The organism is Exiguobacterium sp. s130, assembly GCF_018619055.1.
GTDB lineage: Bacteria > Bacillota > Bacilli > Exiguobacteriales > Exiguobacteriaceae > Exiguobacterium_A.
This window is the reverse complement of record NZ_JACSNI010000003.1, coordinates 395,832-511,174: the sequence shown is the minus strand read 5'-3', so window position 1 is coordinate 511,174 and position 115,343 is coordinate 395,832. Positions and strand designations below refer to the sequence as shown.

The following is a 115,343-nucleotide window of genomic DNA, read 5'->3' as shown; positions in this document are numbered from 1 at the left end:
TCGGTAAATTGACGTGAATCATCCCTACACCCCTCGGACTGAATTCGTGCGGCTTCTAGGTGTCATTTTTTCTTCGATAATTTATAATGTCCATTTTCGATCAAATGTTAATTCAATCGGCTCGTTATCTTTCGACTTTAACATAACGACCCGCGTCGTTTCAATTTGATCGACGAGATCCGCTTGACGAAGAGACTGAATTTCCTTTGAAGAACCGGCTTCAATCCGGTCTCTGTAAGGGGCAAGCAAGTCTTGTTGATTGCTTGCGAGTGCGTACCAGGCAAGACGGGCAAACGGTTCGTCCTTCGCCGTTTCAAGCGCATAACTCTCGAAGATATCTGGAAGATAACTGCTAAATTGATCAAGCGCGTCGATTCGTTCAGCGACATCTAAAATCGTCAACCAGCTCGGGAGTGAAAGCAACGATTCGCTCGACCACCAGTCGAGTAAATCGACATGCTCTTTAAGTAATTGATGAGCTTCCGGTCGATCGATCATATGTTGTAGCGTCTGGATGAGTTCGTTCCAGGCAAGTGACCAGTACTCCTCTGATGGATTAGCTGAAAGGAAAAATTGACGATAGACCGTCAACAATTCCGAAACGTCCGTTAATGGTTCGACTTCTAGCCGTTGATTGAATCGGCTAACTGCTTTTGTAAAATAATTTGGTTCAAGCGTCAGTGCCATATAAAGTAATTTTGGTGCATTTTTAATTTCGCCTTGATCGACCGTCTCAAATAATTCTTGAATCCATTCTGGTTGTGGTTGTGTCATAATCTTTTTCCTCCGTCTAGTAAATTTATTTACTATACCCGAAAAAAGATTGGTTAAATCCTTTCTTCTCTAAATCGCTCCGATTCGTTGGGCGGTTTCCTCCGAACACAAGACGATCAACGTCCCGTTTTTCGGAATCGCTTCATCGAGTCGACGGTTCAAATCGAGTCGTTTTCCATCAGATAAGATCGTCACGCCTTCTTCAAGCAAAGCATGATAAGCGTCACGGTACGTCCCCCACTCCGGTCTACTCGGAATCGAGAACATGCCTTCACCGTCCTTCGTCAACAAATCCGTCACGACCTTCGTCACACCAGGATGATGGGATGCGAGGATCGCCATCCGGGCAATCGTCTCATCACCAAGTAACACCTCATCAACCATAACCTGTTCGAAGCTGTCGAGGTGTTCTTCAAGCATCATTTCGACGATCGTATAAATGTTCGGATTCGCCCGTTCGATGCTTGAAGCAATCAACAATGTCCGTCCGTCAGCATGGACCGGTGGAATCGAATGATCAGCGAGGACGATCGCGCGAACTGCCTTTTCGATGTGTGCCCGTTCGAGCGTCGATGTCAGTGCCGGATCACCACAGACGTAATGAAATCGTGGGTGACTGAATGGCTCGCGCTCTAAATCATCGACGAGGACGACATCCGTATGTTCGAGTAATGAATCGATGACGTGCTTCGAACGCCGACTGTATCCGAAGACGACGGTATGCCCTGTTTCTTTCACTTGTAATAACCCTCTTTCCTTTTGATTACGAATCAACTGGACACCGTCGACCAGTTTTGAGATTAGTCCACCGACGATTCCGATTCCAAAGATGAAGACGAAAATCGTTAGAATCCGACCGGTATCAGAATTCGGGAAGAAGTCGCCGTACCCGACCGTGACGACGGTCGTCATCGTCCAGTAGACAGCCCGGAAGTAGGATCCGAACGTTTCTGGCTCAAGCGCATACATGATGCCCGCGACACCAAAGACGAAGATCAAGGACGCATATCCGAGCGTCCGCATGCGTAAAAACGATACTTTTCGTAAAAAACGTAACCAGACCATCTTTTTTTCATTCCTTTCGAACAATCCGGTCTCTTTCCCTGTCAATAAGGGCGAAGGAGGTGATACACATGACACAAGCAGAAGAAATCAAGACGAGTCTCGTCATCGTCTTCGAGCGGAAGGACAAAGTGACAGCAAACGGTGATGCCGTCGTTGCTCGCCGCCGCTATAACGGCTTACGTTCGAATCTTCCAGCAGACGTCGTCGCTTCGATCGGTCAAGCGGTCGGCAGCTTACTCGACGGACGCTACGCGCTGACGGAAATCAGCCGTGACTACGCTCTACTCAAGGCATAACTCGTCCCTACATTTCATGAAAGGAGTGACCATTGATGGAACATACGATCGTCCTGACATTTGATACGGTGACAAAAAAACCGTATCGCTTGCGGATCGCTGGTGCGAAGGAAAATGCGACCGTGGCTGAGATCAAAGCAATCGGTGACTTGTTCGTCGCCCATGACCCGTTCATGAACGGTGTCACACGACTCGCGTCCGCTGAATTGCAAAATAGTTCGGAATCGCCATTCGTCTTGTAAGCTTTTTCAGTCCATCGTCACGGGATTACGTGACGATGGCTTTTTTTTGGTATACTAGAAACATCAACCAGCTGAAAGGAAGTCAATTTATGGCCAAACGCCCACTCACTCCTCGCGAATGCGAACTCGTCGTCTGTAGTCTCTACGTAATGGAACTCATCCCGTTCGAAGGCATCATGGAACGTCTCGAATCCATTACGCTCCGAGACATCATCGGCCCCGTCGCACGTGGTGAATCGACGCGGGAGCAAGCTGCTGACGCGCTTGACCAGTACATCAAGGTCCGACGTCGCCGGTTCCGCAACGTCCCACCGGAACATCTGTGGTCGCTTGACGACCGGATTGAACAAGAAGCTTTGCGGATGATCCGCAAGCGTTCGCCGCTCTCGGCAGGAGAAAAGCTCCAGCCGAAAGCCATTCCTCATGAAATGGGTGATACGGTCGAGTTGAAAGTGACCGAAATTCAGGATCGCAACAACAAAGTGACCTTGATCGGGAAAGTCGGAAACGTCACGGCGAAGCTCCCGGTCGCGAACCGTCAAGCCTATAAAGGCAATAAGACGATCTCTGCCTGGATCACGGGTGTCGAGAAAAAACCTGCCTTACTTCATCTGTCGACATCCGACTACGGTAAGCATCAGCCGTCAGACGACGTCAAAGCAGCGTACGCAACTGCCGTTGCCGCGTTACGTCGTTATTTCGAGACGAACGAACTCCCGACGACCGAAGAAGTCGATCTCGCGAAATCACTGTTCCAACGGATGATCCGTCGCGATCAGAATGATTGGTTCACAGTGTACGTCGCGATGGGTCGTCCGCAACTTGATCACGTCCGGCGCTGGGTCAAGGTCATTCAGATGCTCGCCCGCTCACTGCGCGGAGACGAGGAAGCGACACAACAACTCGCTTCGCAGGAAGATCGTTTCTTCAAGGACGCCTTATTGCGTGCCTGTAAAGCAGCAGAGAAAAACTTCACGTCTTGATGCTTTCGCCCTAGAACGTATCGATTCCTAGTCAAAACGAAAAAAACGCTTCGTCCCGGATAAGTTTTTCTGGGACGAAGCGTTTTTTCGTGGATCATTGAACCGCAAAATCATAGATACGCGTTCCTTTTTTACGATTCGCATCTTTGATTTCTCCTTGATACATCAGTTGCTCATTCTTCAGATCGATCACGGACACTTGGAATCCATCGTTTGTCTCGGAAGAGAGATAAAGCTGCATCTCGTCCTTCGAATCCAACCAATCAATCTTTTTCAAAACGAGCGGACTGCTTACGCTATGCTCGGATAATCGTTTCGTTTCCAAGTCGAACATCGACCATTCGATTCGTTTCGTCTCCCCTTCCGGCAGGCGGAAGCCGATGAGATAACGACCGTTCGCATAGGGCGTATAACCGATTTGCTGCTGATTCAACTCCTTGATGGAACGAACGCTCTTCCCGTCATCGAGGAAATAAGATAGTTTAGTGTTCTCCTCATCGCTGTCAGACGGTTGTTCCGTGTAGACGACCTCATTTTGATGAATCGCTAAAAATTGACGAGCGTGTTTAGGCGCTACTGGCTTTTGAAGAACGATCTCTTCAACCCGGTCGCTTGTTAAATCGAGCACAAGCAGTTTCGTTTCCCTTGGCTGATCGACTCGATCGAGTTGAATGTAGACCTTCATCGCCTGTTTATCGACGACACTGGCTTGTATGTCCATCCCCGTCTCAAGTTTTGTATCATACTGAAATGTTTTCTCGAACATCTCCTCCGTCTTAAACGTAAACATCTTAAATTGCAGTTTATTGTGTTTGATCTGAATCGCATACTCTGATTGTCCATCTCCACTTACATTCGTTTCCATATGCGTCGTGAATTCGTAATATTTATCTGGCAAATCCGTCATGCTATCTTCACGGAATAGTTGTCCGACGTAAGAATTTGACTGTTTTTCGATGTCTCCCTTAGCGTTGACATCATAAATCGTCGAACGCATGCCTTTCGTCTGAAGACGTAAATTAAAATTTTCGATTTGCGAAGGTTTTCCACTGACGGTCTCGAGCGAAAAGTCTGCTCCTTTGATCGACAGCGTGTAGCCGATGTAGCTTCCGATTGTTATGAGAATGATCACTCCATAGATCAGAAGTTGACGATATCGTTTCATGAGATTTCTCCTTTAGACGGATAGACGCGTCTGGACTAACCGCAGATTTTTGTACGACACATATAACGTTAAGAACACGATGTACCCGAGATAAAATTGCATGTGCAGTTGACTCAAATCGTTCGAAATAGCTGACAATGCTAAGCCCAAGATGATATAACCGCCAATCAACGCAATCCCATGTAATCCGACGAGCAAGAACGCTTTTCCCTTTCGGAACGATCGTTCAAGTAATACTGTCATGAAGACGAACGAGATGACGATGAATGTCATCAGTAAGATGAATAAAATATCACTCGGATACATCGTATAGAACAACTTCATATAGATGGAGTATTCATTGATGCTGGCTGTGACCTGTTGAGCATCTGGTAACAACCATAAGTAGAGATTACGACTAAGCAACAACAGCCCCCACTGAATTCCGATCAAACTAGTCACGACAAGTAAGAGTGCCGTCATTTTCGACCCAAAAATCGCCCGGCGTGATCCCGGTAACAATAGCAATCTGTAGATGTACTTCGTCTCACCTATCCAGTCGCGGTACCAAATCCAAAACGCAAACAGGATGATCATCCCCATTGCTAATACAATGATGGAATCGTAAAAATCCGTTGCCTGTGCGAATGTCAACGCACCACCTGCTCGCGCAATTGCGTCCATTTCTGATATCTGTTCAATCCGCATCGTTTTCTCGATCGTGCTTTGATAATCGTAAATTTGATAGAGCAGAGACGCGATTTCCACGACGATCAAGCCTGAAATCAACAACACCAGTAATTTCGTACTTCGTTTCAGTTCTTCATTCGTTAATAACAACCAACGTTTCATCCTTGATATACCTCCCGCATCCGGTCCTGGACCGATTGATGATGACTGCCGCGCAGCTCATCCGTCTCTTTGACTTCAACGATCTTTCCGTCCCGTAAGAACAACACTCGGTCGATCACCTGCTCGACTTCAGCGATTTCGTGAGTCGTCATCAGGATGCTCCGACCTTCCATGAACTCACTTGAGAAAATCCAGGCAATCTGTTCCTTCATGAACAAATCGATTCCCGCGAGCGGTTCGTCGAGTAATATGTACGGTCGATCGAGGGCAAATCCTAAGACGAGATTGAACTTCGCTTTGTTCCCTTTTGATAAGTTCGCCATTTTATCCGTCGTAAACAGCTGGAACGTCTGCAGTAACCGTTCCGCTGTCTCTTGATTCCAGTCCGGATAATGATCTGCCATATATGCGAGCGCTTGTCCGATCGTCATGTAGCTCGGCATCGTCTGGAGATCAGGCACGAACGCAATTTTGTCGCACGATGTTTTACCGTCGACTGTCACTGTCCCGGCATCCACCGGAATCAGACCGAGAATTGCTTTTAGGATCGTCGACTTCCCTTCCCCGTTCAAGCCGATCAGACATGTCACTTCGTTTAGACCGACGGAGAACGTCACGTCACGTAAGACCTGTTTTTTTCGTCCGTATCGCTTCTGTAACCCTTTTACCTCAAGCATCGGATTCACCCTCCTTGATTATCACCATTGTATTAAGACAATAGTACATCTGTTAACTGTATGGTACATGCCATACAGTCTAGCGTCAACCTGTTTTTTCCTGCCATCATCCAGAAAATGAAAAAGAGCCGGACAATCCTGTCCGACTCCGCGAGTATTCGACTTCGTTTTTGCTTTTTAATTTATGAAAGAAGAGAGACGTTTTGTTCACTCGAAATCGCTTCCTAAGGAAAAACAAGCAGGAGCGACCCTGCAACGAAGTGAAGCGGCGCGATGCTTGTCCCAGGAAAACGATTCGAGATGAACAAAAAAGTGCACGCTGTTTTCACGACGTCGAATTCTCTCGATTCGTTGATTAAAAAAAGAGAGGACATCCTAACGGACGCCCCCTCTGAAAACGTGACTGGTGCTTCAATAAATATCAATCGTTGACTCCAGTGCCCGGCATGTCCGACGCACGGTCGGTAAGAAGTCGGTCCGTTTTGCGACACCGCCTTCAATCTGGACATGCTGAATGCCTTTCGTCCGCTGCATCGCTGTTAAGACGGTGACCAGCTCGATGAACCAATTCGAGATCAGTTCGACGACCTGTTCGTCAAAAGCGGCAGCGCCATACACATCATACCCGTTCTCGCAGAGATGGTTCGGGAAGCGGGCTTTGAACCGATGAATCAAAGTGTCCGTCGTCGGAATTAAAAATTCGTTATAGACGACACGTTGTTCGGCATCAAGCGTTTGTTCTGTCACACCATCCATCATCAAATGTGGCTGATTGCCGATATTCAATGTCCAACTCGTCTTCTTTCGCTCGCCAGTGGAAGTGATCGTTCGCATGGTTTCATCCATCTCCTTTTGATGTGTAAGCGTTTACCTTCTCATTTTACCTGTCATTTGACCTGTTCTGCAACCGTCAACTTGACCATTTTAAACGATGACTTCGCTTGACATTCAGTCTACCAAATTCAACGCTTTTTGACGATGTCAGGAATTAACATCGTCCTTGTAAATGTAGACAGCAACGAGATCGATCAAGACATGGATGATGATCAGCGGCCAGAGTGTCTCAAGTGCTAGGTACAAGTAACCGAATCCCGCCCCGATCAGTCCTGTCACGAGGATTGCGAACCACCCTTGATAACGATGCGCAATCCCGAACAAGATTGCCCCGATCCAGACGAAACTGACGTCAGAAAACGGTAAAAATAATCCGAGAGCATGAAAGAGAAATCCGCGATAAATCAACTCTTCCGTCACTCCTGCCATCAGCGCGACCATCTGAAACCCGGTCCGTTCCTCTTTCGTTCGCGGCAGAATCAGTCGCTCCGCCTCACTTTGATAAAGCGGCAACAAACGTTTGCGAAACGCCGGAACAGTCGCCGTCAAAAGTAAGACGAAGCAGAGAAGGACGATTAGTCCGATCGTCGCGTACCAGACCGGACCACTTGGGACAAAAAACGTCAAGCCGATTTCCGGCAACTGTGTGCCGCTGATCAGTGTTCCACCGACGAGCAACAAACATAAGATCCCGCTTGACTGGACCATCGAGGGGTAGAATTCCTTGCGAGGAACGATCGTCAAATCGACCGGACGGACCGCTGCGATGATCGAAAGGACGACGAGCAAACCGAGTAAAAACCCATTTACGAAGAGATACATGACTTCGACTCCTTTTTTGATTCCACACTCCCGTCACAGAAAGTGCTATTAGACCCTACTAAAATATGATACCATTCAGTGGAATCCTAAACAGAGGAGAGAACAATATGCGAAAAGTTTTTCGAATCAGCATCTTGTTCGTACTGTTCGCCCTCATCGTCAGTGGCTTCATCTACTGGCAAAATCGGGAACGTGTTCAAAATGAAATGTATCGTACGTATTATGGACAGCATGGCGTACCTGCCGAGAACATCGACATCTACGAACAAGCCGCGGCACGTTACGGCATCGACTGGAAGCTACTCGCCTCCATTCATCGCGTCGAGACGATCTTCTCGAACTCGTCAGCGATGCAATCGTCCGTTGGCGCCATCGGCCCGTTCCAATTCATGCCGAAAACATGGGTCGGTTGGGGATACAAAGGTGGCACGTCGCTCGGTGACATCGAGCATGACGGCATCGACGTGACGGATCCGGAAGCCATCGAGAAATATGGTGGTCTCGGAGTGGACGCGGACGGCGACGGGAAAGCTGACCCGACGAGTCTCGTCGACAGCGCCCACACGGCAGCGAAATACCTGAAACAACACGATGTCACGAAGACATCCGACCGAGACACGCTCGCGACAGCACTGTTTGAATACAATCGCAGTGAACAATATGTTTCTGACGTGCTCGCCCAATACGATCGTTACCAGCAACACGTCGAGGCGATCGATGCGAACGACCTCGACCTCAAGAAGAAGACACTCGCATTCTTCCTTCGCATCAGCTCACGTTTGACCAATTAAAAGGAGGCACCACCCATGACACCAGCCGATTCTTCCGAACTCTTGATTGAGGAATCGTCGATCCGCGTCCAGACGACGTTTGATCGAGACAAGACGAAACGCTACTTACGCAGCTATATCTTTGACGACATCGCAGAAGGAACGCACGTCGCCGCTTTAATCTACACACCACGGACGACGGACGCCTTTCTCTCCGGAACGACCACACAACGTGCGTACAATTTGATGAAGAAGTATGTCAGTGATCCCGTTAAACAATATGACATCATCAGTTTGATGCCGGACCTGCTCGTCAGCGAGGATCTGCCATTCGCTCAAGCGAGTTTCGATGAGACGAACTATGCGTTCGTCGCGAAGACACTTGCCGATGTCAAAGCGAAAAATGGCGTCGTCCTCTGTGGCTGGGGATCGCCTGGTCGACTGATGCACCATTTACCGGCTTACGAGGATCTATTCAATGAATATGCCGACATCTTGTACTGCTCTGGCATCACGAACAAAGGTGAACCGAACCATCTGCGCTTGACGATGGACGATAGCCCGATGATCACGTATAACGACATGAAACAAAAAGCGAAAAAGTTGCGTCGTAAATGACACAATGGACCCTTCCATAACGGATAGGGTCTTTTTTTGAAACATTTTCCATCAGCTTCGCGTATAATCTAGGTCTACATACTACATAGCAAGGAAGGTCATACGATGCCATTTTGGGATAAAGAGTTACAAGAAGAAACGATGATTTCAGTCAAAGAAACAGACATTCAACGAATCGAGCAAGCCGTCAACGGTTCACTCCCCGTCCGTTACCTCGAACAAATCCGGGAACAAAACGGTGGTGCCCCAGAAGCTATGGCCGTGATGGTCGAGTTCAAGAATACATGGTCGGACGAAGAAAGCGGATTGCACCTCCCACTCCGCTCCATGACGTCATTGACATTCGAACGGTATCTGGACGAATTGTCGGTCCTCAGGGAATGGGATGTCGAAGGAAACGTCATGATGTTCGCGGAAGGAGAAGGGAGCTATTTTTGGTACTTCCACTTCATGGAGGCTGCTGAGCCGACTGTCTGGTGCCTCGATATTTCGGATGAAACGACCTATTTTGTCGCGGCGACCTATGACGAGTGGTTAACGAAGCTGAGTACCGATGTTCCGGAAGTCGTCATGCCGGATGTCGTATTTCTGACGTTACCTGAAATCAAGGACATTCTCCGTGGAGATGACGAAAACGAAAAACTTCTCGCATACTCCCACTGGATGATTCTCGATGAAGAACAGGAAGAACTCATCGAAGCGTTCATGACACTGATCGAACGAAACGACCAGCCTGATTTCCTCGACTCTTATGCGTATTACCTCATGGAAGTCTTGACGAACAACCCGGAGTTGTTAGAACAGAAACGAGATGACGTCACGACCTTGATCCTCAGCAAAGGTGACGATCTCGATGCAGAAGACTTGCTATCTTGGATGGATGGAGAGATAGACGAAGAGTTCTGACCTCAACCAGAAAGCCAGTATTCCTCGTCCATATGGATGACGAATACTGGCTTTTTGCATGCATGTAAAATCTTTTAAGACAACATCAACTCAAGCAGGCAGTCGACAAGATCCTTCTCCAGTTCAAGTGCTTGCAACTGGTGCATCATGTTGACCGGATCGAGCTTTTGTGACAATAGACGATACAAACGATCCTTCAGGTCATAGCTGATTTCCGCTTGGTCGAGGAATGCATACAACCGATCCATCTTGTTCTCGTTCGTCGAGATCTCGACTTGAAGCGACAATGTGATCGTATCGGTCACTTCACCCAGTTCGACACGAAGGGACTGTGTCGCATGATCATAGACACCGGTGACACTCTCTCCGTCGCGCTGGACGTATCCTTCACGGACTCCACGTAAAATCAATGTGATCGACCGATTTTCCGGTAGCAAGTCACGATGTCCAGTCGGTGCAGCGATCGTCAGTTCACGCGCTTCCCAGTCGAGCGCGAATGTCGTCTCAACATTGACGCCGTCGCGGTGTGCGACCCCTGTGCTGTCGTCTTCAAACAACGTAAACCGGTTCGATGCTCCCGGGAAGACGACGACTTCGAGATCGTCCGGATTATGCAATGCATTCGAATGTTCGAGATGACGACCGAGTGGGACGATCGCACCGGCTTTCGCGAGTACGCCTTGGTCTTCGAGATAGCGGAACAGACGGATCTGTTTGCCGCCACGGTACCGGTGCCCATTGAAGAAATCGAACCATTCCCCTTCTGGCAACCATGCAATCGCAGCTGTCATGTGCAGTTTCCGATGCATCGGCGTGACCATCGGCGCAACGATCAATTCCGTTCCGAAGTAGAACTGATTCGGGACGTTGTAGGCTTGATCGTCTTCTGGATGCTCATAATACATCGGTGAGACGAGGGGCAAGCCGTCAAAGTGATTGCGGGCATTCATCGTGTAGATGTACGGCACGAGCTGATGCCGGAGTCGTAAATATTTCTTCATGACGTTCGCCGCATCGGTCGAATAGCGCCATGGTTCCTTCCCATTGAAGATGCTCATCGTACTATGCAGACGCATGATCGGACTGAAGACACCGTACTGGAGCCAACGTGTCGATAACTCGTCATCTTTTTCCCCGCGCTGGTGCCCCCCGATATCATGACTCCACCAGCCGTAACCGATGTTCGACGCTGTCGCCGTGAAATACGGCTGGAATTGGAGCGATGCCCACGAGATGATCGTATCGCCCGAGAAACCGACCGGATAACGATGACTTCCGGGTCCCGCGTAACGTGAGAAGATCAACGGTCGATTACCATCGCGGGCGATATCAAGCGCATGATAATGGTTGAGCATCCAGAGCGGATCGAGCCCCTTCATCTTCGAGTTCGCGCCCTGTTGCCAGTCGATCCACCAAAAGTCGACCCCATCTGCCTCATGCGGATGATGCAACTTCGTGAAGTAGTTCTCAATGAACGTCCGGTCCGAAAAATCAAACGGAATCCGAACATCCGATTCGGGATCAACACCCATTGCGACCGCCATCGCCTCGTATGCTTCCTCAAACCCACGCACCCCGTCCGCCGGGTGCAAGTTAAGCGTGACCATCCGGTCGTCGTCCTTCAACCATTGCAAGAAGCCGCGTGGATCCGGGAAGAGATCAAGGTTCCACGTATAACCCGTCCAACCGCTCCCGTATCGTTCCGGAATATCGGTGACGTGCCAGTCCATGTCGATGACACTGACCGAGAACGGAATATCTTCCGTCTTGAAGCGTGTCATCAAATCCTTGTATTCCTTCTCACTATAACGCCAGTAGCGACTCCACCAGTTACCGAGTACCTGACGCGGTAACATCGGTGTCGGTCCTGTCAGGTGGTAGAAGTCACGCAGTGCCTGTTTGTAGTCGTGACCGTATCCGAAATAATAGATGTCATGCGTACCGGAGCGTCGCGGTTCGACGAAGTGGTCTTCCGTCAGCACGAAGGCGTTCGAATCGTCGATCGCCGCGTATCCTTGCCGTGAGACAATTCCTTCTTCGAGAGGAATGACACCGTCCGCGTGGTCAAGCGTCCGTGCCGTTCCTTTTAATGTCCGGAGCGGTCCGCCGAACGTATAACGGCTGTAATAGGTACTGAAGTTCCCTAAGACATCGATATAAAGTGTGTTCGCAGCGAACGGTCCCTTCGTATAATGCAGATGGACGTGCTCGGTGATGATTTGCAATTCTTCCTCGTTTTCGACGATGCGATAAGCAGGTACCGGGAAATCACGATTGAAGACCGTTTGGGTCGGTCGATCCTCGAATTGTCCATCCGCCGCGTATTCGAGTCGGATCATCCGACTCGTCAAGACCGTGAAACGGTAGACATCTCCTTGGATGATAGCGTCTGGTCGTGCTTGTGGTTTCATGTCGCGCGTGTAGAAATGGGATTCATCAATTGTTCGCATACGAATTCGGGACTTCCGCCCCTTTCACTTCCTTCCAGGCTAAGTAGTGTGCAACCGATTACACATCTAGTGTATAAGAGTTCATGTTCCCACTTCAAGGAAGAATGAATCAAAAAAACGTCCCGCACCTGAAAATCGATGCGGGACGTTGCGTCATAATAAGGGTGAAATCAAGCGCGAAAGTGACTCGAAAATCCGGAAGCGGAGCGGACGTTTGACGTAATCATTCGATGATAACTGAATCGAGACGTCGAAATCAGCAATGAAGTCACGCTCGAGCTGTTCGGCACTTTCCGTATCGTACAGGAACGCCATTAGCTCATAGTTGAGGACAAAACTGCGAATGTCCATGTTTGCCGTTCCGACAGCCCCAATCTTGCCGTCGACGAGAAATAGTTTGGCATGGATGAAGTGACGGTTGTACGTGTAAATCTTGACCCCATCTTTCAGGAGTGGTCCAAAGTAGGAACGGGTGCCGTAGTAAGACGTAAAGCTATCGCCTTTCCCCGGTGTCAGGATGCGGACGTCAAGCCCGGCACGTGCAGCAAGTCGAAGTAACGTCATCGTCTCATTGTCCGGAATCAAATACGGTGTCGCGATCCAGATCGAGCGTTGCGCCGAGATGATGGCCGCAATCAAGGCATTGCGAATCGCGGGATCCTTTGAGGTCGGTCCGCTCGTGACGATTTGAATCGCTCCGTCGGACGCAACATCATGTTTCGGGAAGTACTGGTGGATTGTCTCTTCCCCCGCAAACGTCTCCCATGTGTCGTCCGATTCGATTTGGGCATAAATCCAGTCGTCGAGGAACGTCGCTTGTAATTCCTTAACGGCACGTCCTTCGAGCCGTAAGTGCGTATCGCGCCAAAACCCGAACTTCTTACTCTTGCTATCGTACTCATCACCGACGTTCAGTCCACCGGTGAAGCCAACCTTCCCATCAACGACGACGATTTTCCGGTGATTGCGGAAGTTCGCCGTGAAGATGAATAAGGGACTCGAGATTGGATCATAGGCTGCGATATGTGCCCCAGCGTCGCGTAACGGACGTAGGAAATTCTCACCAAGCATATAGCTTCCAAGTCCGTCATACATGAACCGCACTTCGACTCCCGCTTCGAGTCGCTCGACCAATGCTTCCCGGATTGCCTTGCCTGTCTCATCGTTTCGATAGATGTAGTACTGGATGTGGACGTGATGTTTCGCTTGACGAATTGCGTCAAGAATCGCCGGGAACGTCGCTTCCCCGTTCGTCAAAATCTCACTTGCTGTATGAACGTCCACCCCGCCCCCACCGAAGTTACGAATCGTGTTCGCAAGCTTCAAGTGATTCGTTGGCAATTCACTGACGGCAAGCGACCGGACTGGACGAATCGCTTGTTTCAGCAATTTCCGTTCGTCATGCGAACGACGATTCCGGCGGCGACGCCGTGGATTCCGACCGAACATCAACCAGATGATGACTCCGAGAATCGGTAAGAAAATTAGAACGAGGAACCAAGCGATCGTTGATTCCGCTGTCCGGTTCTCGATGAAGATGATCATGATGACGGCGAGCGGCACGACCGTCGCTGAAATCGTTAAGACATAAAATAAATAGCCGAGTTGATATAGTCCCCAAATGATGCCACCGGCGACTAAAAATACGAGTGCGAATTGTAAAATCCGGTTACGCACAGACCTTCCTCCTTCAATTAACATACCTTCACTAGTATTCTTTCCCCATTCACTATGAAAATATAACAAAAAAGAGAAACCGCAGGTACGGTTTCCCAAAAGATTGACCTCTTATAGAAAGTTTTCTTCGTACATCTCGCGACCAGGGATTGGATCATTCAGTGACGCCCAGTCCGTTTCGTGTTCCTGGACGAGACACGCATCGAATAGCGCTTCGAGCTTCTCTTGCTCCAGTTCGATGCCGATCAAGACGAGTTCGGTCCGTCGGTCCTCATCTGATGCAAAACGACCAGCATATTCCATGTTCGACGCATATGCTGCCTGATGGAACAATAGTGCCATCTCAGGACGTGTCGCGAGGAACAAGAATCCTTTCGCCCGGACGACTTCTTGCGGCCAATCTTCGATCAAGGCAAGCAAACGCTCAGGATGGAATGGCATGTCGCGTTTGTAGACGAATGAACTGATCCCGTATTCTTCCGTTTCCGGAAGATGTTCTTCGGCATTCAACTCGCGGATCCAACCGGCACTTGCTGCTGCTTGTTCGAAGTCAAATAGATCAACGTCTAATATCTCTGTCGGATCGACTTGACCATACGTCGTCTCAATCAGACGAGCCACTGGATTCAATGCCTTTAGATAGCCGATGACGGTATGGCGTTCTTCCGGTGTCAGGCGATCGACTTTATTTAAGACAATGATGTCCGCAAACTCGACTTGGTCGACGAGTAGATCGACGACTTCGCGCACGTCTGTCTCATCGACTGCCTGTCTGCGCTCGATCAACGACTCACCGGATTCGAAGTCCTTCAGGAAACGGTACCCATCGATGACCGTGACCATCGCATTGATTTTCGTGACTTGTGATAAGTCGATGGCACTGTCCAAATCTTCATACGTGAAGGTCTGGGCGACCGGAATCGGTTCCGAGATACCACTCGATTCGATGACGATCCCGTCAATATCGCCTTGATCGACGAGGCGTTTGACTTCAAGCAACAGATCATCCCGCAATGTGCAGCAAATGCAGCCGTTCGAAAGCGTGACGAACGACTCTTCAGTCCGCGAGAATCCGCCTTGCTCAATCAATGCCGCGTCAATGTTGACCTCACTCATGTCGTTGACGATGATCGCAAGACGGCGCCCTTCGCGATTATGTAGCAAATGGTTCAATAGTGTCGTTTTACCGGATCCTAAGTAACCGGATAAAACGGTGATCGATATCGGTTGCATCATCATTCACCCTCCAAAACGTAATCGTTACGTTTTATAGAGTAACCGACTTTTTATCTGACGTCAATCGTAATGATTTCGATTTATTTTGTTCCCTAAAAAAAAAGCCGATAAGCATCGACTCAAGGAGTAGACCGGGCTGACTCCAAAAAAATGACGCATCTTCTCACGCCCTTTCCTCAGGCGAGACACAAGCCAGTTTTCCTGCTTCCTTCAAGCAGGAAAACGGGTCTTGTTTGTCTCTGACAGCGCATAATGCGCTTTTTCCTGTAGGAGTGGTGTGTGACGCGTCATTCGTCATTCTTTGTAGATACTGGCTTTAGAGTCAGCTCCGTCAGATATTCCGAAGCACAAGAAAAGAAACTTTTTTCCGCTCGGAATTTCTTTTTAGGGAAATACAAGCAGGAGCGACCTTGCAACGAAATGTACCGGCGCGATGCTTGTCCCAGGAAAACGATTCGAGCGAAACGAAAAAGCGTAACCTTACTACTGACTTTGAATCGGTAAATCCCATGTCGAGCCAATCAAATCCGTGATCCGCTCCGCTGCCTCGTGTGAAAATCCGGCGATCGTGTAATGATTCGTATCTGCAATCACATGATACATTCCGTTCGGTAAACTGTCAGCGAACGCAGCGTGAGCCGCATTGATTTGTTCGGTCAATGCCGGGTTCAACCAACTTTCTGGCATACCACCCGCCCAGTTCGAAGCGGACAGGACGAGGACCGGCTGCGTCACGTCTTCGATCAACGAAAGAATCATCTGATTGTTCTCCTCGACCGTTCGCCATTCATCGAGCGTTCCCTGCCAATGCCCAGGTGCCGCAAAATGCTGCCACATCGGTAATTGATCGGCTTCCGGTAAGACACTGAACATCTTTTTGCCGAGACGATCAGGAATCATCCAGGCGATTGGTCGGACGTGACTAAGGAAATAGAGGAATCGATTCCACTCCTCTTGTGTTCGTTCGTACCAGTTCGGCAATGCCGCATCGACATCCGGGTGCGACGGATCAAGCAATACGATGCCGCGTGTCTCGTCTGCAAACAGGCGTCCACTTGCAAGCGAGATATAAGCTCCGAGCGAGTGACCGATGAAGACATAGGGTCCTTCGACTTGAAGTATCCGTAAAACATCTGCCAACTCATCCGCTTGATGTGTAAAGAGTCGTTTGTTTTTGCCACGACTCGACCGCCCATAACCGAGACGCGAATATTCAAAGACCTGCCCCCGTTTCAATAATTCAGTTCGGAGCCAACCCCACTGATGCCGATTCGACATCATCCCGTGATCGAGGACGAATGTGACGTCCCCACTTCCCGTCAACCGGGTATCAAATCGACCGGCTGATGTTTCGACGATATATTCCATACACTATCCCTACTTCCATTCATTCAAATAACGAAATCTCTAGTTCGTACCCAAGGATGTTCAAGTAATCAAATAACTGGGATCGATGATGATAGAGATGCACGGCTGCTTCGATCGCCCAGCCGTTCATCGAGTCGGTAACCCCCCAGTACGTCGGACGCGTCAAAAATCCGATTGTGACTTTTTCTTGATAGACCCGAAAGGCTTGATTGATTCGCTTTGATAACTGATTGCACATGACCGGTTCCGCATAAAATGCCTGCATCGCTTCTGCCGTTGCTCCTTCTGCGAGCATTAAATCGGCTTCAAGCAATACAGCAAGATGGACGGCGACTTCACCGACGGTCCGCTTCCCGGGGATCGGTTGCGCGTTCCAGTCCTTTGCTTCGATCTTCTCAAACAAGACTTTCGACGTCTTTACACCAACACTGACATGGCGAATGAGAGCACGTTCCCAGTCAGTCATGCGCGTTCCCCCAAGCAATTGCGCGGAGTTCGAGTTCCTTGACGAACGCATCCTTGCCGGCGATATAGGCTTCGATATCGAGCGGATATGTTGTCGCTAATTGTTCCTTTAATGCTCCGTAAGCAGCGGCTTCTTCTGGATGGGTACGTAAGTAATCCCGGAAGACGAGATGACGCATGATTTCTGGATTTCCCGCCGCATAGAGATGGATGTGATGCGTCCGTTCGTCGCCGCCTTTTCGGTAATAGCGGCGTCCCGGCATGCCGAATTCACCCTTCGCTTCGTAACCGAGTGCTTCCATCGGTTCATCAAACTGCTCGATTCCCTCGAGCGCATCGACAACAGGCAGGATATCGATGATCGGTTTTGCCGCGAGTCCTGGAACTGATGTACTTCCCATATGATGGATTTGCTTAAGACGTACTCCGAACACCTCCCGTAATCGGTCCGCTTCTCGCTCGTATTCACTCGCCCACTCTGATTGATACGGTAACACAATGACTTGTCGCATGATCGTCTCCCCCTCTCATCTCAGTATGCCAGTTTTTAGGGTAAAACAAAACGACCATCCGTTTTGGAGGTCGTTTTGCTACATATGATGTTAGAGAAGTGTTAGTCCTTTAGATAATCAAACAGTTTCGCAGGTCCACCGAGTCGGAGATCAGCGATGATATGCTGAGCATCGACGACCTTTCGAACAGGGAAGTCAGCGAGTGGTGCCATGACATGTTCAAACAATTGAAGCCGAGCCGGTCCACGATATGCTTCTTTAATCTCAAGATCCGTGATTTGACTGCGTGTCAGTTCAGAGATGATCAACTCGCCTTGATAACCGCGATGTTGTTTGAGCATGAACTGCGGCGCACCGACAATTGACTGTGCCTCTTCGACTGCCATCGGAACGTATTTGTATCCCATCGTCGCTTGTGCAACGCGGAGCGAATGATAGTCAAGCGTTCCAACGAGTACATCATTGTCGAGATACAATCGGGGTGAACCATACTTCTTCGGAAAAGCAGCTACTTCTCGACCAGATGCGATCGCCGGCTGATTGTTGACATACATCGATAGGTAGAACTCACCGATTTCCCCTTGATACCGAACCGGAATGACTTGCCCGCACTCAAGATAACTCCCAAGACCTGTGCTATCTGGCATATTGATGATCTCGAACTTGATCTGATTGCTCAGCACCTCAAGCGGTTCCGGAACGACTGCTTGTAACGCTTCGATGTCCGTCTCATAGATGATGTTCAAGTATTCCCGATTCCGAAAGAAGATATCGACTGCCGGAAAGACCGGCGCATTGATCGGCGTCGCGACGACATTTTTTACATCTTCTTGTCTCATCTGAATTCCTCCTTTACGCATTCAATAATGTTTCAAAGCGTGCGACACTTGTTTCAAAATCAGGAACTGTCTTCGCTGCTTGCGCTTCTTCTACGATTTCTTGAATGAGTGAGTTGAACGGTGTTGCGATATCGTACGTCTTGCCGTACATCGTGACGATCCCATTGATGAAACGAATTTCAGTCGGTTGTCCTTTTTGTAAATCCTGCAACATACTCGCTTCTAAGTCGCGTGATCCGTGCATCAATCGTGGTACAGTGATCAATTTTTCATCGATATCGTCTAATGTCGCATAGGCTGCCGGCTCAAACGTACTCATCATTGCGAATGTGATGCCGTGGGCGTGACCGACCTCAACAACTTCCTGCATTGTATGGATTGCTGCCCGTAACAAGACAGGATGATCGAGAACGTCGCCGTACGTACCGTTACACGCAGCGGATAAACCACTGAACGTACTATTGATGACGAGTTTTGACCATTTCGTTCCTGGTAGATTATCAGAGATTTCTGTCCCACCGATGTGATCAAGGATTTCCTTCAGTTGGACGATCCGATCCGTCTTCTTCCCGTCCAGTTCACCGATTTGCATCGCATACGTCTTGAAATGTTCGTAATCTGATGTCAAGCGTGACTCACCTGGTCCGACGTATGTCGCTCCGAACTCGACGGATCCCGCAATGATACGTTCGCTTGGAATCTGTTGTTGAATGAACTCTTCCGGTACACCGTTTTGCAAGGAGACGAGAATGCCGTCTTCCTTCAAGATCGTCCGCACTTTCGCGAGGACCGGTTCATTGTAGACCTGCTTCGTCAGCAATAATATGATATCGTACGTCTCTGTGATGTCATCCGGATGAATGGCATGAACAGCTTGCGTTAAATCCGGACCAATGACGTGTGCCCCTGTTGTGTTCAGCGCCTCGATATGTGCGCGGTTCGTATCAATCAAATCGACATCCGCATACTGTTGACTTAGATAAGCTCCCATGATGGTTCCAAGGGATCCTGCTCCGTAAATTCCGATTTTCATTTCTATCACCTCTGGAATATACGGTATACTAGTTTCATCATAAACGGAAATATATATAATTATATGTTTTGATAACCTATAGGTTATGTCAGGAGGATATCATGGAACTCTTACATTTAAATTATTTTCGTCACGTCGCTGAGGAATTGAACGTAACGCGTGCTGCCGAACGATTATTCATCAGCCAACCTGCCCTTAGTGCGACGATCAAGAAACTCGAGCGTGAATTGAACACGATATTATTTCATCGAAAAGGCAGAACGATCAGTTTGACTGAAAATGGTCGACTGTTACTTCAGTCTGTCGAAAAAATCGAACACGAGTTGACACGTGTTCAGGAACGAATGGTACGAAACGATGCATCAACGGAAACACCACTCAGTCTTGCCAGTTCACATGGTCGCTTCATCCAATTGATTCTACGGGAGTTTCTTCTTCCACAAACTGCTCCCTTGTTCAACTCGGACATCCTCTCGAACCGTGAAATCCTGAGCGGTCTCCTTCATCAAGAATTCCATTTCTCGATCAGCTTCATGGAACTCAAACATCCGCTCATTACGAGTGAACCGATCGTGGAAGAAGATATTGTCATCACGTATCCAGCTTCTTATTCAGAGAAAGAAGCAATTAAGATGCTCTATGCGGATGAAACCGAAACTGCCTTTTTGTTCCCGTCCCACAATAAGGACTACAACCGTTTCATCCAATTGAAGATGGCGGAACTGAATATCTATGCCGATACCACGCACTACATCGATGACGTCTCACTTCAGCTCGCCTTACGCCAGCAACGATATTACAGCTTTGTTCCTGTTTCCGTCTGTCGCGAGATGGGGCTTCCCTTCATTACGGACGATGTATTTACAGTAAAGTCACGACTCTACATGTCGCATGCGACGAATCAATTGACGGTCGAACAAGCAATCATGTACGAACGCATTAAACTGTTTCTACTTTCGCAACGCGCATATCTAATCAAATAAAAACGGATGCCTGCATATGCAGACATCCGTTTTTCATATTACTTCGTGATGAAGTAGCGTGATTGATCAAGATGATCATTCGCTGTATAGATGTTGAGTTTATATGAGCCGTTCGTCAATGCCTGACGCATCTTCAGAACGTAGTTCCCGTGCTGGTCCGCCACGTCTTGGGCGATCAATTGGTAACCAGACGCTGTTTTTTGGTAGAGGCGGACGATTTGTCGTTTTTCGACTTTACCTGTCAACGTCTTTTTGCCTGACCATTTTTTGACCGGATACGTGTTCTTAATCGTGAACGACGCCTTTTTCGTGATCTTGTTCGAGATGTCTGTCGACTTGACCGTGTACGTACCTGTCGTTAGACCATTTTTGACCGCGATTTTGAAGCCGCTTGCCGTCGTTTTCGCTTTCGCAATCTTCGTTGATCCTTTGTAGAGGGTGACGTCAAGACCTTCCGTTGCTTTACCGCGGAGGATAGTTGATCCGTAAACTGCTGATTTTTTATCGATTGCCGGTGTCGCAACGACACCTGTTCCGACCGTCACGTTCGTTTCTGTTTTCATGAAGCTGAGTTCTGAGACGATTGTCAACTTGTCACGCAATTTGAGCGGACGTGTCACGACTTCATATTGACCCGCTTCGTTTGCAGTTGCTGTTCCAAGGACTTTATTGCCGAGTTTGACCGTGACTTTTGCGCCCGGAACGGCTTGACCTGTGACGACTTTTGCACCTGGTTTAACTGCTTTTGCCGAGACCGTGAAGTCTTTCATCGGCACGTTCATGTTGAATTTGAGGAATGTACCTGTCTCACCTGGACGTGTTTCACCTGTGTTCGTGATTCCTTCATACCGCTTAACGTACGGTGCAGCTGCAGCCGCTGAATCAAAGCTGACCGTCATCGGTTTGCTTGCGACGAGTGACCAGTTGTCGTCCGCTTTATAGTCGACTGGTTGTTTTGCTTTGATGAAGTCTGAGATAACGTTACGTGTTTCATATGCTGATTTGTAGACGATATTTTGACCTTTCCCAAGACCTGGGAATGTCGCACTGCCTGCACGATAGTTGTTCGTCGCGACGAGGAATTCTTGGTCGTCTGTGATCGCTTTGCCTTGATACTTGATGTTTTGAACACGACTTGCATCTTTATTGGCGACACCACCGTTATAATCGAATTTCGCCGGTTTCGTGATATCGATTTCATATGTCAAGCCATCGAGAATATCGAAGTTGTAGCTCCGGAATTCTTTGTTCAACAACTCTGTCTGCTCACCACCAACTTGGTTGAATTGACCGGCAGACATCTCGAGCCAATCTTTGACGTCAGCACCTGTTACTTTGACGACTTCGAGTGTATTCGGATAAACATAGAGATCGGCAACGTTCTTCAGTGCGATCGGTCCCTTTTTGATCAATGTGTAATCGGATGCGTTGACTTGGTTACGACCACCTGTTTTGAATGGTGCACCTGCTGATAACAACGGGAGATCTTTATATTTCGCAAGATCCGCATTTTCTTTGAGTTGTTTCTCGACATACCATTTTTGAGCATTCGTCACGAACTGAACTGAATCATCATCTTGTGCAAGAGCGAAGTAGCTCTGGATATCATCATTGATCGTCCCGACTTCTTGACGAATATAAGCGAGTGTTCCTTCATGCGCTTTTTCGATCAACTTGACGGCGCCTGCATCTGCTGTCGTGTCTTTCGTCACGTCCGCTAGTTTCGCACCTGATGTATCAACGACCCATTTCCCGTCGACTTGCTTCAACTGAAGATCGATGACTCCTACGTTTTTCCCTTGTGTGTTTGCCATGACGACCGGCTTGCCATTGATCAAGCCGTTCGTTGCATCAACGTTTGGTAGTTTATTAAACGCCGAATCGGCTGCCGGGAATTTGCCGTGCTGGTGACCGGTCATCAAGACATCGATGTCTGCGACTTTCGTCAACGCGTAGCCAACGTTCTCATCACCATCTTTTTGATCCGTCGTATCCCCGATACCTGTATGTGCGAGTGCCACGACGACATCTGCGCCAGCATCTTTTAATTTCTTCGCTGTTGCTTTAGCAGTCGGGATGATATCTTCAGCCGTGACTTTCCCCGTCAGGTTCCCCGCATCCCATGCCATGATTTGTGGCGTGACGACTCCGAACACACCCACTTTGACTGTTTTCATGTCACCGTTCTGGTCCTTGACTTGACGTTCGATGATTTGATAGTCTTTTCCATCTTTGTTGTAGTCCGCGACGATTGGCTTTTTCGTGACTGCATCCAATACGTTCGAGTTGACGAACTTGATTGAACCGCTCGAAGCACTCATCGCTGACTTGAGGAAATCAAGACCGAAGTTGAATTCATGGTTTCCGAGTGTGACTGCATCATAACCGAGGTATTCCATCAATTCGTACATCGGATGTTTGCCTTTGTTTCCTTTGTCATACTGATTCTTGACGTAATCACCAAACGGCGTTCCTTGAAGAGTATCTCCGTTATCAAACAAGAAGCTGTTCGTCGCGCCCACTTCCGTTTGTTGCTGTTTGATGACTGTAGCCGCTTTGACGAGACCGATCGTCTCGTCCTGCGCATCCTTGAAATAATCGTAGTTCATTGAGTTCGTATGTAAATCCGTTGTTTCTAAGAAGCGTAACTTGACGACACTGTTGTCGGCAGCAAGTGTCTTGACTTGAACGACTGGTACGAGCATCGGTGCGATCAATGTCGATGCGATGACAAGTTTTGTAGCTTTTTTCATATGTATTTCCCCCCAGGAAGTTTTAACTGCTTCATTAATTTAGCATGGTTCGATTATAGCTAATAGTCCTTTCAAATAGGTCGGACATCCGTCTTATTTAACCTACTTAACCAATTCCAAATACTGGCTTTACATTGTTGATTTTACCTTTACAAATCAGGTTCAATAAAAAAAAACGATACATTTCAGGACATGAACCTGAAAACGTATCGTTTATAATTGATGTAGAACGTAATTGTTCATTCTCAACTCCTACCGGAAAAAAAAGCACGTTTTTCGCTTTCGTCAGGGTCAGGTGAGACCCGGTAGACGAAACGTAGTTTAGGATACCGCGGCTTACCTCCCGCTTGTGGAAAGCGAGAATGACAATAACGTTCGTCGTCTCCATTCATGGCACATCTCCTAGTGGAAGAGCTTCATCACTCCACGTCTCTTAAACCGTTTTGTCGGGCTTCCGCCGGACGACATAACCAAGAATTCCACCAAGTAACGCAAGTCCTGTTGCGAAAAGCACCGTCCATCCTGCCGTCTGTTGAGCGAACTCGAATAAGACGTCACTCCGCCACTTCATCGCGAACTGAACATATGAAGCTTGACTGACGATGAAGCTGATGACACCGATCGCGATCGCAAAAATGAATGGGTCGATGATCGACTTGAAACTCCGGATACTACAGACGAAGTAAATCACAAATGTCACGAGTAACAACACCCAATACGCACTCTCACTTGAGATGTTTGGTGCCGTCGTTCCGGCCGATTCAGCATCAATTGCTTGGATCGTCTGTCGTGCGACACCGTAATCAACAGGATCAAGCTTCAATTGTGTTGCTGATAAATCAGGACGTTCTCCACCGACTAACGTCAGCAATTGTTCCGTCACCCGATTCGTATCAATCCCATCGACAACTTTCTGAATCGAGTCATTGAGCTGTTCCGTTGAAGTCTCCCCGTTTAGCATCGAAACCGGGATTTCCGCATTCGCTCCAAGGACGTCTGCTTGATACACGACTTGTCCACCATGAATCCAGTCATACATCCCTCCACTTCCGGCGTTCAGACTCGCAACGGTCAATGCCGTTCGTAGTGAGGAATCACCGTCATACTCCGCTTCGTCCTGCACCGTAAAGACAAGTTGGAGCGTACTCGCGAACATCAAAATCAGCAAGCTGGCACGTCCGGCAGCTGTCAGACCGGATAACTTTTGCGGGAAAAACGCCATCCAACCAATCAGACTGACGACGAGAAGCGGTAAGATCCCGCTCATCGCATAGCCGTCTTGTAACGCAAGGAATGGGACACTGTTTCCGCGTCCGGCAAGAACAAACCAGATGATGCCGACCGTTAAAAAGAAACTGACCGATCGAATCGTCCACCCAAGCCGACTTGCCTTAATCCGTAACACTAAAAATAACAGGACGATCAATCCGATACCAAAAACAGAATAAAGCAACGTGCCGTAAGAGACATCGAACGTCAATGGCGCGAGGACTTGTTTTAAGTCAATCCCAAACAACGATAAGACGTCGCCGGCAGAACTTGCATCCAGCACCTGATTGATGATCCCTTCTCGGACTGCGCTCGGCATCGTGATCGACAGCCCACCGACGAACAAAAGCATCAACGAAACAGTGATGTCTGTCTCTTCCCATGTGATATCCGCCTGTTGCATCTGCTTCACGAGATCCTGATAGTCTGAGGATGAGGTGATTTGTGAAGTCAAAAATGCCATCACACCGTAGATGACACCGAAAAAGATGAGACCGATGAGGACGCCATACAGAACGTCCCAGACGGAAAACCGTCGTTGTTTCCTTTCTTGCCTTGACTCCATCCCATTTCCTCCTTTTATGTCTGATGTTTGAATATTCCTGCTACAACGAAACCAAAAACATCAAATTCATTCAACAGCCATTATATCCCACTTTTTCTCTGACTGTCTCCATCGATTTCCAAAACAAAAACCGACTTCTCAGAGTGAGAAGCCGGTTGAACGATCTTTTGCCATAGTATTTTTTTCTCTATTAGATGCCTTCGTATGCTTGTTCCATGATCGTCCGTAATTCAGCGACAAGCGGCATCTTTGGATTCGCTGTCGTACATTGATCTTCGAAAGCATCGACTGCCATCTTATCGAGTTTTGCCTCAAAGTCTGCTTTTTGAATACCTTGCGCCTTGAATGACATCTTGATGTTGAGACGTTGTCCAAGATCGGCAACTGCTTGAATAAGTGATTCGACCCCTTGTTCTGTCGTTGCTGCCGGAAGACCGAGGTAACGTGCGATGTCGGCATACCGTTCATCGGCGACGAATGATTCGTATTTTGGGAATGCTGCCAGTTTCGTTGGGCGTGACGCATTATAACGAATGACGTGTGGCATCAGGATCGCGTTCGTCCGTCCGTGTGGTGTGTGGAATTCCCCACCGATTTTGTGCGCGATCGAGTGGTTGATTCCGAGGAAGGCGTTCGCGAAAGCCATCCCTGCCATCGTTGACGCATTGTGCACTTTTTCCCGAGCTTCTGCGTCAGATCCGTTCTCGTACGCTCGTGGCAAGTAGTCAAAGATCATCTTGATTGCTTTGAGTGCCAGTCCATCCGTGTAGTCGTTCGCAAGAACCGATACGTATGCTTCTGTTGCATGAGTCAAGACGTCCATTCCGGTATCAGCAGTAATCGAAGCCGGGACGGTCATGACAAATTCCGGATCAACGATCGCGACGTCGGGTGTCAAGGCATAGTCAGCAATCGGGTATTTGACGTTTTTCTCTTTATCCGTGATGACGGTGAACGGTGTCACTTCTGAACCCGTACCCGATGTCGTCGGAATCGCGACGAACTTCGCTTGACGACCGAGTGTCGGGAATTTGTAGGCACGCTTACGGATATCCAGGAATTTTTGACGCAAGTTTGAGAACGTTTCGTTCGGCTGTTCATAGAAGAGCCACATTCCTTTTGCAGCATCCATCGCTGACCCACCACCAAGAGCGATGATCAAGTCGGGTTTGAAGTCACGCATGGCTTGGGCACCTGTCTGAACAGTCGTCACCGATGGATCTGGTTCGACTTGGTCGAAGATTCGGTAACTGACGGACTGTGGCAAGTTTTGAATCACTTTATCGGCATAACCGAACTGTACCATCGTTGGATCGGTGACAATCATGACGCGTGAGACGTCAGTCATTGACCGGAGGTACTGAACGGAGTTCTTTTCGAAGTAGATTTTTTCTGGTACCTTGAACCATTGCATGTTCACGCGTCGTCTCGCCACCTTTTTGACGTTGAGTAAATGTTTCGCAGTCACGTTTTCAGAAACAGAGTTTTTCCCATATGAGCCGCAACCGAGTGTCAGTGATGGTGTCAACTCGTTATAAAGATCACCGATTCCGCCATGAGCAGATGGACTGTTGACGAGGATCCGGCAGGCTTTCATGCGGAGTCCGAATGCTGTCATCAAATCATCGTTCGTCGTATGAATGACGGCGGTATGACCGAGACCCCCGATTTCAAGCATCTGTTCAGCAATCGTAAACGCTTCTTCGGTGGATGCGACACGGTAAGCACCGAGGACGGGACTGAGTTTTTCATGAGACAGTGGTTCTGCTGCTCCAACGTGCTCGAGTTCCGCGACGAGCATGACCGTCGTTTCCGGAACATCGATCCCAGCTTGTTCTGCTATCCATGTCGCAGGTTTCCCGACGATGTCCGCGTTGACGGCACATGTATCAGTTTTAATGACGAGTGATTCGAGGCGTTGTTTTTCTTCCGGTGTACAGAAGTAACAACCGAGTGCTTCCATTTCTGCACGGACCGTTGCATATATTTCTTGGTCAACGATGACGGCTTGCTCAGACGCACAAATCATCCCGTTATCAAACGTTTTTGAGAGAACGAGATCGCTGACTGCCCGTTTGACTTTTGCAGATTGTTCAATGTAGCAAGGAACGTTCCCTGGTCCAACACCGAGTGCCGGCTTACCTGTTGAATATGCTGATTTGACCATTCCTGCTCCACCTGTCGCAAGGACCATGGCGATGTTTTCGTGGTTCATCAAGACTTTCGTTGCTTCAAGTGATGGTTCTTCGACCCATTGAATGCAGTCTTTCGGTGCCCCTGCTTTGATGGCTGCGTCGCGGAGTGTTTTCGCCGCTTCGACGGAACACCGTTGTGCCGACGGGTGGAACGCGAAGACGATCGGGTTGCGGGTCTTGATCGCAATCAATGCTTTGAACATCGTCGTCGATGTCGGGTTCGTGACTGGTGTGACACCACAGACGACACCGACCGGTTCAGCGATATACGTGATGCCGTTTTGTACATCTTCTTCCAGAATCCCGACCGTTTTTTCATGACGTAGACTGTTGTAGATGTATTCTGTCGCAAATATATTTTTAATCATCTTATCTTCAAAGACACCCCGACCTGTCTCTTCTGTTGCGAGACGAGCGAGTTCGACGTGCCGTTCAAGTCCGGCAAGTGCCATATCACGGACGATCGTATCGATTTTTTCTTGATCGAATGTCAATAACTCCTGTAATGCACGTTGTCCTTTTTCAACGATTTGTCCAATTGCTTGTTCGACCGGCGTTGCCGTCGATTTTGTTTTTTCTTTCACAGCCATGAGTGGTTTCCTCCCTGTCGTGGAACGAATCTGAGTTTGATTTGCCAACCATTATGTCAGGAATGCCAAGCTGTTTTTCAATAGTTTGTGCTTTCCTTCACAAATCAATCATAACTCCTTTTTCCTGTTTTGTGCATGACCATCCTGTGAATTCCCTCACATCCTTGGTAACGTTTACATCTATTGCGGATTCTCCTTTTTCATCGTTTTGCTTCATGTACATGGATGTGTGCGATTTGTCACACCTTGCGTTTTCCTGACTTGATAGCCGTTTCATCATCTTGTATTCTGATATGGGGTACATATTAAGAGCTACCACTAAAGGAGGACACTTCAATGTCAGTTGTACAGGAAATGCTAGCCTTCAACGAGCGATTCGTCGCCGAAAAACAGTATGAGCAGTTCGTCTCGGATAAGTTCCCGGATAAAAAGGTCGTCATCCTGACATGTATGGATGCCCGCCTAACAGAACTTCTTCCACACGCACTCGGCCTAAAAAACGGGGATGCGAAGATCATCAAAAATGCCGGTGCTATCCTATCGCACCCATTCGGTTCCGTCATGCGCTCGATTCTCGTCGCGTTGTATGCCCTTGGCGCTGAAGAAGTCGTTGTCATCGGTCACCACGATTGCGGCATGAGCACGATTGATCCTAAACACATGATCAGCGAAATGAAGGATCGAGGTATCGACCAACAGATTCTTCACACGCTTGAAGTATCAGGTGTTGATTTGAACCAATGGTTACGTGGCTTTACGTCAGTTCAGGAGAGTGTCGCCCACTCCGTCAGCCTCGTGAAGAACCACCCATTACTGCCACCTGGTACGAATGTCCATGGACTCGTCATCGACCCAGGGACCGGTAAACTCGACGTCGTCGATTGCTGATTGCTCTCTTATAGAAGAAACTCAAATAGATTCGGGATATTCTACTCCGTCTTAAATTAAAGATGATGTGCCATTTTCTCGTAATGGAGAAGGATGGCACATTTTTTTGTGTAAGCCATTTTCAGTGATCTATATGCTTTTCCCTTCATGCTTCCAGGTATTAAAAAATAAGACTTTTATACAAAGCTAGAAAGCCTATCGTGAAGTCATTTAATACGAGGTCAGACTTTTATCCTTGACAGTGTTTCAACATGGCTGTAAGATACTTTAGTATAGTGCAGTGATAACAAAAGAAAGTGTGGTTTTACCGAATGATTAACGCCGTATTGTTTGCCGTCTTTTTACTATTCATCTTAGCGATCTTCCGCGTCCACATCGTGCTCGCGATGGTCATCAGTGCGTTCGCCGGCGGTCTCGTCGGCGGTCTTGATTTAACGAAAACAACCGAAGCGTTCGCGGGTGGTCTTGGTGACGGAGCCGAAATCGCTCTTAGCTACGCAATGCTTGGTGCGTTTGCCGTCGCCCTCTCGAAAACGGGCTTACCGGATGCTCTCGCTCACGCATTGATCGCACGTTCACGAGGTAACGCAAGTGCCGCATCAGTCAAGAAGTTAAAAGGATTCATCTTGTTCGCGATTCTGTTACTCGCGATCAGTTCACAAAATGCTCTACCGATTCACATCGCCTTCATTCCGATCATCATTCCGCCGCTTCTTGGTCTTTTTTCTCAGTTGAAGATGGACCGACGTCGAATTGCGATCATCATGACATTCGGTCTCGTCACACCGTACATGTTCTTACCGATTGGATTCGGAGACATCTATCTGAATCAGATTTTACTGAAAAACCTGAAAGCTAATGGTCTTGATACGACGGGAGTTTCTGTCATCGAAGCAATGGCGATTCCAGCACTCGGAATGGTCGTCGGTCTCTTGATCGGTCTGTATACGTACCGGAAAGAGCGGACGTATGAAATTCGTGATATCGCCCCGGACGACTATGAAATCCCGGTCATTACGAAATCGAAACTTGTTCTAAGTGGTATCGTCGTCATCGCGACACTGATCGTTCAACTGCAGACGGAATCAATGATTCTTGCTGCATCGACGGGACTTATCCTCTTCTTGTTGCTTCGTCTCGTTCGATTCAGTGAAGCAGATGACGTCATCACGCGTGGTATGCGGATGATGTCATTCATCGGTTTTGTCATGATCTCAGCGAACGGATTCTCGAATGTCTTGCGTAAGACGGGTGATATCGAACCGCTCGTTGAGAACTCAAAAGCATTGATGGGCGACTCCCAACTTGTTGCCGCGTTCGTCATGCTCTTGATCGGTCTTATCGTCACGATGGGCATTGGATCAAGTTTCTCAACTGTTCCAATCATCGCTGCGATCTTCGTTCCACTTTGCATCCAGTATGGCTTCAGCTTAGAAGCGACGGTTGCGATCATCGGGACAGCAGGTGCTCTTGGTGACGCTGGTAGCCCCGCGTCAGACTCGACGCTTGGACCTACGAGTGGTTTGAATGCCGATGGTCAGCACGATCACATGCGAGAAACCGTCATTCCGACGTTCTTGCACTACAATATTCCGTTGCTCATCTTCGGTACGATTGCTGCGGTCGTGTTATAAAAACAAGACGGATTCGCTATCATGGTGGATCCGTCTTTTTAATTGTCTCCGTTTTTTTCCTTTTCATTTGATCTTCGGTTCTCTAAAATAAAGGAATGTACTGATTACAAAGGAGTTGTCTTACGTGTTATCTCAAATCGTCAACCAGATTTTACTTTCACTTGCCGATCTCGGATATTTCGGTATCGCCCTCGGGTTGATGATTGAAATCATACCGAGCGAAATCGTTCTCTCATACGGCGGATTCATGATTTCTCAAGGAACGATTAGCTGGCCACTCGCTGTCGTCGCCGCCGTCATTGGCGGATTGTTGTCGCAATTGTTCTTATATTGGTTTGCTCGCTATGGCGGTCGTCCATTGATCTTGAAGTACGGAAAGTATGTCCTGATCTCTGAACATCATCTGGATTTAGCTGAACGCTGGTTCTTGAAATACGGTCAAGGTGTCATCTTCGGAGCTCGCTTCATTCCTGTCGTCCGCCATGCCATCTCGATTCCAGCTGGTCTTGCGAAAATGGATCAAACGAAGTTTTCGCTCTACACGATTCTTGCCATCATTCCATGGTCAATCTTGTTCCTCTATCTTGGAGAAACACTCGGAACGAACTGGCGCTCGATCAAGGAAGTCGCTGCACCATATACGAATGGTGTTTTGATTGCTGCCGTCGCCTTAATTATCGTCTATTTCTTCTATAAACGCCGTCAACGGTCGGTTTAACTCATTAAGCAGTCTGTCTGTCGACGGACTGCTTTTTACAACAGACAGGAGGTCGTGCCATGCTCACATACCCGCTCGCCCATTTCCCGCTACGTCGTTTGATCGCATCCTATCGTTCTGGAAGCCCGGTCGCAACTGGCATCACTGTCGACGGACATATTTTAATCGTTGAAGAATCGATTGATGAATTTCGTGAAACACAGATCCTCTCCATTCATCAACTGAAGGATGACTGGCGAAAGACGACGATCGTCGAAAGAAACGACATCGACTTTTCCCTCGTTGATCGTTTTCCAGACGGACGGCTGTTACTCGTCGCTTCTCGTTGTGATGATGATATCGACGGCACATGGTTGCCAAACGCCTTTATCTACGATCCTCAAGGTCAGTTACTGAATAGCTTTTGTTTAGACGACGGGATTCAAAATATGCAAATCGACGAACAAGGTTGGATTTGGGTCAGTTATTTTGATGAAGGTGTCTATGCCGATGCCGTCACGAGTTCAAATGGTGCTTTCGGTCTGGTCGCTTTTGACGATACAGGTGAAGTGCAGTATAAGAATCGGCAATATCCGATTGATGATTGTTATGCTCTGAATGTCTGTTCATCAACAGAAGTCTGGTTCTTCTACTACTCCGATTATCGTTTCGTCCGTATTAATCAAGAGGACGATCTCGTTTGTGAGGCTCCTACGATCGCCTTTTCTCAGTTCGCTCGGTACAATGACCATCTACTTGCCGCATACTCTGATGACATACAATTACTTGAACGAAATGGAACACGTTTTAAGGGCATTCGTTCGATTCGTTTCATGACCGAACAAGGAAATTCCCTGTCAGGCGATCTTACAATGCGTGATGATTTGATCGTCTTAGCAACTGCTGAGCATCTGTATGTCGGGAGATTAGGTCAACAACTTGACACTCTATTAATGGGCGAATGAAAGCTGTTACATATTTGTTTCATGAATATCTGATTATTGAAAACTCTATTTCAAATTTTCAAAAAGACTAGCCGTGCCCTATCTGAGGATAGTATACTCAGCCTTATAGTTCTTACGACAAGTTGTCTGAACATTATGACGTCACAGATTTTTTTGGGGGAAACGATGAGTTCGAATTTGAAACGAGATTTAACAGCACGACAGGTACAAATGATTGCGCTCGGAGGAACGATTGGTGTTGGTCTCTTCCTCGGGGCGTCAAGTACGATCGCTTGGACAGGACCATCAGTCTTACTTGCGTACATGCTAGCCGGAGTTTTTATCTTTTTCATCATGCGGGCACTCGGCGAGATGGTCTACACCCATCCGCACAGTGGATCGTACGCAAAGTTCGCAAACGATTATATCCATCCAGCTGCTGGTTTTTTAACAGCAAGCAGCAACATCTTCAACTGGGTCGTCGTCGGGATGAGTGAAGTCATCGCCGTTGGAACGTACTTACGCTTCTGGTGGCCTGAACTACCAACATGGATTCCAGGGGTCGTCGTCATCATTCTCTTGACGCTCGCAAACCTTGCTTCCGTCAAAATGTTCGGTGAACTCGAGTTTTGGTTCGCTTCGATCAAGATACTGACGATTCTTCTGATGATCGTCGCTGGATTCGGCATTATTTTCTTTGGACTAGGGAATGGCGGAAATCCAGTCGGTCTTTCGAATCTTTGGGCAAACGGCGGCTTTTTCACAAACGGTTTCACCGGCTTCTTCTTTGCCCTCTCGATCGTCTTCGCCTCTTACATCGGTGTCGAGTTGATTGGAGTCACGGCTGGGGAAACAAAAGATCCAGAGAAAAACATCACGAAGGCGATCAATGGTGTCGTCTGGCGGATTTTGATTTTCTACGTTGGAGCGATTTTCATCATCGTCACGGTGTATCCATGGAACGAATTATCCGATCTTGGAAGTCCATTCGTTGCGACATTCGCCAAGGTCGGTGTGACGATTGCTGCTGGCATCATTAACTTCGTCGTCATCACGGCCGCTTTATCCGGTTGTAACTCAGGAATCTTCAGCGCCAGTCGGATGATCTATGCATTAGCGGAAAAAGGGCAGATGCCGTCTTTCTTCTTAAAGATCAATAAACGTGGGATTCCACTCTATACAGTTCTAGCCATTTCAATCGGGATTTTCTTTGGTGTCATCCTCGATATCATTCTCCCGCACGTTCTCGGAAAGGATACGAACATCTTCGTTTATGTCTACAGCGCTTCGGTACTACCAGGGATGGTGCCATGGTTCGCGATATTAATCAGTCATATCCGTTACCGAAAAATCGAAAGTGAACGGACAGCCTCGCATCCGTTCAAAATGCCAGGTGCGCCGGTGACGAACTATCTATCGATCTTCGCGCTGATCACAGTACTCGTCGGCATGCTGTTTAATGACGAGACACGCGTCTCAATCTTAATCGGAATCGCCTTTTTGATTTTAAGTACGATCTACTACATCGTAAAAGTACCGAAAATCGAAAAATAAAACTGTTGTACTCCTCTCATGACACAATGAGAGGAGTTTTTTTCATACACTGTATTTTTATTTTGACCTCACATATTATTCATGGTATTCGTGATTTCCCGAACGTCTAAAAACAAACAATTTAACGACAGAAAGGAGAGATGAAATATGAACGGATTCAATCGTTTCCTGCTCGTCCTAATCGGTATTCTCAGTTTAATCAGCGTCGTCAGCATCTGAACAGTCGTCGATTTCCCGGCACCGTTCGGTCCAAGAAAGGCGAAGATTTCCCCTGCTTGCACGTCAAAGGAAATCCCTTTGACGACATCCTTTCCAACGTACGTCTTCGTCAAGTTCTCGACATGAATCATCTTCATTCCTTCTTTCCATGAATTCAAAGTCATGCCCAAGATTTCCCTATTTTTTCTGTTCGAAAAATCAAAAAAGACACCTGAATCGATGCCTCGATTCAATCTCTAACGATTACGCTACAATCTGGTATACACCATATACGGCACCTGCAGACAAGGCGAGCGTTACGACTACCGACACCAGCATCATCTTAAACTCAATTCCTTTTAAGCGAACGGCTCGCGCTAACGCGAGACTAAACGATAGTACCGCGCCACTCGTAAATACAAGCGCTCCTGCGAACAATAACGTAGGATTATTAATCCAAACATCTCCGATGACGAACCATGTGTAAGTGACACAGGCAAAAAGAGCGGTCATGATGAGCCATTGTTTCGATGTTCTCTTTTTCAACATATCGGTTTCCTCCTGGTTTGCTTCTACATACTTGTTCGACTTTTCCCATCAGATTCCTGTCATTAAAAAATCGTGCCTCCTGCTATCAGGAGGCACGATCCACTTATGACGCCACTTGCCATTTCTCTTTTAATTGCTCCATCTCTTCCTGTCCTTCGTACGACTGCATCCAGAGGTTAAAGACATCGACGACGTCCGCTTCTGACTCCCGGACGAGGTAGCTTTTCTCCGCCGGAATCCACTTTTCTTGAATTCTTGGTGCCGCGAGTCGTTGATCGAGTGCTTCATAATGAATCGCCTCGACCGTATCAGTGATCATGACATCAACTTCACCTGAGGCAACCGCATGCGGGATGTCGAGGTTTTGCTCATACATGACGATGTTCGCCTTCGTAAACGTCTTGCGGACGAATTGTTCATTCGTTCCGCCTGGATTTAGACCAATCGTCACGTCCGGTCGATTGATCTGTTCAATCGAAACGAGGCGTCCGGCATCTTCTTTACGGACGAGCGGTGTCTTTTGGAATGACAGGTAACTTGACGTGAAGTCGCCAATGATCTCGCGCTCGATGTTTTTCGTCACTCCCCCGACGACCATATCGAATTTCCCGCTAGCGAGATCAGCAGACAGCGTCGGCCATGTCGTCGGGACGAACTCCACATCGATGCCGGTCGTCTTCGCGAAAGAACGGATCACTTCGATATCGAATCCTTCGTACTCGTTCGTCTTCCGGTTCAAGTAGGTGAATGGTTTATAATCGCCGGTCGTTCCGACGACGATTTTTTTCGTCGCAAAGACGTTCTTTGCTTGTACACGTCGTGGTTGCTCCGTTTGCCAAAGTGTTAGTAAGCTGGCAAACAAGACGCCACCTCCGACGACGATCCATCCCCATTTACTCATGTGCTCCCGCTCCTTTCGCTCCGACCGTCTCCCGCGTCGAGACGATGTTCCATTTTTCCTTCAATTGTTGCACCTGCTCTTGTCCTTCCGCACTTTCAATCCAGACCCGGAAGACGTCTCCGAGCTGCTTTTGGTCCGGTTTCATCAAATACGCCATCTCGGCTGCTTCCCATGCTTCAGTGAGTTTGGGAACCGCAAGATTCAGTTCTGTTGCGTAATGCAACGCTTCGATGTCGTCTGTTACCATGACGTCGACTTGACCGCTTTGGACGGCTTTTGGAATGTCCAAGTTGTTCTCAAAGACGGTCACATTCGCCTTCGGGAAATGCTTCTTCACGAACGCCTCGTTCGTCCCACCCGGATTGACACCGATTTTGACGGATGAATCATTGATTGCATCAAGCGAATTCAAGCGTTTGACATCTTCCTTCTTTACGAGCGGTGCTTTTTGAAAGGAGAAATACGACGACGTAAAGTCTCCGACGACCTCGCGCTCGACTTTCTTCGTGATCCCACCGACTGCGATATCGAACTTGCCTGACTTCGTATCCTCCGATAACGTCGGCCATGACGTCTTGACGAATGTCACATCAAGATTTGCTGCTTTGGCGAACGCTTGGATGACATCAATATCAAAGCCTTGATAACGATTCCGTTCCTCGTTCCGGTATGTAAAGGGCTTATAATCCCCCGTCGTCCCGACGACCAGTTTGTGGTCTTCGAAGATGTCATGTGCTTCAGCATCCGTCTGTTGATTCCAGATCATCCAAGCGGCAACGCCTGTCAGGACAAGTCCAGCTAATAGCCATGGTTTCTTTCTCATCGTATCTCTCCTTTCTGTTTCGTCGTTGCCCATTCTCCGAATATTGCTACAATTTAACCTAAACGATTTTCGGTGTGGGTAATAGTCATTATCCTACCACACATACACGTGATTTCAAGATAATTTGACGATTTTATGCGTAAAAGTGTTAAAAAGATGTTTTGATGACGGTTACAGTTCCATAAGTCGTCTCTCTTTACAGAATCCCCTCGTCTTTTCCATACTGAAACAGAATCATCAAATCGTGGAATGGAGGAATGGAACATGAGTCAGATTTTCATCATTGGTGCAAATGGTAAAGTAGGTCGTCACGCTGCTCGCTTACTGCAGGATTCGGAGCACGATGTCAAAGTAGGATTACGTTCCAAGGACCAATTCAGTGATTTTGAGAAACTCGGTCATACCCCGGTCCACCTTGATCTTGAAGACGATGTCGCGACAATCACGGAAGCATTACAAGGATCAGATGTCGTTATCTTTACGGCAGGGTCCGGAGGTCATACAGGAGCGGACAAAACGATGCTGATTGATTTTGACGGTGCCGTCAAATCGATTGAAGCAGCGGAAGCAATCCATGCGAAACAGTTCATCATGGTCAGTGCCTTGAACGCCGATTCGCCGGAAACATGGTCTGACAGCATGAGGCCGTATTACATCGCAAAACGCTACGCGGATCGTGTCCTGAAGGAATCATCACTCAACTATACGATTCTTCGTCCGGGCGGACTGTCGGATGAAGCCGGAACAGGAAACGTCACGACGGATCCGTCCGAGCAAGCGACTAAAAAAATTCCACGCGAGGATGTCGCCCGTGTTATTTTAGCTGCGATCGGTCATGATAAAGCCTCGAAGCAAGTCGTCACACTACTCGAAGGTGACACACCAATCAACGAGTTGTTCTAATACAAAAGCTCACGTCTCGGAAATTGAGACGTGAGCTTTTTTTGAAACTATACTTTTTCTCAAGCCATGGCTTGCTGCCTAACGCCCTCTCTTTTCCAGACTGTAATGAGACACGTCACCAAGAAACTACCAACAAAAAGTAAGGATAGATGAAGGACTTGCGTCCCGACTGATCCATCCATGAATAATAATCGACCGAAACCAGAGACGGCATTTGGAACAGGCAGGAACGTTCCGAGCGATTGATAAAATGGTGCCAGCATCTTCGCTGGAACAATGTTCCCTGCGGTCATTAACTGGAACGGGATCAATGCGACATTAATGAGTGGCGCCACCGGTCCGAATATCGCAAAGTTCATCTGCGTGACGGCGATACAGGTCGCAACAACGAGGAGCTCGAACGCCCATAGTTTGATGAATGGTGTATCGATGTCTGTCAGTAGATGCGCCATCGAGACGAGGAGCAATGGTACGACAAGTAAGACGATGCCGTGCAATAGTTGTCGACTCCAGAAAAGATCCCATTTTGTGTGACGACTCTTTAAAATCGTACTGACGAGATTGAATTGTATCCCCATCGTCATCATCGCGATGTAAATGACAAAACCGAGAACGAGCGGAAGCATTGATAAAGCAAAATCCGAGACGGCATGTTCCGTAACGATTGACGTCGTGAACGTCGGCTCACCATTCAACTGTTTGCTGATCGTTTCCGTTGCTCTCTCGAGGATTGCATTTGCGAATTCCGCATTCGTCTGACTGACGTGTGCCGTTAGTTGATGCGTTGCATCATCTTTTTGTAAGACGAGATCGACTTCATTCGCATCAAGTGCTTGCAACCCTTTTGTTTCTGTTGCAACCGTCTGAACCGTGAACGGTGCTTGTTGCAACGACTGGATGAACGGATCATTCGCTTCTGCGACGACCCCAACATTTAATTGATCAAGACGTTCTGTCGGTCCTTGGTAACCCGTCATCCAGACAACGAGGAACAAGAGCGGTACGACGATCGCGAAGACGAGTCCGACTTTCGTTTGTGTCATTGACCAGACATCTTTCCATGCTTTCATGTTTCTATCTCCTTTTTATATGCATTACTTATAATATCACGTGCAACTATATGTCCGAAGGAAAACCATTCACGTCACATTCCGGTGAATGGTCTCAAGTGTTTCTTTTAATTGCTCGATTTGCTCTCGCGATAGTCCACGGAACGCTTCGAGTTGTAGCTGATCGAGCTCTGGCCCGAGGCGATCGACGATGTCGCGTCCTTCTCGTGTCATCAAGAGCAGAACCGCTCGTCGGTCCCGAGGATCCGGCGTCCGAACGATTAGTTCTTTTTTACCGAGCTTATCGAGAATCTTACCGATCGTCGTTTGATCACGTTCTGTCACGAGTGCCAGCTGCTTTTGCGAAACACCATCTTGTTTAGCGAGTTCGCTCAGGACAGAAAACTGCTCTGGTGTCAGACCGAACGCTTCCATCCGTTTAGCAGCAGCACGTTTGAACGCATAATAACTACGGGATAATTGCATTCCAAGCGACCATTCCGATTCTTTCATCCCATCATCTCCATATAGTTGCACTACTTATTATTTATTCACTATACCTGAAGGAGAATGAGCTCGTCAACGGTCTCATTTTGCCTGTCGTTGACGAATCCTATCGATATGCGCTTGTTGGGTGGCACGATCGACTTGTGAATGAACACCGAGTTTTCCTGCAATCGTATCGACTTGACTCGGTGTCAACGGCTTTTCTGTCGCGAGTTGCTCGATCGTCTTACGTAAGACGTTTCGTTTCAAGACACGGACATGCGCTGAATCGACCGTGATTTTTTTGAGTTCGCAGCGTTCGCTGAAAACGATCAAGGAGTGAAAGAGTGCAGGATCCGTTCCTTCCAAGAAGCGTTGCATGCTTTTGAGATGCCCTTCATTTTGTTTGATTGGATTATAAAACCGTTGTTTGAAGCGATTCTGGAACTGCTGCGTCCACTGACGGTCCTGCTCGCGTCCAAAAATCCAGCCGCTGTAGTTTTTCGATTCGAGTACATAGATGCCACTTTCATGAATGAACGTCACATCGATTTCTGTCGTACCTTCACCGCGTGCACGTGGTAAGTATGTATTAAAGACATACGTGCCGTATCCGGACACTTGATCGAGTTGACGTGTCGTCAAGTACTCGCCCCATTTTCCTTTATCACGAACAATCCGTAAAAACGGCTCGCATGTCAGTCGGTAATACCGGCTATTGTGATATGAACTTCGTTTGACGAAGAAGAACAAACAGAACGTTCCGAAGAAGAACAGCACCATGAGCAGTCCAACTTGAATCAAGAATGGCAAAAATGTCACTAACACATTGTCCACTAAATTAATCCCCCTTCCATATTAACCTTTATTTTCCACTATATCAGCATAATCAATTTCCACCTCATTTTCCACTATTTGTTATGATTCATCTCCTATGGTACGGTGGAACAAAGGAAGGTGTTCCCTATGGATTCTGTCATCATGTTCGCATCATTAATTGCTTTATTCTTTATCTGGATGTCCTTATCACAAAAAGCGGACGAAGCGAAACGCCGTCAACAAACGATTCTAAAGAAATTACAACGCATCGAGGAACACCTCGGTTTAAATGAGGTGTCTTTAGAAGAGGCAGCCTTACAAGTCGAACTGGTTCAGTTGCTTCATGAAGGAAAGACGGTTGAAGCTGTCAAACGCGTTCGAGAGACGCTCGGATTGTCTTTGCTCGAAGCAAAACAATACGTCGATCAACTAAAAAGCGAGCACGGAATATGATCAAAAAGACCATCTGACAGCGAAGTTCAGATGGTCTTTTCCAACTATGTATTCATTTATGTGCATCAAGTATCAACGAAGGAAATTTCATCTGTTCTGCATTTCGGGGATCGTATCGTTTCGAGCGGAAAATGATGCCGTCATCTCCGTTCCAATCTGCTTGATGAAACGATCCGTTCTGATCGAAATATTCTAGAAGGCACACTTGAAATCCAGCTTCTTTAAATACTTGCTGTAACGTTTCATATGTATAGACGATTTTATGACTCGCCGCCGGATGGTCAGCAGGACCGGGGCCACCGACTTGAACGATTGCTTGGTATGCCTCATCTCGAAAATTACCGTCCGGCACTGCACAACGGACGTATCCCCCTGGCGCAAGATATGTATAACAATGACGTGCCGCGTCAATCCCTTCTTCAAACGTTAAATGCTCCCAGACGTGTTCGGCAAGAATTGCTTGCAACGTGTCGTTCGAACACAACCGTTCCCAATCGGACCGATTGAGCAGATTCAACTCATCTTCCTGTGTATGATACCAGCCGGGATTGTTGTGGTACGGTCCGGCTCCAATAACGATACGTTCTTTCATACGAGATCCTCCTTCTTATTTCACCATTCTATTAATTCTCATTTCACACATTTATCCCTGCTTGCGACAAAAAACAGACGACGGAGAATCCGTCGTCTGTTGCTGTTAATCTCGTGCTGCAAGGCGATACAAGAGATCAAGTAATTCAATATAGAGCCAGATGATCGTCACGATCAATCCGAATGCCGCGACCCATTCCATCGATTTCGGCGCACCGGCACGGACTTGTTGTGAGATGAAATCGAAGTCCATCACAAGTGACAAGGACGCAACGATGACGATGACGAACTGTACACCGATCGCAAGCGGCGAGCTACCTGTCATGAATGGCAGATCGATACTAAACAAGGACAGAATCAAGTTGACCGCGTACAAGACGAAGATCGAGAGAATCGCTGCTGTTACCGCAGAACGGAAACGTTGCGTCACTTTAATCATGCCAGTCGAGTAGACGAACCACATCGCAAATGCAACGACGAATGTCGCAACGACTGCCTTCCCGACGATTCCTGGATACATGCTTTCGAACATGAGCGATAACGCTCCGACTGCCACCCCTTCAACGATCGCATAGACCGGTGAAAGAACCGGTGCCGTCGCCGGTTTGAATGTGATGACCAAGGCAAGAATTAGACCGATGACTAGTCCACCAATCAAGGCTGGGAACAACAACCCTTGGTTTTCTGCGAGGAAGAACCAACTTCCTCCAGCTGCTGCCGTGACGAGAGCGAGCAGTAAGAAAATCTTACTCATCGTCCCACTTTTCGTCATCGGTCGTTCTCCGACACGTGCTGTATCGAACCCTCGACGCAATGCCGGGTTAACTTTAAAACGTGAAGCCATTGCATTCACTCCTTTTTATGATTCTGCTTTGTATTACGAAAGCTTCCCGAAAAAGTTTCAAAATAACCATTGATCGAGTGCTTTTAATTGCAACATGACGACCGGGATCGAGGCTTTGGCATCGATGCGGTGTGATTTCGCTTGCCCAATCAAACCGGACGTCACGAAGTCCGACCCTTCGAGAGCTTCCCCGATCGGACCAAATGCATCACTATCGACTTGACGGTGTCGGTAATGGATGAACCGATCCGTCGTTCCTTCTCTGACTTTACAACCGTCCTCGACGTCCGGGCGATTCAGTCCGTATTCGGCATAATGCCAGACGGTCGTCGTATCCCACGGCGAACCGATATGGAGAATTTGACCGTCCGCTTCAATAAAGCGTTCAATCGGTGAGCCAGGACCGAAACCGTTTTCCAGTGTATGATTGGCAACGAATGTCGCCGCATCCTTCCCCCATGCGGTCACCGACCACATCGGATGCTCGCTTCGGACTACACCTGGATACGTTCGAAAGACTTCCGGTACACGACCGATACCACGTGTGACCGTTTTTGCCGGGTCATATGCCGGCATCTCCCGACGGATCGTTTCCCACCATTCTTCAGGTACAGCCGGTTGGCTCCAGTTCTTCGGATCTGAATTATCCGTACTTTGCGCCGGCATCATGATCAATCCTTCCGTCGTGACGACCTCCTGCAAGGCTTCGATCAATGCTTGTACCCCACCAGGAATCCAGCCAATTTGTTTGAGTGACGTATGGACGAACAGTTTCATACCGGACGTCACACCTAATTCGCGTAACGCTTCTTTGATTTGTGATTTCGTGACCATGTTTCGTGTTTCCATCGTTCTGATCTCCTTACTCGACGACTAATGCTATCGTCGACCCCGTTTTTCCTTGCTTGACCTCGATTTTCGCATCAACACGTGACTTCAGCTCCTGCACATGACTGATGATTCCGACCATACGGCCGCTCGCTTGAATTGAAAGCAACGTCTCGATCGCTTGTTCAAGCGATTCCGGATCAAGTGTTCCAAATCCTTCATCGATAAACATCGTTTCAAGCGACACTCCTCCACTTGCTTCTTGCACGACTTCCGATAGTCCAAGCGCAAGTGCAAGGGACGCCTTGAAGCTTTCACCACCGGACAACGTCTTGACGTGACGTGTTTGCGACGTGTAAGCGTCAAAGACATTTAAATCAAGTCCGTATTTTTTGAGTCCTTTTCCTGCCTCCGTTTTTCGCTCGAGCTGAAAACGACCCGATGTCATCTCATGCAGATGTCGGTTTGCGGCGAACAATATTTCATCGAAGTAAGCCGTCTGAACGTACGTTTCGAACGTCATTCGTTGTGCGTTCTCGCCGACACCAACGCGAGCGAGTTCGCCGATGACTCCGTATCTCGCATCCTCGTCCTCAATCTGGCGTTGCAAGCTTTCCCACGCCGTTATCAACTGATCGATATGTACCCTTTCCTTCTCGAGCCCGACACGTCGATCGGTCCGTTCCGTCAGTTCGAGCGACGCCGTCTTCAAGTCCATCCGCAACAGTTCAAGATCCGGGCGCACTTGACCTTCCGTCTTCAAGCGAGCTTGTTCCTGTTTCAGCTTCAATTCCTGCCGCTCTAGGCGGTCTTGTTCCAGCCGTTCATGGAGGAGACGAATGTCTTCTCGTGACCGTCTCGCATCGCGGAAGGCTTCAATCGTCGGAAACGCTTCTTCTGCCAAGACTGCGTGTAATTCGTTTTCGCGTTTCGTTAATCGGTCGCTTTGTTCAGCAGATGCCTCAGTCAATTGACGGAATCGACCTTGGTGTTCCGCCAAGTCACGATCGAGCTGTTCCTTTTCACGTAACTGGCGCTGTTTATCTTGCTCGAACTGCTCGATGCGTGTTTCTGCCTGTTGTTGTTCTTCACGAAGTGCTGATAACGATTTTACGAATTTTCCAGATTGACTCAGGCGACCAGTCAAGTGTGCCAATTCCGATTCGATGACAGTTTGGTCTTTTACCACCCTATCAATCTTCAACTGTAGTTGCTCTAGCGATTGTTCGAGTTGTTGAAGACATGTTTCAAGACGTTCTTTTTCCGTCTGTGCTGACGCTAATCGGACTTCCGTCTGTTCGACTTCCCGAAGCTGTGCTAAAACTTCCGCATGAGTTGACTCGTTTTCACTCGTTTTTTGAATCTCGATCGTCAGTTGTTGCAGACGCTCTGCAACCGTCCGGTACGAGGCTTGTAACTCTTGATGCGCTTGTTGTGCTTCTAAGAACCGTTGTTGTGCTACATCGACCGATAGTTCCTGTGCGACGGCGACAGCATGTTGCGGATGCGACGTACTGCCACAGACAGGACAAGCCAGCCCGTCCGTCAATCCCTTGGCAAGTTCAGCAGCCAGTTGTTCCCGTTCACTTTTACGAGCTACTTCATACGCACGCGCTGCCGCCTCTTTTTGATCCCGGACGCTTGTACCGCGGACGATCAACTGTTGTCGCTCTGCTTCCAACCTGTCATACTCTGCGAACTTCGTCGCCAACTGTTGCAGGGTGAAGCGTCGTTCTTGCGCCTGTAAGCGTTCTGCTCCGACGTTCTGCAATGGTCGTAGCTGTTCCTGAACGGTCTTTCGCTCCGTCCGCGTTTGTTCAAGTTGTTTCCTGAACGGTTCCGGATCAAGTTGCTTTAAGCGTTCTGTCAGTTGTTGCTGTTGTTGCCGTAAGAGGGTCTCCGCTTCCAACCGTTCGCATTCTTCTTGAATTTTCTCAAGACGACGACTCAGTTGTTCAATCTGCGGTTCTTCCGCCAGTATTCGATTTACTTTGTCTTGAACGGTGCCTTGCCGCTCTGTCAAGCGCGTGACGTGCTGTTCGGTTTCTTGCTGTTGCCGTTTAAGTCGTGTTAGCTGTTCTTGATCTTGTTGCCATTGATCAAAAAATGGTGCGACGATTTGAGCACGTTCGGCAGCCGTTGCTTCTTCTTGCATCCGCTTCATGTCTGATGATCGTTCAAGCAACAACTGCTCCGTCCGTTGAAGTTGCTCTTGCTCTTGGAAAGCTGCTTCGAGTTGTTCGCCCTGTTGCAACCGTGTCGTTTTGCTCTCGACGATCGTACGTGTTTGTTGCTCCGCTTCATGAGCCGCTGTCAACCACTCATCCCGTTCCGTCGTCAACGCTTCCATTCGTAACCGGATGTCCGCTTCCGTTAATTCACTCCAGTTTGCTTGCAGGGGTAACTCCTCAAGCTTGGCCCATTGTTTCGTCTTCGTTTCCTTGATGCGTGCCGCAAGATCGAGCGCTTGTCGGTGCAAGCGTTGTTGGAACTCACCATAATGTTCCGTCTTGAACAGTTGTTTGAGAATCTGCAATTTATCTTTTGACTCTGCCATCAACAGTTCCCGGAACTTATTTTGCGGCAACAGGAGAATTTGTGAAAACTGTTTATGGTCGAGCTGGATCAATTCTTGAACGCGCTGCTTGATTTCCGGAATCTTGATGGCAAGTGGTTTCCACGCCACGCCGTCGAACCGAGCGAACTCTGCTTCATGCGAATAGCCGGTTTTATTGACCGGATGCGGTTGACTCGGTTGCCGGATGATGCGATACCGTTCCCCTTTGAGCGTAAACTCCAGTTCGACTTCCGTCTTTTGTTCAGGTACGGCAAAATGACTTCGCAACTCACTCATTTCCCGCTCACCACCGGACGTCTCACCATACAGGGCGAACGTCAATGCATCAAAAATCGTCGTTTTCCCAGCCCCTGTATTCCCGGAAATGACGAACATCGTCCGTCCAGCAAGTGCCGTGAAATCAATCGTCTCTTCACCAGCAAACGGACCAAAGGCGCGTAATGTCAGTCGTTCTGGGCGCATGTCGCTTCCTCCTTCAAGACGGCTCGCATCGCTTCCGTCGGCTTCTTCTCACGAACTGCTTCATAAAATTCACTGAACAGATCCGCAACAGAAGCATCCTTGACCTGCTCACGCGATGCTTTGACCGCCCGCGTACTCTCGCGGACGAATCCGATTCGCTCGAGGTGCAGGATGTTCGGATAGATTTTTTTCAGCTTGCCCATCGGATCCATCAAGGCTTCGCCGTCCGTCAGGTTGATTTTTAAATAATCATCCGTGACTTGCGTCGCAACGAACGCAGGATCCGTCAATTCATCGAGACTACCAGTCAGTTCTCGCAAATCACGTTTTGGTGCAAGCGGTTCGAATCGACGATCGAACGTACCAGTATCGTTCAACGTCAACACATCGACGCCTTTGACGTGATGTGCTTCTGAAAACGAATATTTCAAGAGCGATCCGCTGTATCGGACCGTCTCGGATTGAATTGCAAGCGGGTTGTGCAAATGACCGAGTGCTGTATAGGTAAACGGTGCAAACTGGCTCGCACTAACTTGCCCTGCCGTTCCGACGGATAATTGCCGCTCCGAATCTGTCTCGAGTCCACCGATGACAAAGGCATGACCGACGAGAACACTCGGTCCGTCTGGGACACATCCGGCAAGGATCGTCCGCATTGCGTCATCATGCGTCTTAATCGTTTCATCATTGTGCACATACCGGACGGTCGCAGGATCGGCAAATGGCACCGGGTAAAATGATACTCCCTTGATCGCGACCGGCTTGATGACCGGCGTCAATTTTCCAACAAGGTGTAGACCCGCCCGTTGGAGTAACGTCGTTCCGAAACTTAACCGTTCGGCTGAATCATGATTTCCGCTGATCGCAATGACCGGTATGTCCCGGTCAAGAATCAGAGCAGCGAGCGTCTCATCGAGTAGTTCAACGGCTTCTGTCGGCGGGACGGCACGGTCGTATAAGTCACCCGCAATGACGATTGCATCCGGTTGTTCGCGATCGACGAGTGTCAAAAACTCGCTCAGGACCGCCCGTTGGTTCCCGAGCATCGACTCGCCATGAACGATTTTACCGAGATGCCAATCGGCAGTATGTATCCATTTCATCTTCATCACACTCACTTTTTAAATATAGTAGCTTAAGTGTAGCATGCGAGCGTTCGTTCTGCGACGAACATCCGTTTGGAACACAAAAAGCAGGAGGCGAATGCCTCCTGCTTTTTGCGCTTTCACAACGAGCGTATTACTTCGTCCGTTGCTTTCTAAAACGTTGGACGGAACGAATCACAGAAACTGATCCGCCGATGATCGCACCGACACCGACGACGATGCCTGTCTTAAATTTTTTGCCCGTTGGTCCGGATGTATGCGTTGCTTGATTGTGTTCAAAAAGTTGTTGGAGGGGCGACGACGTCTCGACTTCGAGAATCTTCGATGCATCCTGATGCAAATCTTCTCTACGTTCGACACTACAAGGTGACAGATAGAATGGGTTCAAGTTCGTCCGGTACCGGTCCGGATTCCAGTTGGCTTGCTGGACAACCGCCTGTGTTTCTTCCGTCTGTGCTTGATCCTTCATCGGATCGAATTCTTGTTTCATCTGAATCACTCCTCTTCACGTTCAAAACCTGTAGACCGATTTATGTCTGAAGTCTTATTTACCTGTTTTTTAAACATTTAAAACATATATTTTTAAAATTAGTTTTACTGTTTTATGAACGTTTATCCGAAATAGGCGTGATACAGTCGTTTTGCTTTAACGAGATCCGCCTCGCCATGAATCAAGACACGACCATCTCGAAAGGCGACCATTCGATGCTCATCCGTCGTAAACGCCAGCAAGTATGGATTATGGGCGGAAATCGACGCAACCGGCTGGAGGCGTTGTTTTAATTGTTCGAGATCCCGCTGCCCGTCTCCCCGGATTTGAACGGCATCGCGACCGCACAGTGCCGTGAAACGCACCGTTTGATTCGATAAATAAGGATAAGACGGCTCGATGCCGCACGAGGGGCACTCTGTTTGCTTCAGTGACTGGACGTTGATTTGTTGGAATGTATTCGACCACACGTCAAAGGCAAGCAGACGTGTCCGCAACGCGTCCGTCTTCCCGCTCAACCACTTCAACGCTTCCGTCACTTGTAGAGAGGCGACCATCTGAACAGCTGGACCGATGATTCCCGCCGTATCACACGTCTCCTGATCACGTGGTAATTGATCGAGCAGACAATGCAGACATGGCGTCTCTCCCGGGCGAACAGTGAAAGTAATCCCGTAACTGCCGATGCAGCCACCGTAAATCCACGGAATCGAGCGCAACAATGCCATATCGTTCATCAGTAAACGAATATCGAAATGATCCGTCGCATCGATGATGAGATCAATATCATCGAGAAGCCACGTCAGCGCTGCCCGGTCGACATCTAATACATGTGCTTCGATCATCACCTTCGAATTAATCGCTTCAAGTCGCGCTTTTGCAGCAATCGCCTTCGGTATGCTGTGCCGTGCATCATCCTCCGTATAGAGTTGTTGCCGTTGTAGATTACTCCACTCGACATAATCACGGTCGACGATTCGGACGACGCCGACACCAGCGCGAACGAGTTGTTCTGCCGATGCTGTTCCGAGTGCCCCCATCCCGATGATCAGTACCTTTGCTGTTGCGAAGCGTGCTTGTCCTGCTTCTCCAATCGGTCGAAATCGAGTTTGACGTGAATAACGTGTCATCGAATCAATCCACTCGTTGGACTACTCGCGACTGCATACTGTTTCTTCTCGATTCTTCCCGCTTCGTAGCCGAAGCGCCCTGCTTCGACAGCTAGTCGCATCGCGTGCGCCATCTTGACCGGATCTTGGGCATGGGCGACAGCGGAGTTCAATAAGACACCATCCGCTCCCAGTTCCATTGCATAGGCGACGTCAGTTGGAGAACCGATGCCAGCGTCGACGATGACAGGCACCGACGTCTGCTCGATGATGAACTTTAGGTGGAGCGGATTGAGGATGCCTTGCCCGGAACCGATCGGTGACGCAGCCGGCATGATGGCATGACAGCCGAGTTCCTCGAGTCGTCGTGCAAGGACGACGTCGTCCGATGTATACGGTAAGACGATGAACCCATCTTTGAGTAACTCTTCAGAAGCCCGTAACGTCTCGATTGGGTCAGGTAGTAATGTCTTATCGCACCCAATCACTTCAACCTTGACCATGTCACACATACCGGATGCCCGCGCAAGCTTTGCTAGCCGGACCGCTTCTTCCGCTGTCTTCGCACCAGCCGTGTTCGGTAGTAAATCGTACTTCGTTAAATCAAGCGACTCCAAGAAATTCGATTGTTGTTTGTCGAAGAGATCGAGCCGCCGGACAGCGAACGTCAAGATTTGTGAAGCGGACGCATCGATGGCCTCCTGCTGTACCGTAGCATCCGTATATTTCCCCGTTCCAAGTAATAACCGTGATTCGAATGTCTTTTCTCCAATTTTCAACATCTTTATCCTCCTCCTACGAAATGAACGATTTCGAATGTGTCATTGTTCCGAACGACCGTTTGATCGTAAGCTCCGCGGTCGATGATCTGTCGGTTCTGTTCGACGATGACGAGTTTTTCCCCTAAGCCAAGTTGCGTGAGCATATCCTCAATCGTTTCAATCTGTTCAATGGTGTGGTCGTTGCCGTTAATCGTAATGTTCATCGGACTTCCTCCTTTAGAGTCAACTGTAATGTGTTTGCCAAGACTTCCGTTGTCGCCGGTGCGAGTAATATGCCATGCCGATGATGCCCCGTCGCTATAAAGATCCGCCGGGATGAATCAGCGACTCCGATATATGGCAAGCCGGACTCTGTTTGTGGTCGTACGCCTGACCAGACTTCTTCGATGACAGCATCACGGATCGATGGATAGAGACGCTCTGCTGCTTGAAGCAGTGACGTGACTCCTGCGACACTAACACCGATCGTCTCGTCGTGCGGTAGTTCGGTCGCACCGATCAATATCCGTCCGTCCGCTTTCGGTACGAGGTAGACGGCGTCATCAAACAGGATCGAGCGTAATGGCTGACCTGCGAGACGGACCGCCAGACACTCCCCTTTGACCCCATATGTCGCAATCGAAATGCCAGCTGTATCGAGCAAGGCTTGGGACCCGCGTCCGGCAGCAACCGTCACCGTTCGTCCCGTCCACGTTCCCATGTTCGACTCAACCCTAATGAAATCATTACTCTCCTCGATTCGCGTGACGTCCACCTGTTCTTCGATTGGTACCCCACGATTTCGTAAGGCATGCATCAATGCAGTCGTCAGTCGTCGCGGATCGATTTGACCGACCGATGGAAATAAGTATTCTTGTCCATTTCGTTTCAATAAAAATGGTTGTTTCCGGTAGCCACAATCGATCCCGGTCTCGTTCTCAAGGCGACGTGCGAGCAACGGATACAGACGGCGACTTCGAGCGGCAAGCGTATGCAATTCTTCTCTCAGCTCGATGTCCGTCGCAAGCATCCCGGCAGCCGCCCGACTCGTCCCTTGTCCGCATGTTCCGCGATCAAGGACAAGAACGGATTCGTTCTGACAAGCGAGACTGTAAGCAAGCGTCAAACCGATGACTCCACCGCCGATGATGATGTGATCTGTCATACCCGTACCCCCTGATAACGCTGAATGGCAGCATGCGGGTCCGCTTGACCGAGAATACCGGATAAGACGGCGATTCCGCTTGCACCGGTCGCTGCGATTTCAGGAATGCGATCAGGAGTGATCCCGCCGATTGCGATGACTGGTTTCGTCGTGAAGGTGACAACTTGCTTCAAGGCGTCGATCCCTCGCGGTGGCACGTTTGGTTTCGACGCTGTCGGATAAATATGACCGTACAGCAGTCGGTCGGCTCCTTCCGCTTCTGCTGCAAGTGCTTCTGCCAGAGAGTGGACGGATTTCCCGATGATGAGATCCGGAAAGTGTCGCCGAACATCGCGGACACATAAGGATCGTCGCGTCAACTGCACACCGATACCAGCGACATGGGCGACGTCGACCCGGTCATGAACGGTTAATTGATTAGGCGAATACCCTTTCGCAAGGAGCGCGTCAATCAGTTCTAGCAATTCTGCTGCCGACAAATTCGGTTCTCGAAGATGAAGCTGATCCGTATATGGTTGAAGCGATTGAAAGGTTTCCACTCCATCGCGTGGATTGATGGATCCCGTCGAAATCAGATGTAAACGCATCATGTTCTTCCTTTCCATACGAAAAAGGACCACTCCCGACGTTGAAGGGAGTGGTCCGAAAATGCGCTAAAGCGCTAAGGATATCTAAGGTTTCGAGCCACTTCCCTCCGCTAGTACGAACTAGATCAGGTTCAAAGGGTCCGGATACTTCCGTCTCAGTCTGCTGGGAGACTCCCCTAGTGTCTTTTCGTGTTTAATTGGCTTGCCCCATTAGTCTAGCATGAGTTGCTTTACTTCGCTAGTCCTAGTTGAGCGCTTCCACTTGCTGAATAAGCTCCGATTTCGTCGGTCGCTGTTGCTTCTGGCTGTCGGCATAGGTCTGCTTCAGCTTTAAGATCCGCATCACTTTAGCATCGAGCATCGCAGGCGTCAGCGTTTTGTCTTTAACGGCTTGCATCACTTCGGTGTGGACCTTCGGATAGGCACCTGCTTCCGAAAACATCGCCATATCAGCTCCATTGACAAGTGCCTGGCGTGCCGCTTCCGCGAGACCATATCGTTTCGTGATCGCCCCCATGACAAGGTCATCCGTGATGATGACACCCTTGAATCCGAGTTGTTGACGCAAGAGGTCAGTCAAGATCGGCTTCGAGAGCGAAGATGGATTTTGGTCGTCATACGCGGGATAGAGAATATGGGCGACCATCACCATCTCGGCGCCCTCTTGAATCGCTTCTTGGAACGGTAACAGTTCCGTTCGCTTCAGTTCTTCCTTTGATGCTGTCACTTTCGGCAAACCGACATGGGAATCGACACTCGTATTGCCGTGACCGGGAAAATGTTTGACGACCGGAATCGTTCCCGTCTCTTGCATCCCGTGCATCAGGGCCGTACCGAGAGTCGCAACGGTCTTCGGATCAGCACTTAACGCACGGTCGCCGATGATTGGATTGTTCGGATTGCTATTGACGTCAAGGACCGGTGCGAAGTCCATGTTGAACCCATAAAATCGTGACAGGTGACCGAGCGTACGTCCGACATCTTCCATTTTTGCAGCATCTGCACCTTGCGCCATCCGTTGACTCGTCGGGAGACGTAATCGTTGATCCGGTACCCGGCTGACCCGTCCGCCCTCTTCATCAACCCCGACGAAAACATACGGTTTTTGGTTCGTTTCTTGAATGGCACGCGTGAACGTCAAGAGTTGATCTTCTGACGTAATATTCCCACCAAGCAGTAAGACCCCACCGATCGCATGCGTCTGCAACAATTTCCGGTCAGCTGCTGAAAGTTCCGTTCCGGCAACTCCGATATAGAGCAATTGATCGATCTTTTCTGACGTCGACATCGCTTCAAGTTGCTGCTTTAATCGTGCTTGTTGTTGTTCTTCCTTTGTCGGCTCAGGCTTTGATTTCTTCGCCTCCGTCGGTTGCTTCGTTGCTGGTTGTGATGGTTTCGTTGGTTCCGTCGTCTCCTGCGCACACCCTGCAAGCAACAGGCAACCGATCAGTGCTACTTTCTTCACAAAGGATCCTCGCTCCGGACACCATTGATGGAATAATAGACGGAAATCTCAGCGTTCAAGGATTGCGAAACCGAACAATATTTATCTTTTGATAACGAGATGGCGCGACGGACCTTATCTTCCGGGAGATCACCTTCAAGCCGGTAATGAATCGAGATCGACGTAAAACGCCGCGGATGATCCTCTGCCCGTTCCCCTTCGATATCCATTTCGAAATGAGTGATCGTCAAGCGCATCTTCTCTAAAATCGAGACGATGTCGATTCCAGTACAGCCGGCAACGGCATGTAGCAGCAGTTCAGTCGGTCGTGGTGCTTGATTTTCGCCACCGTTCTCCGGTGCTGCATCCATCGCAAGATGATGCCCTGATTCCGTCTGTCCACTAAACCCCATCTGTTTGTTCCATGTCACTGTCGCTTGCATCGTTTCCACTCCTTTGTCAGTAGTCTTCTTCTGTAGTATACGCAAAAAACAGCAAGCCTGGAAATTCACACGCTATTTCGAATAATGGTTCTTTTCCCGAATTCTCGCTTTGCGATACCCGACGAAATCGTTTCATGCTATCCTGTTACTCATAGTTTCGCGCGCAAGCGCCAGAATTGAGGAATCATCCATGTCACCTACTACTCGTTTAAGTCGACGCGATTGGCTGTTGATCGCCACGTTGTCGCTCCTGACGTTCGTTCTCGGAACAAGCGAATTCGTCATCGTCGGGATCCTCGCTGAAATCTCCTCAGCTCTTAATATCACGATCGCAACAGCCGGTACGCTCGTCTCGGCCTTTGCCATCTCCTTTGCGATTGGTACACCGATTGTCATGTCGCTGATCGGTCACTTGGAACGGCGTCGCCTGATTCTACGTCTGTTACTCGTTTGGGTCTTACTGAACCTTGCCAGTAGTTTTGCTCCAAGTTACGAAGTATTGCTCGCCACCCGCATCCTGACAGCCATCCTGACCGGTGTCTTGATCTCGCTCGCAATGGTCGTCGCAAGCGATGGCGTACCTGTCGCGAAGCGCGGTGTCGCCGTTTCGTTCATTTTCGGTGGTTTTACACTCGCGAACGTCCTTGGTGTTCCGATCGGTACGTTCATCGGTCAACACGCTGGCTTCGCAGCCACGTTTTGGCTGACGACAGTCATGGGAATGATTGCGTTCCTCGCTGTGTGGAAGATCGTTCCCGTCCAGCAATCGACGGGCTCCGGTTCAATCAAGGAGCAGCTTGGATTGCTCGCTAATCCACGGATCCTGATCGCCTTCTTCATTCCGTCGTTCGGCTTCGGAGCAACTTACGTCGTCTACACGTACCTCGTGCCGATCCTGCAAACGGAACTCGGCATCGCGAAGACATGGATTAGTCCGATCCTGCTCGCTTACGGTGTCGTCTCGATCTTCAGTAACATCCTTGCCGGCAAGATTGCAAGTAAAAATCCGATGGGTCGCTTACGGTTCGTCTTCGTCGTACAAGCAATCGTCCTTGCTGCATTATACTTCACGACAGTATCCCTTCCGCTTGGTCTGTTCAACATCGCCTTGATGTCGTTGATGTCGATTCTACTAACGACTTCGACACAGATCTACTTGATCGACCTTGCTGAAAAGTTCAATCCGGAAGCAAAAGGACTCGCCGCTTCCTTGATGCCGGTTGCGAGTAACGTCGGGATTGCTTTTGGTTCGGCACTCGGTGGCATCGTCTATGCGAACGGTCCGATGATGAACACGGCACTCGTCGGTGGACTGGTTGCGCTCGTTGCTGCTTTATTAACTGCAATCAGTCATCGCCTCGATCAACGGTCATGAAACCGTTACCTTATCCTTTTTTGTAACAGGTCGATGACGGTTCGATGACGTTATGATGATAGTCCCTATCTTACTGATGATTTTTCAGTATGATGGGGACTATGTTGTAGTAGAGGAGTGTCTGAAAGTGAAAGCATTACACATCATCGGTCTTGGTCTATTGACGATCATCCGACTTTGGCTCGGAATTCAGTGGTTCATCGCCGGGATCGGTAAGTACATTAATGGCTTTGATGCACGGTCGTTTCTTGAAGGAGCACTCGCGAAGTCAACTGGCGAAGACGCACTCGTCAGTTCGTGGTACGCGACGTGGATCGAGCAACTTGCCTTACCAAACGTCGGGCTGATCAACGTCTTGATTCCGTTCGCGGAACTCATTGTCGGGATCTTGTTGATTCTCAGTCTGTTGACGGTTCCTGCACTGGTCGTCGGAAGCATCATGAATCTCAATTACTTACTTGCTGGAACGATTGCGTTAAACCCGTTGTTCTTAGCAACCTCAATCGTCTTACTTGCTGCAGGACGCTACGCGTATCAAATCGGTATTGATCACTGGATCATGCGCTGGTATCGTTCGTCGCAACAACCACATCCCCTCGACCGGATTCCGGTCTAACGAAAAAACTCTCCCAAACGCGGGAGAGTTATTTTTTTTGTTGCTCGAGAATCGTCTGCTGTGTCGGAATCCCGCCGACTGGGACTGTCCGCTCGAGGAACAGATAAGGTTTGCCATCGACTTCAAAGCGACGGTCACCGAGATAACGCGCTGAACGTCCATCCGTTGCAAGCTTTTGTTCGATGGCTGCGACATGTTCGTCGAGTGAATAAAACCGATCGTCAAACGTCAGCGTGATGTTTTTCTTACGGTACCCCAGTAAGAAGCTGTAGTAGAACCAATACAGAGCACCTGCGAAGATGACAAAAATCAAGAATTGCATGTGAGTTCCCCCCTTGTATAGTCTTTATACGTTGGAAGAAAACGGGAGGTTTCAAGTGATTGAATGAAATTTCTATAACTTACTTCAATCGCATATCACTTAGTGATAACTTAATCTTTGGATTTTTATTCGTAATGTTTCCTTCATATTCAATATTTGCTGATGTCGGATTGAAAACCAATACTCTGTAATCATCATTTTTTAGCTGATAAGAAAAATAAATGCGTCCATTTTCCAAAATAGAGACCGGGAATCCACCTCCATCCGGGAATTTTTTACGATCAGGAAGTGGAACTTGATGTACTGTATATTTTTCCGACTCCATATCGAACGTATTCCAGCTTAACTGTGTCTCATCATTTTCATTTATCGTCACGATTAATTTGCCTTCATTTAAAATTCGAGTGTTAAAATCTTCTCCTTCCAGTTGTTTTAATCGTTTCGTCTTTTTTCCGTCTGTCATAAGCAGACGCTGCTGTTCAGTATCGGGGTTATTCTTAGGAAAATATGTTTGAGAAAAAAATAGTTGTCCTTTATAGAACGACTCAATGTATTCATTCTTCTTTAATTTGATTGGTAGTTGTTGTTTGCGTACGCGATTATTTTTTAAGTCAATGACATAAATAAAGCTTCTTATGGTCTGCTCATCCATCGAATAGCGCTCCACATAAAGTAGATCTTCTGTTCGTTGAAAGGGTGAGTAGGCGTACTTTTTATTATTAACTTCTGAGGGAGTGCTCAATTGTTTTGTAGTCAATTTTTTAGTTTTAAGATCCCAGTATTGCAACTCCCAACTACCGTCTTCTCGACCTTTTAATCCGTAAGTTACGGAATCTTGCATGAGAGTATACGTTTCCTCTTGCATGAACTGTTTAAATGACCGTGGTGCTTCATCATTTATATAAACACGGTCGAGATACATATTATTTAGATAAGATGATTTTGATTCAGAGACTTGTCCATCTTTAATCGAGACTGAGAAGTCTGTTGGTTGACGCACTACATCGATTAAGTTGATTTGTAGATTTTGAAGAGTGCTTTGCTTCGGGCTACCGCTCTTTGTTTCAACTACTAATTCAGGTTTTTCTAAATTTAAGACGTATCCTACATAAAAAGCTAGTGATACGACACTGATTAGTATAAAACCAATGAAATATTTATATGACCGCATATTATCCCCCTTAGACCGAGATTTTCCATTTCAGAAGTCGCAAACTTCTCCAACAAGCATAAATCATGTAGACAAAGACAAATCCGATGAATAAAGCGTCTTTTTCTGAACTTAGTAATAAATGTGTTTGATCCAAAAAATAAATACAGACGAACGCATACGATACAAAAATTGTCGTTTCAATCGCGACTCGAATCAATCCTTTTACTTTTCGATGTGACCGCTCCAACAAAACGAGCAAAAAGATTAAGCAGACAATCATTGTAGAAATAAGGATGATAAAAATCATATTAGTTAAATTCGTCGTATAAAATTCTTCCAATGAACTACTGAATATATTCGTATTAGAACTTTTTTGATACTCCGCTTGGATTGACCAATCAAATAAATAAGATCCAGCCTTAAGAAAACACCATTGCAAACCAATAAAGCTAATCATGACCAGAAATACAGCAGTTAATTTTGAAAAGAAAATGCTATATCTTCGCCCTGGAAGCATTAATAGTCGATAGATGTATTTTGTTTCCCCAAGCCAATCACGATACCAAATTTGAAATGCGTAAATCACAACGAATACAATTCCTATCAAAGTCATAAATACGAAAAAAGATGTCGTATCTGCATAATCTAGCTTTCCGATTTGTTGAAGTGCCTCTGATAATGTTGCACGATTATTTTCCATGAAATTCTTGATATTTTGCTCATGAAGCATCACTTGCGCCACGACCGACACCAGCTCAATTGCTACCATTGCAAGCACGACGATCACATAAAGCTTAAAACTCCGCTTAATCTCTTCATTCGTCAATTGTATGTATTGTTTCATCGCTGATAGACCTCCCGCATCCGGTCCTGAACCGACTTCCCGTACAGTTCTCGCATCTCTTCTGTCTCATGTTCATCGATGATTCGACCATCCTGTAAGAAGACGACCCGGTCGATCAAATGCTCGATTTCCTGAATTTCGTGTGTCGTCATCAGGATACCGCGCCCTTCCATGAAGTGGCTCGAGAATAATCCTGCAATCTGTTCTTTCGTAAACAAATCAATTCCTGCGAACGGTTCGTCGAGTAATAAGTACGGACGATCGAGAGCAAATCCAAGAATTAAGCTGACCTTCGCCTGGTTTCCTTTTGATAAATCGGTAATCTTATCTGTTGAAAGTAGCTGGAAAATTCGCATCAATTCATTCGCAGTCTCCTGGTTCCAATCGGAATAATAATCCGCCATATATGTCAGCGCATCACCGACCGTCATGTAGCCGGGCATCGTCTGAATATCTGGAACGAAGGCGATCTTATTTCGGTTGATCTCGCCATCGACGAGAACCGTTCCTGCGTTGACTGGAACAAGACCTGCGATTGCCTTCAGGATCGTCGATTTCCCCTCACCGTTCAAACCGATCAGACATGTCAATTGATCCATCGGAACCGAGAACGAAACGCCTTGAAGGACTGGTTTTTTTCCGTACTTCTTTTGTAAGCCATGAACTTCAAGCATCGATCTTCCTCCGTTCCGTTTCCTGATAGACGGTCTCAACTTTCGAGACGACCTCATCAAGTGGAATTTGAATCGCCTTGACGGCATCGATGAATTCAGAGACTGCTTCTTCAAGCATCTCAGCACGTACTTTTTGGACGACTTGTGGATCGCGTGTAATCTTACTCGGGACATTCCGTTCTGTCGTAATCAATTGCTGCTCCTCCATCTCTTTATATGCTTTTTGTGCGGTATTCGGATTGATTCCGAGCTGTGCGGCGATTTCGCGGCGGGACGGGATCTCTTGCCCGCTTTGCAATTCCTCGGTCGCGATTCGTTGTTTGAACCAACGGACGACCTGCAGGTACACCGGGCTTCTTTGGTCGAACTTCATCGGTAGACCTCCCTTTCCTGTGTAATGTATTAAAACATTAATACACTTCTCTTCTGTATCATACTCACCATACAGTTTGTCTGTCAAGCTGGTTTGTCTTCTTCATCATGAAAAAGTCACCATCCGATTCTTGGACGGTGACTACGGTCAACTCATTAATAGGGATTTGGATCTTCCTGAGGTGTATCGGGAATCTCGGTTGGTTCTGGGAACGTATCCGGTTCCGGTTGACGGACAGGATCTTCCTGTGGTGTGTCTGGCACCTCGCTCGGTGGTGCTTGCGGAACTTCGTCCGGTTGATGATCCGGTTCACGTTCAGGCACTTCATTCGGATTTTTCTTCATCATGTTTTCCCCCTTAAGACGTGATGTAATCGCCGCCGTTGATATGAATCGTCTGACCCGTGATGTAACTCGAATCACGAGAAGCCAAATAGACATAAGCCGGTGCATTTTCTGACGGTTGTCCCCGACGCTTCATTAATGTGTCTTCCCCATGCGACTCGACTTTCTCCTTCGAGAACGTCGCTGGAATGAGAGGCGTCCAAATCGGTCCCGGTGCGACAGCATTAACGCGGATTCCTTTCTCGATCAAGCTTGAAGCAAGCGAGCGTGTCAATGTCGTAATAGCGCCTTTCGTCGCCGAGTAGTCGATCAGCGACGGTGCTCCGCGATACGCTGTCACCGATGAGGTATTGATGATTGCATCTTCTTTATGCAAATGTGGAAGCGCAGCCTGAATCAAGTAGAACATCGAAAAAACATTCGTCTCGAATGTTTCCTTCAATTGATCTGGTGTGATCGCAAGGAAATCATCTTGCGGGAATTGTTTTCCGGCATTGTTAACGAGAATGTTCAATTGACCGAATTCTGCAATGACGGTATCGATGATCGCTTGCGCATTTTCCGGTTGACTGACATCTTTCGCGATTTTTAAGGCTTTGACCCCGTAGCCTTCAATCAACGATTTCGTCTTTTCTGCGTCTTTCCCCTCATTTAAGTATACGATTGCGACGTTTGCCCCTTCTTTTGCATAAGCGACAGCAACGGCTCGACCGATTCCACTGTCTCCACCTGTGATCAGTGCAACCTTTCCCGTCAGTTTTCCTGAACCGACATAATCCGGATCATCGTAGATCGGTTCCGGTTTCATGGCGTACTCGACACCGGGTTGTTGTTCCTGCGTCTGCCCTCGTGCTTCTTGATGCATCGCTTCGAACTGCTCTTCTCTCATGAACGATCAGCTCCCTTATCATTGTGGAATGAACTACCTGATTAACCATTCCCTTGCGATACATCTATAAACGTTTTTCTGAAAAAGTCAGATGTCATTCGTCAATAGCGTTGGAAATACATTGGTTTGAAGCATTTTTGATAATTCGCTTGGATACAATGTATATTGATCCAGTTTATCGAACGGAACGAACCGGTACGTCAATTCTTCACCTTCAGGACCGTAAAAGTCTTCCGTTGAAAGTGGTAGTGGTTCTCGACATGTTACTTCATAAAACATCCCCAGTTCATGAAACTGATGGTCTGCGTAATTAAAGAAATTTTCATGCAGGAAACGGAAGACCGGTGGCTCGATTGACTGTCCTAATTCTTCTAATAATTCACGTTCAATCGCTTTGGCACCACTTTCACCAAATTGTACCCGTCCTCCCGGTAATGACCAAAAATCATCTTCTCCTTGCCGATGAATCAAGAGATGTTCATCTTGAATCAACAGCGCCACTGCGCGAATGTTAAGCTTTTTTTGATTTACTGCAAACGTCAAATCCATCTCATTACCTACTCTCTTTTTATTAGACTCCCATACTTTCTCATCATTTCCCACGATTGCGTTTTGTCATCAAATTCATCTCGTTGTAACACGGATTCATCTTGATTTTAAGGGATTCTGAGATTGAATATGTATTCAATATTACAACATTTGTTATTATAATATATTTAAGCAATCGAATTGAAATACAAACGTCTGACTTTTCAATGCTATACTCTCGTTAGTCAAATGACGACAGCATCATCTACTTCAATTCACCACACTTTACACCACACACATTCTATATACATGTCATTTCCGACAAGATTTCGATTTACATCAAGGAGGAACATTCATGAAAAGAACAATCACGACACTTGCAATGAGCGCGCTCGTTGTTTCAGGTTTTGCAGCTACGGGTACAGATAAGGTTGACGCAGCTACGAAATCTACGTACAAAGTAAAAATCAAAGCAGACGGACTTCGCGTTCGTACTGGCCCATCTCTTAAATACCGGATCGTCGACGGCGTCAATTCGGGACAGACTTTCAAATACTTGGGGCATCGCGGAAACTGGACAAAAATTCTTCATAAAGGACATAAGCGTTACGTCTACTCAGGTTATGTGAAAAAATATCGCGTTTCTGGTCATACAGCGAAGAAAGCCTCATTCTCGACTTCATCAAATGGCTTCTCGCGTCCGACAAGCGGTCCAGTAACACAAGGTTATGGAAAAACGAGCGGCATCTTCGGCTACACATTCCATAACGGCGTCGACTTTGGTGCACCAATCGGAACGCCCGTTCGTGCAGCAGCGGCAGGTAAAGTTGTCACATCGTCTTACCAAGGAGCATATGGAAACCATGTCATGGTCAAACATAAAGTGCACGGTATTTCGTACACAACGGTCTACGCTCACTTAAGCAAACGCTCTGTCTTCGTCGGTCAAACGATCCCGAAAGGCGCAACGATCGGTGCAGTCGGCAGTACAGGAAACTCGACAGGTGCTCATCTTCACTTCGAAATCCATCGCGGTAACTATGTCTATAGCGGTACTTCTGCAGCAAACAGCGTCAATCCACTCGCCTTTTTATAAGCATTTAAGGTACCTCAACCGGGGTACCTTTCTTATTTTTAATGGACATTTCATCATATCCAATTCCATCCAATCTTGTCAAAGGAATTTATGGATAAATGGAAAACAAACAAAATTAATGTCTTTAAATATAATTTATTGAAATAATATCGAAATGTGAATGTAACATTTAAACATTTTCGTAAATGTTATACTCATCTATGAAATTTACATAACGGTTTAGTCACACAAATTACATATTCAGGAGGAATGAATCATGCATGGTTTTTGGAAAGGTGTTTCAGCGACAGCCATCGCTGTGGCAAGTTTTGCTTCGTTTGCCATCCCACGTGCGGATGCAGCAACGACGTTCTATAAGGTGAAAGTCATGGAGGACGGTTTGCGTGCTCGAACGGGTCCTTCGACATCATACGGTACGATCACGAGCTTTGAAAAAGGTGATACATATAAGTATCTCGGACGGACAGGCAACTGGACGAAAATTCTGTACGGTTCAAAAAAAGTCTATGTTTCTTCTACATATGTTAAAAAATATTCAGTAACACGTATCTATAAGATTAAAGTCAATGTCGACAACCTTCGTGTTCGTAGCAGCAGTTCGACGAGCAGTACAGTCGTCGGAAGTGTCGATAAGGGCGAAACGTTCCGCTACCTCGGTCGTACAGGCGATTGGATCAAGTTCTTATACGGTGGAGATAAACGATTCGTCCATGCGGACTATGTCTCGAAATACGCTGTCTTGACACTGACGAATAGCAGTGGCGCATCAAAAGCCTCGACGTCGACGTCAAAAAGCTTCGCGACGCCAACGAGCGGTCCGATCACGCAAGGTTATGGACCTTCTAGTGGTGCTTATGGTTACACATTCCATAACGGTATCGATTATGGTGCAGCAAAAGGTACTCCGGTCTATGCGACAGCTAGCGGTAAGGTCATTACGTCTCAGCTCAAAGGCGCGTACGGCAACTATGTCATGGTTTCACATACGATCAACGGATCGCCGTTCATCAGTCTGTATGCACATATGAACAGCCGCTCGGTCTCGGTCGGTCAAACCGTCACGCAAGGTCAAAAGATCGGAACAGTTGGCGAGACAGGTAACGCTTTCGGAACACATTTACATTTTGAACTCCATAAAGGATCGTACGTCTACAGCGCAACTTCTGCTGGTAGCAGTGTCAATCCACTCGATTATCTGTAAAATGACAATAACCCTCGCCGTCTCGGCAAGGGTTATTTTTTCTTATTGTTTTCGCTTTGCTTGATACGCTTTTGAATAGCGATCGGCAGCGATGATCGCATCAGCGACTTCGTCCGCCGTGACGTTGAATCCGCTGTGGATCGTCTCACCTTCAGCGGTCGCTGCCTCTCCGACTTTGACGATGTCTTCACGCGACGCATCTTTTAGCTTGACGTCTTCGAGCGTCACCGGTAACCCAAGATCCGTGTAGAGCGCGATATAGCGCTCGATTTCTTCTTGTGGATGTTCTTCGAGCGCCAACTGGACAAGTGTACCAAAGGCGACCTTTTCTCCATGCGTCAAGTGATGAATCTCACCATCCAGCGCTGTGAACCCGTTATGGATCGCATGCGCTGCAGCTAGCCCACCACTCTCGAAACCGAGTCCACTTAAGAGCGTATTCGCCTCGACGACGGCTTCGAGTGCCGGTGTGACGACCTGCGCTTGAACGGATTCATACGCCAGACGCCCATGCTCGAACAAGACTTCCTCACACCGTTTGGCAATCGCTTGTGCCGCAATCGTCGGTCGTCCTCCCGCCATCGTCTGTCCACCAAAAGCGACGACACTCCGGACTTCGACCCACGTCGCGAGAGCATCTGCGATTCCGGACGCGAAGAAACGCGCTGGCGCTTGGGCAATCAGTTTCGTATCGACGAGAACAAGATCGGGATTCTTCTTATAGAAACGATAGCTTTCGAAAATCCCTTCGTCGGAATAGATGACGGACAGAGCACTCGTCGGTGCATCGGTCGAAGCAAGGGTCGGTACGATGACGACGGACACGTTCAACTCATCCGAGACGGCTTTTGCTGTGTCGAGCGTCTTTCCACCCCCAACTCCCATGACGAAACGAACATCCGCTGCTTTTGCTTGCTCAGCGATTCGTTTTACTTCATGCCGTGAGGCTTCACCACTAAAGTCTGCCTTCTCGATGCTGACGTTTTCGCCGGACAGCGACTGCTCGACACGTTCCTTGACGATTTTCCAAACGACATCGTCCGCGATGACGAGCGCTTTTTCACCGAACGGGCTCACATATGTACCGAGCCGGTCAATGACATCCTTTCCTTGGACATACTTCGAGGGACTAATGAAGACACGTTCTGACATGTTTCAACATCCTTTCTGTAAGGGACACGATGGTCAATGATATACAGTAGAGGAATTGCCTTTTCTGCTGACGTTTAAACCCCATCGAGTCGATTCATCTTGACAATACAGGTACTTTTTCAAGTGCTTGAGCGATGAGAAGTCGATCTTCTCTTAATCGCTCATCAGGATCAGGACCAAACCACTCGAGACTAGCCGTCAAATGATCGAGGTGCTCCGTTAAGTCTTCAAAGAACCGTTGATAATCAACGATGCCTTCGAATAATGGAACCATTCCTTCCCGTGATCCGCTTGCCGCATAGACATTTGCTGGTTCAAAGACTGAAAATTGTTCAACATTCGCCACTGTTTTTAAATGAAGATGATCCACATACGATGCAAGTCTGAAGTATGCTTCGACGGGATCTGCCTTTGATTCGATGACGTGTAAGACGTCAAAGTTGATCCGACATGCCGGGTGGTTGATCGCTTGTAATAAACGAACCGTTGCCTCTACAGTATCTGTTGCAGTGTTCGGATGAAATTCAAGTAATAATCGCTGTCCTGCAGGATCAAGGACACGGCAAATCCCCTTTAATCGATAAACGAGTTGATCCCATTTGGCATCGGATAAGGTATGGCTCGCCTCATTACCCGCAAAGATGCGGATACGCTGCGTTCCGATTCGTGTCGCTAATTGCGAGAGTCGTTTTGTCTCCACAAGTAGTTCTGACATCGGTGCGTTTAAATTTAAATAATGACTCAACATACTGACATTTAGATGGGATGACTTCATCCGATCGACTTCTTCCGTTCTTAAATGTTCAGCATGAACGCCCCAGATATCAATGGCGTCAAAGTGTTCTTCTGAAGCAAAATCGATCAAATCATTAAATGAACGCAGATGATGCCGATAGCTGATCGTACAGAGTGCGAGTTTCATGTTCAATCCCCTCCTGTCGTTGATATGCATGGAACGTGTCGACGAGTTGTCGTTTAATGGCACTCTCTCGTGCCCATTGTTCTTCGATCATTCGTTCGATCTCTAAATACACTTCCGGTTGACGCGTTATAGCAAATTTGACAGCCCGATGCTGGATGACAGAGTATTGATTGACTAATGTTTCAACCTCATCCGTCCATTTTTCAAAATCAGATGTCTGCAAGTCGCGTCCAATTGCTTCATATAAATAAGCAAAGGCATGCTCATAGGCATATTTTCGAATGGCAATGACAGGTAACTGCTTTAAGGCATTCGGTAGTCCCTCAGGTTGTTCACGATAGTGATGCACAACACGTTTGACCGCCTCAGTCAATGGATGATGTACGTTTAGACAACTCATGAAATACGCACTTACCGTCGTCGCATTCGGTATTCGAACATCCGTATTTCGAAACGCAAACCCACCAGCGACAGCAGGATGGCGTACCGCTTCCAGAATACGCTCGCGTGCAACATCACCTTCATACCGAAAATCAGGATCAAGCATGTGCCATATTTCCGGATCTTCTGTCGCCTCTAACATGACGTAGTGGGGAAACACATCATGGTGAAATTTATTTTCGCGCTCAGGTAGACTAGCTAAATCCAACATGACGATCACTGACTCGTCCTTATTTTTCTGTTCGATCCGTTGAATCAGCTGAGCGATATTTTCTTCTTTTGACTGTTTGTGATCGTACCATTCTTCGACTGGGACTCCGTAAAGACGTTCATACCAAACAAGCATCTCCTGATGGTTAATTGTTTCATCATGATGTGAGAGGACATAATCGGCTGACAAGGAAAACGACGAATCCCATACGCCAAAGTAATAGGGACGATGGTCAGCGGCCGATTGTTTGATTGTCTCGCAGACACAACTGACGAGACAGTGTACTTTAATCATGTATGACCTCCTGTAAAACAGACATTAACTCTTCTACTCGCATTTTGGGGAGTGCTGACATGTGCTCATCTGGAATCACTAACCCGTGTTCCAATTCAAGGTGAAGCAACAGATGAATCAAACGCATCGAATCCAGTCCTAGATCATCTCGTAGAGAGTCTGTTGTCGAGACAGCGACAGATGATGACCATTCGAGCTGTTCGCTCAGTATATCTTCGAATTGCGCAAGCGTTAAACTGGACATACTTGTTCCCCCAATCGTTTTCTACTAACTTTCCCATTCGCAGACAGTTCGATTTGCTCAACGAGTTGCCACTCCGTCGGTCGTTGATGTGGTGCGAGATGCTTCATGCAATGTTGTTTCAGTTCTTCCTCTGATGCCGTCGTCACGAGTTGAGCGCAGACGCGCTCTCCTTGAAACGAATCCATTCGTTTAAAGACGACGACAGCCTCGACGGTCGGAAGCTGATACAAGACATATTCGACTTCCCCGGGATAGACGGATAAGCCAGACACATTGATCATCTCATCGAGTCGGCTAAGAAAGTGCAGCCCGTCTTCAAAGTACATTAAATCCTTCGTACCAATCCGTACGCCTTGTTGCGAAACGACTAATTCTGCTGGCTTTCCCTTCGTTCCAGTTTCAATCTCAAGATGCTCTAGTGGAAATCCGATTGCTTGCGGACTCGGCGGATTCGGATGAAGTGCGATACAGCCGATTTCTGAACAGCCATATTGTTGAAGCAAATGATGTGTCTTCCGTTCAATCGAACGGAACCACTTTTCTGGTAATGTCATCCCGGAAATCATCACTGCGTGAACTGATTCCGCGAACAAACTCATCGCATACGCCAGTCCCGGTGCCGTATAGATGATAGCGTCCGGATGCAAACGATGGATTGCTAGCACATGACGTGGCGAGAAGTCTTGTAGGATGACTGGTGTTGCTCCGCGTCTTAAAGTCGCGAACACTCCACAAAGTAATCCGAATGAGTGCGTCGTCGGACAAGCAACGATCGTCGCTTTCGTCGTCAGCGGAAAACTGTTCGTATAGGCATTCAGTTCCGTCTCGATCGACTCCCATGTCCGGTGAATGATTTTGGGTTGTCCCGTCGTACCGGAACTGAATTGAATCAATCCACCCGCACGTTTTTCCGCTTCCGGAAGCGGAATGATGGTCTCTTGATAAATCAAATAGCCACATCCGGCTTGTATCGCTAATCGTTTAGCACCGGAAACAGGCGTTTCTGGATGAATAGGAAGGATTGTTCCATTCATTCGTCGCATCGCAAGACAGAGGGCTAACCACGCTTTGGTATCTGACGTACAGATGGCTACGGTCTTCCCTTCCGTTATGAACGATTGCTTCACCAGTTCATGTATCGTCAATTCTTCTTCTGTCACCCATTCTTTCTCAATCCATAGCATGATCGTCTTCCTCTCTTCGTTGAACGAGTGAATTTTTTACATCGATTTGATTCGTCAAACCAAACCGTGGTGCCAGCAAGGCTTCTGCTGTTACTCTTTGTTCGTACCATCCGATTCGTTCTAGTCGGTCTCGATCAATCTGCAATCCCTCGATCGTCTGGTGAATCCAATCAAAGAACGTCTCTTCACTCAAGTTCTCCGTCTGTTCCAGTTGATACGCTAGTTCCGTCAAATGGTAGACGAATAATGTATCGTAAAGCAGCTCGCGTAAGGCAAGCGGGTGTGACATTTCGTAATACGTGTTGAGCCGTGCATCAAAATCAGGATGTAGCATCTTAAAATTGGGTACATCCGATGGATCGTCGAGTAACTCGGTGACGAATTCGACGCTATCATGAAAATCGCGGAGAATGATCCGTTCCGGCCATCCGTCCTGTAAGACGAGTAACGTATTTTGGGCGTGAGCTTCCACACCAATCCCTTTCTCTGTCATGAGTCGGATGACCGGTTCGAGATAGACGACGAAGAATTGACGGAGCCACCGTTCATGACCATATCGTTCCAACCACGGTCCTAAAAAATGTCGTCCATTCCCCTCGATTTGAGCAAGTGCTGTCAAAGGAATGACCTGTTCCCCCGTGTGAACATACGTCAAGACGTTTTCTCGAAAGACACAACCGACCCGACCTGCAAGTGGACCGCTCGAGCTGACGCATGAAGCAAATTCAGATAACAGCGTCACTGGCAATTCACTCGCCTGTTTTTTCAACCAATCCGATACTGTAGGAGCTGCCACGACATTCGGCACGGAAAAAGTCCGAACGGCTGACGTTTGCTTCAAGTCGAGCGGCAATTTGATATGCGGTAGTTCGGGATGACCTGGACAAAAAACGGTTCGAATCGACTGCGTCGCTTGTACGAAGACACCACCTTCTCCCAAGTCGACACCTCCGACTTGTGCCACCTCCTGCTTGATACGTAACCATTGCCATGGGTGGACAGGAAGAATCTGATAATCGGTTTGATTGAGTTCTTCCAGTTTGACTAAAAACATATGTAGAAGCGGTTCTCCAAGAATCAGTGGAATAGGTAGGATTCCATTCCCTTGAACGAGCGTAGAAGGTAAGGCAATCCAATGTAACTGGAAGCGATTGCCCGCTTCAGGTCCATATGCCTCGTGATCAGCTCGCGAAAAACCAATCCTTGATTTATAACAAGGATGATAGGGATGCCCTTCGATGATGGTCTGCTCCAACTCTTCATAATCCAAGCCTGCTCGGTGGATTGGTAGACGATGTCGCTGCGACAAGTCATCGAAATCATGTGTACGTCGTAACTCTTCCTGAAAGTCGTCCAGGATTGGCAATTGTGTCAAAAGATACTCAAACCAATCGTTGACGCCAGATGACTTCGATGAGCGTAACGTCGCGATGTCGAGCCGAATCCGGTCGAACGGACCGCGTTTTCCTTCGACTGCGACTTCACTATCTTTTATGTGGAATGTAAAACGATGCTTCATTCCGACAATCATTTCAGTAAAAGGAAGAATCCGCTCGAATAACAGACTCTCAAGAAGTTGTTTGCAGATGCGTGTTTTGCTGTCGTAAAGCATAGTTGTCCTCCCGTAACGGATTATCCAACTCGACGAAACAAACTCGTTCTCCCTCGATTTCGAGTTCATCGAGTCCTTGTAGACGCGTTAGTAAATTCGCCTTGTATGGAAGTGTCGGCGATTCTAACAACATCAAAAGCCAAGCTCTGCTTCGCCCTTCTAGATTTTCAACTCGTACCTGACACCATTCATGCAGTAACGCGATAGCAACTTCTTCGTTCAATAATGTGTCTGCTGCCAATCGGTCGATGACACTCGCTAGATGGTTCCAAATCATGTAGTACGTTAAACGCTCAGCAATGACTTCTTCTGGGTAGAACAACGTCGTATGCTTCAATTCCGGTTCCAGCAGGATGAAGGAATCTCGATTCGTGTCTGCTAAGTAATAGCCTTGATTATCCCGGACGTGATATCGAACCGGCCATCCGTCTTCGAATGTGATGAGACTATTTTGTTGATGTGCCTCGAGACCGATTCCTTGTTCCTCATACAGTGTAACGATCGCTCCTAACGTCAACTCTAAGTACTGTTTCCACCACCGAGTGACGTGTTCCGGTTCGATTAATCCTGACTGCCGAATGAGCCGCAGCAGGAGAGATTCCGAATTCGGTAATGCCGGTTGGACGAGTGCCGCAACATTTACCGCGTGGGGTGCAGGGTCTCGCAGGATGACTTCGAATCCGGACTCTTCTTTAGTCCGGATCGCTAAATACGCAGGATCGTGAATGAGGTCAAACGTATCAGGAAGAGACAGATGACAAAACAATCGATACATCAAATAACCGGCCTCTAATTCGTGCCGCTTGTTGACGCGTCTTGAGTTCGTCACTTGGACAGGTATGGATAACTTCAACATATGACTTCGGTCGAGTGCTTCGACGGTCCGTATCGACGAAGTCGCGTTATAGAGTGGTCCAGTTGCGCCATGATAACGGAGAATACTTTGCTCGATCCATTGCTTGACTGTCGGCTGACGTAACAAATACTCGGCTTGAAGCGGATGAATTGGAATGACTCGCTCTTGCGCCGTCGCTTGGACTGAGTTCCCCAGTTGATTTTTCATCAGCTGACTAATCGTCTCGTTGCTACCTGAACGTTCTTCGAGCAATGTCTCATGTACTGTGAAATAGTGAAGTTGAAACGGCTGACGGAATTCAGGCGCATACGCTTTTTGTTGCCATTCGGTCATACCGACTCTACTTTTCGGGGTCGGATGGAACCAATGACCACACCACAAGCGTTGTTCATAATCGATGAACGTCTGTTGCTCTTGTGCGTTCAGTTGTTCCTCCAAAATCAATTGCACAGTCCGGTGACTGTCAAGAACGCGAAAGAGTAAGTCCGTTTGATCCGGATGTTGATCTTGAAGCTTGATGCAACAGGTGATGATACAAGACATGGCTGAAACTTCCCGCCATCCGTTCTTTGTCTCTTCACGGATCATTCCAATCTCGTGGCGTCCGATGATGGAACGACGTTTGATTTCAATGAGATATGGTTTCATCCAATAAAAAAAGGATGTCTCGGATGCATCAAACGGTCTCTCGTTGACCCATTCGCCCGAGTTCACTTCTCTGATGTAGCTGTTCATGAACGATTGAAGCGTCACCTCGGTCGCTAATCGCTCGATTTGTTCTTCGCATGTTCGCACGCTCTGTTCCTCCCCTTATTGAAAATCATTCTCATTCTATATCAATAGAAAAACGGGTCTCCCCGTTTTTGATGGTGCGTATACGCACTTATTTTAAGTAAAACGTTTTCAAGTTCCTTCAATCCGTTTTCACAATCGATTAAATGCCAGAAATCACATATCGTCGTGAGATTTAACATAAATCAAACAAACGATCCTCCCTAACATTCGTACGACAAAGTGACGACTTTTTAAGTTCATTTATCAGCCTTCTCTGCCTCATTGTGAACTCCATCTGTAATGATAATCATTATCAATGACGAATGACATGGATTTTCTTTTCATTCTTCATGGACAAACAAAACAGTTACTATCGCTGATATATGTATGCAATTGACGTAACATATGCATCCTCCCAAGTGGTCCCCACGGATCCCAGTCTACACTGTCTGGGTGAAATATACGCCCCGTCCTAACGGCACGAAGCGTTTTCCACTCCTTCGTTCCTCGAATTCGTTCCACATCTGCAGGTTGACTCCACAGTATGAACAGACCATCCGGATCTAACTGCTGTAATGTTTCTAGGCTGATCGTCATGTAGACGGTTTGCGGAAGTTCTTCCACTGCTCGTAGACCGATTTCATTGAACAGAAAATCCAACATCGTATGCCCTGTTCGTCCGTATAGTCTGATTTCTGAGTCTCTGATCCAGATGACTGCCCATGTCACATTCCGATTGAATTCGATTTGCTTCTTCACAACTGATTCAAACGTCTCGACTTCGTTGATGATATCAGTCGCTCGCTCAAGCATATCGGTTGCCGTAGCAACAGCATACAAGTAATCCTTCCAGCAAGTTTGTTTCAAAATATCGATGACCGGACAAGAGGTCAACATAGGTGGTGATTCACCTCGTATCGGTGTCCGTAAAACGAGATCAAGATTTGATGTCTCAAACCATTCCGGTAAAATCGTTGCTGACGCGTCGTATAGTCGTGTACCTTCGATTTCACTTAAATAGTCTGGCACACCATTCGAACGATATTGTGTCGGAAAAGACGGTGCGATGACAGGTTGAATGCCTAGTGCCAATAAGTGATCTTGCAATAACGCTTGACTCCAGATTCCGACCCGTGGAATCAACCGTTTTCGGTACTGACTTGGTGATAGTCCCTCACGTTTTTTAAAGAGACGGCTGAAATAAAATTCATCATTGATTGATACACGTTCTGCGATCTCAGCAATCGTCCAATCTGAATGTGCAATCATCCACTCCTTCGCCCGTTGCATCCGCAATTGATGAATCAGTTCCTTTGGTGATTGATCGTAGTGCTTTTTGAATTGGCGGGAAAACGTCGGCAGTGACATGTTCAACTCACTTGCCAAATCACTGACTGTTCTTGAGTTCCCGAGTTCTTCTAACCACTGGGACGTCACTTCCTCAAACGTCTGCTCCTGACGACGTTCACTTAATTGCTCCAGCAGTTGATACAGATAGCGATGCTGTCTAAGAGAACCGGTCATTGTTTTTGGACACCCATACATTCGTTCTAAGCACTCCACTAGTTCATTCGTTGGTTGTCGGAAGATTGGAAATGGCGTCAGTTCAACCTCTAACTGATACAAGAGACAATGTCCCTCCTGAACGATGAATCGTTCACCTGATTTCTTGACGAAACAGGCTTCTCCCGCCTCTAGACGTTTTCTTTCCGTGTAGGTAATGCCAGCGCCTTGTATGACGACGATCAAACTCGGACGTAACGCCAATTGTCCTCCTGATTGTAACGCATGTTTTCTCACTCGAAATGTATGTAATGCTTCTGTCATTTTCAACTCACTCCTAAAAAACATTTGCTCTCTAATACTTTTCCGTATATCAACTATGAATGATTTTAATTGGATGAACATCACCTATCACTCTTTTCAATTGATAATGAATATCATTTTCGTTAAAACTATAGCATCTTGCTACCTGTTTTTGTCAACAACTGTTGCTAGAATACGTTTCATCGTTACAATAAAAAAATCCCTTCACCCAGTGTAATCTGAGTGAAAGGATTTGATTTAAGCTACACGCGACGACGATTGTGTCTGTGCTGTTTTCTTACCAACGATTGCCCCGATCACCCCACCAATGATGGCTGGAACGACCCATCCGAGACTGACGGAAGCAAACGGTAATACCGCGTCGAACACTTTCGTGACGGCTGAGACGTTAATCCCTGCTGTCTTTAATCCATCAAACAAGCTGACAACGAATGTCATCCACAGCGCCCCTTGATAAACGGCTGGTTTGCCTTTAAAGAGTGGGTGCAAGAACGTTAAGAAGATCAGACAGATCGCGAGTGGATAAAGCGTCATCAAGACTGGTTTTGAGACGGCAAGCAATTGATTCAGACCGATGTTCGCGACGAGTGCGCTGAAGACTGATAGACCAATCGTCCATTTGACGTACGAGATTTTTGGTACGAGTGCCGAGAAAAACGCGGCACACGCCGTGATCAAGCCGACACTTGTCGTCATACAGGCGACTGTAATCATCAGACCGAGTAAAATCGCACCGTATTCACCGAAATAATGATCCGACACAGCCGACAAGATCTCTGCTCCGTTCGCCAGTTGTCCGATTTCCGAGACACTCGAAGCACCCATGAAGGCAAGCGCCGAGTATGTGATTGCAAGCAAGGCTGCGGCAATCAACGAGGCTTTCGTACAAATCAGCAGCAACTGCCGCTTCGAAGTGACACCTTTTTCCTTGATCGCTGCGATGATGATGATACCGAAGACGAAGGCACCGAGCGCATCGAGTGTCATATATCCTTCTTGGAAACCGTTAAAGAAGGCATTCGTCTGATATGTCTTCAAAGGATTCTGAAAACTTCCGATTGGATGCAAGACGGCAACGACAATCAACAGACCGATGAACGTGATTTTAATCGGTGTCAGTACCTTCCCGACGACATCGACGATCTTTGTTGGGTTTAAGGACAATAGACAAGCAATCGTGTAAAACAAAATCGTGAAGATCAGTAACGGCAAATGGCTCGTCGATTCACTGAAGAACGGCTTGATTCCAATCTCATACGAGACCGTTCCGGCACGTGGAATCGCGAAGAATGGTCCAATCGCAAGATACAAGATGACCGAGAACCCGATTCCGAAAGCAGGATGAACACGTGACGCCATCGCTTGTAGATCGCGTTCCCCTGAAAACGCGAATGCGAGAATCGCAAGCAATGGTAGACCGACACCAGTGACAAGGAATCCGGCATTGGCAACCCAGACATGCTCCCCTGCGAGCTGTCCGAGCATCGGCGGAAAGATGAGATTTCCTGCCCCAAAGAACAAGGCGAAGAGCATCATGCCGATGACGATGATAAATGATGTTGGAACAGTTTTAGACATAATAAACCCCCACTGATGATTTCCGACTTCATCCGCTCCCTAAGCAGATGAAGTACTTCGTTCGAAAGGATAACATACGTTTAGGAGCTCGTGCTAGGAGTTTATCTGGAGAATATTCTGAAAATTACGCAGAAAGTTTGGCGGAACTACGGTCTACGGGTTTTGTTACTGCTGTGCGTCGAAGCATGAAACCGGATTCATAAGTTCATTTGACGTAGTAGGAAAATGATATTCTTTAGAGAAAGTAAATATATGGATAATTAAACAGGAGGTATTTTCATGAAATCGATTTATCTTCTTAGCGCCACCCTTTTACTTGCCAGTTGTTCTCCCGCTGCCGAAAAACCAAAGACGTATGACATTACGTTTACGCATGAGAAACAAAAGATTCAAATCGTTCCTTTGTATAAGGCGTATGACGATTACATTCAAGCGGTTTCGAAACATCCAGAGGACAATGAGGAACTATTTAAAAAATATGTATTGGGAGCTAAAAATAAGATCATCAAAAAAGAACAGCTTCAAGCTAATTTTGATTCTTCACTTCTAGAGCATCCATCTGAGAACATCGAAGACTTAAGACAGATGAATACATATCTAAAAAAGCATCATCAGCGCATCATGAAACAGATCAAGTCCAGTCTCCTGACTTCGATGAAACAACTTCCACGGGATGAGAAGCTCGTCGTCTTCGTCTCCCCGACGACACCAAATACTCACGATGGTGCCAAACGTTATGGTGGTGTCGCTCAAGGAAACAATTCGATGACTCTGTTCTTCTTGAAGGATTTTTCGGAAACATCATTACGCAATACGACAGCGCATGAGTACCATCATACTATTGCTCTCAATGAACCAAGCCGCACGACGGTGCTTGATCATATCATCTTTGAAGGGGAGGCAGAATTTTTTGCCCACAAGCTCTATCCAATGGAGTCATCGGAATCAATCATCCCATTGTTAAATCACACCTTAGAGCATGTGATTTCGGAGCTGAATTCGGAGCGATTGACGACGGATGATTTGATCCTTGGAAATTATAAAAAAGATATTCCAGCGTCCGTCCAATACAGACTCGGCTATATGATTGTCTCCGACTTCGTGAAACAACATCCCGAGGTCTCCTTGAAGGAGTAGTCACGGATGTCATCTGTGCAAATTCTTGAAAAAAGCAGTTACAAAGACATTTTAACGATTCGCTAAAAACAATAAAGCACGAGACAACGGGAGCAAACATCTCCTTCGACTCGTGCTTTATTGTTAACCTTCGTATTTTTTGACGATCGTCGCTACCCCTTGACCGCCCCCGACGCATAACGTCGCAAGACCATGCGTCTCACCCGTTCGCTCGAGTTCATGGATCAACGTAACGAGAATCCGCGCCCCACTCGCACCGATTGGATGACCGAGCGCGATTGCACCGCCGTTGCGGTTGAGCTTCTCATGCGGGAACTGTAGCTCCGCATCGACCGCGAGAGATTGTGCCGCGAATGCTTCGTTCGCTTCGATGACATCGATCTCCTCAAGCGTCAGTCTCGCTTTATCGAGTGCCTTTTGGACCGCTTGGACGGGACCGATTCCCATGATGCTCGGATCGACACCGGACGTTCCATTCGCGACGATCTCAACGAGTGGTGTCACGCCGAGTTCTTGTGCCTTTGACGCGGACATGATGACGAGTGCCGCAGCCCCGTCATTGATGCCAGATGCATTGCCTGCCGTGACCGTTCCGTCCTTCTTGAATGCCGGTCGCAAACGACTGAGTGTTTCGACAGATGTTCCGGCACGCGGAAACTCATCTTGCTCAAAACGGATCGGGTCGCCTTTTCGTTGTGGAATCAGAACCGGCGTGATTTCCGAGACGAACCGTTCTTCCGCCAACGCCGTCTGCGCTTTTTGCTGACTCGTCGCAGCGAACTGATCCTGCGCTTCGCGGGAAAGTTCGTAGGCGTCTGCCAAATTTTCTGCCGTGATTCCCATGTGATAGTCATTAAACGCACACTCAAGTCCATCCTGGATGATCGTATCGACGAGCGGTTGGTCCCCCATCTTCAGGCCAGACCGTGCGCCCGATAGGACATACGGCGCTTGGCTCATGTTCTCCATCCCACCGGCAACGATGACATCGGCTTCGCCCGACTTGATCGCCTGATACGCGAGATGGACGGCTGAGAGACCGGATCCGCAGACCTTGTTAACGGTCATCGCGGGACATGTCTCCGGTAATCCGGCAGCGAGTGCCGCTTGCCGTGCTGGATTTTGACCAAGTCCTGCTGAGAGGACGTTACCGAAAAAGACTTCTTCGACGTGATTCCCAGCGACACCTGCTTTTTCGAGTGCTGCGCGGATGACTGTCGCACCGAGTTCCGTTGCTTTGACGTCCTTCAAACTTCCATTGAAATTCCCGATCGCCGTTCGTGTCGCACTGACGATGACGACTGCTTCACTCATCTGCTCCATCTCCTTATTGAATCGTATATCCTCCATCGAGTACGTTCGCTTGTCCCGTGATGCCTTTTGCTTTGCGGCTCGCGAGGAACAATGCATAATCCGCGATTTCCTCGACGGCGAGCAACCGTTTTTGTGGAACGAGCGGATAGATGACTTCCTCGAGTACCTTCTCAAGCTCGACGTGACGGGTCTTCGCTAAGTCTTCCATCTGATTGCGGACGAGTGGTGTATCGACGTACCCCGGGCAAATCGCGTTGACGGTGATTCCGTGTTCCGCTCCTTCAAGGGCTGCGACCTTCGTTAGACCAAGCAACCCATGTTTCGCCGAGTTATACGCCGCCTTCCCAGCAAAGCCTATTAATCCATTGATCGATGCCATATTGAGAATGCGGCCATATCCTTGTTCCTTCATGATTGGAAAAGCATGTTTGATAGCGATGAACGGCGCCGTCAACATGATCTTGATCATCAATTCGAACTTCTCTGTCGGAAACTCTTCAATTGGTGAGACGTGTTGAAGACCCGCGTTATTGATCAAGACGTCAAGTCGACCAAACTGTTCGACCGTCTGCTTCAAGACGGCTTCGACCTGTGCTTCATCGGTGACGTTGAGCGTCATCCCGACCGCTTCATGACCAGCTCCGCGAATAGCTGCCGCAGCTTCCTCTGCTGCTTCCGCGCGGACGTCCGTTACGATGACCTTCGCTCCTGCCGCAGCGAAAGCCTTTGAGATTTCTAGACCAATTCCGCTTCCTGCACCTGTGACGAGTACGATATCTCCTTGAACCATCTGCTTCACTCCCCTACCGTCACGCGCTCGAGTTCCGGACTGACCGTGAATCGTGCTTCCGTGACTTGTTTGACATCTTCGACCGTTTGACCATTCAGCGTCTCGATCAAGACCATCCCGTCCGGCGTGAAATCAAAGACGGCCCGGTCCGTGATCAGACGATTGACGACGGCGCGTCCTGTCAACGGCAAGGTACACGCCTGTTTGACTTTCGATTCGCCGTGTTTGTTGACATGCTCCATGATGATGACGACGCGTTTCGCTCCATTGACGAGGTCCATCGCTCCGCCCATGCCTTTGACCATCTTGCCCGGAATCATCCAATTCGCGAGGTCACCGTTCTGATCGACTTCCATCCCGCCGAGGATTGCGAGGTCGATGTGCCCGCCGCGAATCATCGCGAACGATTCGGCACTGTCGAAGTAAGATGCTCCGGATTGTGCCGTGACCGTTTCTTTGCCGGCATTGATCTCGTCCGCATCAACTTCATGATCAAGTGGATAGGGGCCGATGCCAAGCAGTCCGTTTTCGGATTGCAGCATGACATGCACATCGTCCGGAATCGCATTGGCGATCAATGTCGGAATTCCGATTCCGAGGTTGACGTACATCCCATCTTCGACTTCCCGAAGTGCGCGTTCAATGATGATTTCTCGTGTCGTTTTCATATCCGTCTCCTCCTCAAGCTTCCCGGACAGTCCGGCGTTCAATGCGTTTTTCATAATCCGTTCCAACAACGATGCGCTGGACGTAGACAGCAGGTGTGTGGATCTCGTTCGGGTCGAGTTCACCGACTTCGACCAGTTCTTCGACTTCAACGATCGTTACTTTGCCGGCTGTCGCGACGATCGGGTTAAAGTTGCGTGACGTCTTCCGGAAGACGAGATTCCCGAGTCGATCTGCTTTCCATGCCTTGACGATTGCAAAATCGCCGACGATTCCTTCTTCGAGCAGATACGTTTTTCCGTCGAACTCCTTTTGTTCCTTTCCTTCAGCAATCGGTGTCCCGACGCCTGTTGGTGTATAGAAACCAGGAATACCAGCACCACCGGCACGGATACGTTCCGCTAGCGTACCTTGGGGAACGAGATCGACTTCGATCTCGCCACTGAGGTACTGTTGTTCAAACGTCTTATTTTCCCCGACATACGACGAAATCATCTTCTTGATTTGTCGCGTCTGCAAGAGGAGACCAAGTCCAAAATCATCGACACCACAGTTATTACTGACGACCGTCAAATCCTTGACGCCCTTCTCTTGCAACGCGGTAATGGATTTTTCCGGGATTCCGCAGAGTCCGAAGCCCCCTACGACTAGCGTCGCCCCGTCAAAGATGTCTGCTGTCGCTTCCGCGAATGATGCGTATACTTTCCCCTGTTTCATCTGATGATGCCCCCTTTAAAAATCCTTAGTACAAGCCAGTCAAGCTATACAATCCAATCATCAAGAAGACCGTCACTGTCTTGAGGATCGTAATCATGAAGATGTCCTTATACGACTGACGGTGCGTCAGTCCCGTGACCGCTAGCAACGTGATGACGGCACCGTTATGCGGTAACGTATCCATCCCACCGGACGCCATCGAGATGACGCGGTGCATGACTTCCGGTGGTACGCCACCCGATGTGATGGCTTGCGTATATTTATCCGACATCGCACTTAACGCAATCCCCATTCCACCCGATGCGGAACCGGTGACGCCGGCAAGCGTCGTCGTCGTGACGGCTCCGTTGACGAGCGGGTTCGTAAACGTCTCCGAGATTCCGCTTGAGACGGACTTAAATCCTGGGAGTGCCGCGATGACGCCACCGAAGCCATACTCAGCACCTGTATTCATGACCGCTAGGAGCGCACCACCGATACTGACGTTCAGACCAGCTTGGAAGTTCGTCTTGATCTTTCGGAAGTCATAGAGCATCGCTGCGAGAATTCCGATCAACAACGCCATTTGGACGGACCAGATCGCAAGAACAGCAGGTGTCTCGATCTTTCCGAATGCTTCTAGACCGATTGCTGAAAAATCGAATCCTTCCGGATACCATTTTGGAATCGAGAGTGTAAAGACTTTGTTCATTACGGCAACAAGGACGAGTGGGACAAAGGCAAGGACTTGGCGATAGACTGGTTGACGATCCGTCTCGAGCGTCATTTCTGGTTCGTTCTTTAACTCCATTTGCGGTGCGGCACTTGCCGCTGTCGCTTCGAATCCAGCGTACCCTTCACCCGCTTGATGCGCTTTTTTCTTGCGTGACTCGAGATACCACATGCCGACGACTAAGATGAACAAGCCACCGACTGAACCCATGATCGGCGCAGCATAGATATCTGTTTTGAAGAACGTCGTCGGAATGACGTTTTGAATCTGAGGCGTTCCTGGTAAGGCATCCATCGTGAACGTGAACGCACCAAGGGCAATCGTTCCCGGAATGAGTCGTTTCGGGATGTTTGCTTCGCGGAACAAGTTCGCAGCGAACGGATAGACAGCAAATACGACAACGAATAAGCTGACGCCGCTATATGTAAGAATGGCGCCAAGTAAGACGATGGCAAGGATAGCGCGCTTCGCACCAATCATACGAATGATTGTCTTTGCGATCGATTCCGCGATACCGGACATCTCAACGACTTTTCCGAAAATCGCTCCGAGGAGGAAGACCGGGAAGTATGCTTTGATGAAGCCGACCATCTTTTCCATGAAGATATTTGAGAAGAATGGTAACACCCAGTCCGGGTTCGTCAGTAAGACGGCGAACAAGGCACAGATTGGTGCAAATAGGATGACCGAAAAACCACGATAGGCAACGAACATCAATAAAGATAAGGCAAGAAGAATGATGACGAGTTCCATGAGTAAGATCTCCTTCAAATTTAGTAAGCGCTTTCACACCACTTCTTCATCATTTAACAATGCAGTGTCGAGGAGGTCAATCAAATTCCCTAAAACCATAAGTACAGCTTATAGAAATCATAAGTTCACATTATAGACACAATTGATGGAAAGGTTTTATTTTTTCGATAAACAGGAGTTAGTCCGTTTATGGCGTATATTTCTTAAGTAACGTACTTTTTCGAAAGGATGGATGATTCATGAAAAGCATCCTTTTTGACGTCTTACATAACGTGACGCTATTAATGGCTGGTTTTTATCTACTTGGAAAATTATCACCGCTTCCGATCACGCGAGAATCTCCACGTCTCACCCGCGTCCTGTATGGTCTTGCCCTGAGCATTATCTCCTTACTGCTCATGCAGATGACAATCGAAGCAGCCCCCGGCGTCATGATTGATTTGCGCCATGTTCCGGTCATTGTCGCCGCCTACTTTGGAGGCGTTATTCCAACAACGATCGTGACGGTCGCGATCATTGTTTATCGCTTTAGTCTGGGAACGAACTTGGCTGCATTCACTGCATTTGGTTTCATCGTCGCTATCGCCCTCGGAACGAGTCTGATTGTTCGTGAAATGCCTCCTTACGCAAAACGGACCTTTACACTCGTGACGCTCTATGCGACGGCTTTGCACGCCCTTGTCTTATGGATCGTCTTACCGAAACAAATCCTCTTACTCGAGGTCATGTCGGTCGTCATTCCCGCTTCTTTCGTTAGCAGTTGGCTCGCCCTTTTGATCATTCGTGATATCCGCCTGACGAAACAGTCGTTACGGGTGCTTCGGCAGAAAGCACAACTCGACTTTTTGACGGGATTGAATAATTCACGTGCTTTTAATGAATACTTCACGGATCTCAAACAACGATTGATCTTGAACAAACAGTCCATCGTGTTATTGACGATCGATATTGATCATTTTAAACGGATCAACGATACGTATGGACATGAAGCGGGTGACGAAGTGCTACGTCAGTTTGCTAGCCGACTGCGTGATGGCGTCGCAGAGAGCGGGTATTTATCTCGTAACGGCGGTGAAGAGTTCTCCGTCTTGTTTGAAGGCGTTCCGCTCGCTGAAGTGATTCCTTTAGCAGAGCAATTACGTGAACGTATCGCCTTCAGCCCATTTCGATTGACGACGACCGATCTGCCACTTACAGCATCATTTGGTTTAGCCGCTTTTGATGAGACGACATCTCAAATCGACCATCTCTTACCGGATGCGGATGCTGCGCTTTATCAAGCAAAACAACAAGGACGGAATCAAGTCGTCCTGTTTTCTCCTAATTCAGATTCTGCCGTCAGCTTCCAAGAATAACGATGGACGTCACCTCTGAAATCCGCTACCTTTAAAGTAGAGGCAGGTGATTGATATGAAGTTAACAAAAGGTCCTTATATCCTAATCGGTCTTCTCTTAGGACTCGTGTTCGGATTCATTGGTGACAACTTCTATTTGTATGTATCAGCAGGCATTTTCGTCGGAGCACTGCTTGAATTGTATGTCGCATACGAACAACGTAAAAAAAATAAAAAATCATGATGGAGGTACCAACATGACATTCAGTGATCTATTCCTTTCAACGCTCTCGTATATCGGTGTCGCGACCGTACTCCTTGCCATCGGTGTCGTCCTGTTCGAGGTGACGACGAAATCGAAGGAGCTCGAACTCATCCGTAACGGGAAGAAAGCGGCCGTCTACGCCTTCGGTGGACGTATTCTTGGTCTTGCCATCGTTCTCTATTCGAGTATTTCGAACTCCGTCAGCATTCTCGATATGGTCTTATGGGGTGCACTCGCAATCGTCTTACAAATCGTCTTGTTCTATCTCGCGGATTTACTAATCCCACGTTTAAGCATGACAAAAGAGATTGATGCGAACAACGAAGCAGTCGGCTTGCTGCTTCTCTTCTTATCGATTTCGATCGGTTTGATCATTGCAGGATCGCTTACATATTAAAACACATGAAAACAGCCCTGGATCCATTGATCTAGGGCTGTTTAGTTTATGATCAACTACTTATTTCGTATTACAAAGAAGGGATTTCTCATAGAGACATGTCTTATACATTACTACATTCTTATCAATTAGCGCTTAACATATTAGGACCAGACTGTGGTGATCTCTTTTTCAAACATGACGGCTTCGCCTTCTTGTGAACGCCCGACCTCATCTTTTATATGACATGCAGGTGTGACGACCTCATTCCAAACGCTCTTCAAGTAGTTTGCTTGATCGATGTTCATCGACTCCTTACCATGCATGTTGCTCGCAACATATTCGAGCGCCTCGATATAAGAAGTATAGTTCTTTGCTACTTTCCGTAAAGATTCTGATTCTGGATCATCCGACTTGAATTGGAAGGACTGTTCGATATCGTGCATCGTATCAATCTTTGCCCTCAATTCGCTCATTGTCGACTTCTTTGTGATGGAATCTCCCGTTGAATAAGGTGCAAAGCTAGCCATATATCGCATCGATCTTTCGATGTAGTCTTTTCGATTGACTGAATTGACGGTCTTAGCATCCATCAGCACTTCATGCTTTCGTTCTATATAGGGAGTTGTGCGAGGGATGTATCCTGATTTATATGAATAGATGCCTCCCCCGATCAGTATAATCGCTGTCGAATAAAAGTATAAATAGCGTTTTTTCAAAATATGCCTCCTTGATGTTACGGATTTTTCATACCTTATTTCGACTCTCGATCCACGATGAGCCATTTCGAAATTATTATATAGAGAGGATAGCTTGACAATACCAGGATTAAGATGAGGCCAAGAACAGGGCTTGGCGTATCTCCCCCATTTTTGATTGGAATGATTCGGCTAGTGATGTATGTGAATAACATATAGTAGACGAACCAGGAGAGGCAGATGATTCGTTCAAACGACTTATGTAGAGTGGATTTGAAAGTGATCTGTCTAATCAAAAAAGGAATACTGATTAAAGAGATCCATCCAATCATGATATTCAAAGTCCAAAACATACCTGAAGACATATTCGTAAGTCTCATGATTCGATTGATATTTAGCATGATTTGCAACGGAACGAATAAAGCGACGGCATACAAAAAGCTCGATATGTTGATGTTAAAAAACGTCTTCACTCAATGAATCTCCTCTCGAATCGCATTGGATATAATCCACATCTTATCAGAAAGCAGTTTAGGAAAAGAGGGTTTGAGAGTTGTTTTTCACTTTTGTTCAATGCGTGAAGTAAGATAGTTTTATTTTACATAATAGTCATGACTCTTACTTTGCACCTCTACTGAATGATGAGACCCAGCTCAGTCGTTACATAGACTAGAGTTCTTAGAGGTTCATGAGACGAAAATGATATATTATTAAAAACTTCAATTATAATTAAAACGGCTAAAGCCCGTTTAAATCTTGGACTCAAGCCGTTTAAATACTTCTTAGCTAATTACTACTTTTCTATTTTTCCAGCTCTTCTAGCTCTGTCCGCGAACGCGGGAACCCATTCGCTTGCCACTCGGCTCGATAGATCGAATCGAGTTTCGTCAATCCGACCTCATCCGGGTCCTTCGCAGCATCTGGACTCGGATCCTGATCGAGATGGGCTAAATATTCACGTAGTGCATCTGTTTGTGTGCCCTGTTCCCGCTTCCTTAACAAAAGTAGACTCGTTCCGGCAATGATGCCAGCTCCAAATAAATACCGTTTTTTCAAGCCCATACGGTTTCCTTCTTTCTTTTCTTAAACCAACCCACCACCGTCACGCAGGCGAGGATGCGCGATGCGTTTGACCTTTCCCTCTTCGACCGTCAGGACATGATCGGGTTGTCGCTCGAAGTAACCGGTCTCGAGTACACCCGACCAACTCTTCACTTCTTTTGCGAACACTCGGACGTCCGAGATGGCAGATACATCGACGTCAAGAATCACGTGACCTCCATCTGTAACGAAGGGACGATCGTCTTTCACGCGTAGTGTTGCTGATACATGCTTATCACGCAACCGTTGTCGTACATACGGTAAGGCAAACGGATCCAGTTCAACCGGTAACGGTCCGCTTAAATGATGGACGAACTTCGAGGAATCGGTCAGATAGAGCAATTCCCGACTCATCAGTGCGACAATTTTCTCGCGAAATAGTGCACCGCCACCACCTTTGATCGTTTGAAATCGTCCGTCAATCTGATCAATCCCATCGATCGTCACATCGATTTCCATTCCCTCTTCCAAGTCGATCAACGGAATGTGTAACTGTTCCGCGAGTCGGACCGTCGCAAGTGACGTCGCCACACCTTGAATCTGTAGTCCCGCCTGCACAAGTGGACCAAGCGCCTCGATGAACCGTTCCGTCGTCGAACCCGTCCCAAGACCCACTATCATCCCATCTTTCACGTAAGTTAGTGCTGCCTCAGCGACTAATTGTTTCTCCTGTTCATACATCCGCATCCCTCCCTACATTTCTGTTCCCGTTTCGATTCGTCTTCAATCGACGGAGAGAGAGGATTCCGTTAACGTCAGATACTGCTCAATCGCCTGGACGAGCGGTTGCTGAGCTTCGACCCAAAACGCGATAGATGTTGGATCGGCGTCGAGGTGACGTTTAACGATTTCATCGATCGTCGCTTGACCGGAATCGTGCATGATGGCATCAAAGACTGTCGAAAATTGACTCGGATCCGCTTGAACCGTCTGATACAGACTATTGCTAAGCAGATAACCGATCGCATACGGAATGTTGTAGAACGCAAGGTTCGGATTAAACAGATGACTGATGTACATCCATTTGTAGCGCGCTGGTTCAGGCAGCACTGGACCATAGGCTAAGCGCTCTTCCTCTTGTAAGAGTTCACTCAACCTTTCAGCATTGATCGTACCATGCTGACGTTCCGCATAAAAACGTTGCTCGAAACGAAACATTCCGGGAACGATGCTGGCATATTTCAGCCCCTCTCGAATCTTGACCTCTAGGAGAGCAAGTACTTCCTCGCGCTCCGTCGTCTCTTTGATCGCAGCATCGAGGACGAGATTCTCCATGAATGTTGAAGCCGTCTCCGCGATACTCGTTCCTTTGACTTGGTTTAAATACGGTTCATCTTGCAGAACATAATTATGATAGGCATGACCGAATTCATGAGCAAGTGTCGCGACGTCTGGATAACTGTCACGGTACGTCATGAAAATCCGGCTCTCTTTTGCAATCGGAAAGGCAGCGCAGAATCCGCCTTCCGCTTTTCCGGGACGATTCTCCGCATCGACCCATCCCTCGTTAAACACGTTTTCAGCAAAAGCACCGAGCTTTGGATTCAACTGTTTGAATTGTTTGCTTACGATTGCCTGTGCCGTCTCAAACGGAACATGCCGCGCGGAACGATACGTATTCGTCTCAAAATCATGCCATTCTCCCGTCACCTGCTCTGCCTGGGCAATCTTGCGGGCATAATATGCGTGAAAGAGGTCTCGGTGCTGATCGAGTGCTTCGATCATCGCTTGTAAGCTCGCTTCTGAGATCCGGTTCTGCTCAAGCAACTCTGTCAATGGTTGCTCCCAGTTCCGCATCTTGTAGGATTGCAATCTGAAGCCGGAGACCCGGTTCAAGATCGTCGCAAACAAATCAGCTTCTTTGGCACAAGCGGCGTCAACTGCAGTTGCTGCCGCTAGACGAGCCGAACGACCAGGCGCGAACATCGCTTCATGCAATCCTTGACCGATCGTGACTTGCTTCCCGTTCAAGTCGACCCGTAACGCCATAAAACGCTGATCGTAAAGTTGTCCCCAGCCTTGGAACCCGTCCACACCGAGATCCTGTAACAATTGTTCTTGAACCAGTGGTGCACGACGGGACTGAATGTCACGGCGTTCGTTTAAGAAAAAGGCGTACGGTGAATCCGTAACGAGCGCTTCCCACTCTTCTTGTGACAGTACTGCGATCTTTGTATCGAGTGCTGCCACTTCGCTGCGTACCATCGCTTGGACGACTTCGATCTCTTCAAGCAATGGATGGACTTCTACGCGCGTGACATCTTCAGCGTACAGACAATAAATGAAGTCGCTCCATTCTTCGACGTCGCGCGCGACTTGCTGATAACGCTCGACCTGTTCTGCCACATCAATCGGCCGATTCGACAATGCTGTTTGTATGGAAGCGATGCCTGCTTTGACGTCATCAATCGTATAGAGTGTTTCTAATTGCCATCGTGTGTGTTGCATGTGATTTCCCCCTTTTCGTGATCTTTCCGTTCTTTCATTCGGGAGGACACTCGACTTCTCCTGTATTTTCCATATAGATACAAAAAACTCCTTCAGTCATTGACTAAAGGAGGACATCATCACAACACGAAGAAGTAGACACATAGGAAATGCGCTAGACTACCGAGTAGTACGAAGATGTGGAAGATTTCATGGAATCCGAGATGTTTAAACGATAAGACACGCGGCTTGAGTCCATAGATGATGCCACCGATCGTATAGAAGATACCACCAAGGAATAATAGACCGATGCCGAGCGGTGATAAGACTTGCGCGAGTGGTGTGATCGCAAATACCATGATCCAGCCCATTCCGATGTAGAGCGTCGTCGATAACCAGCGTGGACTGTTGAACCAGACTAATTTGAAGGTAATTCCGGAAACAGCAATCAACATGACGATGCTAAACAAGACCCAACCCGTCGGACCATTCAGACTGACAAGACAAAACGGTGCGTAGGAACCGGCAATCAACAAATAAATCATCGAGTGATCCAATCGTCGCCAGATCGCAATCGCCCGATCGCTCGCAAGGACCATATGATACGTTGCCGAAACAGCATAGAGTGCCATCATGCTGACCCCAAAAATAATTGCTGCGACGATGGCAAGTGATGCTCCACGTTCTAACGATGCTTTAATGACGAGTGCGAGTAATCCGACAAAAGCAAAGACAGCCCCTCCCAGATGTGTTAATCCATTAATCGGTTCTCTCATATAAGCTTTCACTTTCGTTCCTCCTCTGATATGTAGTTTTGAATACTACATGGCGTTATATACATATTCTATCATATGATGAAGAAGTAGAAAGTCCTATTTTAACGATTTTGGAGGTTTTTTTATGACACGTTCTGACGACACGAGACATGATCGTCAATTACAGCTTGCAGATATTCCGAACATTGATCTTTATATGGATCAAGTCATCCAACTGTTTGAGCGGACATTCGAGGAAACGACGCGGAATACGGATGAAACAATCTTGACGAAGACGATGATCAACAATTATGCCAAAAAGAAATTATTTTTTCCGGTCACGAATAAAAAGTATACGAAGGAGCACTTGATTTTAATTAGCTTGATTTATCAGTTGAAAAGTTCGTTTTCGATCAATGATATCAAGACGATCCTAACGCCCTTGAACGAAGGCATCGAACAGAATCAACTCGATCTTGAAGACTTTTATCGCACTTACCTTGAACTGACAGAACGAAATACAGCCCGTTTCGTCACCGAACAAGATGCTCTTACCGCCTCGACGACCGATCCACTGGAACAGATTTTAGCGCTGGCTCATATGAGTAATCTGTACCGGCGTGCAGCGGAACAATTGATCGATACCCAACTAAAAAAATAAGATAACGCTTTCACTGCGTGATACACTATAAGAAAAAACAGAGGAGGAACAGTCATGGAGATGGCGACGACTTTCTTGCGACAACTGAATCATATCGGACCAGAATTCAGAACGTATCAGGACGGTATTCTCATCGAATTGGCATTCGACCGGACGATCGGAACGGAGCAGGTTTCCGCAAGTGTATTGCTTGAGACAGCAGATGACTTAAAAATACGCTTGCGTACACAAACCACCCAGGCATTATTGCTTGCTTCGAAGATTCATGCCTTTGACGCCCACACACCGAGCCGCATCGCCGAGATGATGTCGCTTCACGGCTATTTTAAATCGCATCGCTTGTCGCATCCCTTGAATGCCTACTCTACTGCCCTGTTCATCAGCCGTCTTACTCCACAGGACGCGGTACTTGAACGAACGGTACAATTATACACACGCCTCAAAAAACAACATCGGTTCATCGTGTCACCGCTATTGATCTCTTTCGTCTATTTTCACGCTACGACACGCGGTGAGTTAGACGAACTCGCCTCGCGTATCGAAACGGTCTATCAACGACTCAAACGACGGTTCGGACGCGCTCAACAGACGTATGTCGTCGCCTTGATATTCGCTTTATTGCCTGAAGACGATTGGGATCGCTATATCGCACAAGTGGAGTCATCCCGTAAGATACATCGTAAGCATCGTGTCCCGCTGTCATTCCACGGCATGCTTGCGTTACTCGGTGATCCCAATATTCATGCTTCGGCACTCCAACAGATGGCAGAGGCGTTACGCTCCGATTTACATTTTAAATACCGGAAAGACTTAGTCTATTTGACAGCAATCCGATTGTATTTAAGTCAACAAACGATCCTGCAACAGCTCTTCCCATCTTCGATTCTCCCACCGGACGGCACCGACGCGATTCCGTTCTTACTCTTCCCTGTTGATTTGACCGACACGTCCCATGCGACAGACGGCGGGATCGACGGAGGATTTGATGGTGGTGGTGACGGCGGTGGGGGTGGCGAGTAATCTTTTACTCCATCAAAAAAAGGCAATCGATATCCAGCATTTCTGCCGGACATCGATTGCCCTTTATTTTAGTCATTCTTAACCTTGTTGGTTCTCTTCATCGGATGGCTCGACATCGCCATCTTCATCAGAAGCGTGCGACAAATCGGGTGCCTCTTCACTTGAAGCTTCGTCATCTGGTCGTTCTGTTTTCTCAGCTTCTTGATCTTGATGCTTCGTTTCTTTTTCATCCTTCGATTTTTCCGGAACCTCCGTATTGTCTTGCGGGTCACGTCCGGCAATCTCATCCTTCGTCATCCGGTTTCCTGAAGTAATCGGGTCCGTCTCTTTATCATGTTGATCAGCCATTTGGCATCCCCCTTAAAATGTACTTGTTCCACATTTTAATGTATTCCCGACTGAAGAACGGTTAAACCTCAGCACGCCCTCGAACGATGTCCTCGATGAGTAATTGTTCAATCGGCTGAGGGTGATGGACCTCGTAGCCTTGCACATAAAGTTGCTCATCCAACACTTGAATCTGTTGCAATTGCGACGCGGTCTCGACTTCCTGAATCACGAGCGCGATGTTTAACGTCGACGTCAAGGAATGAACAGAGCGAATCATCGAACGCTCTAACTGATTTTGAACGAGTCGACGTGTAAAGATTGGATCGAGCTTGACTGCTTGGACCGGTAAACGCAATAACGAATTAAGTGACGCGTAGTGACTACCGAAATGATCGACCGTCAGACGGTAGCCTGCTTGACGCAGCTGCTCCAAACGTTTCATTGCAAAACGACGACGCGTCTGCAATACTTCCTCCCGGATTTCAAGAATGAGTCGTTCGCCCGGGAAATACGATTCTTCTGTCAGTCTAAGTAATTCTGAAAAGAGTTGATCCGACTCGAACTGGCTTGCCGATAGATTGACGGCGACGGAAATCTTACGTCCAAATGTCTCCTCCAAGCGCCGTTGATCCAGGATTGCCTGACGGATCGTAAATCGACCGATGTCTGGGAAAATCTCCATCTTCTCGGCAATCGGAATAAAATCCGTCGGACTGACGAACCCAAGCACAGGATGATTCCAGCGTAGAAGCGCTTCAACCGCGACGTAGCGTTCTTGTTTCGCATCAACGATCCATTGATAGTAGAGCTCGAATTGTCCCCGTTCTAGTGCATGCGAAAGCTCTGATTCAAGAACTGATGCAAATGGATGCTGTTCCGCCTTCCGATTTGGATTAACAAATGAGGTTCGCTGTTTCCCCTCGTGTTTGACTTGTTGCATCAAGGCTTCTGCTGCATAGATTTGTATCTGGCGACTTGCCATATCACCGGTCAGAAGACTGACGCCAGATGATGCCGTCACCTGAATCGGTTCGGCTGCAACACCAACGATCGGTTGCTCAATCGCTTCCGTGACGATGCGAGCGTAATCTTCCGCACATTGTTCGAATTCCTGTTCCTGTTCAAGTGCTGCTAAGACGACGAATTCATTCCCATCCATTCGACCGACGACATGATTCGGTAAAGGAACATATTTCAGCCGATTCGCGATTTCGCGTAGCACTTCGTTCCCTGCCCGGTATCCATGCGTCGCATTGATCGCATGGAAACGATCGAGGTTCAACACCATTAAGAAAGCAGGATGAATCGTCACACTTGAGATCAGTCGATTCATGTACCGTTCGTTATAGACATCTGTTAGCGCATCCTTGATGACATACGTTTCGACGTTGATCGATTTACTAATGATATCCGCATACCGCTCGACGAGCGCGATATCCTGCTCCTTGAAGTCGAATGGTTGATCATCAAAGGCACATAATGTCCCGATTTTTTCATTTTCCGCATTTTTGATCGCTACTCCCAAAAAGCTACCGTTCCCAAGAGCTTTCGTGACCGGATGATTGACGGTCAATGGATCGTTGAGCAATTCATTGATCGAGAGCTTCCCGTCCGTCTCATCGACGACCAGCTTACAGAGGACATGTTGGAAGACATGGGTCGAGCCTTCTTCGATCAACTGACGTTCTTGATTGATTGCCTTGACGACAAAGTTGCTATATGAATCATTTAATGCAAAAAACAACGTGTTGACGCCAATCCGTTCACTAAGTTTTTCAAGAATCTCTTCGACGAGCGGATGCAATGCTTCATAACGAATGTGTGAATTATTCACCGTGTCTTCCTCCTTTCTGAGTCTGTAGTCGGTCATGCGTCGAGCGGGAGTTGAATGATGAAGGTACTGCCCTCTCCTTCCGTTGATTGGACGGAGATAGCTCCACCATGATCAAGCACGATCATCCGACAAATCGCGAGTCCTAAGCCCGTTCCACCGATTTTACGTGTATCCGAGTTATCTGCTCGGTAAAACTTATCAAAGATGTAAGGAAGCGCTTTTTCTGGAATACCAAGCCCTTCATCTGAAATCTCAATTCGTAATTGATCTGACTGGTTTGATCCTTTGATCCGAATCTCGCCGCCTTCGGGCGAATATTTAATCGCGTTCATGATCAAGTTCGTAAACAGTTGTTTCATCTTCTCACTGCTGGCTGAAATCGTATAGGATCCCGGACTAAAATGGACACTGATGCGATGTGCGAGACTCGCAAGATCGAACATCGGCTTCATCTCGAACATCAATTGTTTTAAATCAAGTAATTCTTTTTGTGTTCCATGTGTCGAGTCTTCCCCTTTTTGAATTTCCAGGATGTCATTGATCAATTCCGCCAATCGAACGGTTTCCGAATGAATCGTCTGCAAATAGCGTTTCTGCCGCTTCGGATCGACTTCTCGTTTCATCAATAACTCCGTGAAGCCCATGATCGAAGAAAGCGGTGTCCGCAACTCGTGCGAAACGATCGAGACGAACTCTGCCTGCTTAAGATCGAGCTCCTTGTCTTTCGTCACGTCACGTAAGACAAGCATCATCCCCCATTCAACGTTCGCAATTGCAATCCGCTCAGCATAGGCACTGAGCAACAAGTTCCCCCGGAATGCCGATAACTCGATCGTTTCTCCCGGAATATCCCCGTTCATCAGTTGACCGATGTAATCATGAAGTGCTTCCGGCTGATCGACATGTTCAAACAGAGACGTCGCCCGTTCATACGCGTGACGGAACCCTTGCGCCTGATTGACGAGCTTTGGTGGAAACATATTCAATAAGGCCTGGTTCGCATAAATCTGCTCCCCACTACTCTCGATATATAGGACAGCTTCCCGAATCGAATCAAGTAGCTGATACGTCTTGATTTTTTCATGCTCCATTTGATGGAACAGGAGATGGCGTTCAAGCGTCATCCCAAGTTTTCGTGATAGATCAAGTAAATCCCCGACTTGTTCTAAATTGAACTGGGCGAAGGGATGGCGGATGTATAGCAGTCCGACGACTTGTCCGTTGCTTGGAGACTGTACGGGAATTGCTGACTCGAACTGGTCGCCGAGTGGCAATTGGACCGATTTACGCATGACGAATGCGCGACGCAAGACCGAATATTGATCGAGATCTTTTTCGATCAGCTCCATATCGTCGATCCCTTGTGCGACGAAATGATTTAACTGCTCCCGCCGGTACAAAAGGATAGCTCCTTCTTCTACCTCAAGCAGTTGCAACAAGATCATCAAGACAGTCTCGCAGGCTGCTTCAACATTTTGTGTCGCCAACGCTTCCATGATTTCATTGCGTTGCTTCAATTTCACTTCGACTTTTCGTAAATCCTGTTGTAATCGATTGATTTCACGTTGATCGAGTGATGTGAGTCGTGCCTCAGTTGATTCCGGAACCGTTCCTTGGCGCAATCGGTAAGGACGATCCTTCGAGTGGTCGCGTAAAATTCGTTTCAACGTGTATCCTCCTTTCTGATTTCATTCATGCTTCAAATTATATCACGGTCCGTACCGTATCAACAGTCCAACACTACCTTCCTTACATGCTGGTTAGCACTAATGTACGAAATGATTCTTCAAAGGAACGGTCCGCATCGCGCGTCCGTTTTTTCGGTCCTTTCGTACGCCCGCCTGCTCGTCGGATTTGTTGTCCGACATGGCGAGTGTGGAGCAATAGATCGATATTGTCGTTCGTGAACTGGCGACCATTTTGATCGATTGCGAGTCCGCCTCGTGCTAAGATGAGTGCTGCCAAACCAAAATCCTGGGTCACAACGAGATCGCCACGTTTCATCCGATTGACGATCGCATAGTCGACGGCATCTGGTCCTTGTCCGACGGTAATCGTCGTCGCTCCTTCTCGGATCACCTGGTGTGCCGTATCACAAACTAAAAAGACGTCACGTCCCTGTCGGTGTCGAATGACGAGATCGACAACGGGACATCCGTCCGCATCTACGAAAATAGACATTTGAATCCTCCCTTATTGTTTCCACTATCAGTGTCACAAATCGAAAGATTTTTTGTCAAGTCGCGCTTCCCATTTGACCGTCTCTTCGTTCTTCAGGACAATAGAAAAGAGAGGATGTGTTGAAATGAACGCTGCGACGTTCCAATCTTTTTACCTGTTATTGAAAAAAACGAAACCACCGGTCGGTTTATTATCTGCCGCTGTTTCCGTCTCTGTCATCCAAGCGCTGGCTGCGCTCGCCATTCCTTGGTTCTTAAAGACGTTGATTGATGGTTTTACTGTCGATCGACTGACACCACAATTGATCAGTCTATTTGTAATCGTTTTCGTCGTTCAAGTCGTCGCGAACGCTTTATCGATCTATTGGTTACAGATCGTCGGTCAACGGATCGTCGCCAATTTACGAACGCTTCTATGGAAGCGTCTGTTAACGCTATCGATTCCGTTCTATGATGAGACAAAATCCGGTGAGCTCGTCTCACGACTTAATAGTGACGCAACGACACTCCAGCAATTGCTATCGGAACAACTCGTTCGTTTGCTGACGTCACTCGTCTCAATCATCGGAGCAATCACGATCCTATTCTTCCTCGATTGGCAAATGACGCTTGTCATGGTCATCGCTGTCCCCGTGACCTTGTTGATCATCATTCCGCTCGTCCGCAAACTACACAAGATTTCTCGTGAGACTCAGAAGGAACTTGCAGGATTATCCGGTTTTTTTGCCGAGATGCTCGGTGAGGTCCGACTCGTCAAATCACAAGCAACAGAAGACTATGAGCTGGGGCGAGGAAAAACTCGGATTGAGAACTTATACGGGTATGGTGTAAAGGAAGGACGAATTCAAGCCCTCTTGTTGCCGATCTTTAACGTCACTCTAACGACGATGTTGATCCTGATCATCGGTTTTGGTGCCTACCGCGTTTCGACGAACCAGATCACGGCGGGTGAACTCGTCGCCTTTTCGCTCTATTTGTTCCAAATCATGACTCCGCTCGTGACGATGACTGAATTCATCACGAAGTTACAGAAAGCACGCGGTGCGACAGAGCGAATCATCGAGCTTCTCGATGAATCACCAGAAGCAGCTGGAACGCTTGTAGCATCTCGTCCGTTTACGGACGTGACGGTCGAACACTTGTCATTTGGATACAATGAGACGTCGATCTTACAGAATGTCAGCTTTACGTTACCACGCGGCAAGACGACAGCGATCGTCGGTCCGAGCGGCTCTGGTAAAACGACATTATTTGCGTTACTTGAGCGATTTTATCAACCGACGTCAGGACAAATCCGACTCGGAGATCAACCCATTTCTGATTTGACGTTATCGTCTTGGCGACAGGCAATCGGATATGTCGCGCAGGATTCCCCCGTCTTATCAGGAACGATTCGTGACAATCTCGTCTACGGTCTGACAGATGACATCAGTGAAGACAAAATCCGTGCGGCTGCACGGATGGCGAATGCCGATACGTTTATCGAACGATTCCCGGAAGGTTATGCGACTGAGATTGGAGAACGGGGTGTCAAACTGTCCGGTGGTCAACGCCAACGAATTGCGATTGCACGTGCACTCCTCCGTGATCCGGAAATTCTGTTGCTTGACGAAGCGACATCCAGTCTCGACTCCGAGTCGGAACGTGTCGTTCAAGAAGCACTCGAGCGATTAATGGTCGGACGGACAACGTTTGTCATCGCCCATCGTCTCGCGACGGTCCGTCATGCCGATCAAATCATCGTTCTTGAAGATGGTCAGATTTCAGGTATCGGGACACATGATCGACTTGTCGTCGACAATCCATTGTATAATAAGCTCGTAACGCAACAATTCATCGGCACGGAACGTGCAAGGGGGAATCACGTATGAAGACAGTCGGTTTCATCGGATTAGGTGTCATGGGACAAGGCATGGTCCGCAATCTGCGTAAGGCAGGTTTTACAGTCAAAGGATACAATCGCACGAAAGAGAAAGGACTCGTCCTTGAAGCAGATGGTGTCGAAATCGTCGATACGATTCAAGATGTCGTCACGGATGTCGACGTCGTCATCTCGATCGTCGGTTATCCGCAAGACGTCAAGCAGATCTACTTCGAAGACGGCATACTCGATCATGCGACACCAGGAACGATTCTGATTGATATGACGACGTCTAGTCCGGCTCTTGCTGAACGAATCGCGCAGGAAGCGACAGCACGCGGTCTTCAGGCACTTGACGCACCTGTCACGGGCGGTGATCTCGGTGCGAAGAACGGAACACTCGCGATTCTCGTCGGTGGTGAAGAAGCGGCTTTCGCACAAGCGAAGCCATTATTCGAGGCGATGGGGAAATCGATTTCACTCTTCGGTGGTCCTGGTAAAGGACAATCGGCGAAGCTCGCGAACCAAATCGCAATCGCCGGATCGATGATTGGAACAGCGGAGATGTTGTTGTTCGTCACACGATCCGGAATCGATCCGACACAGTTCATCGAGACGATCAAATCTGGTTCTGCCGGTAGCTGGAGTCTTGAGAACTTGATTCCGCGCGTCATCACCGAAAACTACTCACCTGGTTTCTTCGTCAAACACTTCATCAAGGATATGCGCCTTGCCCTCGAACGCGGCGCTGAGATGGGTATCGCGACACCTGGTCTTGCACTCACGAAAGACTTATATGTACAACTTGCTGAGCTGGGTCACGCCGATTCCGGTACACAAGCGCTTTATCTATTGCTCGCTGAGCGTTCACGCGCTTCGGTGGAATAAGCAAAAGCCTGTACGCTACGTCTACTGACGTAATGTACAGGCTTTTTTACGTTCATCCCTTAACGGAACGGGTTGGTTTCAAGCGTTCATAGAAGTGTGCCATCGTCGTATCGAAGTATGGCGTCAAGAAGATGACACCGACTGTACTAAGTAGTGCGAGGATCCCCCAGCCGATGAAACTCAAGTAAAGTATGATCAGTTCACGCTTATGCCCTTTCATCATCCGGCGGCTTTCACCAAGTACTTGCCAAAACGATAATTCCGGTCGATCGACTAAAATATACGGAACGAGACGATATGCTAGGTAGAAGTATAGTGCCGGTAAGATCAAAAATGATCCAACATAGACCAATACCGTTACGATCGCATATGCGGCAATCGTCCGGAAAGCACGTCGAAACGAAGAGAATCCTTCGAACAGTGTTCCGATTCCTGCAGACTCTCCGCGGGTGAAGCGTAAGTAAGCAATCGTTCGACCAACTGTCACTGGAGCCAGGACGATCGTGACGACCATGTTCAGTGCGATGAATCGAACCATACTATCAATGTCATCTTGGTCAAATGACATCCGGCTTGCAGCGAGCGCAAAAATAAGGAAGTAGATGATCGAGATGCTTAATCCGACCAACCATTGTCCTTTTAACGTACCAAGAGCAGCTTGTTTCAATTGTTTAGGGTTCATGTCGTACTCCTTTATATCCACTATTTCCACTTTTGATTTTAGCCCAGTTCCTTTGAAAAACCTAGTTCTCCCACTCTGCTTTTCATCTGCTTGAAGCGAATCGTCGAAAAGTCGTCACGAGCGCATGAAAAAAATCCATTTCCCTCATCTCAACAGATCAGAAAAATGGATTGATTCACTCGATGATCATCCTAGGAGTCGTGTCAACGCCTCAACGTGTTCTTTTTGAATGGCACCGTCTTGTAAGACCGCCGATCCTACATGCAGCTCGGACGCCTTCGTTGCTTCAAGAAGTGCCTCTGCATTTTCAAGTGTGATGCCGGATCCTGGTAAGATGATCAAGTCCGGATAGTCTGCAATCAAACGTGCGATCGTCTCTTTACCTTCTAGTGCCGTCGCTTGACCACCTGACGTCAAGATCCGGTCGACTTCTGGAAAATCAGCGAGTACTTCTGCCGCTTCAAGAATATCACGACTACTGTCGATTGCTCGGTGGAACGTCAATGACAGTTCCCCTTTATGTTTGATGATGCGACCGAGGAAACCTTCGTCGACACGACCGTCTGCTGTCAATGAGCCGACGACGATCCCGGCTGCACCGAGTTCACGGATCAAGTCAATATCCGTGATGATTGTCTCCTCATCTGATTTCGAGTAGACGAACGATTTGCTATGTGGTCGCACGAGGACGTGAACCGGAATCTCGACCGTCGAGACGACTTGACGGATCAGTCCGTAGCTCGGCGTCAATCCCCCTTCGGATAATGCGGAAACGAGCTCGATCCGGTCCGCTCCGGCTTGTTCTGCTGCGACCGCTTCTTCTACGGTCGATGCAATGATTTCTAACATGATACATCCCTCCCGCATCAGTGTATCATGAGACGACCATCCAGTTCACGCGTTCGTTGAACAGTTTCATCTCCCATGATGGCGGATAGGAAGCTGGGCTGAGGACGATTTTCGCGCGCCGGAACTCTGCCACCTTATATTTTCGGTTTCCTTGGAACTCGTCATTGGCTAAGAAGGCGTAGACATCTTTTGTGCAACTAATGACCGCTTTTTGGATAAGTGACGATTCGATATCATCACTGACGAAGCCTCGCTCAATCTCAGCACCATCAAACGATAGGAAACAGGCATCAAAAGCATAGGCATCCAGTGCTTGCAATACCTCGACCCCGACCGTCTGTCCGTATGCATCGACTGTTCCGCCTAACAATCGAATTTCCCCAGTGAACGGTCCCGTCTTACGGCACTGCTCCAAATGACTGGCGACGATTAGTGAATTCGTGACAATCGTCGCGTTTCCCGTTAAATAAGGTAACAAATGCTCGACCGGTTCTCCCCGTCCGAGAAAGATACAGGAATAGTCACTGAGCCACCCTTTCGCATAGCGCGCTAAACGGCGGGACAGCTGATCCGTTCGCCGTGAGATCGGCGTCTCCCGTTTTCCTCCTTGATAGATAGCACCGCCATAGACACGCTTCAATTGACGTTCGCGTTCCAACTCCTCTAAGTAGCGTCGTACCGTTTCTCCCGAGACATCGAGACGTTCGATCAAATCCTTCGTCATGACTTTCCCTTCCTCTTCCAGCCATTCCATGATGCGTGATTTCCGCTCTTCTCCTAACAACGACACGTGCGCTTCCCCCTTTACAGACCAGTTCTAGTTCTAGTGTAGCGAACGTCTGTAAAGATCTTGTAAATCCGATGTAAATAAACGTGTAGTTCCTATGAAATGTCGTTGAATTCGTCCGTTATCCGACTCTTTCATCAAACGAAAGACGCGCCTGTCTCTCAATGAGTGAGAGGCAGACGCGTCATTAGTCGTTCATTCAGACGATTTCTTTGCAAAGAGTGGAATCTTAGACTCTGTTCCTTGGCGAATCCGTTGGATGTTATCACGGTGCTTGAAGATGACGAACAACGCAAGAACCGTAAAGAACGTCGGAACGATCCAATCGTTCGTCAAGACGCCGATCGTGATCGACACGACAATCCCGACACTTGCTGCGACGATCGAACTGAGCGAGACCATCCGGCTCAGGCGAAGTGTCGTCAAAAAGGATACGAGCAGAAAGATGAAGAGAATCGGGCTCGTCACGAGCAACATCCCACCAGACGTCGCGACTGCCTTTCCGCCCTTGAACTTTGCGAAAATCGGATAGATATGACCGACGACAGCAGCTAATCCAGCAAACAGCGGATGCACATCCGCGCCCATTAAGATCGGAACAAGGCTCGCGACGGCTCCTTTTCCAAGATCACCGATCAAGACGATGATTCCTGCCTTTTTCCCCAAGACACGGAACGTATTCGTCGTTCCGAGATTCCCGCTACCTTGTTGACGAATATCGATTCCGTGTCCCCATTTCCCAACAAGTAATGCGAACGGAATCGAACCAAGCAGATAGCCAAGAACCAAAATCCCTATGATTTCAATCATAGTCAACCTCCAACCTCTTAGTGACCGACTTTCATATATTCCTCAAGAGTCTGTCCGTTATTTTTAATTTGTGTCGCGACATCGACTCCGACATAACGAATGTGCCATGGCTCATACGTATAACCCGTCCGTGACTGGAAACCACGGTCGTAACGAACGATGAAGCCGAACTTCGCTGCGTTATTCGCGATCCATTTTCCTTCTTTCGTATCACCAAGAGCGGCTGTTAATCCATTACCTACACTTGGTGACGAAATATCAAAAGTGAGACCTGTCTGGTGTTCACTGTGACCAGGGCGTGCTGAATATTGATTAGCAGCTGCCTTGCCGTCACGTGCGACATAATTATTATACAATACTTTTTGACGTGCGCCGGAACGGAATCCGCTGACAGCGTTCAATGTTACGCCTTCTTTTTTAGCAGCAGCGAACATCTTTTCCATCTGTTTCGCAGCTGGTGCTCGCATGTAGCTTTGTTCAAGTACACCCGAATAGGAGAAGCTGACGTTTGGAACGACGAGATCCGACGGCTTGTAGTCGATTGGCAAGCTATACTTCTTGTTGACGACGACGAGCATTCCAAGCGAAAGATCGGCTTTGGCATCTGCTGATTTATCGACGTCTGGCGTCTCATCTTCTGGTTTCGATGGTTTTTCCTGCTCTGGATCCTGAGACGAACTATCCGGTTTATCCGTCGATTCGTCCTTTTTGTCTTCTGTTTTGTTCTCTGCTGCAGGTGTATCATCTTTCTTTTCTGTTTCATCCTTCGTTGCCTCATCCGAAGATCCTTGGTCCTCTTGTGTCGTCTCATCGGATGATTTGTCTTCAGATGACTTGTCTTCAGATGACTTGTCTTCTTGTTTTGCATCTTCTGACGTATCGTCTTTCGTTGTTTCATCTGTTTTGTTTGTTTCTTCTTTGTTCGTGTCTTTTGCTGTGTCTTCTTTTTTCGTTTCGTCTTTTGATTGTGTTGTCTCATCTGATTTCTGTTCAGTTTTCGTCGTATCGTCCGCTTGTTGATCCCCAGGATTACATCCTGCAAGGAGAAGCGCTAACGTACTAACGGTTACGATTTTTTTCATGAGTAAGACCCCTCTTCTTTTTATGCTTCTCTATGTTACCGCTAATTGTTCCATCCGTCGAGCCTACTTCCAACAGATGGACTAAGACCCTACCTTACTTCAGCTTCTTTATTTTCGCAAATGATTCTGACTTTGTCATCGGTCGTTAGTACCAAGTGCTAAATTTTACTGTTCAGGGTGCAAATAAAAAAAGCGGAACCGATTCAATAAAATCGATCCCGCTATTGTTGTACATCTTCACGCTTCCGTTAAGAGTGCTGCGTCCGTCTCACTCATCTTCTCGTAGATATCGTGCCAGTTCGGGAACACCTTCGGCAAACGAATCGGTCGGAAGTTTTCCTTCTTGACGACGACATGTGTCGTCTTTGCCGATACCGCAAGTTTTCCGTCCGGGTGCTTGACGGTATAACCATAAATCGTCCGTAAGCCATCGTAATGATCAATCCAGACCGTGACGACCGCCGTATCACCGTACGTCAACGAGCGCTTATAATCGAGATTGACATTCGTAACCGGGGAGACATAACCCGCATCTTCCATCTCCTTGTAATTAAGACCCAAGGACTGGATTAACTCTGTCCGTGCCAGTTCCAGATAGACGAGATAGTTCGAATGATAGACGATGCCCATCATGTCCGTCTCGGCGTAGCGAACAGGTATTTCAATCGTGTGCATGTAGCTTCCCCCTTAAAAATCCTCTTTTTCAAGATAGGACCATTCTGAACCGGATAAGCTAACTTTGTCAATTAATCGCATCGATTGTTTCGCGATCGCCTGTTCGACAATCGTGATCGCCGCCCGTGCGTTTCCGTTCGGAACGACATCGATTTTCTCAGTAAGCGTCTGTCGCGCGTCCTCCGTCAGCTCATATCCGAATCGTGCCGCATATCCTTCAATGATTTGAATCAACTCGTCTGGCGAATAATTTGGGAAGTGGAACGACCGCTTGAAGCGCGACTTCAATCCCGGATTACTCGCGAGCAAGGCGTTCATTTGTTGCTCGTAACCTGCAAGAACAACAACGAGATTGTCTTGATGTTTCGTCATCTCATCCACAAGCGTATCGATGGCTTCCTTCCCGAAGTCATTTGCTCCACCGTTTAACGCATAGGCTTCATCAATGAATAAGACACCACCCAGCGCGTCTCGAATCGCGTCGCGTGTCTTTTGCGCGGTCTGTCCGACATATCCGGAGACGAGGTCAGCTCGGCTGACGACTTTCAAGTGTCCGCGTTTTAAATAGCCGCATTGTCGTAAGACATCGGCATAAAGCTGAGCGACAGTCGTCTTACCGGTACCACTATTGCCGCTAAAGACCGCATGCAGTTCGACCGGTAATACCTTATAACCGGCTTCACGACGGCGTTTTTGCATTGATAATAAGGCTTCGATCTGTTTCAATTCATCCTTTAGATCAGACAATCCGACGAGCGAAGCGATCCGTTCTTCCACCGTCGCGTCCGGTTCTTGCACCATCTCGAAATCTTCTTGTTCGAGTAAGGCAAAGTCTTCGTGACTGGCACTCTCTCCAAGGCTTGCTCCCTTCTTGAAGATCGCATCAAGCACGATATTGCGAACCGCCCGTCCGTTTCCGAAACTCGCGTCGACGCGCTCCCGCTCGAGCCGACCGAGCAACGCCCGCTCTGCTTGTTCCGTCAAGACGTAATCATTTGCCGTCGCAATCGAGCGTCCGATCGCGAGCAGCTCTTGATCCGTATAGTCTGCAAGCAGATAATGATTCGATTCCGGGAAACGGCTTCGTAGTCCGGGATTTGCCTTTAGGAAATCACGCATCTCTTCCGGATAACCAGCGAGGACGACTGCAAACCGTCCCGCATATTCCCCACTCGTCATCGCAGCGACGAGCGTATCGATCGCTGCCTGCCCATAGTCGTTCCCACTTTGTCCGGCACGCTTTAAGGCGTAGGCTTCATCGATGAAGAGTACACCTCCGACAGCTTCCCGGACCTTGCTCATGACTTGTTCTTCCGTTTGTCCGACGAAGGCACCGACGAGCGACGAACGATCCGTCTCGACGACTTCCGGGCGTTCGAGTAGTCCGAGTTCATGGTAGATCTTCGCCATCAAACGGGCAAGCGTCGTTTTCCCAGTTCCTGGGTTCCCCATGAAGATCATGTGTAGCGATGGTTGATCACTTGAACGATAGCCGTCTTCCGACCGTTTTTGTTGGTACTTCAAAAACCGATACATGTGGTGGACCCGTTGTTTAATGTCTTCGAGACCAATCATCGCGTCGAGTTCCTCGAGTGCTGATCGTTCAACTTGTTTGCTTTCGACGGGAAGTAAGGCAACGACACGCTTAAGATCCTGAATCGTCGTCGTTTTCAATTCCGTCATCTCACGGAATGCTTCTCGGGAATAGAAGCGTTCTTGTAAGCTGTCGACGAACGTCTGCGCCGTCTGCTCGAGCGTTGCACTCGAACGTAACAATGCCGTTCCAGCATCGAACAGTTCCGTCCAGCGTTCGGCATCTAGCCGACGAAGTCGTTCTGTCAGTTCGACGATTTGATCCGTCTCCTCGACGATTTGGCTCGCTTGGAGAATCAGTTCCTTTGTCGCAGATCGTTTCGCGTTCGCATTGTCCGTCTCACGGATCGTCGGGAACGTATGCGCGACGAGACGCTGATACGTACTTTGTAGTTGTTGCTCCGTTAATAACTGCTCAAGACGTGCTGGCAAGCGACCATGCTGACGGATTTCTTGCATCCAGCTCTCAGCTAAGGCGTCCAGTCGTCCTGTCATGATATAGCGATGCTCGACAAGTAACGCTAAGATACGGACGAGTGCTTCCGTTTCTCCAAGTAGCCGACTACTTTGGGCATAACGTAGCGCAAGCACCTCCTCAACTTTCGCGCCCTCTTCCCACGCCTTGATTTGATTGAACATCTCCTCTTTCGAGAATGCTTCCATGTTGAACCTCCTGCGTCTCGAAAAAACCGACTTTGTCCGCTACCGTTTCGTAGCGTCATCGCCGGTCGTTTCTTGTTTATTTTGCTTTTAACCATTCCTTATCGAACGTATCAATTGTCTCAAAACTCTTCATCTTGACAGAGTAGAACAATTTACCATTATTGCGTGATTCGGCACCGAGGACTTTCGAACGGTCAGATGCGACATAATACGTCGCTTGTTCCTGGTTGTTTTCTTTATCGAAGATCGATGGATACTGTTTGATCCATTCTTCAGGAACCGTGCTCGATGGTTCTTTTTTCACGTAAACGTCCGCAGCCATCCCTGCAATGTCTGCTTCTCCCTCGACTTGTCCAAAGTCTCCTTTTTTAATGAAGGCGAGAATCTGTTCATTGAATCCTCGAGAGAGGAATGGACGCGGCGCACTGACGCTTTTGCCTGCTTTCGTCTCATTGACTAACTTCCCTGTCGCATCATACTCACGGAACATTGTGCCGTTCCAGATCGCAAGCGATCCTTTTGACGGTCCGTCTACGACTTCTGTCCGAAAATGCCCTTTGTCGTCAAACACGACTTCATATGTCCGGGCTTCGAGCTCATCTTTTTTCGTTGCGAGTTTCTTCTCGACATATTGAATGCGTGTCATCGTATAAAACGGTTTGACCGTTGCGGCTTTTTCATCGCTAGCGGTCTGCGTCTTGTTCAAGAGATAAAAATTGTAGGCAAGGAGGATCGCCATTGCCACGATTGCTACTGCAATCCACGTGCTCGTTCGTTTCGTCATGCCATGTACACCTTCCTAGCTCAAGTCTCTATTCCCTATCATCGTATCGGTTTTAAAGGGGAAATACAAAGGGTTTGTCCAAGATTTCACGATTTCTGAGTAAATTCGTCAGACTTTTGAACAAATTAGAAAACGTTCAGGACGACAAAAAAAGGCGAACCGAATGAATTCGGTCCACCCTTGATTACGTTTACGCTTTCTTCGGCGTCAACGAGACGATCATCGACTCATCGACCAAGTAATAACTATGATGTGGCATTTCACGTAAATAGCCATCCTGAAACAACATCGCACAGTCGACTTGAAACGTTTTGCTATACGGTTTTAACGGAAGTTTTTTCACCCGGTCAAAATAGCGATCGACAGCAACCTGGACATGATCCATCTCATAGACGAGTTCCCGGTCTTTTGCTTCCATGATGGTGAATGTCTCACGCGACATGTAAAACACTTGTGTCGAGCGTGCTTTCAAATACGGCTCCAGCTGTTTCAGGTCGATCCGCTGATCATTATCTAGAAGCACTGTCCGATTCGTCCCTTTCGGTAGTTCAGATTCAAACGCATGCGTCGCTTGTTTGACTTCATCAAGCGTCACGTCACGCATCGGCAACGGTCGATCTTCCTTCGGTTGAAACCACTTCTTGAATCGATTCATCGAATTCCTCCTCTCGTCAAAAAAAGGTGGGGTTTCCCCCACCTTTGATTAGACAACTTATGCTTGTTGGAGACGCTCACGAAGGACCATTGGAAGGATCCCGCCGTGACGGTAGTAATCGATGTCGACTTCTGAGTCGAAACGAGCAATCGCTTCGAATTCAGTGACTTTTCCGTCTGCCGCTGTTGCCGTGACTTTAACGATGTCACGTGGACGAACAGACTCATCGATTGCGATACTGATCGCTTCTTCACCTGTTAGACCAAGTGTTTCAGCTGTTGTGCCTGCCACGTATTGAAGTGGAAGAACACCCATCATGACGAGGTTTGAACGGTGAATCCGCTCGAAGCTCTCCGCGATGACGGCTTTGACGCCAAGTAAGTTCGTTCCTTTTGCTGCCCAGTCACGTGAAGAACCCATACCGTAATCTTTACCAGCGAGGATGACGAGACCTGTACCATCTTCTTTGTACTTCATCGCAGCATCGTACATCGCCATCGTTTCGCCTGTTGGCCAGTACGTCGTGAAGCCACCTTCTGTACCTGGTGCGACTTGGTTACGGATGCGGATGTTCGCGAACGTTCCGCGCATCATGATTTCGTGGTTACCACGACGTGAACCGTATGAGTTGAAGTCTTTTGGTGCAACCCCTTTGTTGACGAGGTATTGACCGGCTGGCGTCGTTTTTGAGAATGAACCAGCTGGTGAGATGTGGTCCGTCGTGACCGAGTCAGCGAACTTACCGAAGACACGGAGTCCGTTGAGGGCTTCGACTTGACCCGCTTCCTTCGCGAGGTTCTCGAAGAACGGTGGGTTTTGGATGTACGTCGACTCACCATCGAAGTCGTACTGATCCCCTGTTGGCACGTCAAGGTTGTTCCAACGTTCGTTTCCTGTGAAGACTGAATCGTATTCTGCGCGGAAGCTTTCTGGTGTGACGACCGTGTTGATGATCGTTTGGATCTCATCACGTGAAGGCCAGATGTCAGCGAAGAAGACTTCTTGTCCGTCTTTGCCTGTCCCGAGTGACGCGTTCATGATATCGACGTCGACTGTTCCTGCAAGGGCATACGCGACGACGAGTGGCGGTGAAGCCAAGTAGTTCGCTTTGACGAGCGGGTGGACACGACCTTCGAAGTTACGGTTTCCTGAGAGGACAGACGAAACGAGCAAGTCTGAACCAAGGATCGCATCTTCGACAGCGCGGTCGAGTGGACCAGAGTTCCCGATACATGTCGTACAGCCGTAACCGACCGTGTTGAAGCCGAGTTCGTCAAGGTACGTTTGGAGTCCTGATTTCTCGAGGTAATCCGTAACGACCTTCGATCCTGGCGCAAGTGATGTCTTGACGTATTTCGGAACCGAAAGACCGAGTTCGATCGCTTTTTTCGCGACGAGTCCCGCACCGATCATGACGTAAGGATTTGAAGTGTTCGTACAACTCGTGATCGCAGCAATCGCCACATCACCAGTACGCATCTCAACCGCTTCGTCTTCGAACTGAACGACTGCGACTTTGTTCGCTTCTTCTTCTGCAAGACCAAATCCAGCGTTTCCTTGTGGAGCCGTCAACGCTTTTTTGAATGATGTATGGACATCCGTCAAATCAATCCGGTCTTGTGGACGTTTTGGTCCAGCAAGCGCAGGAACGATCGTCGAAAGATCGAGTTCGACCGTTTTCGTGAATGTTGGATCTTCGTTTTGTGGCGTGTAGAACAAACCGTTTGCTTTCGAGTAGTTCTCGACTTTTTCGATCAATGCTTCATCGCGACCTGTCAGACGAAGGTACGTCAATGTCTCTGTATCAACTGGGAAGAATCCACATGTCGCGCCGTATTCTGGAGCCATGTTCGCGATTGTTGCCCGGTCAGAAAGTGACATCAAGTGGAGTGATGGACCGAAGAACTCGACGAATTTACCAACGACGTTCTCTTGACGGAGCATTTCCGTTACACGGAGCGCGACGTCTGTTGCTGTCGTTCCTGGGTGCATCTCACCTGTGATGCGAACACCGATGACTTCAGGTACTGGGAAGAATGACGGCTGTCCGAGCATGCCCGCTTCCGCTTCAATCCCACCGACTCCCCAACCGAGGACGCCGAGACCGTTGATCATCGTCGTGTGTGAGTCTGTTCCGACGAGTGTGTCCGGATAGACATCAACTGTACCGTCTGCTGTTTCCTTTTCAAGGACGACAGATGCCAAGTACTCGAGGTTGACTTGGTGAACGATTCCTGTTGCTGGTGGTACGGCACGGTAGTTATCAAATGCTGACGTTGCCCAGCGAAGCAATTTGTAACGCTCTTCGTTACGCTCGAATTCAAGATCCATGTTTTCTGCAAGTGCTCCAGCAAAACCGTAGGCATCGACTTGAACCGAGTGGTCAACGACGAGGTCGACTGGTACTTCTGGGTTGATGACCGATGGGTCTCCACCGAGATCTTGCATCGCTTTACGAAGTGATGCGAGGTCAACGACCGTTGGAACACCTGTGAAGTCTTGAAGGATGACGCGTGACGGTTTGAACGGAACGTCGACATCATTCGAAACTTGAGCTGTTCCCCATTTCGCCAAGTTCTCGACGTGTTCACGTGTGATCGAACGACCATCTTGTTGACGAAGTACTGACTCGAGTAAGACACGAATCGAATATGGAAGGCGTTTGACTTCCGTCAATCCGAGTTCTTCCAATTTTTCAAGACTGTAGTACTGATAATTCTTACCGTTTGCTTCAAACGAACGGCGTGCGCCAAAGACATCTTGCGACACATCTGTTTGCTTCATGGTGATTCCCCCTTTAAGTGTTCACGACATCAAGCCCCTGATACCGCTTACTTGTACAGTTCTATCATAGTATAATATGGATTCCGTTACAATTTGAAAGAACAAAAGACTTTCGATAAGTTTTACTTATTGCCGATATTAAAAAATTATTCTGTTGTCCTGTTTTTTTCATATTTCCAGTCTCGCGTTTCCATTTAGAATGTTCAGGGTACTTAAAAAGTGTAGTACGATATCCGATTCTTGTGGAGGCGTTTATTATGGCGAAATATAAAAGCGATGCAACGCACGTTATTACGACAATCATTTTTAGTGATTTAGAAAAAGCAAAAACAGGCTTTGCGATGATTAAGGATCTCGAGGCAATCAAGGAAATCGAGATGGATCAGATGGTTCTCGCAAAACGTGACGAAGCAGAGGGCTTCTCTTTCATCGATGCCATCGACTTCACGCAACAGGACCAATCCTTTAAAGGCTCATTGATCGGCATGGCGATCGGTGTCGTCGGTGGTCCGTTTGGTATGCTCGTCGGTTCTGTCGCCGGCTACTTGATCGGTGCGAACCGGGATGAGAAAAACGAGCGAGATTCGTTTGATTTGTTTAACCGGACACTGAATCAGATCAATCCCAATCATTACGGTGTCATCTTGATCAGTGAAGTCAACGAAGATTCAGAAGCCGTCAATGCGATTGCCGCTGAACTCGGAGCGACGATTCGCCGGACAGGTGAGACATTGCCGGATGGTGCCGTCTAATCAAATCAAAGTTGTCATCTTTACGTTCTCGTTTTAAACGGGAGCGTTTTTTAATTCGTGAATCACCTGTTTTGCTGCCTCCTGCGTCGTGTCAGGATCGACTTTATATAAAGCATTTTGTTGCACGGATATGAGGATGTTTTTGTAGCTGATGATGATAAGATCAGACTGATTCGATAGCTTTTGATTAAGCCCTTTGTAGCCCTCACTTGATTGATACTGCATCACGTCATTGCCTATGTATCGATCTGTATAAGTAAAATGGATCGCTAACCGCGTATCTTGTTTTTGATTTTCAAAATAAAGTGTCTCTTGTGTCGACGGTGTGTCTATCGTTCCGTCAACGGTTAACCAACGTCTCTCCCCAAAACTCAACGATCGATCTACAGCCGTGAAATCTGAACCTATCGTACTTGCCTGCAACTGAAATTGATCCATCTTCAGGTGTTCATCCATATACTTGAACAGCTTTTCATACTGAACAGGATGTAAGATAGGATGTTTTGTCTTCTGATTCATATGAGTAGTAGTTTTGACTTCTACTTTTTTCTGTTCCGTCGTGACCGCCTCATCCGTACATCCTACACTTAAAAATACACTCGAAAATAGGATCGCCATGTTTCTCTTATAGCGCATACACTATCCTCCCCTTTTGAAAACACCCTGACATCACTTTGCCTTAAAGTTGTATAGCGGTTTAATGATCTCGACGACATCGACCGTTTCTTTCGTATTGCGAATGATTTCGTTCATCGGTTTATAGACGAACGGCGACTCGTCACGCGTCGACGCGACGACAGAACTTGACCAGACATCGGTCATCGTCTTTTCGAATGCATCGAGTTCAACTGTTTGGAACGCTTTAGATCGTGACATGATGCGTCCTGCTCCGTGTGGCGCGGAATAATTCCAATCCGGATTTCCTTTTCCGACGACGATCAAGGAGCCGTCACGCATGTTCATCGGAATGATTGCTCGCTCGCCGGCTTTCGCAGAGATGGCACCTTTCCTTAAAATCATCGCGTCAAGATCAATGTAGTTGTGGATCGTATCGAACTGATCTACTACCGTCCATCCCATCGCCTCGAAAATGACTTCGGTCATCGCTTGACGGTTTAATGCTGCGTATCGTTGGGCGATCTTAAGATCATGGAGGTAACGCTCCATCGTTTCTCCGGAAACAGATGCTAAATCTTTGTTAAACGTAGATCGTTTTTCCTTCAATTGCTGCAAGGTCGCCTGAATATCCGATTCGCGCCCCTGCTGCTTTAATTCCTCAATGATTTGACCCGCATCAAATTGGAAGCGTGCCGTCTCGGCTTCTGCCTGATAATGTTCAGCGATCGTCTTCCCAAGGTTGCGACTACCGGAATGAATCACGAGATAGCGCTGTCCTGCTGCATCCTGGTTCAGTTCGATGAAATGATTCCCTCCACCGAGCGTCCCGATCGACAACCGTGCCCGTGTCTCGTTGAACGGTGCAAGTACTTGATCAAACGGTACCTGTTCTGACAATGGATGGGCTTGCTGGCGTACCGACATGCCACTTGGAACGAGACGCTGAATCGTCGCGTCAAGTTTCGCATAATCGATTGGTTCTTGTTCAGCAAGTCGTGTACATAACATGCCGCAACCGATATCGACACCGACGAGATTCGGTACGACCTCGTCCGTCACATGCATCGTCGTTCCGATGACGGACCCTTTTCCAGCGTGACAATCCGGCATGATCCGAACGCGACTATCTGTCGCAAATTGTTCCTCCAACATGGCTGTTACTTGCTTAATCGTCAGTTCGTCGACGTTGTCCGTGAAAATCTTTGCTTCCCCATATGTGCCTTGAATCATTTTCATACGATCGTTCCTTTCTTTCCTGTCCATTTAATTATTCTACTGTTTCTTGCATGATTTCAATGAATTGTTTTGTCAGTGTCGTCGGTCCCGTCTCCGTCAACCAGACGAAGGCTGTCGTACTTGCTGCACCTGACAGGTATGTCTGATGCAGTCCTGCCGTGTCCAGTTCCCGCAACGTACTCTCCGGCAATACGGTCACAGCCTTCCCTTTCCGAACGAGTCCGATTAGTGTCAAGACGTCAGAACACGTCTCTTGCGATACGACACCGAGCCGTTGACTTAATGTCTGAAAGACACCAAGCCCTTCCTGACTTGGAATGATGAGATCCGCTGTCGGATGATCAGGGTGCCAGACTTGATGAAACGGTTCTTCCTCCATCCATTCAATCGAGACGCCTTGCGCATCAATCGGCAAACGGACCAACGCTGCATCAAGTGACCGCTCTTTTAACCGTTCGATGAGCGCACTCGATTCTCCTTGGTGAACTTGTAAGATAATACCAGGATGTCGTCGTTTCATCTGTTCGATCCAGTCAACAAGCCGACTGGCTGATAACGTGTTGACACCAATCCGCAAAATCCCTGTTCGTCCGGCTTCGATGTCGCTTAATTCCATTCGTGTCTCCTGCTCAAACTGTAGCAATGAAACCGCCCGTTCATATAAGCGGTTGCCGCTTGGTGTGATCCGGATTCCGCGCCCTGCCCGCTCGATTAGGCGAACGCTTAACTCTTCTTCCATTCGTCGGATTTGTTGCGTCAAGGCAGGTTGTGCCATCCGTAAGCGCTCCGCTGCCCGTGTGACGGATTGTTCCTCGACGACCGCACAAAAATAGCGATACTGGCGTAAATCCATATTCATCATCTCTTTCATATGTTTTCATGTATAAAGATATATGAATCATAACATCAATCATATGCTATGATGCAGGAATATCTGAAGTTTAAGAAAGGAGCTTTTTCATGAAACAAACGACTTCTACCTTACAGTGGATCGTCTTTTTACTCGCGAACACGATTGCTTTACCAATCGTCGTCGCCAGTCTGTTCGACCTCTCATCAGTCGAAACAGCTGCTCTTGTCCAACGGTCGTTCTTTGTAGGCGGGATTGCCTGTTTCCTACACGGAGCCTTCGGCCACCGGCTTCCGATCGTATCGGGACCTGCCGGATCATGGGTCAGCATCTTCGTCGTCATCGCCGCACTACCGGTCGATTCAAAAACGGCCTTTACGATCGCGATGGCAGCCGTCGTCATTGCCGGTATCGTCCTCATCATCCTTGGTTTGACAGGATGGACGAAGTACTTATTACCCGTCTTCACACCGCTCGTCAGCGGAACGTTTTTGCTCTTATTATGTATTCAATTGACAGGCGTCATGCTTGGTGCCGTCCTCGCCGTCGAGGCAACACGGCTCGCCGGGATCATTACGTTCTTACTTGTGCTCGGACTCAGCCAATTCGGACCGAGTCGCTTACGTCCGTTCGCCTTGATGATCGGGATCATCGTCGGTTGGCTTGTCAGCCGTCCGTCACTTCCTACGTCGTCTAGTTTGTTCGCACCACCGCAAGCGTTACCGTTCGGATGGCCACAGTTTGACGGCAGTGCATTCCTTGTCGCGATTCCGTTCGCGATCTTGCTTGTCGTCAATTTAATTGCCGCTTTAAGTGCCGTCGAAGCAACGCTTCAAAAACAAGGACGTCTGCATCAAGGGTTATCCATCGAAGGCGTCATTCATTTACTCGCCGCTACTTTCTCGACGCTTGTACCGGTGCCTTTACCCATTACGAGCGGGTTCATCGCGCAAACAGGAAGCCGGAAACGTCGTCCGTTCTTGATTGCCTCGCTCGTCATCGCACTGATTGGTTTCTTCCCAAGCTTGATCGGGATCATCGCGACCTTACCGCGGAGCGTTGCGAGTGCCGCGTTGCTTGCGACATTGCCGCACATGTTCCTGATTGCTTGGCAGTCTGCTGAAAGTAACATGGAGAACAGTCGCCGTCGCCATGCGTTTGCGATCAGTGCCGTCATCGGCATCAGTATCTTGTTACAATCAACCGTCATCGCTGAAGTCCTGCCTTTGACGCTTCGTCCGTTCCTCAGTAATGGATTACTCGTCGGAACGATGCTTGTGCTCGGTTTCGAGATCATCGAAAAAGTACGTTCTCGTCGCGCGAAACAAGCGGATCGATTGGCAAGCTAAATGGTATTGTACGACCGGACGATTTCATCGTTCTCGCTTTCCTGTAAGAGTCGAGGATGAACATCTCGTCTGTTTATTCATCTAAAAAAGTAGCCTTTTCGATGTGATTCGAAAAGGCTACTTTTTTATCATTTCATTCAATTAAAATCAAAAAGCTATTTTACTCAACGCACTTCCCGCCACCATTTCCGTGTCGTGCTCTCGGGTGTCACACTCTCCCCAATCATTGGTGTCAGAACCGGAATCTCATCGCGTTTTGCTTCCTTGAGCAACCGTTCGACCGGTTCGAACCACGCATGAAACGCGAGGATGAAGGCAGACCAGTGAATCGGCATCAGGACACGACCTTTGACATCACGATGAGCTTGAACCGTTTGTTCCGGTAACATATGCGAGTTGGACCACCGGACATCATACTGCCCACATTCCATCATCGTCAGATCAAACGGACCATATTGTTCACCAATTGCTTTGAAATGCGGACCATACCCACTATCGCCACTAAAGAAGACCTTTTGCGAGCCTTCGATGACCCATGATGCCCATAGCGTCGAAAATTGATCAAAACCATTTCGTCCTGAATAATGGCGCGATGGAGCCGCTGTCAATTTGACGTCACCGACTCGCGTCGATTCATGCCAGTCGAGTTCCTTGATCCGGTCCGCTGAGACGCCCCATCCACGGAGACGACTCCCGACCCCGAGTGGCACGATGAAGCGACCGACTCGATTTTTTAAGGCAAGGACGGATGGATAGTCCAGATGATCATAATGGTCGTGTGAATAGACGACGACATCAATCAACGGAAGGCGTTCAAGGTCAACTTTCTGTGTCGTTTGAAACCGTCCCCCTCCCAGTTTCGGGAATGGCGACGGTGCGCGACCGAGCATCGGATCAAAGAAAATCGTTTGTCCATCGAGTTCAAGTAAAAACGCCGAATGTCCAAACCATGTGACGCGTGGTGCTTCACTATCGTCTTGCCGTCGCTGATATGGAAGCGTCGGCAGCGCTTTGACAGGACGCAGATTTGGAATGTTTCGTCCGTAGTCCTTTAAAATACTTTTCATCGAGTCCCATTCCATTTTCAACTGGAAGTCCATCTCATTTTTGAATTTCCCGTCAACAAAGCGATCTGATCGTTCGAAACTCCGCCGCTCTGCACGGCTTGGTCGATTTCCGAACACTGGGTATCGGTTGATGAACCAGGCAGTCGCGAGACCAATGCCTGCCAAAGCTGTCACTATTTTTTTCATGTATTATCACCTCTTCGATGCTCTCAGTATAGCACCTCGATTCCTCACACATCTCGCTTTGCGACTCCGGACGCGAGAAAAAAGTGAAGATCACCAATATGGCGTCTTCACTTCTAGGTATTAGTCGAGATCGTCCGCTTTCCATTTCGCCCGGTCGCTCTTCTCACTTTCCTCACGGTGATTGGCTTCATAGGCGTTGTTTCCTGGATTTTCGACTTTATTATCATCGTGCCGATGATCGTGGTCATGGTTATGATGATGCTCATGGTCATGATGGTGATGGTGATCGTGGTCATGATCATGGTCGTGATCTCGATCCTTGACGAACAGTGCAAGACCGCCACGCTCGACTTCCGCGTAATGCCGTTCTGCCTCATCGTCCGAATGTCCGACACGTTTTAATGTCTCACGGAGCGGTGGTTCTTTAGAGAACGTTGATTTGACTTGATCAATCCAACTTGCACCCGATGCTTCGTCTGCCGCGTCATCTCGACCGACGACAGAAAAGTCCGAATCATGATGTCCTTGCTGTTTCAATTCTTCAATTTTTCGTTCCAGACTCGATTGATCCTGATAAATCCCAACAAACCGTTTCGCCATCACATGACACCTTCCTTTTTCATATGAATTCAAACTCGCTCTGTTTTTACCCTTGTTCGCTTGCCATCAAACGAGATTTCAGGAACGAAAAAACGGACCACTTCGAAAAGTAGTCCGTCAAAAACTTAGAGTTGTTGCGGTGAATCGACCAATGTGATCGTTCCTTCGTTTTTCTGAACGAATCGCTCGTAGACGAAATCATTCGCAAATAACAGAACGGCATTCTCCCAGCGGTCATAGACAAGAACCGTCCGTGAATCCGTCAATTTTTTGACAGCAGCGACTTCTGCTGGCTTGATCCACTTCGCGACCTGGAAGTTCGCGGCATCCTTCAAGATGTCAACGCCATACTCACCTTTGAGCCGGTGCTCGAAGACTTCGAATTGGAGTTGTCCGATCGCTCCGAGGATGATTTCGTTGTATTCCGTCTTGTAGACCTGGATCGCACCTTCTTGCGCAAGCTGTTCGACACCTTTTTGGAACTGTTTCGACTTCAAGGCGTTTTTCGTGTAGACCTTCAGGAAGAGTTCCGGTGCAAACGTTGGGAGTGCTTCATATTGTAACGATGGATCACCGTTCGTGATCGTATCACCGATTTGATAATTGCCTGAGTCATACAAACCAATGACATCTCCTGCGAACGCTTCGTTGACCGTTTCTCGCTCATCCGCCATGAATTGTGTCGATTGCGACAGCTTCATCTTCTTGCCTGTCCGTGTCAGGACGACGTCCATCCCACGATCGAACTTACCTGTACAGATCCGGACGAACGCAATCCGGTCGCGGTGGTTCGGGTTCATGTTCGCTTGAATCTTGAAGACGAAACCACTGAAGAAGTCTTGCGCCGGCTCGACTTTTCCTTTGTTCGACTCACGTGGTGTCGGTGAAGGAGACAAGTTCAAGTAATGTTCAAGAAGTGGTGTGACACCGAAATCGACGAGTGCTGATCCGAAGAAGACCGGAGTCAGTTCACCTTTTGCGATCAATTCTTCATCGTATTCGTTACCTGCGCCGTCGAGTAAGTCGACTTCATCCATCAACGTCTCGTACATTTCCGAGTTGATTGTCGTCGCGAGTTCTTCGTTCGCGAGACCTTCCTCGCCGAGTTCGATCGTCTTACGATCATTTTTGAAGCAGTGGAATTGTCCTTTGACGCGGTCGTAGACCCCTTCGAACTGTTGACCTGAACCAGCTGGCCATGTCACAGCAACCGACGGGATACCGAGGACTTCTTCGAGTTCTTCCATCAATTCGAGCGGATCACGCGCTTGACGGTCCATCTTGTTGATGAACGTAAAGATTGGAATACCGCGCATTCGACAGACTTGGAAAAGTTTCTTCGTTTGCGACTCGATCCCTTTCGCCGCATCGATGACCATGATTGCTGAGTCAACAGCCGTCAGGATGCGGTACGTATCTTCACCGAAGTCCGAGTGACCCGGTGTATCCATGATCGAGACGATCTTTTTGTTGTATTCGAATTGCATGACCGAAGACGTAACAGAGATTCCGCGTTGTTTTTCGATTTCCATCCAGTCCGATTTCGCGAATTTCGAGTTTTTCCGTGCCTTGACAGAACCTGCCTCACGGATCGCGCCTCCGTGCAGGAGGAATTTTTCAGTTAATGTCGTCTTACCCGCATCCGGGTGGGAAATGATGCCGAAAATCCGACGCTTTTCGACTTCCGTTTGTAGAATGTTTGTCATGTATGGTAGTTCCTTTCACCGATATATTCAAAAGTCCGATCAATCTTTTTCGCAACTAGTCTATCATACCGAATTTTCAAGGTCTCGTCCATTTCACTTCATTGACTCAATTTTCAGATTTAAAGTTGACAATTCATCACGATCTTCTTTACGATGACTAGGAAGTTCACTATTACAGAAGGAGGAGACGTACAATGGTATTCCATCAAGCCCGGACATCTGTCCACACTGTCTTTGTATCGGCTACAACTGTACGTCACCCAATCGTTTAATTTTTAATTAAGCAGGGTGTGCGTATGCGTATACGTGCATGCTGCCCTCTTATATTTGGACGGGTATGCCCATATTTGTGCGTATCCGTCTTTTCTATTGTCTAAAAACGGAATATAAGGGGTTTTTACTATGTTTAATGCACTCAAACAGCTTGATCGCAACATCTGGATCCGGTTCGTCGGGGAAACGATCACCGGGATCATGATGTTCATGATTGCACCATTTTTAGTTCTCTATTACGCGGATCGACTCGATTCTTACTTTTTAGTCGGCGTCATCATGGCGACTGGACCGATCATGTCACTCGTCGGCGCCGTTCTCGGTGGCCACTTCGCTGATAAATTCGGTCGAAAACCACTGATGGTTCTCTCGATCATCGGTGACGTCATCGCGCTAATCGGTTTCTCGTTCGCCGATTCATTCGGACCGCTGCTCGCTTTGAACGCGTTGCTCGGTTTATCGAGTTCACTGTTCCATCCGGCAGCAAGCGCGATGGTCGCTGACGTCACACCACCAGAACGCCTGAATGAATCGTTCGGTCTGCTTCGGATGGGACATAATGTCGGCGCAGCGTTCGGACCACTTCTCGGAAGTGCTGTCCTGTTCGTCGATCGTTCGCTCATCTTCTACTCCGCTGCCTTCGTCTTTTTCCTATATGGACTCGTTCTTTACTTCTTCATCGAAGAAACGAAACCGGAGTATATCGAAAAGACAGACGAAGTCAAAGTATCACCGCTCACTGTATTGCGGAAGGATCACGTCTTTTTAATCTTCATCGGTGCGGGTGTC

Annotated in this window: 115 protein-coding genes, 1 pseudogene and 1 riboswitch (2 of these 117 cut by a window edge); of the genes and pseudogenes, 29 read left to right on the top strand and 87 right to left on the bottom strand. The window is 48.0% G+C overall.

The window, feature by feature from the left end; all coding sequences use genetic code 11:
- The 3 genes from HZS85_RS10250 to HZS85_RS10240 form a co-directional block, all read right to left on the bottom strand.
- Positions 1-22: the beginning of a hypothetical protein gene (locus HZS85_RS10250; protein WP_214855596.1), read on the bottom strand. Its footprint begins 392 nt before the window's first position; only the first 22 of its 414 coding nucleotides appear in the window; it begins with the start codon at positions 20-22; its stop codon lies beyond the left edge, outside the window.
- Between the two features lie 59 nt (positions 23-81).
- Complete coding sequence (locus HZS85_RS10245) at positions 82-774, bottom strand: hypothetical protein (RefSeq protein ID WP_214855594.1); 693 nt, start codon at positions 772-774, stop codon at positions 82-84.
- Between the two features lie 69 nt (positions 775-843).
- A complete protein-coding gene (locus HZS85_RS10240; protein ID WP_251137922.1) occupies positions 844-1,839 on the bottom strand; it encodes a potassium channel family protein in 996 nt (331 codons plus the stop codon).
- A 68-nt stretch (positions 1,840-1,907) separates the two neighbouring features.
- Between HZS85_RS10240 and HZS85_RS10235 the strand changes: the two genes are divergently transcribed.
- The 3 genes from HZS85_RS10235 (at position 1,908) to HZS85_RS10225 (ending at position 3,360) form a co-directional block, all read left to right on the top strand.
- Positions 1,908-2,135, top strand: a complete 228-nt coding sequence (locus HZS85_RS10235) for a DUF1659 domain-containing protein (protein ID WP_035408455.1) — start codon at positions 1,908-1,910, stop codon at positions 2,133-2,135.
- Between the two features lie 35 nt (positions 2,136-2,170).
- Complete coding sequence (locus HZS85_RS10230) at positions 2,171-2,377, top strand: DUF2922 family protein (RefSeq protein WP_035408457.1); 207 nt, start codon at positions 2,171-2,173, stop codon at positions 2,375-2,377.
- A gap of 89 nt (positions 2,378-2,466) precedes the next feature.
- Positions 2,467-3,360 carry a hypothetical protein gene (locus HZS85_RS10225; protein WP_035408459.1) on the top strand — a complete coding sequence of 298 codons (894 nt, stop codon included), beginning with the start codon at positions 2,467-2,469 and terminating at the stop codon, positions 3,358-3,360.
- A gap of 94 nt (positions 3,361-3,454) precedes the next feature.
- Here the strand turns inward: HZS85_RS10225 and HZS85_RS10220 are convergent, their stop codons facing one another.
- The 5 genes from HZS85_RS10220 to HZS85_RS10200 all read right to left on the bottom strand — a co-directional run bounded on the left by HZS85_RS10220 (position 3,455) and on the right by HZS85_RS10200 (position 7,689).
- A complete protein-coding gene (locus HZS85_RS10220; RefSeq protein WP_214855590.1) occupies positions 3,455-4,525 on the bottom strand; it encodes a hypothetical protein in 1,071 nt (356 codons plus the stop codon).
- Between the two features lie 12 nt (positions 4,526-4,537).
- Positions 4,538-5,356: a hypothetical protein gene (locus tag HZS85_RS10215; RefSeq protein WP_214855588.1), complete on the bottom strand. Its 819-nt coding sequence runs from the start codon at positions 5,354-5,356 to the stop codon at positions 4,538-4,540.
- The gene (locus tag HZS85_RS10210; protein ID WP_214855586.1) at positions 5,353-6,033 is read right to left on the bottom strand and encodes an ABC transporter ATP-binding protein; all 681 of its coding nucleotides are present in this window, start codon (positions 6,031-6,033) and stop codon (positions 5,353-5,355) included. The genes HZS85_RS10215 and HZS85_RS10210 overlap by 4 nt, the downstream gene beginning before the upstream one ends.
- A 411-nt stretch (positions 6,034-6,444) precedes the next feature.
- The gene (locus tag HZS85_RS10205; protein ID WP_035408466.1) at positions 6,445-6,867 is read right to left on the bottom strand and encodes a hypothetical protein; all 423 of its coding nucleotides are present in this window, start codon (positions 6,865-6,867) and stop codon (positions 6,445-6,447) included.
- A gap of 147 nt (positions 6,868-7,014) precedes the next feature.
- A complete protein-coding gene (locus HZS85_RS10200) occupies positions 7,015-7,689 on the bottom strand; it encodes a CPBP family intramembrane glutamic endopeptidase (RefSeq protein ID WP_214855584.1) in 675 nt (224 codons plus the stop codon).
- Positions 7,690-7,796: 107 nt separating this feature from the next.
- Here HZS85_RS10200 and HZS85_RS10195 point away from each other — a divergent pair, with 107 nt between their 5' ends.
- The 3 genes from HZS85_RS10195 to HZS85_RS10185 all read left to right on the top strand — a co-directional run bounded on the left by HZS85_RS10195 (position 7,797) and on the right by HZS85_RS10185 (position 9,983).
- Positions 7,797-8,480: a lytic transglycosylase domain-containing protein gene (locus tag HZS85_RS10195; RefSeq protein WP_214855581.1), complete on the top strand. Its 684-nt coding sequence runs from the start codon at positions 7,797-7,799 to the stop codon at positions 8,478-8,480.
- Positions 8,481-8,495: 15 nt separating this feature from the next.
- Entirely contained in the window at positions 8,496-9,077 is a 582-nt protein-coding gene (locus HZS85_RS10190; RefSeq protein ID WP_214729802.1) for a DUF1643 domain-containing protein, read from the top strand.
- Positions 9,078-9,182: 105 nt separating this feature from the next.
- Complete coding sequence (locus HZS85_RS10185) at positions 9,183-9,983, top strand: SMI1/KNR4 family protein (protein WP_214855579.1); 801 nt, start codon at positions 9,183-9,185, stop codon at positions 9,981-9,983.
- 74 nt (positions 9,984-10,057) lie between these two features.
- Here HZS85_RS10185 and HZS85_RS10180 read toward each other — a convergent pair whose 3' ends face one another.
- From HZS85_RS10180 to HZS85_RS10145, 8 genes are all read right to left on the bottom strand, one after another.
- Entirely contained in the window at positions 10,058-12,433 is a 2,376-nt protein-coding gene (locus tag HZS85_RS10180; protein WP_214855577.1) for a glycoside hydrolase family 31 protein, read from the bottom strand.
- A gap of 153 nt (positions 12,434-12,586) precedes the next feature.
- Complete coding sequence (locus HZS85_RS10175; RefSeq protein ID WP_214855575.1) at positions 12,587-14,110, bottom strand: cardiolipin synthase; 1,524 nt, start codon at positions 14,108-14,110, stop codon at positions 12,587-12,589.
- A 111-nt stretch (positions 14,111-14,221) separates the two neighbouring features.
- Complete coding sequence (locus HZS85_RS10170) at positions 14,222-15,343, bottom strand: GTP-binding protein (protein WP_214855977.1); 1,122 nt, start codon at positions 15,341-15,343, stop codon at positions 14,222-14,224.
- A gap of 486 nt (positions 15,344-15,829) precedes the next feature.
- Positions 15,830-16,714, bottom strand: a complete 885-nt coding sequence (locus HZS85_RS10165; RefSeq protein WP_214855573.1) for an alpha/beta fold hydrolase — start codon at positions 16,712-16,714, stop codon at positions 15,830-15,832.
- Positions 16,715-16,733: 19 nt separating this feature from the next.
- Positions 16,734-17,180 (bottom strand): DinB family protein, encoded by a 447-nt coding sequence (locus HZS85_RS10160; RefSeq protein WP_214855571.1) that lies wholly within the window; start codon positions 17,178-17,180, stop codon positions 16,734-16,736.
- Positions 17,173-17,691: a GrpB family protein gene (locus HZS85_RS10155; RefSeq protein ID WP_214855569.1), complete on the bottom strand. Its 519-nt coding sequence runs from the start codon at positions 17,689-17,691 to the stop codon at positions 17,173-17,175. The genes HZS85_RS10160 and HZS85_RS10155 overlap by 8 nt, the downstream gene beginning before the upstream one ends.
- Before the next feature lie 101 nt (positions 17,692-17,792).
- On the bottom strand, positions 17,793-18,530 hold the full coding sequence (locus HZS85_RS10150) for an acetoacetate decarboxylase (RefSeq protein WP_214855566.1): 738 nt from the start codon (positions 18,528-18,530) through the stop codon (positions 17,793-17,795).
- A 13-nt stretch (positions 18,531-18,543) separates the two neighbouring features.
- Positions 18,544-19,563 (bottom strand): ketopantoate reductase family protein, encoded by a 1,020-nt coding sequence (locus HZS85_RS10145; RefSeq protein ID WP_214855563.1) that lies wholly within the window; start codon positions 19,561-19,563, stop codon positions 18,544-18,546.
- Between the two features lie 101 nt (positions 19,564-19,664).
- On the opposite strand from HZS85_RS10145, the gene HZS85_RS10140 reads away from it, so the two are divergent.
- The gene (locus HZS85_RS10140; RefSeq protein ID WP_214855561.1) at positions 19,665-20,546 is read left to right on the top strand and encodes a LysR family transcriptional regulator; all 882 of its coding nucleotides are present in this window, start codon (positions 19,665-19,667) and stop codon (positions 20,544-20,546) included.
- 38 nt (positions 20,547-20,584) lie between these two features.
- On the opposite strand, the gene HZS85_RS10135 is transcribed toward HZS85_RS10140, so the two are convergent.
- The 4 genes from HZS85_RS10135 to adhE all read right to left on the bottom strand — a co-directional run bounded on the left by HZS85_RS10135 (position 20,585) and on the right by adhE (position 27,918).
- Complete coding sequence (locus HZS85_RS10135) at positions 20,585-23,299, bottom strand: bifunctional 2',3'-cyclic-nucleotide 2'-phosphodiesterase/3'-nucleotidase (protein WP_214855559.1); 2,715 nt, start codon at positions 23,297-23,299, stop codon at positions 20,585-20,587.
- A gap of 106 nt (positions 23,300-23,405) precedes the next feature.
- The gene (locus tag HZS85_RS10130; RefSeq protein ID WP_214855557.1) at positions 23,406-23,687 is read right to left on the bottom strand and encodes a hypothetical protein; all 282 of its coding nucleotides are present in this window, start codon (positions 23,685-23,687) and stop codon (positions 23,406-23,408) included.
- Between the two features lie 45 nt (positions 23,688-23,732).
- On the bottom strand, positions 23,733-25,133 hold the full coding sequence (locus HZS85_RS10125) for a hypothetical protein (RefSeq protein WP_214855555.1): 1,401 nt from the start codon (positions 25,131-25,133) through the stop codon (positions 23,733-23,735).
- A gap of 190 nt (positions 25,134-25,323) precedes the next feature.
- Complete coding sequence (adhE, locus tag HZS85_RS10120) at positions 25,324-27,918, bottom strand: bifunctional acetaldehyde-CoA/alcohol dehydrogenase (RefSeq protein WP_214855553.1); 2,595 nt, start codon at positions 27,916-27,918, stop codon at positions 25,324-25,326.
- 336 nt (positions 27,919-28,254) lie between these two features.
- Between adhE and HZS85_RS10115 the strand changes: the two genes are divergently transcribed.
- The 5 genes from HZS85_RS10115 to HZS85_RS10095 all read left to right on the top strand — a co-directional run bounded on the left by HZS85_RS10115 (position 28,255) and on the right by HZS85_RS10095 (position 33,635).
- Complete coding sequence (locus tag HZS85_RS10115; protein WP_023467896.1) at positions 28,255-28,806, top strand: beta-class carbonic anhydrase; 552 nt, start codon at positions 28,255-28,257, stop codon at positions 28,804-28,806.
- 314 nt (positions 28,807-29,120) lie between these two features.
- Positions 29,121-30,440: a Na+/H+ antiporter family protein gene (locus HZS85_RS10110; protein ID WP_214855974.1), complete on the top strand. Its 1,320-nt coding sequence runs from the start codon at positions 29,121-29,123 to the stop codon at positions 30,438-30,440.
- Between the two features lie 124 nt (positions 30,441-30,564).
- Positions 30,565-31,158, top strand: a complete 594-nt coding sequence (gene uptA / locus HZS85_RS10105) for an undecaprenyl phosphate transporter UptA (RefSeq protein ID WP_214855551.1) — start codon at positions 30,565-30,567, stop codon at positions 31,156-31,158.
- Between the two features lie 59 nt (positions 31,159-31,217).
- Positions 31,218-32,102, top strand: a complete 885-nt coding sequence (locus tag HZS85_RS10100) for a hypothetical protein (RefSeq protein ID WP_214855548.1) — start codon at positions 31,218-31,220, stop codon at positions 32,100-32,102.
- A 165-nt stretch (positions 32,103-32,267) separates the two neighbouring features.
- Positions 32,268-33,635 (top strand): amino acid permease, encoded by a 1,368-nt coding sequence (locus tag HZS85_RS10095; RefSeq protein ID WP_214855545.1) that lies wholly within the window; start codon positions 32,268-32,270, stop codon positions 33,633-33,635.
- Between the two features lie 194 nt (positions 33,636-33,829).
- Here the strand turns inward: HZS85_RS10095 and HZS85_RS17005 are convergent.
- The 4 genes and pseudogenes from HZS85_RS17005 to HZS85_RS10075 form a co-directional block, all read right to left on the bottom strand.
- A pseudogene (locus HZS85_RS17005) lies at positions 33,830-33,985 on the bottom strand (ATP-binding cassette domain-containing protein); the annotation flags it as partial.
- A 112-nt stretch (positions 33,986-34,097) separates the two neighbouring features.
- Positions 34,098-34,382 carry a hypothetical protein gene (locus tag HZS85_RS10085; RefSeq protein ID WP_214855543.1) on the bottom strand — a complete coding sequence of 95 codons (285 nt, stop codon included), beginning with the start codon at positions 34,380-34,382 and terminating at the stop codon, positions 34,098-34,100.
- Between the two features lie 103 nt (positions 34,383-34,485).
- Positions 34,486-35,283 carry a transporter substrate-binding domain-containing protein gene (locus HZS85_RS10080; RefSeq protein ID WP_214855541.1) on the bottom strand — a complete coding sequence of 266 codons (798 nt, stop codon included), beginning with the start codon at positions 35,281-35,283 and terminating at the stop codon, positions 34,486-34,488.
- A complete protein-coding gene (locus tag HZS85_RS10075) occupies positions 35,276-36,106 on the bottom strand; it encodes a transporter substrate-binding domain-containing protein (protein WP_214855539.1) in 831 nt (276 codons plus the stop codon). Before HZS85_RS10075 ends, HZS85_RS10080 begins: the two co-directional genes overlap by 8 nt.
- Positions 36,107-36,370: 264 nt before the next feature.
- Between HZS85_RS10075 and HZS85_RS10070 the strand changes: the two genes are divergently transcribed.
- Positions 36,371-37,009, top strand: a complete 639-nt coding sequence (locus HZS85_RS10070) for an SDR family oxidoreductase (RefSeq protein ID WP_214855537.1) — start codon at positions 36,371-36,373, stop codon at positions 37,007-37,009.
- Positions 37,010-37,068: 59 nt separating this feature from the next.
- Here HZS85_RS10070 and HZS85_RS10065 read toward each other — a convergent pair whose 3' ends face one another.
- The 3 genes from HZS85_RS10065 to HZS85_RS10055 all read right to left on the bottom strand — a co-directional run bounded on the left by HZS85_RS10065 (position 37,069) and on the right by HZS85_RS10055 (position 39,381).
- Positions 37,069-38,079 (bottom strand): ABC transporter permease, encoded by a 1,011-nt coding sequence (locus HZS85_RS10065; RefSeq protein WP_214855535.1) that lies wholly within the window; start codon positions 38,077-38,079, stop codon positions 37,069-37,071.
- Between the two features lie 69 nt (positions 38,080-38,148).
- Positions 38,149-38,571, bottom strand: coding sequence for a MarR family winged helix-turn-helix transcriptional regulator (locus tag HZS85_RS10060; protein ID WP_023467873.1), 423 nt, complete (start codon positions 38,569-38,571; stop codon positions 38,149-38,151).
- A gap of 75 nt (positions 38,572-38,646) precedes the next feature.
- Positions 38,647-39,381, bottom strand: coding sequence for a nuclease-related domain-containing protein (locus HZS85_RS10055; RefSeq protein ID WP_214855532.1), 735 nt, complete (start codon positions 39,379-39,381; stop codon positions 38,647-38,649).
- Between the two features lie 129 nt (positions 39,382-39,510).
- Between HZS85_RS10055 and HZS85_RS10050 the strand changes: the two genes are divergently transcribed.
- On the top strand, positions 39,511-39,816 hold the full coding sequence (locus HZS85_RS10050) for a hypothetical protein (protein WP_214856005.1): 306 nt from the start codon (positions 39,511-39,513) through the stop codon (positions 39,814-39,816).
- A 52-nt stretch (positions 39,817-39,868) separates the two neighbouring features.
- On the opposite strand, the gene HZS85_RS10045 is transcribed toward HZS85_RS10050, so the two are convergent.
- From HZS85_RS10045 to HZS85_RS09985, 13 genes are all read right to left on the bottom strand, one after another.
- Complete coding sequence (locus HZS85_RS10045) at positions 39,869-40,408, bottom strand: class I SAM-dependent methyltransferase (RefSeq protein ID WP_214855530.1); 540 nt, start codon at positions 40,406-40,408, stop codon at positions 39,869-39,871.
- Between the two features lie 105 nt (positions 40,409-40,513).
- The gene (locus HZS85_RS10040) at positions 40,514-41,251 is read right to left on the bottom strand and encodes a Bax inhibitor-1/YccA family protein (RefSeq protein ID WP_214855528.1); all 738 of its coding nucleotides are present in this window, start codon (positions 41,249-41,251) and stop codon (positions 40,514-40,516) included.
- A 57-nt stretch (positions 41,252-41,308) separates the two neighbouring features.
- Positions 41,309-42,100, bottom strand: a complete 792-nt coding sequence (locus HZS85_RS10035) for an AAC(3) family N-acetyltransferase (RefSeq protein WP_214855525.1) — start codon at positions 42,098-42,100, stop codon at positions 41,309-41,311.
- Positions 42,101-42,113: 13 nt separating this feature from the next.
- Positions 42,114-45,119 carry an AAA family ATPase gene (locus HZS85_RS10030; protein ID WP_214855523.1) on the bottom strand — a complete coding sequence of 1,002 codons (3,006 nt, stop codon included), beginning with the start codon at positions 45,117-45,119 and terminating at the stop codon, positions 42,114-42,116.
- On the bottom strand, positions 45,101-46,222 hold the full coding sequence (locus HZS85_RS10025; RefSeq protein WP_035409684.1) for an exonuclease SbcCD subunit D: 1,122 nt from the start codon (positions 46,220-46,222) through the stop codon (positions 45,101-45,103). Before HZS85_RS10025 ends, HZS85_RS10030 begins: the two co-directional genes overlap by 19 nt.
- Before the next feature lie 136 nt (positions 46,223-46,358).
- Entirely contained in the window at positions 46,359-46,715 is a 357-nt protein-coding gene (locus tag HZS85_RS10020) for a hypothetical protein (protein ID WP_251137917.1), read from the bottom strand.
- Between the two features lie 122 nt (positions 46,716-46,837).
- Positions 46,838-47,845 carry a ThiF family adenylyltransferase gene (locus HZS85_RS10015; RefSeq protein ID WP_214855521.1) on the bottom strand — a complete coding sequence of 336 codons (1,008 nt, stop codon included), beginning with the start codon at positions 47,843-47,845 and terminating at the stop codon, positions 46,838-46,840.
- A complete protein-coding gene (locus HZS85_RS10010) occupies positions 47,842-48,606 on the bottom strand; it encodes a thiazole synthase (RefSeq protein ID WP_214855518.1) in 765 nt (254 codons plus the stop codon). Before HZS85_RS10010 ends, HZS85_RS10015 begins: the two co-directional genes overlap by 4 nt.
- Before the next feature lie 2 nt (positions 48,607-48,608).
- Positions 48,609-48,809: a sulfur carrier protein ThiS gene (thiS, locus tag HZS85_RS10005; protein WP_056060674.1), complete on the bottom strand. Its 201-nt coding sequence runs from the start codon at positions 48,807-48,809 to the stop codon at positions 48,609-48,611.
- Positions 48,806-49,750 (bottom strand): FAD-dependent oxidoreductase, encoded by a 945-nt coding sequence (locus HZS85_RS10000; protein WP_214855516.1) that lies wholly within the window; start codon positions 49,748-49,750, stop codon positions 48,806-48,808. The genes thiS and HZS85_RS10000 overlap by 4 nt, the downstream gene beginning before the upstream one ends.
- A complete protein-coding gene (locus HZS85_RS09995) occupies positions 49,747-50,340 on the bottom strand; it encodes a thiamine phosphate synthase (protein WP_214855514.1) in 594 nt (197 codons plus the stop codon). Before HZS85_RS09995 ends, HZS85_RS10000 begins: the two co-directional genes overlap by 4 nt.
- Positions 50,341-50,422: 82 nt before the next feature.
- A riboswitch (TPP riboswitch) is annotated at positions 50,423-50,525 on the bottom strand.
- 56 nt (positions 50,526-50,581) lie between these two features.
- On the bottom strand, positions 50,582-51,802 hold the full coding sequence (gene nagZ, locus HZS85_RS09990) for a beta-N-acetylhexosaminidase (protein ID WP_214855512.1): 1,221 nt from the start codon (positions 51,800-51,802) through the stop codon (positions 50,582-50,584).
- Positions 51,799-52,224 (bottom strand): OsmC family protein, encoded by a 426-nt coding sequence (locus HZS85_RS09985; protein WP_023467853.1) that lies wholly within the window; start codon positions 52,222-52,224, stop codon positions 51,799-51,801. The genes nagZ and HZS85_RS09985 overlap by 4 nt, the downstream gene beginning before the upstream one ends.
- 190 nt (positions 52,225-52,414) lie before the next feature.
- Between HZS85_RS09985 and HZS85_RS09980 the strand changes: the two genes are divergently transcribed.
- Both HZS85_RS09980 and HZS85_RS09975 read left to right on the top strand, forming a co-directional pair.
- A complete protein-coding gene (locus HZS85_RS09980; RefSeq protein WP_214855510.1) occupies positions 52,415-53,599 on the top strand; it encodes an MFS transporter in 1,185 nt (394 codons plus the stop codon).
- Positions 53,600-53,726: 127 nt separating this feature from the next.
- Entirely contained in the window at positions 53,727-54,215 is a 489-nt protein-coding gene (locus HZS85_RS09975) for a DoxX family protein (protein WP_214855508.1), read from the top strand.
- A gap of 28 nt (positions 54,216-54,243) precedes the next feature.
- Here HZS85_RS09975 and HZS85_RS09970 read toward each other — a convergent pair whose 3' ends face one another.
- The 8 genes from HZS85_RS09970 to HZS85_RS09935 all read right to left on the bottom strand — a co-directional run bounded on the left by HZS85_RS09970 (position 54,244) and on the right by HZS85_RS09935 (position 59,363).
- Positions 54,244-54,537: a hypothetical protein gene (locus HZS85_RS09970; RefSeq protein ID WP_214855506.1), complete on the bottom strand. Its 294-nt coding sequence runs from the start codon at positions 54,535-54,537 to the stop codon at positions 54,244-54,246.
- A 79-nt stretch (positions 54,538-54,616) separates the two neighbouring features.
- On the bottom strand, positions 54,617-55,708 hold the full coding sequence (locus HZS85_RS09965; protein WP_214855504.1) for a hypothetical protein: 1,092 nt from the start codon (positions 55,706-55,708) through the stop codon (positions 54,617-54,619).
- Between the two features lie 10 nt (positions 55,709-55,718).
- Positions 55,719-56,534, bottom strand: coding sequence for a hypothetical protein (locus tag HZS85_RS09960; protein ID WP_214855501.1), 816 nt, complete (start codon positions 56,532-56,534; stop codon positions 55,719-55,721).
- The gene (locus tag HZS85_RS09955; protein ID WP_035408568.1) at positions 56,531-57,208 is read right to left on the bottom strand and encodes an ATP-binding cassette domain-containing protein; all 678 of its coding nucleotides are present in this window, start codon (positions 57,206-57,208) and stop codon (positions 56,531-56,533) included. Before HZS85_RS09955 ends, HZS85_RS09960 begins: the two co-directional genes overlap by 4 nt.
- Positions 57,201-57,581, bottom strand: a complete 381-nt coding sequence (locus HZS85_RS09950) for a GntR family transcriptional regulator (protein ID WP_214855498.1) — start codon at positions 57,579-57,581, stop codon at positions 57,201-57,203. The genes HZS85_RS09955 and HZS85_RS09950 overlap by 8 nt, the downstream gene beginning before the upstream one ends.
- 155 nt (positions 57,582-57,736) lie before the next feature.
- A complete protein-coding gene (locus HZS85_RS09945) occupies positions 57,737-57,928 on the bottom strand; it encodes a hypothetical protein (RefSeq protein ID WP_231496870.1) in 192 nt (63 codons plus the stop codon).
- A 10-nt stretch (positions 57,929-57,938) separates the two neighbouring features.
- Positions 57,939-58,814 (bottom strand): SDR family oxidoreductase, encoded by an 876-nt coding sequence (locus tag HZS85_RS09940; protein WP_035408573.1) that lies wholly within the window; start codon positions 58,812-58,814, stop codon positions 57,939-57,941.
- Between the two features lie 87 nt (positions 58,815-58,901).
- Positions 58,902-59,363, bottom strand: a complete 462-nt coding sequence (locus HZS85_RS09935) for an NUDIX hydrolase (protein WP_214855495.1) — start codon at positions 59,361-59,363, stop codon at positions 58,902-58,904.
- Positions 59,364-59,697: 334 nt separating this feature from the next.
- On the opposite strand from HZS85_RS09935, the gene HZS85_RS09930 reads away from it, so the two are divergent.
- On the top strand, positions 59,698-60,438 hold the full coding sequence (locus HZS85_RS09930; RefSeq protein WP_214855492.1) for a peptidoglycan DD-metalloendopeptidase family protein: 741 nt from the start codon (positions 59,698-59,700) through the stop codon (positions 60,436-60,438).
- A 256-nt stretch (positions 60,439-60,694) separates the two neighbouring features.
- Positions 60,695-61,639, top strand: coding sequence for a peptidoglycan DD-metalloendopeptidase family protein (locus tag HZS85_RS09925; protein ID WP_214855491.1), 945 nt, complete (start codon positions 60,695-60,697; stop codon positions 61,637-61,639).
- A 42-nt stretch (positions 61,640-61,681) separates the two neighbouring features.
- Here the strand turns inward: HZS85_RS09925 and HZS85_RS09920 are convergent, their stop codons facing one another.
- The 9 genes from HZS85_RS09920 to brnQ all read right to left on the bottom strand — a co-directional run bounded on the left by HZS85_RS09920 (position 61,682) and on the right by brnQ (position 72,734).
- On the bottom strand, positions 61,682-62,791 hold the full coding sequence (locus HZS85_RS09920) for a glycerol dehydrogenase (protein WP_214855490.1): 1,110 nt from the start codon (positions 62,789-62,791) through the stop codon (positions 61,682-61,684).
- A gap of 94 nt (positions 62,792-62,885) precedes the next feature.
- On the bottom strand, positions 62,886-63,713 hold the full coding sequence (locus HZS85_RS09915; RefSeq protein ID WP_214855488.1) for a sugar phosphate isomerase/epimerase family protein: 828 nt from the start codon (positions 63,711-63,713) through the stop codon (positions 62,886-62,888).
- Positions 63,661-64,659, bottom strand: coding sequence for a DUF6005 family protein (locus HZS85_RS09910; protein WP_214855486.1), 999 nt, complete (start codon positions 64,657-64,659; stop codon positions 63,661-63,663). Before HZS85_RS09910 ends, HZS85_RS09915 begins: the two co-directional genes overlap by 53 nt.
- Positions 64,652-64,903, bottom strand: a complete 252-nt coding sequence (locus HZS85_RS09905) for a phosphopantetheine-binding protein (protein ID WP_050676993.1) — start codon at positions 64,901-64,903, stop codon at positions 64,652-64,654. The genes HZS85_RS09910 and HZS85_RS09905 overlap by 8 nt, the downstream gene beginning before the upstream one ends.
- Positions 64,891-66,087 (bottom strand): AMP-binding protein, encoded by a 1,197-nt coding sequence (locus tag HZS85_RS09900; protein WP_214855484.1) that lies wholly within the window; start codon positions 66,085-66,087, stop codon positions 64,891-64,893. Before HZS85_RS09900 ends, HZS85_RS09905 begins: the two co-directional genes overlap by 13 nt.
- Complete coding sequence (locus tag HZS85_RS09895; protein ID WP_214855482.1) at positions 66,074-67,699, bottom strand: IucA/IucC family protein; 1,626 nt, start codon at positions 67,697-67,699, stop codon at positions 66,074-66,076. Before HZS85_RS09895 ends, HZS85_RS09900 begins: the two co-directional genes overlap by 14 nt.
- Complete coding sequence (locus HZS85_RS09890; protein WP_214855479.1) at positions 67,656-69,350, bottom strand: IucA/IucC family protein; 1,695 nt, start codon at positions 69,348-69,350, stop codon at positions 67,656-67,658. The genes HZS85_RS09895 and HZS85_RS09890 overlap by 44 nt, the downstream gene beginning before the upstream one ends.
- 327 nt (positions 69,351-69,677) lie before the next feature.
- On the bottom strand, positions 69,678-71,156 hold the full coding sequence (locus tag HZS85_RS09885; RefSeq protein ID WP_214855475.1) for an AraC family transcriptional regulator: 1,479 nt from the start codon (positions 71,154-71,156) through the stop codon (positions 69,678-69,680).
- A gap of 237 nt (positions 71,157-71,393) precedes the next feature.
- Entirely contained in the window at positions 71,394-72,734 is a 1,341-nt protein-coding gene (gene brnQ, locus HZS85_RS09880) for a branched-chain amino acid transport system II carrier protein (RefSeq protein WP_214855472.1), read from the bottom strand.
- Between the two features lie 279 nt (positions 72,735-73,013).
- On the opposite strand from brnQ, the gene HZS85_RS09875 reads away from it, so the two are divergent.
- The gene (locus HZS85_RS09875) at positions 73,014-73,871 is read left to right on the top strand and encodes a DUF2268 domain-containing putative Zn-dependent protease (RefSeq protein ID WP_214855470.1); all 858 of its coding nucleotides are present in this window, start codon (positions 73,014-73,016) and stop codon (positions 73,869-73,871) included.
- Between the two features lie 123 nt (positions 73,872-73,994).
- On the opposite strand, the gene HZS85_RS09870 is transcribed toward HZS85_RS09875, so the two are convergent.
- The 5 genes from HZS85_RS09870 to HZS85_RS09850 are packed head-to-tail and all read right to left on the bottom strand — an operon-like array spanning position 73,995 to position 78,823.
- Entirely contained in the window at positions 73,995-75,185 is a 1,191-nt protein-coding gene (locus tag HZS85_RS09870) for an acetyl-CoA C-acetyltransferase (RefSeq protein WP_214855467.1), read from the bottom strand.
- A gap of 13 nt (positions 75,186-75,198) precedes the next feature.
- Positions 75,199-75,975, bottom strand: coding sequence for a 3-hydroxybutyrate dehydrogenase (locus tag HZS85_RS09865; RefSeq protein ID WP_214855463.1), 777 nt, complete (start codon positions 75,973-75,975; stop codon positions 75,199-75,201).
- A gap of 5 nt (positions 75,976-75,980) precedes the next feature.
- Positions 75,981-76,643 carry a 3-oxoacid CoA-transferase subunit B gene (locus tag HZS85_RS09860; protein ID WP_214855461.1) on the bottom strand — a complete coding sequence of 221 codons (663 nt, stop codon included), beginning with the start codon at positions 76,641-76,643 and terminating at the stop codon, positions 75,981-75,983.
- 13 nt (positions 76,644-76,656) lie between these two features.
- A complete protein-coding gene (locus tag HZS85_RS09855) occupies positions 76,657-77,358 on the bottom strand; it encodes a CoA transferase subunit A (RefSeq protein ID WP_029341303.1) in 702 nt (233 codons plus the stop codon).
- A gap of 25 nt (positions 77,359-77,383) precedes the next feature.
- Positions 77,384-78,823: a GntP family permease gene (locus HZS85_RS09850; protein ID WP_214855459.1), complete on the bottom strand. Its 1,440-nt coding sequence runs from the start codon at positions 78,821-78,823 to the stop codon at positions 77,384-77,386.
- 239 nt (positions 78,824-79,062) lie between these two features.
- Here HZS85_RS09850 and HZS85_RS09845 point away from each other — a divergent pair, with 239 nt between their 5' ends.
- The 3 genes from HZS85_RS09845 to HZS85_RS09835 are packed head-to-tail and all read left to right on the top strand — an operon-like array spanning position 79,063 to position 80,819.
- Complete coding sequence (locus tag HZS85_RS09845) at positions 79,063-80,178, top strand: GGDEF domain-containing protein (RefSeq protein ID WP_214855457.1); 1,116 nt, start codon at positions 79,063-79,065, stop codon at positions 80,176-80,178.
- Between the two features lie 55 nt (positions 80,179-80,233).
- A complete protein-coding gene (locus HZS85_RS09840; RefSeq protein WP_214855455.1) occupies positions 80,234-80,401 on the top strand; it encodes a hypothetical protein in 168 nt (55 codons plus the stop codon).
- Positions 80,402-80,414: 13 nt separating this feature from the next.
- Entirely contained in the window at positions 80,415-80,819 is a 405-nt protein-coding gene (locus HZS85_RS09835) for a DUF350 domain-containing protein (protein WP_023467822.1), read from the top strand.
- A gap of 143 nt (positions 80,820-80,962) precedes the next feature.
- Here the strand turns inward: HZS85_RS09835 and HZS85_RS09830 are convergent, their stop codons facing one another.
- The 5 genes from HZS85_RS09830 to trhA all read right to left on the bottom strand — a co-directional run bounded on the left by HZS85_RS09830 (position 80,963) and on the right by trhA (position 85,812).
- Entirely contained in the window at positions 80,963-81,517 is a 555-nt protein-coding gene (locus HZS85_RS09830; RefSeq protein ID WP_214855453.1) for a hypothetical protein, read from the bottom strand.
- A gap of 780 nt (positions 81,518-82,297) precedes the next feature.
- Entirely contained in the window at positions 82,298-82,558 is a 261-nt protein-coding gene (locus HZS85_RS09825) for a hypothetical protein (protein ID WP_214855450.1), read from the bottom strand.
- A gap of 21 nt (positions 82,559-82,579) precedes the next feature.
- Complete coding sequence (gene rpiA, locus HZS85_RS09820) at positions 82,580-83,278, bottom strand: ribose-5-phosphate isomerase RpiA (RefSeq protein WP_214855447.1); 699 nt, start codon at positions 83,276-83,278, stop codon at positions 82,580-82,582.
- A 42-nt stretch (positions 83,279-83,320) separates the two neighbouring features.
- The gene (locus HZS85_RS09815) at positions 83,321-85,045 is read right to left on the bottom strand and encodes a M3 family oligoendopeptidase (protein ID WP_214855444.1); all 1,725 of its coding nucleotides are present in this window, start codon (positions 85,043-85,045) and stop codon (positions 83,321-83,323) included.
- Positions 85,046-85,164: 119 nt separating this feature from the next.
- Positions 85,165-85,812, bottom strand: coding sequence for a PAQR family membrane homeostasis protein TrhA (gene trhA, locus HZS85_RS09810; RefSeq protein WP_053453003.1), 648 nt, complete (start codon positions 85,810-85,812; stop codon positions 85,165-85,167).
- 112 nt (positions 85,813-85,924) lie between these two features.
- Here trhA and HZS85_RS09805 point away from each other — a divergent pair, with 112 nt between their 5' ends.
- Entirely contained in the window at positions 85,925-86,440 is a 516-nt protein-coding gene (locus HZS85_RS09805; protein ID WP_214855441.1) for a DUF1836 domain-containing protein, read from the top strand.
- A 54-nt stretch (positions 86,441-86,494) separates the two neighbouring features.
- Positions 86,495-87,460, top strand: coding sequence for a DUF4003 family protein (locus HZS85_RS09800; protein WP_214855437.1), 966 nt, complete (start codon positions 86,495-86,497; stop codon positions 87,458-87,460).
- A 78-nt stretch (positions 87,461-87,538) separates the two neighbouring features.
- Here the strand turns inward: HZS85_RS09800 and HZS85_RS09795 are convergent, their stop codons facing one another.
- The 4 genes from HZS85_RS09795 to HZS85_RS09780 all read right to left on the bottom strand — a co-directional run bounded on the left by HZS85_RS09795 (position 87,539) and on the right by HZS85_RS09780 (position 91,805).
- A complete protein-coding gene (locus HZS85_RS09795) occupies positions 87,539-87,808 on the bottom strand; it encodes a hypothetical protein (protein ID WP_035408622.1) in 270 nt (89 codons plus the stop codon).
- Positions 87,809-87,869: 61 nt separating this feature from the next.
- Positions 87,870-89,624 carry an EAL domain-containing protein gene (locus HZS85_RS09790; RefSeq protein WP_313291035.1) on the bottom strand — a complete coding sequence of 585 codons (1,755 nt, stop codon included), beginning with the start codon at positions 89,622-89,624 and terminating at the stop codon, positions 87,870-87,872.
- Between the two features lie 32 nt (positions 89,625-89,656).
- On the bottom strand, positions 89,657-91,291 hold the full coding sequence (locus HZS85_RS09785) for a sensor histidine kinase (RefSeq protein WP_251137916.1): 1,635 nt from the start codon (positions 91,289-91,291) through the stop codon (positions 89,657-89,659).
- 82 nt (positions 91,292-91,373) lie between these two features.
- On the bottom strand, positions 91,374-91,805 hold the full coding sequence (locus tag HZS85_RS09780) for a YaiI/YqxD family protein (RefSeq protein ID WP_214855434.1): 432 nt from the start codon (positions 91,803-91,805) through the stop codon (positions 91,374-91,376).
- 124 nt (positions 91,806-91,929) lie between these two features.
- On the opposite strand from HZS85_RS09780, the gene HZS85_RS09775 reads away from it, so the two are divergent.
- Both HZS85_RS09775 and HZS85_RS09770 read left to right on the top strand, forming a co-directional pair.
- Positions 91,930-93,675: an ABC transporter ATP-binding protein gene (locus tag HZS85_RS09775; RefSeq protein WP_214855431.1), complete on the top strand. Its 1,746-nt coding sequence runs from the start codon at positions 91,930-91,932 to the stop codon at positions 93,673-93,675.
- Complete coding sequence (locus tag HZS85_RS09770) at positions 93,672-94,553, top strand: NAD(P)-dependent oxidoreductase (RefSeq protein ID WP_214855428.1); 882 nt, start codon at positions 93,672-93,674, stop codon at positions 94,551-94,553. Before HZS85_RS09775 ends, HZS85_RS09770 begins: the two co-directional genes overlap by 4 nt.
- A 52-nt stretch (positions 94,554-94,605) precedes the next feature.
- On the opposite strand, the gene HZS85_RS09765 is transcribed toward HZS85_RS09770, so the two are convergent.
- The 10 genes from HZS85_RS09765 to acnA all read right to left on the bottom strand — a co-directional run bounded on the left by HZS85_RS09765 (position 94,606) and on the right by acnA (position 105,917).
- Positions 94,606-95,235: a DUF975 family protein gene (locus tag HZS85_RS09765; protein WP_214855425.1), complete on the bottom strand. Its 630-nt coding sequence runs from the start codon at positions 95,233-95,235 to the stop codon at positions 94,606-94,608.
- A gap of 186 nt (positions 95,236-95,421) precedes the next feature.
- Positions 95,422-96,084 (bottom strand): copper homeostasis protein CutC, encoded by a 663-nt coding sequence (locus HZS85_RS09760; RefSeq protein WP_214855422.1) that lies wholly within the window; start codon positions 96,082-96,084, stop codon positions 95,422-95,424.
- Positions 96,085-96,109: 25 nt separating this feature from the next.
- Positions 96,110-96,874 carry a DeoR/GlpR family DNA-binding transcription regulator gene (locus HZS85_RS09755; protein ID WP_056060593.1) on the bottom strand — a complete coding sequence of 255 codons (765 nt, stop codon included), beginning with the start codon at positions 96,872-96,874 and terminating at the stop codon, positions 96,110-96,112.
- Positions 96,875-97,066: 192 nt separating this feature from the next.
- Positions 97,067-97,681, bottom strand: coding sequence for a glycerol-3-phosphate 1-O-acyltransferase PlsY (gene plsY, locus HZS85_RS09750; RefSeq protein ID WP_035408639.1), 615 nt, complete (start codon positions 97,679-97,681; stop codon positions 97,067-97,069).
- 17 nt (positions 97,682-97,698) lie between these two features.
- Positions 97,699-98,763: a M15 family metallopeptidase gene (locus tag HZS85_RS09745; protein WP_214855419.1), complete on the bottom strand. Its 1,065-nt coding sequence runs from the start codon at positions 98,761-98,763 to the stop codon at positions 97,699-97,701.
- Positions 98,764-99,000: 237 nt separating this feature from the next.
- Positions 99,001-99,438: an acyl-CoA thioesterase gene (locus tag HZS85_RS09740; RefSeq protein ID WP_035408645.1), complete on the bottom strand. Its 438-nt coding sequence runs from the start codon at positions 99,436-99,438 to the stop codon at positions 99,001-99,003.
- A gap of 12 nt (positions 99,439-99,450) precedes the next feature.
- The gene (locus tag HZS85_RS09735; RefSeq protein ID WP_214855417.1) at positions 99,451-101,694 is read right to left on the bottom strand and encodes an AAA family ATPase; all 2,244 of its coding nucleotides are present in this window, start codon (positions 101,692-101,694) and stop codon (positions 99,451-99,453) included.
- A 76-nt stretch (positions 101,695-101,770) separates the two neighbouring features.
- Positions 101,771-102,478, bottom strand: coding sequence for a hypothetical protein (locus tag HZS85_RS09730; protein ID WP_214855415.1), 708 nt, complete (start codon positions 102,476-102,478; stop codon positions 101,771-101,773).
- 190 nt (positions 102,479-102,668) lie between these two features.
- Positions 102,669-103,133, bottom strand: a complete 465-nt coding sequence (locus HZS85_RS09725; protein ID WP_214855413.1) for a DUF3939 domain-containing protein — start codon at positions 103,131-103,133, stop codon at positions 102,669-102,671.
- Positions 103,134-103,190: 57 nt separating this feature from the next.
- Complete coding sequence (gene acnA, locus HZS85_RS09720) at positions 103,191-105,917, bottom strand: aconitate hydratase AcnA (RefSeq protein ID WP_035408655.1); 2,727 nt, start codon at positions 105,915-105,917, stop codon at positions 103,191-103,193.
- Positions 105,918-106,174: 257 nt separating this feature from the next.
- On the opposite strand from acnA, the gene HZS85_RS09715 reads away from it, so the two are divergent.
- Positions 106,175-106,669: a hypothetical protein gene (locus HZS85_RS09715; protein ID WP_214855411.1), complete on the top strand. Its 495-nt coding sequence runs from the start codon at positions 106,175-106,177 to the stop codon at positions 106,667-106,669.
- A gap of 33 nt (positions 106,670-106,702) precedes the next feature.
- On the opposite strand, the gene HZS85_RS09710 is transcribed toward HZS85_RS09715, so the two are convergent.
- From HZS85_RS09710 to HZS85_RS09700, 3 genes are read right to left on the bottom strand one after another with little or no spacing between them, the layout of a single operon-like run.
- Positions 106,703-107,305, bottom strand: coding sequence for a hypothetical protein (locus tag HZS85_RS09710; RefSeq protein WP_214855409.1), 603 nt, complete (start codon positions 107,303-107,305; stop codon positions 106,703-106,705).
- Between the two features lie 33 nt (positions 107,306-107,338).
- The gene (locus HZS85_RS09705; RefSeq protein ID WP_214855407.1) at positions 107,339-108,523 is read right to left on the bottom strand and encodes an RtcB family protein; all 1,185 of its coding nucleotides are present in this window, start codon (positions 108,521-108,523) and stop codon (positions 107,339-107,341) included.
- 31 nt (positions 108,524-108,554) lie between these two features.
- Positions 108,555-109,376 (bottom strand): LysR family transcriptional regulator, encoded by an 822-nt coding sequence (locus tag HZS85_RS09700; RefSeq protein WP_214855405.1) that lies wholly within the window; start codon positions 109,374-109,376, stop codon positions 108,555-108,557.
- Positions 109,377-109,483: 107 nt separating this feature from the next.
- Between HZS85_RS09700 and HZS85_RS09695 the strand changes: the two genes are divergently transcribed.
- Positions 109,484-110,722, top strand: coding sequence for a purine/pyrimidine permease (locus HZS85_RS09695; RefSeq protein WP_214855402.1), 1,239 nt, complete (start codon positions 109,484-109,486; stop codon positions 110,720-110,722).
- A gap of 164 nt (positions 110,723-110,886) precedes the next feature.
- On the opposite strand, the gene HZS85_RS09690 is transcribed toward HZS85_RS09695, so the two are convergent.
- The 3 genes from HZS85_RS09690 to HZS85_RS09680 form a co-directional block, all read right to left on the bottom strand.
- Positions 110,887-111,975, bottom strand: a complete 1,089-nt coding sequence (locus HZS85_RS09690; RefSeq protein ID WP_214855399.1) for an MBL fold metallo-hydrolase — start codon at positions 111,973-111,975, stop codon at positions 110,887-110,889.
- A 120-nt stretch (positions 111,976-112,095) separates the two neighbouring features.
- Entirely contained in the window at positions 112,096-112,575 is a 480-nt protein-coding gene (locus HZS85_RS09685) for a YflT domain-containing protein (RefSeq protein WP_214855397.1), read from the bottom strand.
- Between the two features lie 125 nt (positions 112,576-112,700).
- Positions 112,701-114,281 (bottom strand): peptide chain release factor 3, encoded by a 1,581-nt coding sequence (locus tag HZS85_RS09680; protein WP_214855395.1) that lies wholly within the window; start codon positions 114,279-114,281, stop codon positions 112,701-112,703.
- Between the two features lie 402 nt (positions 114,282-114,683).
- Between HZS85_RS09680 and HZS85_RS09675 the strand changes: the two genes are divergently transcribed.
- Positions 114,684-115,343, top strand: partial view of an MDR family MFS transporter gene (locus HZS85_RS09675; protein ID WP_214855393.1) — the 5' portion only. Its footprint extends 585 nt past the window's final position; the window shows 660 of its 1,245 coding nt (coding positions 1-660); its start codon is at positions 114,684-114,686; its stop codon lies off the right edge, out of view.

What these genes read in the sequence shown, in the direction of transcription:
- HZS85_RS10245 (WP_214855594.1), bottom strand. Translation starts at nt 774, where the DNA reads ATGACACAACCACAACCAGAATGGATTCAAGAATTATTTGAGACGGTC.
- HZS85_RS10240 (WP_251137922.1), bottom strand. Translation starts at nt 1,839, where the DNA reads ATGGTCTGGTTACGTTTTTTACGAAAAGTATCGTTTTTACGCATGCGG.
- HZS85_RS10235 (WP_035408455.1), top strand. Translation starts at nt 1,908, where the DNA reads ATGACACAAGCAGAAGAAATCAAGACGAGTCTCGTCATCGTCTTCGAG.
- HZS85_RS10230 (WP_035408457.1), top strand. Translation starts at nt 2,171, where the DNA reads ATGGAACATACGATCGTCCTGACATTTGATACGGTGACAAAAAAACCG.
- HZS85_RS10225 (WP_035408459.1), top strand. Translation starts at nt 2,467, where the DNA reads ATGGCCAAACGCCCACTCACTCCTCGCGAATGCGAACTCGTCGTCTGT.
- HZS85_RS10220 (WP_214855590.1), bottom strand. Translation starts at nt 4,525, where the DNA reads ATGAAACGATATCGTCAACTTCTGATCTATGGAGTGATCATTCTCATA.
- HZS85_RS10215 (WP_214855588.1), bottom strand. Translation starts at nt 5,356, where the DNA reads ATGAAACGTTGGTTGTTATTAACGAATGAAGAACTGAAACGAAGTACG.
- HZS85_RS10210 (WP_214855586.1), bottom strand. Translation starts at nt 6,033, where the DNA reads ATGCTTGAGGTAAAAGGGTTACAGAAGCGATACGGACGAAAAAAACAG.
- HZS85_RS10205 (WP_035408466.1), bottom strand. Translation starts at nt 6,867, where the DNA reads ATGCGAACGATCACTTCCACTGGCGAGCGAAAGAAGACGAGTTGGACA.
- HZS85_RS10200 (WP_214855584.1), bottom strand. Translation starts at nt 7,689, where the DNA reads ATGTATCTCTTCGTAAATGGGTTTTTACTCGGTTTGCTCGTCGTCCTT.
- HZS85_RS10195 (WP_214855581.1), top strand. Translation starts at nt 7,797, where the DNA reads ATGCGAAAAGTTTTTCGAATCAGCATCTTGTTCGTACTGTTCGCCCTC.
- HZS85_RS10190 (WP_214729802.1), top strand. Translation starts at nt 8,496, where the DNA reads ATGACACCAGCCGATTCTTCCGAACTCTTGATTGAGGAATCGTCGATC.
- HZS85_RS10185 (WP_214855579.1), top strand. Translation starts at nt 9,183, where the DNA reads ATGCCATTTTGGGATAAAGAGTTACAAGAAGAAACGATGATTTCAGTC.
- HZS85_RS10180 (WP_214855577.1), bottom strand. Translation starts at nt 12,433, where the DNA reads ATGCGAACAATTGATGAATCCCATTTCTACACGCGCGACATGAAACCA.
- HZS85_RS10170 (WP_214855977.1), bottom strand. Translation starts at nt 15,343, where the DNA reads ATGCAACCGATATCGATCACCGTTTTATCCGGTTACTTAGGATCCGGT.
- HZS85_RS10165 (WP_214855573.1), bottom strand. Translation starts at nt 16,714, where the DNA reads ATGGAATATATCGTCGAAACATCAGCCGGTCGATTTGATACCCGGTTG.
- HZS85_RS10160 (WP_214855571.1), bottom strand. Translation starts at nt 17,180, where the DNA reads ATGACTGACTGGGAACGTGCTCTCATTCGCCATGTCAGTGTTGGTGTA.
- HZS85_RS10155 (WP_214855569.1), bottom strand. Translation starts at nt 17,691, where the DNA reads ATGCGACAAGTCATTGTGTTACCGTATCAATCAGAGTGGGCGAGTGAA.
- HZS85_RS10150 (WP_214855566.1), bottom strand. Translation starts at nt 18,530, where the DNA reads ATGAGACAAGAAGATGTAAAAAATGTCGTCGCGACGCCGATCAATGCG.
- HZS85_RS10145 (WP_214855563.1), bottom strand. Translation starts at nt 19,563, where the DNA reads ATGAAAATCGGAATTTACGGAGCAGGATCCCTTGGAACCATCATGGGA.
- HZS85_RS10140 (WP_214855561.1), top strand. Translation starts at nt 19,665, where the DNA reads ATGGAACTCTTACATTTAAATTATTTTCGTCACGTCGCTGAGGAATTG.
- HZS85_RS10135 (WP_214855559.1), bottom strand. Translation starts at nt 23,299, where the DNA reads ATGAAAAAAGCTACAAAACTTGTCATCGCATCGACATTGATCGCACCG.
- HZS85_RS10130 (WP_214855557.1), bottom strand. Translation starts at nt 23,687, where the DNA reads ATGGAGACGACGAACGTTATTGTCATTCTCGCTTTCCACAAGCGGGAG.
- HZS85_RS10125 (WP_214855555.1), bottom strand. Translation starts at nt 25,133, where the DNA reads ATGGAGTCAAGGCAAGAAAGGAAACAACGACGGTTTTCCGTCTGGGAC.
- adhE (WP_214855553.1), bottom strand. Translation starts at nt 27,918, where the DNA reads ATGGCTGTGAAAGAAAAAACAAAATCGACGGCAACGCCGGTCGAACAA.
- HZS85_RS10115 (WP_023467896.1), top strand. Translation starts at nt 28,255, where the DNA reads ATGTCAGTTGTACAGGAAATGCTAGCCTTCAACGAGCGATTCGTCGCC.
- HZS85_RS10100 (WP_214855548.1), top strand. Translation starts at nt 31,218, where the DNA reads ATGCTCACATACCCGCTCGCCCATTTCCCGCTACGTCGTTTGATCGCA.
- HZS85_RS10095 (WP_214855545.1), top strand. Translation starts at nt 32,268, where the DNA reads ATGAGTTCGAATTTGAAACGAGATTTAACAGCACGACAGGTACAAATG.
- HZS85_RS10085 (WP_214855543.1), bottom strand. Translation starts at nt 34,382, where the DNA reads ATGTTGAAAAAGAGAACATCGAAACAATGGCTCATCATGACCGCTCTT.
- HZS85_RS10080 (WP_214855541.1), bottom strand. Translation starts at nt 35,283, where the DNA reads ATGAGTAAATGGGGATGGATCGTCGTCGGAGGTGGCGTCTTGTTTGCC.
- HZS85_RS10075 (WP_214855539.1), bottom strand. Translation starts at nt 36,106, where the DNA reads ATGAGAAAGAAACCATGGCTATTAGCTGGACTTGTCCTGACAGGCGTT.
- HZS85_RS10070 (WP_214855537.1), top strand. Translation starts at nt 36,371, where the DNA reads ATGAGTCAGATTTTCATCATTGGTGCAAATGGTAAAGTAGGTCGTCAC.
- HZS85_RS10065 (WP_214855535.1), bottom strand. Translation starts at nt 38,079, where the DNA reads ATGAAAGCATGGAAAGATGTCTGGTCAATGACACAAACGAAAGTCGGA.
- HZS85_RS10060 (WP_023467873.1), bottom strand. Translation starts at nt 38,571, where the DNA reads ATGAAAGAATCGGAATGGTCGCTTGGAATGCAATTATCCCGTAGTTAT.
- HZS85_RS10050 (WP_214856005.1), top strand. Translation starts at nt 39,511, where the DNA reads ATGGATTCTGTCATCATGTTCGCATCATTAATTGCTTTATTCTTTATC.
- HZS85_RS10045 (WP_214855530.1), bottom strand. Translation starts at nt 40,408, where the DNA reads ATGAAAGAACGTATCGTTATTGGAGCCGGACCGTACCACAACAATCCC.
- HZS85_RS10040 (WP_214855528.1), bottom strand. Translation starts at nt 41,251, where the DNA reads ATGGCTTCACGTTTTAAAGTTAACCCGGCATTGCGTCGAGGGTTCGAT.
- HZS85_RS10035 (WP_214855525.1), bottom strand. Translation starts at nt 42,100, where the DNA reads ATGGAAACACGAAACATGGTCACGAAATCACAAATCAAAGAAGCGTTA.
- HZS85_RS10030 (WP_214855523.1), bottom strand. Translation starts at nt 45,119, where the DNA reads ATGCGCCCAGAACGACTGACATTACGCGCCTTTGGTCCGTTTGCTGGT.
- HZS85_RS10025 (WP_035409684.1), bottom strand. Translation starts at nt 46,222, where the DNA reads ATGAAATGGATACATACTGCCGATTGGCATCTCGGTAAAATCGTTCAT.
- HZS85_RS10020 (WP_251137917.1), bottom strand. Translation starts at nt 46,715, where the DNA reads ATGAAACAAGAATTCGATCCGATGAAGGATCAAGCACAGACGGAAGAA.
- HZS85_RS10015 (WP_214855521.1), bottom strand. Translation starts at nt 47,845, where the DNA reads ATGACACGTTATTCACGTCAAACTCGATTTCGACCGATTGGAGAAGCA.
- HZS85_RS10010 (WP_214855518.1), bottom strand. Translation starts at nt 48,606, where the DNA reads ATGTTGAAAATTGGAGAAAAGACATTCGAATCACGGTTATTACTTGGA.
- thiS (WP_056060674.1), bottom strand. Translation starts at nt 48,809, where the DNA reads ATGAACATTACGATTAACGGCAACGACCACACCATTGAACAGATTGAA.
- HZS85_RS10000 (WP_214855516.1), bottom strand. Translation starts at nt 49,750, where the DNA reads ATGACAGATCACATCATCATCGGCGGTGGAGTCATCGGTTTGACGCTT.
- HZS85_RS09995 (WP_214855514.1), bottom strand. Translation starts at nt 50,340, where the DNA reads ATGATGCGTTTACATCTGATTTCGACGGGATCCATCAATCCACGCGAT.
- HZS85_RS09985 (WP_023467853.1), bottom strand. Translation starts at nt 52,224, where the DNA reads ATGCAAGCGACAGTGACATGGAACAAACAGATGGGGTTTAGTGGACAG.
- HZS85_RS09980 (WP_214855510.1), top strand. Translation starts at nt 52,415, where the DNA reads ATGTCACCTACTACTCGTTTAAGTCGACGCGATTGGCTGTTGATCGCC.
- HZS85_RS09970 (WP_214855506.1), bottom strand. Translation starts at nt 54,537, where the DNA reads ATGCAATTCTTGATTTTTGTCATCTTCGCAGGTGCTCTGTATTGGTTC.
- HZS85_RS09965 (WP_214855504.1), bottom strand. Translation starts at nt 55,708, where the DNA reads ATGCGGTCATATAAATATTTCATTGGTTTTATACTAATCAGTGTCGTA.
- HZS85_RS09960 (WP_214855501.1), bottom strand. Translation starts at nt 56,534, where the DNA reads ATGAAACAATACATACAATTGACGAATGAAGAGATTAAGCGGAGTTTT.
- HZS85_RS09955 (WP_035408568.1), bottom strand. Translation starts at nt 57,208, where the DNA reads ATGCTTGAAGTTCATGGCTTACAAAAGAAGTACGGAAAAAAACCAGTC.
- HZS85_RS09950 (WP_214855498.1), bottom strand. Translation starts at nt 57,581, where the DNA reads ATGAAGTTCGACCAAAGAAGCCCGGTGTACCTGCAGGTCGTCCGTTGG.
- HZS85_RS09945 (WP_231496870.1), bottom strand. Translation starts at nt 57,928, where the DNA reads ATGATGAAGAAAAATCCGAATGAAGTGCCTGAACGTGAACCGGATCAT.
- HZS85_RS09940 (WP_035408573.1), bottom strand. Translation starts at nt 58,814, where the DNA reads ATGAGAGAAGAGCAGTTCGAAGCGATGCATCAAGAAGCACGAGGGCAG.
- HZS85_RS09935 (WP_214855495.1), bottom strand. Translation starts at nt 59,363, where the DNA reads ATGGATTTGACGTTTGCAGTAAATCAAAAAAAGCTTAACATTCGCGCA.
- HZS85_RS09930 (WP_214855492.1), top strand. Translation starts at nt 59,698, where the DNA reads ATGAAAAGAACAATCACGACACTTGCAATGAGCGCGCTCGTTGTTTCA.
- HZS85_RS09925 (WP_214855491.1), top strand. Translation starts at nt 60,695, where the DNA reads ATGCATGGTTTTTGGAAAGGTGTTTCAGCGACAGCCATCGCTGTGGCA.
- HZS85_RS09920 (WP_214855490.1), bottom strand. Translation starts at nt 62,791, where the DNA reads ATGTCAGAACGTGTCTTCATTAGTCCCTCGAAGTATGTCCAAGGAAAG.
- HZS85_RS09915 (WP_214855488.1), bottom strand. Translation starts at nt 63,713, where the DNA reads ATGAAACTCGCACTCTGTACGATCAGCTATCGGCATCATCTGCGTTCA.
- HZS85_RS09910 (WP_214855486.1), bottom strand. Translation starts at nt 64,659, where the DNA reads ATGATTAAAGTACACTGTCTCGTCAGTTGTGTCTGCGAGACAATCAAA.
- HZS85_RS09905 (WP_050676993.1), bottom strand. Translation starts at nt 64,903, where the DNA reads ATGTCCAGTTTAACGCTTGCGCAATTCGAAGATATACTGAGCGAACAG.
- HZS85_RS09900 (WP_214855484.1), bottom strand. Translation starts at nt 66,087, where the DNA reads ATGCTATGGATTGAGAAAGAATGGGTGACAGAAGAAGAATTGACGATA.
- HZS85_RS09895 (WP_214855482.1), bottom strand. Translation starts at nt 67,699, where the DNA reads ATGCTTTACGACAGCAAAACACGCATCTGCAAACAACTTCTTGAGAGT.
- HZS85_RS09885 (WP_214855475.1), bottom strand. Translation starts at nt 71,156, where the DNA reads ATGACAGAAGCATTACATACATTTCGAGTGAGAAAACATGCGTTACAA.
- brnQ (WP_214855472.1), bottom strand. Translation starts at nt 72,734, where the DNA reads ATGTCTAAAACTGTTCCAACATCATTTATCATCGTCATCGGCATGATG.
- HZS85_RS09875 (WP_214855470.1), top strand. Translation starts at nt 73,014, where the DNA reads ATGAAATCGATTTATCTTCTTAGCGCCACCCTTTTACTTGCCAGTTGT.
- HZS85_RS09870 (WP_214855467.1), bottom strand. Translation starts at nt 75,185, where the DNA reads ATGAGTGAAGCAGTCGTCATCGTCAGTGCGACACGAACGGCGATCGGG.
- HZS85_RS09865 (WP_214855463.1), bottom strand. Translation starts at nt 75,975, where the DNA reads ATGGTTCAAGGAGATATCGTACTCGTCACAGGTGCAGGAAGCGGAATT.
- HZS85_RS09860 (WP_214855461.1), bottom strand. Translation starts at nt 76,643, where the DNA reads ATGAAAACGACACGAGAAATCATCATTGAACGCGCACTTCGGGAAGTC.
- HZS85_RS09855 (WP_029341303.1), bottom strand. Translation starts at nt 77,358, where the DNA reads ATGAAACAGGGGAAAGTATACGCATCATTCGCGGAAGCGACAGCAGAC.
- HZS85_RS09850 (WP_214855459.1), bottom strand. Translation starts at nt 78,823, where the DNA reads ATGGAACTCGTCATCATTCTTCTTGCCTTATCTTTATTGATGTTCGTT.
- HZS85_RS09845 (WP_214855457.1), top strand. Translation starts at nt 79,063, where the DNA reads ATGAAAAGCATCCTTTTTGACGTCTTACATAACGTGACGCTATTAATG.
- HZS85_RS09840 (WP_214855455.1), top strand. Translation starts at nt 80,234, where the DNA reads ATGAAGTTAACAAAAGGTCCTTATATCCTAATCGGTCTTCTCTTAGGA.
- HZS85_RS09835 (WP_023467822.1), top strand. Translation starts at nt 80,415, where the DNA reads ATGACATTCAGTGATCTATTCCTTTCAACGCTCTCGTATATCGGTGTC.
- HZS85_RS09825 (WP_214855450.1), bottom strand. Translation starts at nt 82,558, where the DNA reads ATGGGCTTGAAAAAACGGTATTTATTTGGAGCTGGCATCATTGCCGGA.
- rpiA (WP_214855447.1), bottom strand. Translation starts at nt 83,278, where the DNA reads ATGTATGAACAGGAGAAACAATTAGTCGCTGAGGCAGCACTAACTTAC.
- HZS85_RS09815 (WP_214855444.1), bottom strand. Translation starts at nt 85,045, where the DNA reads ATGCAACACACACGATGGCAATTAGAAACACTCTATACGATTGATGAC.
- HZS85_RS09805 (WP_214855441.1), top strand. Translation starts at nt 85,925, where the DNA reads ATGACACGTTCTGACGACACGAGACATGATCGTCAATTACAGCTTGCA.
- HZS85_RS09800 (WP_214855437.1), top strand. Translation starts at nt 86,495, where the DNA reads ATGGAGATGGCGACGACTTTCTTGCGACAACTGAATCATATCGGACCA.
- HZS85_RS09795 (WP_035408622.1), bottom strand. Translation starts at nt 87,808, where the DNA reads ATGGCTGATCAACATGATAAAGAGACGGACCCGATTACTTCAGGAAAC.
- HZS85_RS09780 (WP_214855434.1), bottom strand. Translation starts at nt 91,805, where the DNA reads ATGTCTATTTTCGTAGATGCGGACGGATGTCCCGTTGTCGATCTCGTC.
- HZS85_RS09775 (WP_214855431.1), top strand. Translation starts at nt 91,930, where the DNA reads ATGAACGCTGCGACGTTCCAATCTTTTTACCTGTTATTGAAAAAAACG.
- HZS85_RS09770 (WP_214855428.1), top strand. Translation starts at nt 93,672, where the DNA reads ATGAAGACAGTCGGTTTCATCGGATTAGGTGTCATGGGACAAGGCATG.
- HZS85_RS09765 (WP_214855425.1), bottom strand. Translation starts at nt 95,235, where the DNA reads ATGAACCCTAAACAATTGAAACAAGCTGCTCTTGGTACGTTAAAAGGA.
- HZS85_RS09760 (WP_214855422.1), bottom strand. Translation starts at nt 96,084, where the DNA reads ATGTTAGAAATCATTGCATCGACCGTAGAAGAAGCGGTCGCAGCAGAA.
- plsY (WP_035408639.1), bottom strand. Translation starts at nt 97,681, where the DNA reads ATGATTGAAATCATAGGGATTTTGGTTCTTGGCTATCTGCTTGGTTCG.
- HZS85_RS09745 (WP_214855419.1), bottom strand. Translation starts at nt 98,763, where the DNA reads ATGAAAAAAATCGTAACCGTTAGTACGTTAGCGCTTCTCCTTGCAGGA.
- HZS85_RS09740 (WP_035408645.1), bottom strand. Translation starts at nt 99,438, where the DNA reads ATGCACACGATTGAAATACCTGTTCGCTACGCCGAGACGGACATGATG.
- HZS85_RS09735 (WP_214855417.1), bottom strand. Translation starts at nt 101,694, where the DNA reads ATGGAAGCATTCTCGAAAGAGGAGATGTTCAATCAAATCAAGGCGTGG.
- HZS85_RS09730 (WP_214855415.1), bottom strand. Translation starts at nt 102,478, where the DNA reads ATGACGAAACGAACGAGCACGTGGATTGCAGTAGCAATCGTGGCAATG.
- HZS85_RS09725 (WP_214855413.1), bottom strand. Translation starts at nt 103,133, where the DNA reads ATGAATCGATTCAAGAAGTGGTTTCAACCGAAGGAAGATCGACCGTTG.
- acnA (WP_035408655.1), bottom strand. Translation starts at nt 105,917, where the DNA reads ATGAAGCAAACAGATGTGTCGCAAGATGTCTTTGGCGCACGCCGTTCG.
- HZS85_RS09715 (WP_214855411.1), top strand. Translation starts at nt 106,175, where the DNA reads ATGGCGAAATATAAAAGCGATGCAACGCACGTTATTACGACAATCATT.
- HZS85_RS09710 (WP_214855409.1), bottom strand. Translation starts at nt 107,305, where the DNA reads ATGCGCTATAAGAGAAACATGGCGATCCTATTTTCGAGTGTATTTTTA.
- HZS85_RS09705 (WP_214855407.1), bottom strand. Translation starts at nt 108,523, where the DNA reads ATGAAAATGATTCAAGGCACATATGGGGAAGCAAAGATTTTCACGGAC.
- HZS85_RS09700 (WP_214855405.1), bottom strand. Translation starts at nt 109,376, where the DNA reads ATGGATTTACGCCAGTATCGCTATTTTTGTGCGGTCGTCGAGGAACAA.
- HZS85_RS09695 (WP_214855402.1), top strand. Translation starts at nt 109,484, where the DNA reads ATGAAACAAACGACTTCTACCTTACAGTGGATCGTCTTTTTACTCGCG.
- HZS85_RS09690 (WP_214855399.1), bottom strand. Translation starts at nt 111,975, where the DNA reads ATGAAAAAAATAGTGACAGCTTTGGCAGGCATTGGTCTCGCGACTGCC.
- HZS85_RS09685 (WP_214855397.1), bottom strand. Translation starts at nt 112,575, where the DNA reads ATGGCGAAACGGTTTGTTGGGATTTATCAGGATCAATCGAGTCTGGAA.
- HZS85_RS09680 (WP_214855395.1), bottom strand. Translation starts at nt 114,281, where the DNA reads ATGACAAACATTCTACAAACGGAAGTCGAAAAGCGTCGGATTTTCGGC.